104 protein-coding genes, 1 tRNA gene, 1 other RNA gene, 1 pseudogene and 2 riboswitches (1 of these 109 running past the window's edge) are annotated in these 115,343 nt (G+C 50.0%); of the genes and pseudogenes, 84 read left to right on the top strand and 23 right to left on the bottom strand.

The window, feature by feature from the left end:
- The 28 genes from MJ768_RS04660 to MJ768_RS04525 form a co-directional block, all read left to right on the top strand.
- On the top strand, positions 1-195 hold the 3' portion of the coding sequence (locus MJ768_RS04660) for an STAS domain-containing protein (RefSeq protein ID WP_239288407.1). It extends 108 nt beyond the left edge of the window; the window shows 195 of its 303 coding nt (coding positions 109-303); its start codon lies off the left edge, out of view; it ends in the stop codon at positions 193-195.
- 13 nt (positions 196-208) lie between these two features.
- Entirely contained in the window at positions 209-1,111 is a 903-nt protein-coding gene (locus tag MJ768_RS04655) for an ABC transporter ATP-binding protein (RefSeq protein WP_305855907.1), read from the top strand.
- 8 nt (positions 1,112-1,119) lie between these two features.
- Positions 1,120-1,872, top strand: coding sequence for an ABC transporter permease (locus MJ768_RS04650; protein WP_239288402.1), 753 nt, complete (start codon positions 1,120-1,122; stop codon positions 1,870-1,872).
- Between the two features lie 60 nt (positions 1,873-1,932).
- Positions 1,933-3,183: a UDP-N-acetylglucosamine 1-carboxyvinyltransferase gene (gene murA, locus MJ768_RS04645; protein ID WP_239288401.1), complete on the top strand. Its 1,251-nt coding sequence runs from the start codon at positions 1,933-1,935 to the stop codon at positions 3,181-3,183.
- A gap of 14 nt (positions 3,184-3,197) precedes the next feature.
- Positions 3,198-3,836, top strand: a complete 639-nt coding sequence (gene hisG / locus MJ768_RS04640) for an ATP phosphoribosyltransferase (RefSeq protein WP_239288395.1) — start codon at positions 3,198-3,200, stop codon at positions 3,834-3,836.
- Positions 3,833-5,131, top strand: a complete 1,299-nt coding sequence (gene hisD, locus MJ768_RS04635) for a histidinol dehydrogenase (RefSeq protein WP_239288389.1) — start codon at positions 3,833-3,835, stop codon at positions 5,129-5,131. Before hisG ends, hisD begins: the two co-directional genes overlap by 4 nt.
- Before the next feature lie 224 nt (positions 5,132-5,355).
- Positions 5,356-6,342: a KpsF/GutQ family sugar-phosphate isomerase gene (locus tag MJ768_RS04630; RefSeq protein WP_239288387.1), complete on the top strand. Its 987-nt coding sequence runs from the start codon at positions 5,356-5,358 to the stop codon at positions 6,340-6,342.
- Positions 6,342-6,860 carry a KdsC family phosphatase gene (locus MJ768_RS04625; protein ID WP_239288385.1) on the top strand — a complete coding sequence of 173 codons (519 nt, stop codon included), beginning with the start codon at positions 6,342-6,344 and terminating at the stop codon, positions 6,858-6,860. Before MJ768_RS04630 ends, MJ768_RS04625 begins: the two co-directional genes overlap by 1 nt.
- Positions 6,857-7,456, top strand: coding sequence for an LPS export ABC transporter periplasmic protein LptC (gene lptC, locus MJ768_RS04620; RefSeq protein ID WP_239288383.1), 600 nt, complete (start codon positions 6,857-6,859; stop codon positions 7,454-7,456). Before MJ768_RS04625 ends, lptC begins: the two co-directional genes overlap by 4 nt.
- 37 nt (positions 7,457-7,493) lie before the next feature.
- Positions 7,494-8,009, top strand: a complete 516-nt coding sequence (gene lptA / locus MJ768_RS04615; protein ID WP_239288381.1) for a lipopolysaccharide transport periplasmic protein LptA — start codon at positions 7,494-7,496, stop codon at positions 8,007-8,009.
- Positions 8,006-8,728 (top strand): LPS export ABC transporter ATP-binding protein, encoded by a 723-nt coding sequence (gene lptB, locus MJ768_RS04610; RefSeq protein ID WP_239288374.1) that lies wholly within the window; start codon positions 8,006-8,008, stop codon positions 8,726-8,728. The genes lptA and lptB overlap by 4 nt, the downstream gene beginning before the upstream one ends.
- 38 nt (positions 8,729-8,766) lie before the next feature.
- The gene (locus MJ768_RS04605; protein WP_239288369.1) at positions 8,767-10,206 is read left to right on the top strand and encodes an RNA polymerase factor sigma-54; all 1,440 of its coding nucleotides are present in this window, start codon (positions 8,767-8,769) and stop codon (positions 10,204-10,206) included.
- 16 nt (positions 10,207-10,222) lie between these two features.
- Positions 10,223-10,552 (top strand): ribosome hibernation-promoting factor, HPF/YfiA family, encoded by a 330-nt coding sequence (gene hpf, locus MJ768_RS04600; RefSeq protein ID WP_239288368.1) that lies wholly within the window; start codon positions 10,223-10,225, stop codon positions 10,550-10,552.
- Positions 10,553-10,603: 51 nt separating this feature from the next.
- A complete protein-coding gene (locus tag MJ768_RS04595; protein WP_239288362.1) occupies positions 10,604-11,059 on the top strand; it encodes a PTS sugar transporter subunit IIA in 456 nt (151 codons plus the stop codon).
- A gap of 5 nt (positions 11,060-11,064) precedes the next feature.
- Positions 11,065-12,003: an HPr(Ser) kinase/phosphatase gene (hprK, locus tag MJ768_RS04590; protein WP_239288361.1), complete on the top strand. Its 939-nt coding sequence runs from the start codon at positions 11,065-11,067 to the stop codon at positions 12,001-12,003.
- 3 nt (positions 12,004-12,006) lie between these two features.
- Positions 12,007-12,876, top strand: a complete 870-nt coding sequence (gene rapZ / locus MJ768_RS04585) for an RNase adapter RapZ (protein ID WP_239288360.1) — start codon at positions 12,007-12,009, stop codon at positions 12,874-12,876.
- Between the two features lie 196 nt (positions 12,877-13,072).
- Complete coding sequence (locus MJ768_RS04580) at positions 13,073-13,411, top strand: NusG domain II-containing protein (RefSeq protein ID WP_239288359.1); 339 nt, start codon at positions 13,073-13,075, stop codon at positions 13,409-13,411.
- Positions 13,392-13,937, top strand: coding sequence for a Gx transporter family protein (locus MJ768_RS04575; RefSeq protein WP_239288358.1), 546 nt, complete (start codon positions 13,392-13,394; stop codon positions 13,935-13,937). The genes MJ768_RS04580 and MJ768_RS04575 overlap by 20 nt, the downstream gene beginning before the upstream one ends.
- A gap of 7 nt (positions 13,938-13,944) precedes the next feature.
- On the top strand, positions 13,945-14,547 hold the full coding sequence (locus MJ768_RS04570) for a flavin prenyltransferase UbiX (protein ID WP_239288357.1): 603 nt from the start codon (positions 13,945-13,947) through the stop codon (positions 14,545-14,547).
- Between the two features lie 267 nt (positions 14,548-14,814).
- A complete protein-coding gene (locus tag MJ768_RS04565) occupies positions 14,815-15,009 on the top strand; it encodes a DNA replication initiation control protein YabA (protein ID WP_239288354.1) in 195 nt (64 codons plus the stop codon).
- A gap of 2 nt (positions 15,010-15,011) precedes the next feature.
- The gene (locus tag MJ768_RS04560) at positions 15,012-15,326 is read left to right on the top strand and encodes a cell division protein ZapA (RefSeq protein WP_239288353.1); all 315 of its coding nucleotides are present in this window, start codon (positions 15,012-15,014) and stop codon (positions 15,324-15,326) included.
- Position 15,327: 1 nt separating this feature from the next.
- A non-coding RNA gene (ssrS, locus tag MJ768_RS04555) (6S RNA) lies at positions 15,328-15,504 on the top strand.
- 278 nt (positions 15,505-15,782) lie between these two features.
- Positions 15,783-16,247 carry an EVE domain-containing protein gene (locus MJ768_RS04550; protein WP_239288352.1) on the top strand — a complete coding sequence of 155 codons (465 nt, stop codon included), beginning with the start codon at positions 15,783-15,785 and terminating at the stop codon, positions 16,245-16,247.
- Position 16,248: 1 nt separating this feature from the next.
- Positions 16,249-17,040: a sulfite exporter TauE/SafE family protein gene (locus MJ768_RS04545; protein ID WP_239288351.1), complete on the top strand. Its 792-nt coding sequence runs from the start codon at positions 16,249-16,251 to the stop codon at positions 17,038-17,040.
- A gap of 123 nt (positions 17,041-17,163) precedes the next feature.
- Entirely contained in the window at positions 17,164-17,994 is an 831-nt protein-coding gene (gene dapF, locus MJ768_RS04540) for a diaminopimelate epimerase (RefSeq protein ID WP_239288350.1), read from the top strand.
- 9 nt (positions 17,995-18,003) lie between these two features.
- Complete coding sequence (locus MJ768_RS04535; protein WP_239288346.1) at positions 18,004-18,624, top strand: DUF484 family protein; 621 nt, start codon at positions 18,004-18,006, stop codon at positions 18,622-18,624.
- A 4-nt stretch (positions 18,625-18,628) separates the two neighbouring features.
- Positions 18,629-19,549 (top strand): tyrosine recombinase XerC, encoded by a 921-nt coding sequence (xerC, locus tag MJ768_RS04530; protein WP_239288345.1) that lies wholly within the window; start codon positions 18,629-18,631, stop codon positions 19,547-19,549.
- Positions 19,546-20,733, top strand: a complete 1,188-nt coding sequence (locus tag MJ768_RS04525; protein ID WP_239288344.1) for a class I SAM-dependent rRNA methyltransferase — start codon at positions 19,546-19,548, stop codon at positions 20,731-20,733. The genes xerC and MJ768_RS04525 overlap by 4 nt, the downstream gene beginning before the upstream one ends.
- Positions 20,734-20,915: 182 nt before the next feature.
- On the opposite strand, the gene MJ768_RS04520 is transcribed toward MJ768_RS04525, so the two are convergent.
- Both MJ768_RS04520 and MJ768_RS04515 read right to left on the bottom strand, forming a co-directional pair.
- Complete coding sequence (locus MJ768_RS04520) at positions 20,916-21,185, bottom strand: type II toxin-antitoxin system HicB family antitoxin (protein WP_239288343.1); 270 nt, start codon at positions 21,183-21,185, stop codon at positions 20,916-20,918.
- 10 nt (positions 21,186-21,195) lie between these two features.
- A complete protein-coding gene (locus tag MJ768_RS04515; RefSeq protein ID WP_239288341.1) occupies positions 21,196-21,372 on the bottom strand; it encodes a type II toxin-antitoxin system HicA family toxin in 177 nt (58 codons plus the stop codon).
- A gap of 382 nt (positions 21,373-21,754) precedes the next feature.
- On the opposite strand from MJ768_RS04515, the gene MJ768_RS04510 reads away from it, so the two are divergent.
- Positions 21,755-23,035, top strand: coding sequence for an NRAMP family divalent metal transporter (locus MJ768_RS04510; RefSeq protein ID WP_239288331.1), 1,281 nt, complete (start codon positions 21,755-21,757; stop codon positions 23,033-23,035).
- A 60-nt stretch (positions 23,036-23,095) separates the two neighbouring features.
- On the top strand, positions 23,096-23,773 hold the full coding sequence (locus MJ768_RS04505) for an MOSC domain-containing protein (RefSeq protein WP_239288329.1): 678 nt from the start codon (positions 23,096-23,098) through the stop codon (positions 23,771-23,773).
- A gap of 251 nt (positions 23,774-24,024) precedes the next feature.
- Here MJ768_RS04505 and tpx read toward each other — a convergent pair whose 3' ends face one another.
- The 4 genes from tpx to gcvT form a co-directional block, all read right to left on the bottom strand.
- A complete protein-coding gene (gene tpx, locus MJ768_RS04500; protein ID WP_239288327.1) occupies positions 24,025-24,552 on the bottom strand; it encodes a thiol peroxidase in 528 nt (175 codons plus the stop codon).
- Between the two features lie 24 nt (positions 24,553-24,576).
- On the bottom strand, positions 24,577-27,447 hold the full coding sequence (gcvP, locus tag MJ768_RS04495; RefSeq protein WP_239288325.1) for an aminomethyl-transferring glycine dehydrogenase: 2,871 nt from the start codon (positions 27,445-27,447) through the stop codon (positions 24,577-24,579).
- 71 nt (positions 27,448-27,518) lie between these two features.
- Positions 27,519-27,920: a glycine cleavage system protein GcvH gene (gene gcvH / locus MJ768_RS04490; RefSeq protein ID WP_239288323.1), complete on the bottom strand. Its 402-nt coding sequence runs from the start codon at positions 27,918-27,920 to the stop codon at positions 27,519-27,521.
- Between the two features lie 24 nt (positions 27,921-27,944).
- Positions 27,945-29,027 (bottom strand): glycine cleavage system aminomethyltransferase GcvT, encoded by a 1,083-nt coding sequence (gene gcvT, locus MJ768_RS04485; RefSeq protein WP_239288321.1) that lies wholly within the window; start codon positions 29,025-29,027, stop codon positions 27,945-27,947.
- A 46-nt stretch (positions 29,028-29,073) separates the two neighbouring features.
- A riboswitch (glycine riboswitch) is annotated at positions 29,074-29,162 on the bottom strand.
- Positions 29,163-29,267: riboswitch (glycine riboswitch) on the bottom strand.
- Positions 29,268-29,438: 171 nt separating this feature from the next.
- Here gcvT and rpmE point away from each other — a divergent pair.
- Together rpmE and MJ768_RS04475 are read left to right on the top strand one after the other, a co-directional pair.
- Positions 29,439-29,660: a 50S ribosomal protein L31 gene (gene rpmE, locus MJ768_RS04480; protein WP_239288316.1), complete on the top strand. Its 222-nt coding sequence runs from the start codon at positions 29,439-29,441 to the stop codon at positions 29,658-29,660.
- 145 nt (positions 29,661-29,805) lie between these two features.
- Complete coding sequence (locus MJ768_RS04475; protein WP_239288314.1) at positions 29,806-31,476, top strand: ArnT family glycosyltransferase; 1,671 nt, start codon at positions 29,806-29,808, stop codon at positions 31,474-31,476.
- 226 nt (positions 31,477-31,702) lie between these two features.
- Here MJ768_RS04475 and MJ768_RS04470 read toward each other — a convergent pair whose 3' ends face one another.
- Complete coding sequence (locus tag MJ768_RS04470) at positions 31,703-33,175, bottom strand: porin (protein WP_239288313.1); 1,473 nt, start codon at positions 33,173-33,175, stop codon at positions 31,703-31,705.
- 415 nt (positions 33,176-33,590) lie between these two features.
- Between MJ768_RS04470 and MJ768_RS04465 the strand changes: the two genes are divergently transcribed.
- From MJ768_RS04465 to MJ768_RS04435, 7 genes are all read left to right on the top strand, one after another.
- Complete coding sequence (locus tag MJ768_RS04465) at positions 33,591-34,643, top strand: PstS family phosphate ABC transporter substrate-binding protein (RefSeq protein ID WP_445082968.1); 1,053 nt, start codon at positions 33,591-33,593, stop codon at positions 34,641-34,643.
- 346 nt (positions 34,644-34,989) lie between these two features.
- Positions 34,990-35,220 (top strand): hypothetical protein, encoded by a 231-nt coding sequence (locus tag MJ768_RS04460; RefSeq protein WP_239288312.1) that lies wholly within the window; start codon positions 34,990-34,992, stop codon positions 35,218-35,220.
- A gap of 14 nt (positions 35,221-35,234) precedes the next feature.
- Entirely contained in the window at positions 35,235-35,384 is a 150-nt protein-coding gene (locus MJ768_RS04455; protein WP_239288311.1) for a hypothetical protein, read from the top strand.
- A gap of 126 nt (positions 35,385-35,510) precedes the next feature.
- Positions 35,511-37,019 carry a multicopper oxidase family protein gene (locus MJ768_RS04450; protein ID WP_239288310.1) on the top strand — a complete coding sequence of 503 codons (1,509 nt, stop codon included), beginning with the start codon at positions 35,511-35,513 and terminating at the stop codon, positions 37,017-37,019.
- A gap of 280 nt (positions 37,020-37,299) precedes the next feature.
- Positions 37,300-38,646, top strand: a complete 1,347-nt coding sequence (bioA, locus tag MJ768_RS04445) for an adenosylmethionine--8-amino-7-oxononanoate transaminase (RefSeq protein WP_239288308.1) — start codon at positions 37,300-37,302, stop codon at positions 38,644-38,646.
- Between the two features lie 70 nt (positions 38,647-38,716).
- A complete protein-coding gene (gene dacB / locus MJ768_RS04440) occupies positions 38,717-40,114 on the top strand; it encodes a D-alanyl-D-alanine carboxypeptidase/D-alanyl-D-alanine endopeptidase (protein WP_239288307.1) in 1,398 nt (465 codons plus the stop codon).
- A 158-nt stretch (positions 40,115-40,272) separates the two neighbouring features.
- Positions 40,273-41,211: a carbohydrate kinase family protein gene (locus MJ768_RS04435; protein ID WP_239288303.1), complete on the top strand. Its 939-nt coding sequence runs from the start codon at positions 40,273-40,275 to the stop codon at positions 41,209-41,211.
- Positions 41,212-41,326: 115 nt separating this feature from the next.
- Here MJ768_RS04435 and MJ768_RS04430 read toward each other — a convergent pair whose 3' ends face one another.
- The 4 genes and pseudogenes from MJ768_RS04430 to MJ768_RS04415 form a co-directional block, all read right to left on the bottom strand.
- Positions 41,327-41,599 (bottom strand): oxidative damage protection protein, encoded by a 273-nt coding sequence (locus MJ768_RS04430; RefSeq protein ID WP_239288302.1) that lies wholly within the window; start codon positions 41,597-41,599, stop codon positions 41,327-41,329.
- A 237-nt stretch (positions 41,600-41,836) separates the two neighbouring features.
- Positions 41,837-43,162, bottom strand: a complete 1,326-nt coding sequence (gene argA / locus MJ768_RS04425; RefSeq protein WP_239288449.1) for an amino-acid N-acetyltransferase — start codon at positions 43,160-43,162, stop codon at positions 41,837-41,839.
- Positions 43,163-44,093: 931 nt separating this feature from the next.
- A tRNA-Arg gene (locus MJ768_RS04420) sits at positions 44,094-44,170 on the bottom strand.
- 146 nt (positions 44,171-44,316) lie between these two features.
- A pseudogene (locus MJ768_RS04415) lies at positions 44,317-44,519 on the bottom strand (transposase); the annotation flags it as partial.
- 177 nt (positions 44,520-44,696) lie between these two features.
- On the opposite strand from MJ768_RS04415, the gene mnmG reads away from it, so the two are divergent.
- From mnmG to glmU, 14 genes are all read left to right on the top strand, one after another.
- Positions 44,697-46,634, top strand: coding sequence for a tRNA uridine-5-carboxymethylaminomethyl(34) synthesis enzyme MnmG (mnmG, locus tag MJ768_RS04410; RefSeq protein ID WP_239288301.1), 1,938 nt, complete (start codon positions 44,697-44,699; stop codon positions 46,632-46,634).
- On the top strand, positions 46,631-47,251 hold the full coding sequence (gene rsmG, locus MJ768_RS04405) for a 16S rRNA (guanine(527)-N(7))-methyltransferase RsmG (protein ID WP_239288300.1): 621 nt from the start codon (positions 46,631-46,633) through the stop codon (positions 47,249-47,251). Before mnmG ends, rsmG begins: the two co-directional genes overlap by 4 nt.
- A 2-nt stretch (positions 47,252-47,253) precedes the next feature.
- Positions 47,254-48,033: a ParA family protein gene (locus tag MJ768_RS04400; RefSeq protein ID WP_239288298.1), complete on the top strand. Its 780-nt coding sequence runs from the start codon at positions 47,254-47,256 to the stop codon at positions 48,031-48,033.
- A gap of 16 nt (positions 48,034-48,049) precedes the next feature.
- Positions 48,050-48,892 (top strand): ParB/RepB/Spo0J family partition protein, encoded by an 843-nt coding sequence (locus tag MJ768_RS04395; protein WP_239288297.1) that lies wholly within the window; start codon positions 48,050-48,052, stop codon positions 48,890-48,892.
- A 46-nt stretch (positions 48,893-48,938) separates the two neighbouring features.
- The gene (locus MJ768_RS04390) at positions 48,939-49,319 is read left to right on the top strand and encodes an ATP synthase subunit I (protein WP_239288296.1); all 381 of its coding nucleotides are present in this window, start codon (positions 48,939-48,941) and stop codon (positions 49,317-49,319) included.
- A gap of 5 nt (positions 49,320-49,324) precedes the next feature.
- Positions 49,325-50,185, top strand: a complete 861-nt coding sequence (gene atpB / locus MJ768_RS04385) for a F0F1 ATP synthase subunit A (RefSeq protein WP_239288293.1) — start codon at positions 49,325-49,327, stop codon at positions 50,183-50,185.
- Between the two features lie 57 nt (positions 50,186-50,242).
- Complete coding sequence (gene atpE / locus MJ768_RS04380) at positions 50,243-50,485, top strand: F0F1 ATP synthase subunit C (RefSeq protein WP_173054147.1); 243 nt, start codon at positions 50,243-50,245, stop codon at positions 50,483-50,485.
- Positions 50,486-50,519: 34 nt separating this feature from the next.
- On the top strand, positions 50,520-50,990 hold the full coding sequence (locus MJ768_RS04375) for a F0F1 ATP synthase subunit B (protein ID WP_239288292.1): 471 nt from the start codon (positions 50,520-50,522) through the stop codon (positions 50,988-50,990).
- 5 nt (positions 50,991-50,995) lie between these two features.
- Positions 50,996-51,529 carry a F0F1 ATP synthase subunit delta gene (locus MJ768_RS04370; protein WP_239288291.1) on the top strand — a complete coding sequence of 178 codons (534 nt, stop codon included), beginning with the start codon at positions 50,996-50,998 and terminating at the stop codon, positions 51,527-51,529.
- Positions 51,530-51,560: 31 nt separating this feature from the next.
- Positions 51,561-53,102: a F0F1 ATP synthase subunit alpha gene (atpA, locus tag MJ768_RS04365; protein ID WP_239288290.1), complete on the top strand. Its 1,542-nt coding sequence runs from the start codon at positions 51,561-51,563 to the stop codon at positions 53,100-53,102.
- 15 nt (positions 53,103-53,117) lie between these two features.
- Positions 53,118-53,987 carry a F0F1 ATP synthase subunit gamma gene (gene atpG, locus MJ768_RS04360; RefSeq protein ID WP_239288288.1) on the top strand — a complete coding sequence of 290 codons (870 nt, stop codon included), beginning with the start codon at positions 53,118-53,120 and terminating at the stop codon, positions 53,985-53,987.
- A gap of 208 nt (positions 53,988-54,195) precedes the next feature.
- Positions 54,196-55,617: a F0F1 ATP synthase subunit beta gene (atpD, locus tag MJ768_RS04355; RefSeq protein ID WP_173054157.1), complete on the top strand. Its 1,422-nt coding sequence runs from the start codon at positions 54,196-54,198 to the stop codon at positions 55,615-55,617.
- Between the two features lie 47 nt (positions 55,618-55,664).
- Positions 55,665-56,093, top strand: a complete 429-nt coding sequence (locus MJ768_RS04350; RefSeq protein WP_239288286.1) for a F0F1 ATP synthase subunit epsilon — start codon at positions 55,665-55,667, stop codon at positions 56,091-56,093.
- A gap of 90 nt (positions 56,094-56,183) precedes the next feature.
- Positions 56,184-57,545, top strand: coding sequence for a bifunctional UDP-N-acetylglucosamine diphosphorylase/glucosamine-1-phosphate N-acetyltransferase GlmU (gene glmU, locus MJ768_RS04345; RefSeq protein ID WP_239288284.1), 1,362 nt, complete (start codon positions 56,184-56,186; stop codon positions 57,543-57,545).
- A gap of 47 nt (positions 57,546-57,592) precedes the next feature.
- Here glmU and mnmE read toward each other — a convergent pair whose 3' ends face one another.
- The 5 genes from mnmE to rpmH are packed head-to-tail and all read right to left on the bottom strand — an operon-like array spanning position 57,593 to position 61,279.
- Entirely contained in the window at positions 57,593-58,942 is a 1,350-nt protein-coding gene (gene mnmE, locus MJ768_RS04340) for a tRNA uridine-5-carboxymethylaminomethyl(34) synthesis GTPase MnmE (RefSeq protein WP_239288282.1), read from the bottom strand.
- Positions 58,917-60,575 (bottom strand): membrane protein insertase YidC, encoded by a 1,659-nt coding sequence (gene yidC / locus MJ768_RS04335; RefSeq protein WP_239288280.1) that lies wholly within the window; start codon positions 60,573-60,575, stop codon positions 58,917-58,919. The genes mnmE and yidC overlap by 26 nt, the downstream gene beginning before the upstream one ends.
- Before the next feature lie 20 nt (positions 60,576-60,595).
- Positions 60,596-60,805, bottom strand: a complete 210-nt coding sequence (gene yidD / locus MJ768_RS04330; RefSeq protein WP_239288278.1) for a membrane protein insertion efficiency factor YidD — start codon at positions 60,803-60,805, stop codon at positions 60,596-60,598.
- Positions 60,805-61,164, bottom strand: coding sequence for a ribonuclease P protein component (rnpA, locus tag MJ768_RS15360; RefSeq protein WP_445082967.1), 360 nt, complete (start codon positions 61,162-61,164; stop codon positions 60,805-60,807). The genes yidD and rnpA overlap by 1 nt, the downstream gene beginning before the upstream one ends.
- The gene (gene rpmH, locus MJ768_RS04325) at positions 61,145-61,279 is read right to left on the bottom strand and encodes a 50S ribosomal protein L34 (protein WP_239288274.1); all 135 of its coding nucleotides are present in this window, start codon (positions 61,277-61,279) and stop codon (positions 61,145-61,147) included. Before rpmH ends, rnpA begins: the two co-directional genes overlap by 20 nt.
- Before the next feature lie 269 nt (positions 61,280-61,548).
- Between rpmH and dnaA the strand changes: the two genes are divergently transcribed.
- The 3 genes from dnaA (at position 61,549) to gyrB (ending at position 66,817) form a co-directional block, all read left to right on the top strand.
- The gene (gene dnaA, locus MJ768_RS04320) at positions 61,549-62,901 is read left to right on the top strand and encodes a chromosomal replication initiator protein DnaA (protein WP_239288272.1); all 1,353 of its coding nucleotides are present in this window, start codon (positions 61,549-61,551) and stop codon (positions 62,899-62,901) included.
- Positions 62,902-63,104: 203 nt separating this feature from the next.
- The gene (dnaN, locus tag MJ768_RS04315; RefSeq protein ID WP_239288269.1) at positions 63,105-64,211 is read left to right on the top strand and encodes a DNA polymerase III subunit beta; all 1,107 of its coding nucleotides are present in this window, start codon (positions 63,105-63,107) and stop codon (positions 64,209-64,211) included.
- Between the two features lie 224 nt (positions 64,212-64,435).
- On the top strand, positions 64,436-66,817 hold the full coding sequence (gene gyrB / locus MJ768_RS04310) for a DNA topoisomerase (ATP-hydrolyzing) subunit B (protein ID WP_239288268.1): 2,382 nt from the start codon (positions 64,436-64,438) through the stop codon (positions 66,815-66,817).
- Between the two features lie 191 nt (positions 66,818-67,008).
- Here gyrB and MJ768_RS15355 read toward each other — a convergent pair whose 3' ends face one another.
- The gene (locus MJ768_RS15355) at positions 67,009-67,203 is read right to left on the bottom strand and encodes a transposase (RefSeq protein ID WP_445082969.1); all 195 of its coding nucleotides are present in this window, start codon (positions 67,201-67,203) and stop codon (positions 67,009-67,011) included.
- Between the two features lie 652 nt (positions 67,204-67,855).
- Here MJ768_RS15355 and MJ768_RS04305 point away from each other — a divergent pair.
- The 14 genes from MJ768_RS04305 to MJ768_RS04240 all read left to right on the top strand — a co-directional run bounded on the left by MJ768_RS04305 (position 67,856) and on the right by MJ768_RS04240 (position 84,185).
- Complete coding sequence (locus MJ768_RS04305; RefSeq protein ID WP_239288266.1) at positions 67,856-69,199, top strand: hypothetical protein; 1,344 nt, start codon at positions 67,856-67,858, stop codon at positions 69,197-69,199.
- Between the two features lie 10 nt (positions 69,200-69,209).
- Complete coding sequence (locus tag MJ768_RS04300) at positions 69,210-69,782, top strand: hypothetical protein (protein ID WP_239288264.1); 573 nt, start codon at positions 69,210-69,212, stop codon at positions 69,780-69,782.
- Between the two features lie 181 nt (positions 69,783-69,963).
- Complete coding sequence (locus MJ768_RS04295) at positions 69,964-70,950, top strand: YVTN family beta-propeller repeat protein (protein ID WP_239288263.1); 987 nt, start codon at positions 69,964-69,966, stop codon at positions 70,948-70,950.
- A gap of 30 nt (positions 70,951-70,980) precedes the next feature.
- On the top strand, positions 70,981-72,294 hold the full coding sequence (locus tag MJ768_RS04290; RefSeq protein WP_239288262.1) for a FecR family protein: 1,314 nt from the start codon (positions 70,981-70,983) through the stop codon (positions 72,292-72,294).
- A gap of 2 nt (positions 72,295-72,296) precedes the next feature.
- Positions 72,297-72,731, top strand: coding sequence for a hypothetical protein (locus MJ768_RS04285; RefSeq protein ID WP_239288261.1), 435 nt, complete (start codon positions 72,297-72,299; stop codon positions 72,729-72,731).
- Between the two features lie 176 nt (positions 72,732-72,907).
- A complete protein-coding gene (locus MJ768_RS04280; RefSeq protein ID WP_239288260.1) occupies positions 72,908-73,294 on the top strand; it encodes a nuclear transport factor 2 family protein in 387 nt (128 codons plus the stop codon).
- Positions 73,295-73,446: 152 nt separating this feature from the next.
- On the top strand, positions 73,447-73,902 hold the full coding sequence (locus MJ768_RS04275) for a ferritin-like domain-containing protein (protein ID WP_239288259.1): 456 nt from the start codon (positions 73,447-73,449) through the stop codon (positions 73,900-73,902).
- 43 nt (positions 73,903-73,945) lie between these two features.
- Positions 73,946-76,489 carry a cytochrome c gene (locus MJ768_RS04270; protein ID WP_239288258.1) on the top strand — a complete coding sequence of 848 codons (2,544 nt, stop codon included), beginning with the start codon at positions 73,946-73,948 and terminating at the stop codon, positions 76,487-76,489.
- Between the two features lie 11 nt (positions 76,490-76,500).
- Positions 76,501-77,346, top strand: a complete 846-nt coding sequence (locus tag MJ768_RS04265; protein WP_239288257.1) for a hypothetical protein — start codon at positions 76,501-76,503, stop codon at positions 77,344-77,346.
- A 23-nt stretch (positions 77,347-77,369) separates the two neighbouring features.
- A complete protein-coding gene (locus MJ768_RS04260; protein WP_239288256.1) occupies positions 77,370-79,355 on the top strand; it encodes a hypothetical protein in 1,986 nt (661 codons plus the stop codon).
- Between the two features lie 20 nt (positions 79,356-79,375).
- Positions 79,376-80,863: a c-type cytochrome gene (locus MJ768_RS04255; protein WP_239288254.1), complete on the top strand. Its 1,488-nt coding sequence runs from the start codon at positions 79,376-79,378 to the stop codon at positions 80,861-80,863.
- 175 nt (positions 80,864-81,038) lie between these two features.
- Entirely contained in the window at positions 81,039-82,496 is a 1,458-nt protein-coding gene (locus MJ768_RS04250) for a c-type cytochrome (protein ID WP_239288252.1), read from the top strand.
- Between the two features lie 74 nt (positions 82,497-82,570).
- Positions 82,571-82,783, top strand: coding sequence for a hypothetical protein (locus MJ768_RS04245; RefSeq protein ID WP_239288250.1), 213 nt, complete (start codon positions 82,571-82,573; stop codon positions 82,781-82,783).
- Positions 82,784-82,793: 10 nt separating this feature from the next.
- Entirely contained in the window at positions 82,794-84,185 is a 1,392-nt protein-coding gene (locus MJ768_RS04240; RefSeq protein ID WP_239288248.1) for a patatin-like phospholipase family protein, read from the top strand.
- Between the two features lie 116 nt (positions 84,186-84,301).
- On the opposite strand, the gene MJ768_RS04235 is transcribed toward MJ768_RS04240, so the two are convergent.
- Positions 84,302-85,192: an exonuclease domain-containing protein gene (locus MJ768_RS04235; RefSeq protein WP_239288246.1), complete on the bottom strand. Its 891-nt coding sequence runs from the start codon at positions 85,190-85,192 to the stop codon at positions 84,302-84,304.
- A complete protein-coding gene (locus MJ768_RS04230; RefSeq protein ID WP_239288244.1) occupies positions 85,193-85,561 on the bottom strand; it encodes a hypothetical protein in 369 nt (122 codons plus the stop codon).
- Positions 85,562-85,991: 430 nt separating this feature from the next.
- Here MJ768_RS04230 and MJ768_RS04225 point away from each other — a divergent pair, with 430 nt between their 5' ends.
- Positions 85,992-88,961, top strand: coding sequence for a hypothetical protein (locus MJ768_RS04225; protein ID WP_239288242.1), 2,970 nt, complete (start codon positions 85,992-85,994; stop codon positions 88,959-88,961).
- 61 nt (positions 88,962-89,022) lie between these two features.
- Here MJ768_RS04225 and MJ768_RS04220 read toward each other — a convergent pair whose 3' ends face one another.
- Complete coding sequence (locus MJ768_RS04220; RefSeq protein WP_239288240.1) at positions 89,023-90,249, bottom strand: methyltransferase domain-containing protein; 1,227 nt, start codon at positions 90,247-90,249, stop codon at positions 89,023-89,025.
- Between the two features lie 581 nt (positions 90,250-90,830).
- On the opposite strand from MJ768_RS04220, the gene MJ768_RS04215 reads away from it, so the two are divergent.
- From MJ768_RS04215 to MJ768_RS04195, 5 genes are read left to right on the top strand one after another with little or no spacing between them, the layout of a single operon-like run.
- Positions 90,831-93,011, top strand: coding sequence for a tetratricopeptide repeat protein (locus MJ768_RS04215; protein ID WP_239288237.1), 2,181 nt, complete (start codon positions 90,831-90,833; stop codon positions 93,009-93,011).
- Between the two features lie 6 nt (positions 93,012-93,017).
- Positions 93,018-96,980 carry an O-linked N-acetylglucosamine transferase, SPINDLY family protein gene (locus MJ768_RS04210; protein ID WP_239288235.1) on the top strand — a complete coding sequence of 1,321 codons (3,963 nt, stop codon included), beginning with the start codon at positions 93,018-93,020 and terminating at the stop codon, positions 96,978-96,980.
- Between the two features lie 15 nt (positions 96,981-96,995).
- Complete coding sequence (locus tag MJ768_RS04205; protein WP_239288233.1) at positions 96,996-99,149, top strand: O-linked N-acetylglucosamine transferase, SPINDLY family protein; 2,154 nt, start codon at positions 96,996-96,998, stop codon at positions 99,147-99,149.
- Positions 99,150-99,183: 34 nt separating this feature from the next.
- Positions 99,184-99,948, top strand: coding sequence for a glycosyltransferase (locus tag MJ768_RS04200; RefSeq protein ID WP_239288228.1), 765 nt, complete (start codon positions 99,184-99,186; stop codon positions 99,946-99,948).
- Between the two features lie 60 nt (positions 99,949-100,008).
- On the top strand, positions 100,009-100,662 hold the full coding sequence (locus MJ768_RS04195; RefSeq protein WP_239288227.1) for an Lcl domain-containing protein: 654 nt from the start codon (positions 100,009-100,011) through the stop codon (positions 100,660-100,662).
- A 43-nt stretch (positions 100,663-100,705) separates the two neighbouring features.
- Here the strand turns inward: MJ768_RS04195 and MJ768_RS04190 are convergent, their stop codons facing one another.
- Together MJ768_RS04190 and MJ768_RS04185 are read right to left on the bottom strand one after the other, a co-directional pair.
- A complete protein-coding gene (locus tag MJ768_RS04190) occupies positions 100,706-100,900 on the bottom strand; it encodes a hypothetical protein (RefSeq protein WP_239288226.1) in 195 nt (64 codons plus the stop codon).
- A gap of 407 nt (positions 100,901-101,307) precedes the next feature.
- Positions 101,308-103,515, bottom strand: a complete 2,208-nt coding sequence (locus tag MJ768_RS04185; RefSeq protein ID WP_239288224.1) for a GumC family protein — start codon at positions 103,513-103,515, stop codon at positions 101,308-101,310.
- Positions 103,516-103,952: 437 nt separating this feature from the next.
- Between MJ768_RS04185 and MJ768_RS04180 the strand changes: the two genes are divergently transcribed.
- Entirely contained in the window at positions 103,953-105,524 is a 1,572-nt protein-coding gene (locus tag MJ768_RS04180) for a M48 family metalloprotease (RefSeq protein ID WP_239288221.1), read from the top strand.
- 282 nt (positions 105,525-105,806) lie between these two features.
- Here MJ768_RS04180 and polA read toward each other — a convergent pair whose 3' ends face one another.
- Entirely contained in the window at positions 105,807-108,545 is a 2,739-nt protein-coding gene (gene polA / locus MJ768_RS04175; RefSeq protein WP_239288212.1) for a DNA polymerase I, read from the bottom strand.
- Between the two features lie 24 nt (positions 108,546-108,569).
- On the opposite strand from polA, the gene MJ768_RS04170 reads away from it, so the two are divergent.
- The 7 genes from MJ768_RS04170 (at position 108,570) to MJ768_RS04140 (ending at position 115,293) form a co-directional block, all read left to right on the top strand.
- Positions 108,570-109,286 carry an LOG family protein gene (locus MJ768_RS04170; protein ID WP_239288209.1) on the top strand — a complete coding sequence of 239 codons (717 nt, stop codon included), beginning with the start codon at positions 108,570-108,572 and terminating at the stop codon, positions 109,284-109,286.
- Between the two features lie 82 nt (positions 109,287-109,368).
- Positions 109,369-109,794, top strand: coding sequence for a DUF2782 domain-containing protein (locus MJ768_RS04165; protein ID WP_239288207.1), 426 nt, complete (start codon positions 109,369-109,371; stop codon positions 109,792-109,794).
- 15 nt (positions 109,795-109,809) lie between these two features.
- Positions 109,810-110,754, top strand: a complete 945-nt coding sequence (locus tag MJ768_RS04160; protein WP_239288206.1) for a homoserine kinase — start codon at positions 109,810-109,812, stop codon at positions 110,752-110,754.
- 10 nt (positions 110,755-110,764) lie between these two features.
- On the top strand, positions 110,765-111,526 hold the full coding sequence (locus tag MJ768_RS04155) for a BPSS1780 family membrane protein (protein WP_239288205.1): 762 nt from the start codon (positions 110,765-110,767) through the stop codon (positions 111,524-111,526).
- A gap of 196 nt (positions 111,527-111,722) precedes the next feature.
- Positions 111,723-112,886: a Fic family protein gene (locus MJ768_RS04150; RefSeq protein ID WP_239288204.1), complete on the top strand. Its 1,164-nt coding sequence runs from the start codon at positions 111,723-111,725 to the stop codon at positions 112,884-112,886.
- Between the two features lie 260 nt (positions 112,887-113,146).
- Positions 113,147-113,320, top strand: a complete 174-nt coding sequence (locus MJ768_RS04145) for a hypothetical protein (RefSeq protein ID WP_239288202.1) — start codon at positions 113,147-113,149, stop codon at positions 113,318-113,320.
- 125 nt (positions 113,321-113,445) lie between these two features.
- On the top strand, positions 113,446-115,293 hold the full coding sequence (locus tag MJ768_RS04140) for a BPTD_3080 family restriction endonuclease (RefSeq protein WP_239288201.1): 1,848 nt from the start codon (positions 113,446-113,448) through the stop codon (positions 115,291-115,293).
- The last annotated feature ends 50 nt before the right edge of the window (positions 115,294-115,343 follow it).

Genomic DNA, 115,343 nt, shown 5'->3' with positions numbered 1-115,343 from the left:
GTGGTTGACTTGGCTCAGGTAGAGACGGTGGATTCTGCCGCGGTCAGTTTGCTGCTGGCTTGGCTACGCGAAGCGCAGCGTAGCAGTGTGAAACTGTGTTTCGATCATGTTCCAGAGAATTTGTTAAGCTTGGCCCGTTTGTATGGCGTGGTGGACATGCTGCCGCTATGCGGCAATGATTCCGCTCAGCCTTGAACTATTCAATTTGATGCCACCTGCCATTGATGTGCGTCAAGCACGCAAGCGCTATGGCCAATTACAAGCATTGGACGGCGTGGATTTGCGTATCGAGCAGGGTGAGTTTTTCGGTTTGCTTGGCCCCAACGGTGCGGGCAAAACCACTCTGATTAACCTGCTGGCCGGACTTGCATTGCCAGATGATGGGCAGCTATCTGTGCTGGGGCACGATGTAGTCAAGCAATATCGTGCCAGCCGCCGCCTGTTGGGTGTGGTGCCGCAAGAACTGGCGTTTGATCCTTTTTTCACAGTGCGCGAAACGTTGCGTTTGCAGTCCGGCTTTTTTGGATTGCGTCGTAACGACACCTGGATCGATGAGGTGATGCACCACCTGGATTTGACCGGTAAGGCCGATACCAATATGCGCCGCCTGTCCGGTGGTATGAAGCGCCGTGTGTTGGTGGCGCAGGCCCTGGTGCATAAGCCGCCCGTTATTGTGTTGGATGAGCCGACTGCCGGGGTGGACGTGGAACTGCGTCAATCGTTATGGCGCTTCATTCAGCAGCTTAACCGCGATGGGCACACCGTTCTGTTAACTACCCATTATCTGGAAGAAGCGGAAGCTTTATGCACACGAATTGCCATGCTCAAGCATGGCCGGATTGTAGCGCTGGATAGCACACAAAATCTACTTAGTAGCCTGGCCGGTTGTCGCGTCAGGCTGAAGCTCGCGGGTTGTTTACCGGCCACATTGCTACCGCAGGTGGTCGAACAGACGGACGGTGATTACCTGCTGTCATTGCCATCCTATCAAGCATTGGAGTCAATGCTGGCGGAACTGCGTGTGGCAGGGGTTGCGGTGCAGGAGATGACCTTGCAGCAGCCCGATTTGGAAGAAGTCTTCCTGCGTTTGGTGGGGCGGGCCGTGCAGTGAGGCGGGCGTTGAGTTTTTACAGTCTGCTCTACAAGGAGGTATTCCGGGTGTGGAAGGTGGGCTTCCAGACCGTGCTGGCTCCAGTGTTGACCGCATTGCTCTATCTGCTAATTTTTTCGCATGTGCTGGCACAGCATGTCGAGGTATATCCGGGGGTACATTACACTGCCTTCCTTATTCCGGGACTGATGATGATGGCAATGTTGCAGAACGCTTTTGCCAACAGTTCTTCCAGCCTGATTCAGTCCAAGATTACTGGCAATATCGTGTTCGTGCTGCTGGCGCCGATTGCCTATTGGGAATTCTTTGCGGCATATGTGCTCGCTTCCATGCTGCGCGGCTTGGTGGTCGGCATAGGCGTATATTTGGCCGCACTGTGGTTTGCCCAGCCGCCGTTAATGTTTCCAATCTGGATTATATTGTTCGCCGTTCTGGGTAGCGCGATGCTTGGCTCACTGGGGGTGGTGGCCGGGATGTGGGCAGAAAAATTCGATCAACTCGCGGGATTCCAAAATTTCATTATCATGCCGTTGACCTTTTTGTCCGGCGTATTCTATTCCATTCACTCGCTGCCGCCTTTTTGGCAGGCGTTGTCGCGTTTTAACCCATTTTTTTATATGATAGATGGTTTTCGTTATGGATTTTTCGGCGTGTCGGACATTTCTCCTTGGGTGAGTTTTATGGTGGCGGGCGGGTGTATGCTTGGTCTGACGCTGTTGTCTTTGGGGTTGTTAAAGTCCGGATATAAATTGCGATACTGACACAACGAAGGTATGGCAAGAATACATTAAGATGAAATCGAGATTTTTAAAGATGCCAGCATGCAAAAATTAGTTGTACAAGGTGGCATTCCATTGCGCGGCGAAGTGCGTATTTCCGGTGCCAAGAACGCGGCGTTGCCTATTATGTGTGCCAGCTTGCTGACGAGTGATGTCTTGCAGTTAAGCAACATGCCGGATTTGCACGATGTCGCAACCATGCGTAAATTGTTGGAGCAGATGGGCGTGAAGGCTGCTGTACAAGGTGACGAGATGGCTTTGCACGGCGCGCAAGTGGATAAGCTGGAAGCGCCTTATGACATGGTAAAGACCATGCGTGCCGCAGTGCTAGTGCTAGGCCCTCTGGTGGCGCGCTTCGGTGAGGCGCGCGTATCCATGCCGGGTGGTTGCGCCATCGGTTCGCGCCCCGTCGATATTCACATCAAGGGTCTGCAGGCAATGGGCGCTACAATTTTCATTGAGCATGGCTACATTCATGCACAGGCAAAACGCCTCAAAGGTGCACGGATTTTATTCGACATCGTCAGTGTGACCAGCACAGAAAATCTGATGATGGCTGCTGCTTTGGCAGAAGGGGTAACGGTGCTGGAAAATGCGGCGCGCGAACCGGAAGTGGTGGATTTAGCGCATTGCCTGATTGCAATGGGTGCGAAAATAGAGGGGGCAGGCAGCCACACGATTGTCATAACGGGTGTGGACAGATTGCACGGTGCAGCCCATCGCATCATGCCGGATCGTATCGAGAGTGGGACTTTTCTAGTGGCGGCAGCAGCAACGGGCGGTAGCATCGTGTTACTCGATACACGAGCGGATATCCTCGATTCCGTACTGGAAAAACTTGCTGAAGCCGGCGCGCACATCCGTAGCGATAGTGAGAGTATCCACTTGAACATGACGGATCGGCCCAGATCGGTGAACGTGCGTACTGCGCCGTATCCAGCATTCCCTACTGATATGCAAGCACAATTTATGGCGTTGAATGTTATTGCAGAGAGCAGCGCGATGGTAGTGGAAACGATTTTTGAAAATCGTTTTATGCATGTGCAAGAATTGCGCCGTCTTGGTGCAAGGATTGACGTGGAAGGTAATACTGCCTTGGTTCACGGGGTCGATCATCTGGAAGGCGCAACGGTGATGGCAACGGACTTGCGTGCATCTGCTTGCCTGGTTATTGCCGGATTGGTGGCGCAGGGCGAAACCGTGATTGATCGCATTTACCATCTGGATCGTGGTTATGAACATATAGAGATAAAATTGTCGCAACTCGGAGCGAACATATTTCGCATCAAATAAATGAAAGATACCGCATGATTACCATCGCCTTATCCAAAGGGCGCATCTTTGAAGAGACCTTGCCGTTGTTGCAGGCGGCGGGTATCACGCCGCTGGAAGCCCCGGAACCTACGCGCAAGTTGATTTTATCCACCAATCGTGCCGACGTGCGTCTTATCATCGTGCGTGCTTCCGATGTGCCGACCTATGTGCAATACGGGGCTGCTGATTTGGGGATCGCGGGCAAGGATGTCCTCGACGAGCATGGCGGCACCGGCTTGTATCAGCCGCTGGATTTGAATATTGCGCGTTGCCGCATGATGGTGGCAGTAAGGAATGATTTTGATTATGAATCGGCAGTGCGTCAGGGCGCGCGCCTGCGTGTGGCGACCAAATACGTGCAGACTGCACGTGAGCATTTTGCGGCTAAAGGTGTGCATGTGGATTTGATAAAATTGTATGGTTCGATGGAGCTGGCTCCACTGGTCGGCTTGTCGGATGCAATCGTGGATTTGGTCAGCAGCGGCAACACACTGAAGGCCAATCACCTCAAGGCGGTAGAAGAGGTCTCTGCGATTTCTTCGCGTCTGGTGGTGAATCAGGCCTCACTTAAACTCAAACATGCGGCTATTCAGCCCATGCTGGACGCGTTTTCCTTGGCGGTAGTTCAATGAATATCAGACGACTTTCCACGCGGCAGCTAGATTTCAATACGCAACTGGATAGGCTGCTGGCTTTCGAGGCGACTCAAGATCACCAGCTGGACGCGACTGTAGCGGCTATTCTGGCGGATGTGCGCACCCGCGGCGATGTAGCTCTACTCGAATACACTCGGCGTTTCGATCGCATGGAGGTGCATGATAGCGCCGCACTGGAACTGCCTCCTGCTGCCTTGCGTGCCGCCTTCGAGGGGTTGCCCGCCGCACAGCGTGCCGCTCTGGAGCAGGCCGCACAACGCGTTACCGCTTACCATCAAAAGCAGTTGCAAGTTTCATGGAGTTATACCGAGACGGACGGCACCCTGCTGGGTCAGCAGATTACGCCATTGGATCGGGTTGGTCTGTATGTACCGGGCGGCAAGGCTGCCTACCCATCTTCAGTGCTGATGAATGCGCTACCAGCGAAAGTGGCCGGGGTGGGCGAACTCATTATGGTAGTACCGACCCCGGACGGAATGCGAAACGCGCTGGTGCTGGCAGCAGCCCATCTGGCTGAGGTGGATCGGGTGTTCACCATTGGCGGGGCGCAAGCGATTGCTGCACTGGCTTATGGCACGGCAACCGTGCCGCGGGTAGATAAAATCGTCGGTCCCGGTAACGCTTACGTGGCCGCCGCCAAGCGCCGCGTATTCGGCGTAGTTGGTATTGATATGGTGGCAGGGCCATCAGAGATTCTGGTGATCTGCGATGGGCAAACCGATCCGGACTGGATTGCGATGGATCTATTTTCTCAAGCAGAGCATGATGAATTAGCGCAGGCCATCCTGCTGACACCGGATGCTGCTTTTGCTACAGCCGTGGCGCAAAGTGCAGATCGTCTGCTGGCACAGATGCCGCGCTGTGACATCATACGCACTGCATTAGAGAACCGCGGTGCTTTGATTGAAGTGGCTGATTTGGACGAGGCTTGTGTTATCAGTAACCGTATAGCACCTGAGCATCTTGAGCTTTCAGTGGACAATCCTCAGCAATGGCTGCCAAAAATCAAGCATGCCGGGGCAATTTTCTTGGGTCGTTATACTTCCGAGTCGCTCGGTGATTATTGTGCCGGTCCCAATCACGTCCTGCCAACCTCCGGCACGGCACGTTTTTCTTCCCCGCTGGGGGTGTATGACTTTCAGAAACGCAGCAGCTTGATCCAAGTATCCGCGCAGGGTGCAGGGATGCTGGGCGAAATTGCAGCAGTGCTGGCCCTTGGTGAGGGCTTGCATGCGCATGCGCAGTCCGCCCTGTTCAGAATGGGGTCGTAAACTCTTTGAAAGTAAGAGTGCCAATGACAATAGAAAGATCCTGTAAGGCGGACAAAATAGAAGTTCAAAATATTGAAATCTCTCACATTATGACAAGATGGGAAGTGGATATTTCAAATACAACGCCTTTCTGATTGCGTTGGAGTATGGGAGAAATCATTCGCGTCCGTACCATTCTTTCAAAATTGCACCACACCCGAATGGCACTGTTATAATTCGTCACCATGAACAAAGCCATCTTCGCCACCTCGCGCGCACTTGATTTAGCTCGCGAGGTATTACACATTGAAGCTGCAGCTGTATTGGCACTTACGCAACGCATTGATGAAAATTTTCTGCAGGCGTTAAACATCATTTTAGCCTGTGAAGGCCGTGTGATTGTAAGCGGCATGGGTAAATCTGGCCATATTGCACGCAAGATCGCCGCTACTCTGTCTAGCACTGGTACTCCAGCGTACTTTGTACATCCCGCCGAAGCTAGCCACGGCGATTTAGGCATGATCACCGCTAACGATGTGTTTATTGCATTGTCGTATTCCGGAGAAAATCAGGAATTACTTACTATAGTGCCAGTCATCAAACGGCAGGGGGCACGGCTGATTAGCCTGACAGGCAATCCGCGATCAGGCTTGGCAGAGGCATCGGACGCGCATCTCGATGCTGCGGTGGACAAGGAGGCTTGCCCGCTGGGGCTTGCTCCTACCGCCAGCACCACGGCAGCGCTAGCATTGGGCGATGCTCTGGCCGTGGCACTGCTGGATGCCAAGGGGTTCGGGGAGGAAGATTTTGCTCGTTCACACCCTGGCGGAAGCTTGGGTCGCCGTTTGCTTACCCATGTGCGCGACATTATGCATTCCGACAAGGGGATTCCTGCTGTGCATCAAAATGCAACGCTGGCCGAGGCAGTGCTGGAAATCTCGCGCAAAGGGTTAGGCATGACCGCCGTAGTAGATGATGCTCGGCAGGTGCTGGGCATCTATACTGATGGGGATTTACGCCGCACATTGGAAAAGCGAGTTGATTTCACCACCACTTCAATCAGCTCCGTCATGTCGCGCAATCCGCGCAGTATTATGCCGGATGCACTGGCAGCCGAAGCGGTGCAGATTATGGAGCAATATAACATTAGCCAGATGCTGGTGATAGATTCCAACAACAAGCTGGTAGGCGCTCTGAATATGCATGATCTGCTGCGTGCAAAAGTGATTTGATGTCATTAAATCAAGCACAATCCATTCGCCTCATCGCCTTTGATGTGGACGGCATCATGACGGATGGTGGTCTCTATTTAACCGACTCGGGTGAAGAATTTAAGCGCTTCAATTCGCTTGACGGACATGGCTTAAAAATGCTTAAAGCATCCGGTGTGGAACTGGCCATCATTACTGGTCGGACCTCCCGGTGTGTAGAGCTCCGCGCGCACCATCTCGGCATCTCGCACCTGCATCAAGGCGTTCACGACAAGCTCGCCAGCATGCAAAAAATGCTTGCTCAACTTAAATTGCCATTGAATGCCGTCGCCTTTATGGGCGACGACGTGATGGATCTGCCGGTGATGCTTCGTGTCGGGTTGGCTATCAGCGTGCCGAATGCGCCACAAGCAGTGCGCGACCGCGCTCACTATATCACCGAGCGTGACGGCGGGCATGGCGCGGTACGTGAAGCATGCGAATTGCTGATGTCGGCGCAAGGCACGTTAGATGCGCAACTCGCGCCTTATTTGGCATGAATTATTCAATCGTCATTGATCGTTTGCGCGCTTGGCTCGCTGGATTGCCGCTGTTGTTGTTGTTGCTGCTGCTGGCAGCGGCTTATTGGCTGAATCAGCAAGTACAGCCGCTGCCGTTCACTCCCGACAGCAGCAAGCGCCACGACCCAGATTTTATAGTTAGTAAATTTGTCGCTACCACGCTGAATGAACAGGGCAAGCCGCGTTTCGTGATGGCTGCAAAAAAAATGCTGCATTACCCAGATAATGATAGCACTTACCTGGAATCCCCCGAACTTACCAGCTTTGATTCAGACCATCCTCCCATGCATATTTATGCACATAATGGAATGGTGTCAGGGAAGGGCGAAGAAATATTTTTGCGCGACGATGTAAAAATCGTACGTACCGCTAGTGCCACGCAAAGAGAAATGACATTTACCACTACTTATCTGCATGTTATCCCTGACCGTGGTTTAGCTGAAACAGACCAACCTGTAACGATGATTGATGGACGCAACACTGTTCACGCAGTAGGTATGAAATTTGATAATAAAGCGCGCATAGTAAAACTACTTGCGCAAGTTAAAAGCGAATATGCGCCCGACAAAAATTAAATACGCCACTCTGCTCTGCATAGAGCTTATCTGCCATATGCCAATCAGCCAAGCGGAACTTGCCGACCGTGACAAACCGATGCATTTGGAAGCAAATCAGCTCAGTATTGACGACGTCAAACAAATCAGCGTTTTTGAAGGCAAGGTGCAGCTCACTCAGGGCACGATGATCGTTAACGCAGACAAAGTTGTCGTGGTACAGGACAAGGAAGGATTCAAGCATGGTACGGCAACCGGACAACCCGCCAGTTTTCGCCAGAAGCGCGATAATATTGACGGATATGTGGAAGGGTATGGTGAGCGCATTGAATATAACACCAAGACCGCAATCATAGACTTCTTCGGTCAGGCGCGCATAAAACAGGATCAGGATGAAGTGCGTGGTGAACATATCACCTATAACTCCAAAACTGAGATATTTCAGGTAAACGCTACCTCCAACAAGGGGCGCGTGCGCGCTATCATCCAACCTAAAAACAAGCGCTCTTCAGTCGGCGAACCCCTGTCAATCAAGCCGACAACGACACTAACCAAGCCTAACGAACATCAATGAGCGAGCTGCGCGCCGTTGCACTGAATAAGCGCTATCGTTCCCGCACCGTAGTGCATGATGTTTCCCTGTCGGTACAGAGCGGCGAGGTAGTCGGACTGCTTGGTCCTAACGGTGCTGGAAAGACCACTTGCTTTTACATGATTGTCGGGCTGGTAGCTGCGGACGGAGGCGATATTTTCATCAATGGACAGAACATTACTCATCTCCCCATCCATCGCCGTGCACGTTTGGGGTTGGGCTATCTGCCACAGGAAGCATCTATTTTTCGCCGTCTAACGGTCGCGCAAAATATTCAGGCTGTGCTGGAATTACAAGATTACGATAACGATGAAATTCAAGCACGGCAGGATGAATTGATGGAAGATTTGCATATTACTCATATACGTAACAATCCAGCTATCAGCCTGTCCGGGGGCGAGCGACGACGTGTCGAAATCGCTCGTGCGCTGGCCACCAATCCACGCTTCATTCTGCTGGATGAACCATTTGCAGGGGTAGATCCGATTGCCGTGCTGGACATTCAGAAAATCATTCGTTTTCTTAAAGAACGTGACATTGGCGTGCTGATTACCGACCACAATGTTCGCGAAACATTGGGAATCTGTGACCGCGCCTATATTATTAATGCCGGGTCGGTAATGGCAGAAGGCAAACCCGAGGAAATCATTTATAATGAAGGTGTGAGAAAAGTATATCTTGGCGAGCATTTCAAACTATAAATGCACACTATGCGCCGCTCTTATCCGTAAATTGCGTAATGAAACCCACATTACAACTTAAGCAATCCCAGCAACTGACGCTTACCCCCCAGCTACAGCAAGCCATACGCCTGTTGCAACTCTCCACGTTGGAAGTCAATCAGGAGGTGGCACGCTTGCTGGACGAAAATCCATTACTCGAACGTGAAGATGAAGACGCTATGCAGCCCTATGCTCATGGAGATGCTGCCTCTACCTCCGTTGTAGATAATGCTGTAGATAATACCGAAGTAAAAGATGAAATGCCGCAACAGGCCGATGAAGAATGGGTAAAAGAAGACTGGAATGAATCTTCTTTTTCCGCAGCAAACGGGCCGGATGATGAAAAAGAAGCTCGTGCCGAAGTTGCAGCAGATACCCCCAGCCTGCGTGAACATCTCATCTGGCAACTAAATATGAGCCAGCATGATGTGCGCGACCGAAAAATTATCGGTCTGTTGATCGACGCATTGGATGCCAACGGTTATCTGGCACAGCCGCTGGAAGAAATTGTCGAAATGCTGCCGGAACAACTCGACATTACCTTGGATGACTTGGAAACTGCACTGGTGCAATTGCAGCACCTGGATCAGCCAGGCATAGCCGCACGTACCTTAAGCGAATGCCTGGCTCTACAACTCAAAGCACTCCCGGAAGATACCCCATGCCGTGATCTGGCACTGCGCTTGGTGACGCAGCACCTCAACCTGCTGGGGGCGCACGATTTTACCAAGCTGAAGAAAGTTCTTCGCTGTGACGATGACGCATTGCGCACCGTGCAATCGCTCATCACCCATCTGCAACCAAGACCTGGCGCTGAATTTGAACAGCGAGCTGCAGACTATGTAGTACCTGACGTGGTAGTAGAATGCCATCACGGTAGCTGGCATGTACGACTGAATCAGGGTGCCATGCCTCGCCTGCGCGTTAACCAAATGTATGCCAATATTTTGCAACAGGGCAACGAAAAAAGCACACAGCATCTGGCCGGCCAATTGCAGGAAGCGCGCTGGTTTATCAAAAATTTGCAACAGCGTTTTGATACTATTTTGCGTGTATCGCAGACAATTGTGGATCGCCAACGCAATTTTTTCGAGCACGGCGAAACCGCTATGCGCCCGCTGGTACTGCGCGAAATCGCAGAACAGCTTGATCTGCATGAATCCACCATCTCCCGCGTGACTACGCAAAAATTTATGCTCACCCCGCGTGGCATCTATGAACTTAAGTATTTTTTCGGTAGCGGAATCGCGACTGAAAGTGGCGGTACGTGTTCCTCCACGGCGATCCGCGCACTCATCAAGCAGCTTGTTAACCAGGAAGATGCGCGTCACCCCCTAACCGACAGCCGCATGTCTGGAATCCTGGCACAGCAGGGCATATTGGTTGCCCGGCGTACCGTGGCAAAATACCGGGAATTACTGAACATCCTCCCAGTTAATCTTCGTAAATCACTCTAACTATAAGGAGCAGGCCATGAACCTCAATCTCAGCGGACATCATTTGGAAATTACCCCCGCCATTCGCGAGCACGTGATAAGCAAACTCGACAAAATCGAACGTCACTTCGACAACATGATTGATGTCAATGTCGTCCTTTCGGTGGAAAAACTGAAACAAAAGGCCGAGGCCAACGTCCACCTGAGTGGCAAGACGATTTTTGTAGAATCTGATGATACGAACTTATATGTCGCGATTGATAATCTGATCGAAAAACTCGATCGCCAAATTATCAAGCATAAAGAAAAACATGCCGCTCGTCGCCATGATGAATCCGGCAATCCCCCTGCACTAGGGCAAGAATGATAGTGGGGCGGCTTATGGCCGCCCCTTCCTTTTTTTGATGTGCTTGAAATTATGAACCTGATCAGCAAAGTCCTGCCCCTTGAGAACGTCATATTGGACGCCGATTCCACCAGTAAAAAACGGGTTTTCGAAAGAGTGGGGGTGTTATTTGAAAACACTCAGAAAATCGCACGTAGCCAAGTATTCGATAGCCTGTTTGCGCGCGAGAAGCTCGGCTCGACTGGCCTGGGACACAGCGTGGCTATCCCGCATGGTCGCATCAAGGGTCTGCGTGATGCGATTGCTGCTTTCGTCAAGACCCAAGCATTGATTCCGTTCGACGCACCAGATGGTCAACCGGTTAACCTGATTTTCGTTTTATTGGTGCCGGAACGGGCCACCGACTTGCACCTGCAACTACTCGGCGAACTGGCGCAAATGTTCAGTGATAAAACCTTCCGCGAACAAATACAGAATAGCAATGATGTAGCGGTAATTCATCAATTATTTACTAACTGGGCGATGTAACAGTAATGGCACAGGTCAATATCCAACAGCTGTTCGAGGACAAGCAGGAGCAGCTGGAATTAAGCTGGGTAGCCGGAGCGAATGGTGCTGCGAAGATACTTGATAGTGATTTAGTCAGTGCCTCTAACAAGGGTTTAATTGGTCACCTCAATTTGATCCATCCGAATTGGGTGCAGGTATTGAGTGAAACCGAAGTCGACCATCTTCAAGGGCTTTCGTCCGCCGCGTTCACAGAGGCGCTGACGCAACTTGAACGCGGCGGTACGCTATGCCTGATCGTGGCCGGCACGGAGAAGATCCCGCAGGAGTTGATCATTTACGCTAACCGCACACATACACCGCTGTTCCGTTCTCCTCTGCCCAGCGTACATTTGATGTGGCTGGTGCGTCATTACATTGTCAAAGCGCTGGCGGAATCGACCACGCGCCACGGCGTGTTTCTTGACGTGCTGGGGGTGGGGGTGCTGGTCACGGGTGATAGCGGAATAGGCAAGAGTGAGCTGGGACTGGAACTTATCACACGCGGCAATGGTTTAGTGGCGGACGATATCACCGAGCTGTACCGTATTTCTCCGGAAACGCTGGAAGGGCGCTGCCCGGAACTGTTGCGTGACTTCCTCGAAGTACGGGGGCTGGGTGTGCTGAATATTCGAACCATGTTTGGCGAGACCGCGGTGCGGCGCAAAAAAAGTTTAAAGCTCATTGTGCATCTGCATCGCCCTCTTCGCGGCGACCTTTCCCATCTGGAACGCCTGCCGCTAGCGGCTAGTCATCAGGAAATCCTTGGCGTGAAGATTAGCACGGTGAGCATCCCGGTCATGGCCGGGCGCAACCTTGCGGTGCTGGTAGAAGCGGCAGCGCGCAATTTTGTACTGCAGCAACGCGGTATCGATAGCATGCAAGAATTTCTCAGTCGTCACGAGCAGCAAATGCAGGAGCAATAAATCATGCAATTATTTCTGATCAGCGGCCTCTCCGGCTCAGGAAAAAGCGTGGCGCTCAAGGCGCTGGAAGACAGCGGCTACTATTGTGTGGACAATCTGCCTGCTGCATTGTTGCCCGTCCTCATGGAAAATCTGCATCAGACCGGTAACATGCGCATTGCTGTCAGCATAGACGTGCGTAGCGGCGACAGCGTGAAACAACTGCCGCACTATATTGAACAACTTAAGCAGCAGGGTATCGATGTGCACTTGCTCTTTCTAGACGCGCAGACCGACACGCTGGTGAAACGCTTTTCTGAAACGCGTCGCCGCCATCCGCTGCGTAATGCTCTACCTCCGGGGCAGACCAATGAAGGGCTTACCTTGCCTGAATGCGTGCAACTCGAGCGCGAAATGCTTGCCGAGATCAGTAACATCGGCCATCGTATTGATACCAGCGAGCTCGGCGCCAATGCCTTGCGTGCCTGGGTCAAAGATTTTAAGGGGGTTGACCGCGCACGCATTACCTTGCTGTTCCAATCGTTCGGTTTTAAGAATGGCATTCCGTTTGATGCCGACTTTGTGTTCGACGTGCGCTGCCTACCCAACCCACATTACGATCCCGTGCTTCGGCCACTAACCGGACGCGATGCTGCGGTGATTGAGTTTCTCGAACGCAACCAAAATGTACAAAAAATGTGCGAAGACATCCGCAGTTTTGTCGAGAGGTGGCTGCCCTGCTTCATCGCTGATAACCGCAGCTATCTCACCATCGCCCTCGGTTGCACAGGTGGTCAACATCGCTCGGTGTACTTGGTGGAAAAGCTTGCGAGTTGTTTTAAGTTGCAACAGCAAGTACTGCTGCGTCACCGCGAACTCGGTAACACTTATTGATTTTTGTGTAATTTATGACAAATTTCATTACAGCAACCGTCATTTCCGTACAGGAGCAAATCCAGGCTTCTCAGAGCAACTTGGATTTAAATCCACTGAATGTCTTTCAGTGCGGGAATGACGGAATGTTGCTTAGCGTTGCTATTCACGATCAATAATCATGTTGCCATTAGCGCCCATAAAGATAGGCGATTGGATGGTGCTGTTACTCGGTGTGCTCTGCATTACATGGACCACCGTCACACTATGGCAAGGCGGCGTAGCGGACAAGGCTATCATTCGCAGCAGCGGCAAAATATTCAGTGAAGTGCCGCTATCTCGCAACCAAATTATTTCTGTGCCCGGCCCGCTCGGTATTAGCCGGATTGCCATACACAACCGGCAGGTACGCATCGCCGCCGATCCCAGCCCGCGCCAATATTGCGTGCATCAGGGCTGGCTGAAGCAGGCAGGCGAAATTGCCATCTGCCTGCCCAACCAGGTCAGCGTTGAAATGAGTGGCAGGGGCAAGCGTTATGACAGCCTTAACTATTAAACTCGCAACTACCGCAGCGGATCACCACATCGCGCGCATGGCGGCATTGGCGATGGGCCTGTCAATGCTGGAAGCGGCCATCCCCTCGCCATTACCTGGCGTAAAACCCGGTTTGGCTAACATTGTCACTCTCATCGTACTTACACGCTACGGCTGGCGCATGGCGGCATGGGTATCGCTGTTGCGAGTGCTGGCGGGCAGCTTGCTTATGGGAAGTTTTCTTACGCCTGGATTTTTTCTCAGCCTAAGCGGTGCACTATGCAGCATCGCCATACTGGCCATCAGCCAGCATTTGCCGGCGCGCTGGTTCGGCCCGGTCACCCACAGCATCTTCGGCGCATTTGCACACATTGCTGGCCAGTTATTATTGGTGTATTTATGGCTTATTCCGCACACCGGGCTGGCTTATCTGATTCCTATCTTTGCCACGGCAGCACTGCTGTTTGGTACAGTAAATGGCCTGATCGCGGCACACTACCTGAATGCACCAAACACTGAGCTCGAAGCACCAAAATTGACTGGTTGAAAAGCACATGAAAACTATCGTACTCGCCCTAACCGGCGCATCCGGCTTACCCTACGCCATGCGACTGCTTGAGTGCCTGCTCCAAGGCGGTCAGCGCGTGCACCTGGTTTACTCGCAAGCGGCACAAATAGTCGCCAAACAAGAATTGGATTTTGTATTACCCAACCGTCCGCAAGATGCGGAAAAAATCTTGGCGGAACGACTCGGCAAAGTGAGCGGCGAATTGCGCGTGTTCGGGCGTGATGACTGGTTCGCACCCATGGCCTCAGGCTCTAATCCTGGCGACGCGATGGTAATTTGCCCCTGCACTATGGGTACACTGGCGGCGGTGGCGGTGGGGTTAAGCGACGACCTTATCACCCGTGCAGCCGATGTCATGCTCAAGGAGAAGCGCCTATTGATTTTAGTGCCGCGCGAAACTCCGTTTTCCGCCATCCATCTGGAAAATATGCTCAAGCTGAGCCATGCCGGTGCAGTCATCCTGCCGCCCAATCCGGGCTTTTACTATCACCCGCAAAGTGTGCAAGACTTGGTAGATTTTGTGGTGGCAAAGATACTCGATCATTTGGGCGTGGAGCATATGTTAGTGAAGCGGTGGGGGGAAGTATAATAGGTTGTACCGAGGACCGAAGCACAACTACTGCGCTTGCAGCCACCCCTGATGATGAAAGAAGCTACAAGTTGGAAGGTAGCGATAGAGGTCGCGCAAATTTTTGATGGTTCAACCCTGCAATCTAACCTGACCCGCCAAACTGACTCAAGCTCCGGATTGCTTCCATGGAGCGCGCACGTTAAACAGGCCGTTGGCGGTACAACTTAAAATTATTTTTGGTTACTCATTTGACTGGTCAGGTTTTTTTAAACTATAGTTCGCTTCATGCAAGCAGAATTGGACGCATTGGAAAGCAAGTTGGCTCAATTGGTGCAATTGGCTAAACATCTGCGCGAAGAAAACCATCACCTGCGTCAAGAATTGGCTCAAGCGCTGAGTCAAGGTCGTCAATGCCACGACAAGATTGACTCTGTCAAGTCGCGTTTGGAACGACTGCTGGCGCAATTACCTGAAGAATAAACATGAGCAGAGAAAGTGCAAGAACGCTTAATGTCACAATCCTCGACCGGGAATTCCGCGTCGTCTGTTCGGAAGTGGAACGCCCAGAATTGCTTGATGCGGTCGCTTATCTTGATAAGAAAATGCACGAGATTCGCGATATCGGCAAGGTTGTCACGATCGAGCGCATTGCAATCATGTCTGCCTTGAATATTGCTCATGAACTACTAACCACACGTCTCGGCACTGGTTTTGACATGAGTGAATTTAAGCGTAGAATGAATTCCATGGAGGCAACCATCGACGCATTACTTGCAGAACAAGATGAGTTGTTTTAGGTTTCCCCTGCGGTGTTCGTCAGGCTCATAATTCTTTGGACCAATAAGCTCTGCTTAGGTCGCGACCCTTAATGTTACTGTTGTGCGCATCCCTTGTGGATGTACCTGATGTAACTGGGAACCGGCTCTCTTGAACCCAGGTTCAAGATGTTGGGTCAACGGCACAGGCGGGGGTCTTTATTTAAAATGCGGCTTACGCCGCATTATTTTTTATTGGTGCGCCAAGCGTGGCGAGCAGGCTGAGATCTGTAAAGCCTAGTGCTTGCACTGAAAATGCTACGACGTAGATCCGACAGGCATAAGCAAGAAGGTCGCGCGCATTACATCAACGACTCCAATCTCCAGAATAGAATGACGTAATGGTGAGAGCCGCCTCTAGACTTCTATCAAGCTATCGTTTCCTCAAGAGTACTCTCACAGATCGATTCACTTTATTAAAATTTTAAATGGAATAACGTGCGTTATTGGCTAATGAAATCTGAACCGAGCGACGTTAGCATCGATGGCCTCGCTAACCTGCCTGACCAGACCGTGGCATGGTACGGTGTCCGTAACTATCAGGCACGTAACTTCATGCGCGATCAGATGTGCAAAGGCGATGCGGTGCTTTTCTATCATTCCAATTGTGCTGTACCAGGCATTGCAGGCATCGCGCGCGTTTCCAGTACTGCCTACCCCGATGCAACTCAGTTCAAACGTAATAGTAAATATTTCGATCCCAAGTCCACGCAGGAAACGCCGCGGTGGTTTAATGTAGATGTGCAATGGGTAAAGAAAATTGAACTCATTTCATTGGCAGAGCTGCGCCGCCATCCACAATTGGAAGGCATGCGCGTTTTGCAACGGGGCAATCGATTGTCCATCACACCGGTTGATCCCGCCGAGTGGAGATTCATTCTGAAGCATCTGGTACGCGATTAATATGGAATGGGCTTTCGCCTATGTCGCGCTGGGGGCATTGGTTGGGTTATTTAGTGGAATGTTCGGCATTGGTGGCGGAACCATTCTAGTACCCGTATTGCTGATACTGTTCAAAATGCAGCACTTCCCTGCTCCCTATATCATGCATTTGGTGCTTGGTACCTCTATGGCAACCATTGTGTTCACGTCCCTCGCTAGCATGCGCAAACACCACCAGCATGGTGCGGTGAACTGGGTTGTGGTCCGTACCATGACTCCCGGCATTTTGTTCGGAACAGCGCTGGGTGCGCTATGCGCCGCATCTGTTTCGCCGCGTGGACTAGGAATATTTTTTGCTTTATTTGTATATTGTGCAGCAATTCAAATTTTGTTTGAATTGCGTCCGCAAGCCTCACGTCAATTACCCGGTATGACTGGTATGACGCTGACGGGTATGTTCACTGGCTGGATCAGTAGTCTAGTATCTATCGGCGGCGGTACGGTTGTAGTTCCGTTTCTAATTTGGTGCAATGTGCCAATACGCAATGCAATTGGTACTTCTGCAGCGATCGGTTTTCCGGTCGCCATAGGTGGTACAACTGGCTATATTATTACTGGCCTTAGTTCCCCCTTACCCTCTCCTAATCTGGGTTTCGTGTATCTCCCGTCGGTGTTGTGGATCGCATTTGCCAGCGTTATTACCGCGCCGCTTGGCGCCAAAGCTGTACATCGCATGAAGATTGGGCTATTGCGTAAACTTTTTGCAATACTGATGCTGGTACTGGGGACACATTTGCTAATAAAATTTATTTAGCATTAAAAAGTACGCAAAACCTATGGGGTAATTTGTAATTCAAGTAGGGTTTTACCAACCCTGGTTCAGATAAAATTTTTTAAATGTGGTGCTTTATGTATTGCAATTAACTGAGATGAAGAGATGAGACTAAAATTTACCAAAATGCACGGTGCCGGTAATGATTTCGTAGTCCTTAATGGGGTGCGCCAGCGTATTCAGCTTACATCAGAGCAGCTGCGCCTGTTAGCTGACCGGCACTTTGGCGTGGGCTGTGATCAAATCCTGTTAGTGGAAATTGCTCAGCACCCTGATGCAGATTTTCGTTATCGTATCTTCAATGCGGATGGTGGCGAGGTGGAACAATGCGGTAATGGCGCGCGCTGCTTTATGCGCTTTGTACACGATCACAAATTGACACATAAGCGTGAGATCGTGGTAGAAACAAAAAATGGTTTGATTACACCGCGCCTTGAGGACAATGGTCAAGTTACCGTAAACATGGGCGCACCGATTTTTGAGGCTGCACGTATTCCGTTTCTTGGCAGTAGTGATGCCGTTATTCAAACGCTAGAAGTCGCGGGCGAGACAGTACAGATTACAGCACTATCGATGGGCAATCCACATGCAGTACAGGTGGTGACTGATGTGGAACATGCACCAGTCGCCATACAGGGAGCGCTTATTGAACAACACCCACGTTTTTCGCAACGAGTGAATGCAGGCTTCATGCAGATAGTGGATCATAAACACATCAAATTACGCGTGTATGAACGCGGCGCTGGTGAAACACTGTCTTGCGGCACTGGCGCATGCGCCGCAGTGGTAACCGGTATCCGTCGCGGCCTGTTGGACGCACGCGTGAATGTTGCCACGCGCGGCGGGGTGCTGAATATAGCTTGGGCCGGAAACGGTACACCGGTATTTATGACCGGACCCGCGATTGCTGTATTTGAAGGCGAAATAAATTTATAAGAGGACGACATGAAATCTGCAGACATCGCACTATATTTACAAAATAATCCACAGTTCTTTGAAGATCATGCTGATATGTTAGCGGAAGTTACTATTCCCCATCCGTATAGCGGACGCACCATTTCATTAAATGAGCGGCAGTTACTAACTTTGCGTGAGCAGAACAAAAACCTGGAAAAAAAACTGCACGAGATGGTAATGCTTGCTCAGGACAACGACTCGTTACAGCAAAAAGTACATCAATTTACCCTTGCGTTATTTGGCGTGCGTGACCTGATGAATTTGCAGAATGTCATTACGCAGAATTTGCGTGAAATTTTTGCCGTGCCACATGTGGTACTGCACATCTGGAAAGGATTACCGCCCAGCTTGGAAGTGCTTGCCTTTGTGGATCAGCAACTGCATCCCGTCTGTGTTCATCACGCTCTTCATGACACTTTGGCCTGGTTTGGCGAAAGCGCGGCTCATTTGCATTCGTTTGCTTATTTACCACTGCGGGCGAATGAACAATCCATCGGCCTTTTAATATTGGCTAGTGAAGATGCGCAGCGCTTCTATCCCGGTATGGGTACGTTGTTTCTGCAACGTATTGCGGAAATTGTGAGCAGCGCGCTACGCCCCTCACTATAAAACGATGATAAACAGCACCGCGCAGGTTACTGCTTTTAACCAAGTTGCACTGCACGGATTTCTCGACCATCTGCGTAACGAGCGCCGTTACTCTCCACTGACTGTGGAAAATTATTCTCGTGATATTTGCCGTTTGTTTAAGCTTGCTGGTGTTACACCCCTAAACGAACTTAAAAATCATCAAATTCGCCGTTTCGTAGCACAATTGCACGGTAGCGGTTTGGGCGGCAAGAGTTTGGCACGCATGCTGTCGGCATGGCGTGGTTTTTATTTTTATCTAATACGCGATCACCAGTTCAAAGACAATCCGTGCATCGGGTTGCGTGCGCCCAAATCGGCGCGTAATCTGCCGCATGCGCTTTCCCCGGACGAAGCTGTGCGCATGATGGAATTACCCACAGCAGGCGACATTCTGGCGGTGCGCGACAAAGCGATGTTTGAGTTATTTTATTCTTCCGGCCTGCGCTTGGCAGAGCTGGTCAGTCTCGATCCTCCTGCGCTTGATTTTGCCGATGCAGCGGTACGTGTTATTGGTAAAGGCGCCAAGACCCGCATTGTACCGCTGGGTAGCTATGCGATCTCCGCGTTGCAAGCTTGGCTGGCGCTGCGCGGACAGTTGGCCAAACAGGATGAAACGGCATTGTTCGTTAGCCGTAATGGTCGCCGCATTGGTTCGCGTGCGGTGCAATTACGCATGTCAGGTTGGGGTATCAAACAGGGCATCACCAGCGGTGTTCATCCACACTTGTTGCGCCATTCGTTCGCCTCACACGTGTTGCAATCCAGCGGAGATTTACGGGCAGTTCAAGAAATGCTCGGCCATACCAGCATTTCTACTACGCAGGTATACACTCATCTTGATTTCCAATACCTCAGTAAAATTTACGATGCCGCGCATCCGCGGGCTAAAAAGAAAACCTTATGAATAAAATTATTCTCAAGGAGGGGAGGGAAAAATCCCTTCTGCGCCGTCACCCTTGGGTATTCTCGGGGGCGATTAAACGGGTGGAAGGCTCACCTGCTGATGGTGATACGGTACAGATATACTCAACACAAGGCACTTTTCTCGCTCATGCCGCATACAATGCACATTCACAAATTGCTGCGCGAGTATGGTCATGGCACGTGGAGCAAAGCATCGATGCAGATTTTTTCCGCAAGAAAATCACCCATGCACTGGCATTGCGCAAAGATCTCAAATTGGTGCAACACAGCACTGGCCTGCGCCTGATTCATGGTGAATCTGATGGCTTGCCCGGGTTGGTAGTAGATCAATATGGTGATGTGCTGGTTATGCAGATTGGTAGTGCGGGAGCGGAATGCTGGCGCGACACTTGCGCCGACATACTGCAAGAGATGTGCAAACCGGTTTGTATTTACGAGCGTTCTGATTCTGACTCACGTGCCTTAGAAGGTTTGCCGGAACGTAATAATATACTACGTGGCAACTTACCCGAATCGTTAACTATTGTTGAACACAAGTTGCACTTTGCCGTGGATGTAGCACACGGGCAGAAGACGGGCTTTTATCTCGACCAGCGTGACAACCGCGAACTGATTGGAACTCTGGCGCAAGACAAGGATGTTCTGAATTGCTTTTGCTACAGCGGCGGTTTCTCGCTGTATGCACTGCGCGGCGGCGCGAAATCAGTGCTCTCAATTGATTCTTCGAATGAAGCGCTGCAACTGGCACAGCGCAATGTGGAACTTAATGGACTCGATGCCAGTCGCGCTGAATGGCAATGCATCGATGTATTCCAGGCACTGCGCAAGCTGCGCGACCAGAACCGCAAATTTAACCTGATCATCCTCGATCCACCCAAATTTGCGCCTACTGCCGCCTTCGCCGAAAAAGCCGCGCGCGGCTACAAGGATATTAACCTGCTAGGCTTCAAGCTGCTCAGGCCGGGAGGAATGCTCGCCACCTATTCTTGTTCTGGCGGCATAAACGATGACCTGTTCCAGAAAATTATTGCCGGTGCCGCCTTGGACGCCGGAGTGACTGCGCACATCATACACAAACTGTACGCCGCGCCGGATCACCCGATATTATTGAATTTCCCGGAAGGCGCATATCTCAAGGGGCTTGTATTGCGCGTGGCAGGTTAAATTGAGGTTTGTGATTGAAGTTATGTCAGAAAACTGAGGGAGGCTATTAAATATTCCAACAGAGAAGTAGGACTATGCGAAACAGTGAAACGGGATCGTTGAATCTAATTCGTCAAATCCAATAACTTTTTGCATAAGGCATTAAGCGAAATGCCTATTCTGTTTCTTAACGCCACCCTCGGTTATTTCTTTATAGAGAGCCAGTTCGAAATCATCTTGGCAATTACTATTGCATCGGGCGTAACAGTGGGGCGCCCCGCCGCAATGGAGGGCAAGGGCAGCTGACGACGATCTCCGATATAGAAACCAAGCGCGGTTTCCAGCGCCTCACTGGCATACTGCAGTGCTTCGTCCTTATCATCACCTTGGGTAATGGCTTCCGGTACGTCGGGAAAAGTCACAACAAACCCCCCTCCCTTGGCAGATATCAATTCCACTGGATACTCAAACATCACAAGCCCCCTAATTCAACCCTAGCTGTTTTTTAATGTATTCGATAGTATCGATTTTCAGTTCCGTGCCATGCATCGGCAGAACCGATTGGCGGCCATTAAGAAACACCTTGATGTGAGTTCCCTGGCCTGGCTGAAATTCAGCACCTTGCTTAGCAAGCCATTGTTTAAATTCATTGCTATCCATTTGTTAAATTTAACAGAAATACTCCTGGTGGTCAAACTCTAACAACCCGCGGGAGCGGTAAACAGTACCCAAACAAGCGGCGGCACTGGATCAGGACGCGGCCAATCAGTGCATCCACCGGGCAGCGCCGCGCACACCGCAACCGAATTGAGAGCCGGGCTTCATTCGCATCGACAGCGTGCATGAAGGCGACCGAGACGGGGTGAAAGTGTTGTATTACGTCAACGTCCCGGATTTCCATGCCGATAACAACTCGGAAATATCTAACCTCGTGCCGCCATCACAAACAAGCCGACCATGTCGCAGGAGAAAAATTGGATTTGATTTATGATGCATTATTAGAGCATTATCCCCCATGCTTGACACCTGATTATAGGCATTCATGAACAAATATAAAGCCCTCCTGCCGCAAACCAGTTTATTCTGGAAAAAGCTGGGGCCCGGTCTTATAACGGGAGCTGCGGATGATGACCCGAGCGGCATTGCCACCTATTCACAAGCTGGGGCCGGATTCGGCTATGCAATGCTGTGGACGGCATTCTTAACTTTCCCCCTTATGGTCGGCATCCAGATGGTAAGTGCCCGTATTGGCCGGGTGACTGGGCACGGCCTTGCCGCCAATATCCGTCTGCACTACTCTCCAGCGCTGCTCTACGTACTCGTTGGACTGCTTCTGATTGCAAATACGATTAACATCGCTGCAGATATCGGCGCAATGGCTGCAGCGCTTAAACTTCTCATCGGTGGGCCAGCTCACTGGTATGCAATAGCCTTTGCCATGGTATCGCTGGTTCTGCAAATCTTCATACCTTTTCCACGTTATGCACCCATTCTGAAAATGCTGACATTATCGCTCTTCGCTTATGTAGCTACTGTGTTCGTCGTCAATGTGCCGTGGGGCGAGGTGTTCTATCGCACAATCATGCCGTCCATATCATTCAAAGCGGATTACGTGATGGCGGTGGTTGCCGTATTTGGCACCACTATCAGTCCGTACTTGTTCTTTTGGCAAGCCTCTCAGGAAGTTGAGGAACTGCGAGCGACTGAAGGCGATGCGCCGCTTAGAGAGGCGCCAGAACAAGCCCACAGTCACCTGCAGCGTATCAAGATCGATACTTATATCGGGATGGGATTTTCCAACCTGATCGCTTTTTTTATAATATTGACGGCAGCTGTGACTTTGCACGTGCACGGCATTACTGACATTCAAACCTCTGCACAGGCAGCGGAGGCTTTGCGCCCCTTAGCCGGCGAATTCGCGTTCCTATTATTTTCCGCCGGAATTGTTGGTACGGGATTGCTCGCTGTGCCTGTCCTGGCAGGTTCGGCCGCTTACGCCATAGCAGAGTCATTCGATTGGCGCATCGGGTTGGGCCGCAAGCTCCTGGAGGCGCGAGGTTTTTATATGATCCTGATCATCGCGACTCTCTTGGGCGTAGCGCTTAACTTCACACCCATTGATCCTATCAAGGCACTATTCTGGAGCGCAGTCATCAATGGCGTCATTGCGGTGCCCATCATGGTAGTGATAATGCTAATGGTGGCAAGACCTGATGTCATGGGACAATTCTTGATCTCGCCTCGTCTTCGAATTACAGGTTGGCTTGCGACGGCCGTGATGGCACTCGCAGTGCTTGCCATGGCGGTAACGTGGTTGATATAACTTCGAATTGTTGCGATAAAGCCGAGTCCGGCAATTAATTTTCACACAAGGATATTCTCAATGAATAATACAGGCATAAAACTTCTCTCCATTCAGGTCGGCCTGCCTAAAACACTGGGTACACCTGACGCCTCAGACACCATGGACCAGGAGTGGACGACCGGTTTTTTCAAGGAGCCTGTGTCTGGTCCAGTTTGGGCCGGAACAACTAACTTGGCTGGCGACGGGCAAGCTGATCTTCGCGTCCATGGTGGACCCGATAAAGCAATCAACGTCTATCCTTTCGAACACTACGCATTTTGGCTCGCCGACCTTGATTTTAAAGAGTTGCCAAATGGCGCGTTCGGAGAAAACTTTACCGTGGCGGGAATACTGGAAACGAAGGCCTGCATCGGTGATATTTTCGAGCTGGGTGACGCATTGGTACAGATTTCTCAACCTCGCCAGCCATGCTGGAAGCTTTCCCGCCGATGGAGGGTTCAGGACTTAGTGGCGCGGGTCGTGCGCACGGGCAAGACAGGCTGGTATTTCCGTGTTCTGCACGAGGGAAACGTTCAAGCCGGAGCGGCACTGGTATTGGTGGAACGTCCTTATCCTGAATGGACAGTCGCGGTCGCGAACAACATAATGCTCCATCGCAAGGAGAATTATGTGGCTGCACAAGCTCTGGCTGAGTGCCCGGCGCTCTCCGGCAGCTGGAAGGCAACCCTGTCCCGGACTACCGCTACTGAAAAGTAGCAGCCGACACTTCAGCGCGTAATTCTCAATGAATGCCTAATTCCATTTAGCCAGGCGCGCTCAATATAAGTTGGTCGCGGCGCAACAGGTGTATCGTAATACGGATCGCTTGCACAGCACCGAGCGGAACATGCGCCAGATTGCTGCGGACGAGAAAAGAATGGCTGGGAAGCGGGGGTTTTCATGCACAGCCCTCCCCCATCCCGGCTTGGAAGAGGGGAAGGTTGCTTGATTATTTTATCCTTGTTGAATTAGTGCTGTGTTAGTGCACTTATTGCTGCTTGGTAGTCAGGTTCATGCGTGATGTCGTCCACTAGCTCTGCGTGCAACACGTGGTTATTTTCATCCAGTACCAGCACAGCGCGTGCGGTTAAGCCACGTAATATAGAATCAGCAATTTTTACGCCGTAGTTCCGCATGAAATCTCGCCCGCGCATCAGGGACAGCGTGGTGACATTGTCCAATCCTTCAGCCACACAAAAGCGACTCATGGCAAATGGTAAATCGGCGGAAATCACCAGCACCACTGTGTTGTCGAGCTTGCTTGCCGCTTCGTTGAACTTGCGCGTAGAAGTAGCGCACACGGCGGTATCCAAACTAGGCACAATGTTAAGAACCTTGCGCTTGCCGGCAAAGTCTTTTAACGCCACATCTTTCAGGTCCTTGTCCACTAGCGTGAATTCAGGGGCAGTTTGACCAACGGTCGGAAAGGTGCCGAATAACGTAATGGGCGCACCATTCAAGGTAACAGCAGGTTTATTTGAGGTTTCTTTGGTCATGATTTCTTTTTTCTTGTTAAGCGGTTACAGCGTATCGTCTGCATACGCTTTTATTGGCGGACAAGAACAAATCAGGTTTTTGTCGCCACGGACATTGTCTATACGGGCAACACTTGGCCAGAATTTGTTGTCTTGTACCCACTTTAATGGATAAACAGCTTTTTCGCGCGAATAGCTGTGTTTCCAATTGCTTGTGAGAACTGATTTTGCTGTATGCGGTGCATTTTTAATGACGTTATCTTCTTTATCCGCTTCACCTGAAATTATTTCATCAATTTCTTTACGAATAGAAATCATAGCGGAGCAAAAACGATCCAATTCTTCCTTTGATTCACTTTCTGTTGGTTCAATCATTAATGTATCGGGTACCGGGAATGAAACTGTCGGTGCATGATATCCATAATCCATTAATCGCTTTGCAATATCACCTACTTCTATTCCAGCATCTCGTTTAAACGCAACGCAAGCTAAAATCATTTCGTGCGCGCAACGTCCATTTGCACCACTATATAAGGTAAGGAAATGATTTTTTAATGAATCCTTAATATAGTTGGCATTTAAAATTGCGATGCGCGTTGCTTCTGTAACCCCATCTCCGCCTAACATTTTTATATATCCATAAGATACCAATAAAATTAAAGCACTACCGTAAGGCGCTGCTGATACTGCGTGTATGCCGTTTCCTCCCCCAGTTTTTACTAATGAATGCGAAGGCAAAAATGGAGCCAGGTGTTTTGCAACGCCAATTGGTCCCATACCTGGACCGCCACCACCGTGAGGAATGGCAAAAGTTTTATGTAAATTCAAGTGGCAAACATCAGCGCCAATATTTCCGGGGCTGGTTAAGCCCACCTGCGCATTCATGTTGGCGCCATCCATATAAACTTGTCCGCCATTCTCATGAATGATGTTGGTAATTTCGATAATACTTTCTTCATAAACACCATGTGTGCTGGGGTAAGTCACCATTAAACACGCCAGATTATCTTTATGCTGAACCGCTTTTTCACGCAATTCGGCTACATCAATATTTCCTATTTTGTCGCATTTCACCAAGACTATCTTTAAGCCACACATTGCAGCACTGGCAGGATTGGTGCCATGTGCCGATGTGGGAATCAACGCAATATTTCTGTGCGCATCGCCACGTGATTGATGGTATGCCTGAATGACTAATAATCCGGCATATTCGCCCTGAGCGCCGCTGTTGGGCTGAAAACTCATTTTTTCGAAACCGGTAATTTCACTTAATGATTTATCCAGATCATTAATTATTTCATGGTAACCCGCCGCTTGTTCAACGGGTACAAAGGGGTGGATATGCGCAAATTCGGGCCACGTAATAGGAATTAATTCGGATGCGGCATTTAATTTCATAGTGCAAGAACCTAATGAAATCATTGAATGCGTCAAAGATAAATCCTTGTTTTCCAATCGTTTAATATAACGCATCATCTCAGATTCAGAGTGATACATATTAAATATAGGATGTTGAAGGATTAAAGACTGGCGATTTTTGATTAAAGATTTTGTATTGAAAATCTGTTCTTCAGTAATTTCAGAAGTGGTTTTGCCAACTGCTTGTGCGAATACATTAATAAGTGCATTCAAGTCATCGGCATCGGTAGTTTGGTCAATAGAAATAGTAATCGCATCATCTATATAACGGAAATTAATTTGTGCTGCTTCCGCTAATTGTTTAATTTTCGCATTGTCTGTTCCCTTGATTTTTATGGTATCAAAATAAATTCCATCTTCAATAAGATAGCCTAACTTTTCTAACGCAGTTGCCAATGCTATAGCACTACAATGTACTTGCTGTGCAATTCCTTTGAGACCTTCTGGTCCGTGGTATGACGCATACATGCCTGCCATAATGGCCAATAACGCTTGTGCAGTACATATGTTGGAGGTGGCTTTATCTCTGCGTATATGTTGCTCGCGTGTTTGTAACGCCATACGTAATGCTTGATTTCCGTCTGCGTCAATCGAAACACCAATGATGCGGCCAGGAATGGATCGTTTATATTCTTCACGGCAAGCAAAATATGCAGCGTGCGGGCCGCCATAACCCATCGGGACTCCAAAGCGTTGAGTGGAACCAACAACAACATCCGCTCCCCATTCGCCTGGAGGGGTTAGTAATACCAAACTCAGTATATCGGCTGCTACAGCAATGGAGGTTCCATTTGCTTTTGCTCTTTTTACAAAGTCAGCGTAATCGTGAATTTTGCCATCAGCGGTTGGATATTGAAGCAATGCACCGTAAATACTGCTATCTAACGTTCCGGTTTTAAAGTCACCAATCACTAATTCAATTCCCATTGGAGTTGAACGTGTTTTTAATAAATCGATCGTTTGCGGATAACATTCGTTGGAAACGAAAAACTTGTCCGCTCCATTTTCAATTGCTTCATGCGTGCGATTATTGAACAACATTGCCATTGCTTCTGCTGCTGCAGTGGATTCATCCAGCAATGATGCATTTGCAATCCCCATTCCTGTTAAATCCATAATCATCGTTTGGAAATTCAACAATGCCTCTAAACGACCTTGTGAAATCTCAGCCTGATAAGGAGTGTAAGCGGTATACCAACCTGGATTTTCTAAAACATTTCGCTGGACAACAGGAGGAACTATCGTGTTGTAATAACCTAAACCAATATAGGTTTTAAAAACCTTATTTTTTGCAGCAACACCACGTAAATGCTTGTGGTATTGATATTCAGTCATCCCAGATGGCAAGTTCAAAGGTTTTTTTAAGCGGATTGCAGCAGGAATTGTTTGATCAATTAATTCATCCACAGAACCTGCACCAATTATCTCAAGCATTGCCATAACATCATTTTCGCGCGGACCGTTATGACGGTTTACAAATTTATCGGTTGTAATCATTGCTGGTTTTATTTTTTAAAGGAGTGTAAATAGGCATTAGAAGCGGGAATTATGTCATCCATTACAGCGTCTTAATGTGCTTCACTATCGACTAGCGTCTTATACGCTGCAGCATCCATTAACGCGTCTACGTCGGCGGCATTATCTGGCTTCATTTTGAACATCCATGCGGAATAAGGTTCAGTATTGATCTTTTCTGGCGCATTATCGAGTTCAGGATTAACCGCTACCACTACACCGGTAACAGGCGCATAAATGTCAGCCGCAGCCTTCACCGACTCTGCTACTGCACATTCTTCCTTGGCTTTCAGTTGGCGGCCAACCGCTGGATTTTCCACGAATACCATGTCGCCCAGCAGCTCTTGTGCGTGTTGGGTAATGCCGATAGTGATAGTGCCATCGGTCTCTTTTTTGACCCACTCATGGGAGGCGGTGTACTTCAGGTTACCTGGCAGATTGTTTGAATTGCTCATGGTTATATCCTTAAAAAATAAAAATTAGATTAAGCCCTTGCCGTTACGCACGAACGGGTATTTCACCACCTTAGCCGCCAGCATCTTATCGCGAATCGCCACCTGCACTATATCGCCAACTTGTACTGCGGAGGGCATGCGTGCCAAGGCGATTGACTGATTCAGCGTGGGCGAAAAACTGCCGCTAGTAATTTCGCCATCGCCATGGCTGCTGTGCACCACTTGGTGATCACGCAGCACCCCGCGATCCTGCAAGACAAGGCCGACTAACTTTCGAGTTCTGGGCTTGGTGACGAGTGCAGCTTTACCGATGAAGTCGCGTTCACTCACCAAGTCTACCGTCCACGCCAGCCCTGCTTCCAGCGGGTTTATGGTCTCATCCATGTCATGTCCGTACAGGTTCATGCCTGCTTCCAGACGCAACGTGTCTCGTGCGCCTAGCCCGATAGGCTTCACCCCCGCGTCATTCAGTGATTGCCAGACGGAGGGGGCAGCCGTGGCCGGCAGTATGATCTCGAAGCCATCTTCGCCGGTATAGCCAGTCCGGGCGATAAACATCGAATTCCACTCCACGGCATTGAAGGGCTTGAGTCCTTCCGCCAATTTCTGTGATCCGGGCAAGGCCAGCCATAGCTTTGCCGCTGCATTTGGTCCTTGCACGGCGATCATCGCCAGATCATTGCGTGATGTGATCTGCAATTGTGGCGCGCGGACGTTAGCCTGTTCGATCATCCATGCAATATCCTTATCGGCTGTCCCCGCATTCACAACGATGCGAAACCACATTTCATTCATAAAGTACACGATAAGGTCGTCGATCACACCACCATCCGGACGCAACAGGCAGGAATACAGCGCCTTTCCGGAAGATTGCAGTTTGTCCACGTTGTTTGCCAACAGATAGCGCAAGAAGTCGCGCACCCCTTCGCCTCTCATATCGACCACTCGCATATGCGAGACATCAAACATGCCGGCATCGCGACGTACTTGATGGTGTTCGTCAAGTTGTGAACCGTAATGCAACGGCATATCCCAGCCGCCGAAATCGACCATCTTCGCGCCCATTGCGCGGTGCGCTGCATTCAGAGGAGTTTGTTTGAGTGTCATGAGTAATCTTTCAAAAAATAAAAAAGGCGAGGCAGAAATATTCTGCCTCGCCCCATCTGTCCTCTTTACCTGAGAGATTACGAATAAATCCGTGTGCCCCTTCGGTGGCTGTGTAAACAGCACTCTCCAGATTTGCCTGTGCCAACAGTTCTTGAGCCTGAGCGGTTACGGGTGTTGCGCCTTCGGCAATGCGCCTGTATCTACTACTTACCAGGCAGCATGTTCTTCCATTGGTTTAAACGGCAGGTAGAACTATACCGGAATAAGGGGGTGGACGGCAAACGATGTACATAAATTTGCGCAGGAGTTTCATTTCAGGGATAATCTATGCCCTTATACGTGCGTTAGCGCATGCTGCTTTAATTTATTTAAGCTCTCAATAAGTTTTTTTTCATGTTTAAGGAAGCCAAAATGAAAACCGACATTCATCCGCAATACGATGAAATTGCAGTTACTTGCAGTTGTGGCAATACTTTCAAAACCAAGTCCACAATGGGTAAACCGCTGCATGTAGAAGTCTGCTCGGACTGTCACCCGTTCTATACCGGCACGCAAAAAATCGTGGATACGGCTGGTCGAGTGGAAAGGTTCCGCCAAAAATATAGCAAGCCAGGTGCAAAACCTGCACCATAATGAAACTGAACGATAAGCAACAATTGAAAGGCAGCGGACGCTGCCTTTTTTGTTTTTAATTTCAAGCAGGGTGGTGGCTACCCGAATGTTCCATAAACCCACACCCGGACAGTGCATCAAGGTCTTGGAATAAGCGCGCAAGTTCATGTTTTCCTATCCCCCGACACAAGAGCACCCTATCACGACAGCCAAAGCCTGGCTGCTGGCACTACTGTGTGCGGTGTGGTTAGGCACAGGGTTGGTAGGGCATGACCCGTGGCAGTCAGACGATGCTTATAGTTTCGGGTTGGTCTATCACATCCTGCAAAGCGGCGATTGGCTAGTTCCCACCTTGGCTGGCGTACCCCACATGGACAAGCCGCCGCTGTTCTACATGACAGCTGCGCTTTTTGCCAAACTATTCTCCCCCTTGCTTGAGCTACATGACGGCGCGCGCCTAGCAAGCGGTTTTTTCACTGCTCTTACGCTTTTGTTCATAGGGCTGTCAGGGCGCGAACTATTCGGGAGGGGCCGCGGTTGGACTGCGGCGATCATTCTGATTGGTTGCCTCGGCATGCTGGTACGCTCACATGAGCTCATAACCGATCTTGCTTTGCTCACTGGCTGCGCCATGATGTTATACGGCTACACTTTAAGCATGCGCCGTACTTTATTGGCAGGCATGCTCATTGGCAATGGCATCGGCATTGGCTTTATGTCCAAGGGGTTTATCGCCCCCACGCTGTTCGTACTTATCAGTGCCGCGCTGCTGCTGTTCCGCACATGGCGCATGCGTTCCTTTCTTTCCAGCTTGGCCATCGCACTGCTGTTTGCGTTGCCTTGGTTAACTGTCTGGCCTTTCTTGTTGTACCAACGTTCGCCAGACCTGTTTATGGAATGGTTTTGGACGCTTAACATCGGCCATTGGTTTGACTATATTCAAGGTGGCAATTATGCAGAGGCGTTATATTACGTAAAGATATTGCCTTGGTTCGCCTGGCCTGCTTTGCCGTTGGCTGCTTGGGCAGTGTGGGAGGCGCGGAGAAGAGTGCTGCATGAAGCAGAATTCCAGCTGTTGCTAGCGAGCTTTTTTGTGATGTTGCTTACGCTGAGTGCAGTGCCCAATATCAAGGAAGTGTTCGCGTTGCCCATACTACTGCCGCTAGCTTTGCTTGCTACTGCAGCTCTTCCCACCCTGCGCCGGGGAGCAGCCAATGCGCTAGATTGGTTCGGCATCATGACTTTCGGTTTTGTCGCCATCTTGATGTGGTGGGGCTGGGCTGGGCTGCTACGGGATAATCATGCCAAGATCACGCTTTGGCTGAAAGACTATCAGCCTGGTTTCGAACCAGTGTTCCATGCTACAACATTCTGGATTGCACTGACCTTCACCGTGCTGTGGGTGCTGCTGGTGTGGAGGGTTGGACGCTCCATGCGCCGCGCCGTGCTTAACTGGGCCAGCGGCGTGACTCTATTGTGGGTACTTGCCATGACACTATGGCTTCCATGGTTGGACAACGGCAAGAGCTATCGCGGCATGGTCGCTTCTCTTAAGCAGGCCATGCCCAAACACCATGGCTGCATTGCGAGCCTGGATGTAGGCGATACACAGCGCGCCATGTTGCAATACTTGGGAAATATCACCACGCACACTCAAGCACAACTCGTTTGCGATCTGCTGCTTGTGCATGGAGAACGTGCCGCTAGGTTAGTGGAAGAAGAATCAACTTGGGCCAAGCTATGGGAAGGTAACCGCAAGGGGGTTAAATCGGAACCTTTCCGTTTGTATCAACGCATCGGACCAATTACACAAAAGCCAGTAATCCCACAGCCATAGTTTCATACCAGTGGATTTGAGGTAGGTTATCAATAATGAACACCAATGATTCACGCATAGTCTCTTTTAGTAGAACTGGCGTTCAAATGCAGCAATATTATGAAAATCAGCGCGCTCCTTAACCCATTGGACTCCACGATTGCCAACCGACCTCATATTACGAGGCCGCACACAAAATGTAGCCCTATCCATGCTTTCCAATGGTGATAGAGCCCCATAACGTGAATCAGAAATTCCACTGCAACTGCGCGCGAAGCATATCGGCTTTAACTTGTCTGTAGCCATTCAAAGATGGAACGAACGTGTTTACATTGGTTCTATCCATGTTCGCGTAGGCTAAAACCAACTCCAGTTCAGGCATAGGTTGCCACTCAACGCCGACCTCTGTTTCCCGCAGATGGGAGCGAGGTGCGTTTGTTGAGAACTTTTCAGAGCCATCGTATCGCTGCCATTTAATGTAGGGAATCCAGCTACCAAGGGCATTATCCAATTTGTACATGGCTTGGACGTAACCGCCATTGAGACTGGTGGACTCGATCCGCTTGCGGTCAACGCTTAGCATGGGTGAATTGCCCCAGTTCCACTCACCTTGTAGGCCAAATGGCTGGGGATACAGCACAGCATGTACGCCCATGCGCTCGTCCTGTACGCCCCTGTTATCAAACGTAGGGGTGACGTTGATACCACCAACTGAAATCTGGCTGGATTTTGGTACATATTTGCCGGTAAGTGCGGAGATACCCGCCTCGAAAAACTGGCCGTTGTCGAATTTGAACGGATAGGTCAGGCGGGCCACTGTATGGAGGTTATCATTGAGTTCGACACGGTTCAGACCCTGGCCGTTGTAAATGCCCAAGCCTAATACGCCGTAATCGCCCGAGCCTTTGAGACCACTGCGCACCAGATCCCTGAAGCGATCGCGGATGTGCGCTGGCGCCCAGTAGAACATCAAGCCCATATCGCGTTCGTCACGGGATGCGATGTTGACGGCATCGGCACGATCCATAGCTAAGCGGTTCTGGCTCGACTGCAGGATTTCGAAGCCGTAAGGAACTTTGGAGACGCCGGCACGGACGCGGTATTCTCTCCTATCGTCGAAAGAAATATCGGAGTAGAAATCTCGAATCTGAACCTTTCCACCCTGCAAATCTCCTGCGTCTGGGCCGGAATTGAATTCCGGTTGAATGTAGACATATAGATGGTCGGTAACTTGGCCCGATAAAACTACGCGGGCGCGTCGAAGTCCAAAATTCTGATTATCCGAGATAAATTTGTCACCGGGAGATGCTAGATTGACACTATCTCCAGATATAGGTTGGTTATAACGCAATTGTGCATAGCCACGCAGGCTGATCCTGTCGGACCAGTTTTCCTTGGGCGTCAGGGCTGCTGTCAGTTCTTCAGCTGCTTTAAGCTCCTCCTTCTTTTTCTGTTGACGAAGCCTGGTTTCCAGTGTTTTAAGTTCTTCAGGGGGGACCTTGCCCACTGCTTCATTTACTTCTTCAAATTCGCTGAGTTTGACTCTGTTTATGCCCGGTGAAGTAAATACTTGTTGAGTCTGTGTGTCCACATACAGCTGGACCGCCTGTGCCGGAAGCGCAGCACCGCCCAGCAAAGCCAGCAAGGCGACTGATAATGTGGTTGGTCTCAATCTGCTACCAAGGTTTGGCTTAACTACAGGGCTTTTGGATGCTTGCATTCTTTTCTCCAGGAAAAAATAAAAACTTCACCAGCTCAAGGTCATTCTTGAGTCGTGCAAGCATTCTAGAGAATGAACATGACAGTTTTATGACATGGCTAAAACTTGTGTAGATATTTAATTTAATGCTCTGTATTGCGTGCGAGTCACGCCTTATCGGCTTTTTGTGATTGAAGAGCAGGTTGTTGAAATATCAAACAGAAGGTGCAAGAAGGTGCACTTTTTTAATAGGCAGCCGGGAGAAAGTAATGAATAGAAAATTCAGTAAATATTTAATATGCAACATTGCATGAACCTCAAGTTCATAGATAATTTGTATTTGGTGAATCATAGATGTCACAATTCTGCAACATTGGGAGCTTAATATGGTGACGCTGCCATGTGGTGGTGACCCAATTAACCGAATGGAGAGAAAATGTTGAAATCGCACAATCTTAAAGTACTTGGTGTGACCGCTGCATTAAGTATGTTAATTAGCGCCACAAACGTTGCTGGCGCTGTCGCGATCATCAAGATTGATGGCTCAAGCACCGTCTATCCTGTCACCGAAGCGGTGGCCGAAGAGTTCCAGAAAAGCAAAAAAGACGCCATTAAAGTGACCGTCGGCATTTCCGGAACCAGTGGCGGATTCAAGAAACTCTGTCGCGGAGAGATCGATATCGCGAATGCCTCCCGCCCGATCCTGAATGAGGAAATGAAGGAATGCAACAAGCACGGAACCAAATTTATTGAACTGCCTGTGGCTTATGATGCGCTGACCGTGGTGATCAATCCCCAAAACAATTGGGTGAATAGCATGACAGTGGCTGAGCTCAAGAAAATGTGGGAGCCAATAGCGCAAGGCAAAATTACTAATTGGAATCAGATCAATCCTGCCTGGCCAAATGCTTCCCTGAAATTATTTGGCCCGGATTCTGACTCAGGCACATTCGATTTTTTCACTGAAGTTATTGTTGGCAAGGCCAAGTCCAGTCGTCTCGACTTCACTGCATCTGACGACGACAAATTACTGGTGCAGGGTGTCTCTGGTGACAAGAATGCCATTGGCTACTTCGGCTATGGCTATTACGCCGAAAACACCAAGAAATTGAAAGCTGTACCGATTAGAACAGAAGAAAGTAAGCCGCACGTTCTGCCTAGCTTGGAAACGGTTAAAAACAGTACCTATCGGCCTCTTTCGCGCCCAATCTTCATCTACGTTAGCGCCAAAGCCGCACAAAAACCTGAGGTCAAGGAGTTTATCGAGTTCTATCTCAAGCAAGCACCGAATTTGGTAGAGGAAGTTAAATACATACCGCTGCCAGATGCCGCCTACAAGCTGGCACTGAATAATTTTACCAAGGGTAAAACCGGTTCCGGTTTCGGTGGTAAGTCCCATGTCGATATTGATTTCAGCGGTATAGCGGAGGTAGGTGTGACAGATGAAGTGCTAATGAAACGTGAAGGTAGGGTTTTCCCATCTCCATAATTCTATAATTGGCATGGATGCATCACGATGAAGTGCTAATGAAGCGTGAAAGTCAGATTTTCCCATGATATTTCATTTGCGCGTGACTATGCGTATAGGAGAAAAATTTGATGACGTACGAAGATAGGGGGTAAGGTGGATGGAAAAACGGGGCCTTTGAAGGCCTCGTTTTGCTGAAGGAAAAATTTTAATGATGAAGCTCGATCAACCCAATGAATAACTAGATATTTTTCACACGCTCTCTATTTTTTTTCTAATTGCCTTTCTTTTGAATTAACAAAAAGACTAATCTCATCTGCGTGCAGCAACTCCGACTTATTGAATAAAGAGATGCTACCCTCTATATGTGCTAATTTCTAGCGGACAAAATCCTGGTATCTTTATCGTACTTGCTCAACAATCAAAAATTAATTTAGCTGCCATTGCCGAGTGCCTGCTCGATATTTGGCGCTGTGCTCATATGGATTTTTGTCCAAGAAAAATCATGCCTCATATGGAAGCGATAGCGAACAAACTTGCTGAAGCGTCACAATGTGATAAAAAAATGAATCCGCAAAGGCCGTTTCCCGAATATTGATCTGTACCGGTGCCATGGGCTATGCAAAGTTCCCAAGTAGCGGGCCGGCACTCAGCGTTTTTGGCGTGAAAAAAATGGGAAAGCATTATGCGAAAATTGGTGTTGGCAGGGATTTAGCTGATGGGCGACAACATGCAAAACTGCATGTGCGGCTTGATGAGTGAGGGCAGGCGAGAACCTGTTTTTAACCTTTGCTTTTGTATCCTTCTTATTTATTGACATTGTAACGAGAATAACACCTGCTATAGTCGCAAAGCTCGCCAAATTCTATCGCCACAAGGGGATTTAATATGGAAAAGATGGTTACCAGAAGACAATTCATAATAACAGGCGCAACAGGGCTTGCTGCAATTTATGGGATCAGCGCATGCACTAAAAGTGATAGTTCATTAAGCACTTCAGAAAATGTAAAAGCCGCGGTGATCGACCCGCCAACAGGGGAGGTTTTTAAAGACCCTCCTGAAATGCCAAATTTGAGCGCTAACGCGGGGGTTGTGGAAATTGCATTAGAGGCAAAGACGGCAAAGGTAAAGATCAAGGGGGTAAATGCAGACCTTATGACATACAACGGCTATTTTCCGCAACAAACCATAAGGGTAAGAAGAGGTGACAATTTAATCGTTAACTTCAAAAACTCCCTTCCATTGACGACCGAAAAGAATATTCTTGGTTATACGAAAAACATCACCAACATCCACACTCATGGGTGGCATGTGTCGCCATCCGGGAAATCGGATAACGTATTTCGACATATCAATCCAGGCGAAGAATTCTTATATGAATACGATACGTCTAAACAGGAGGCGGGGACATTGAATTTCCTGCACTCTCATGGCCATGGCCTGATTACTGAGCAGATGTGGGGGGGTATTGCCGGATGCGCGCTGGTTGTTGCGGATGAGGTCGATGGACTCTCAGGTTTTGAGACTCACATAATGTCATTAAATGACATGAGCCTTGTGGGGACTAACCCAGCGCCGCACACCCATGAGGACTATATGAATGGAAAGGAAGGAGATATTGTCATGGTCAACGGCCAGATAAACCCTCTCCTGCCGATAAGACCTGGACAGGTTCAGAGATGGAGAGTGGTGAACGCCAGCACTGCAAGGTATTACAAACTAAGCCTTGAGAAACACACCATGTATCTGATAGGAACCGATGGCGGGCTTCTCGATAAACCTTATCCATTATCAGATATTCTCCTCACGCCGGGCGAGAGGGTAGATCTTTTGATCAAGGCTGATCAGGGATCTGGAAATTATAGATTTCTCTCCATGCCCTATGACAGAGGAGGGAATGTGCCTCAGACCATAACGATCATGACTGCTTCTTATAGCGAAAACTCTGTAAAGGACGAAATCCCTGCCTCAGTCAATCCCAATGCAAAAAAACTGAATATGGATACAGCGTCTCTTCGCAAGGCACAGATAGTTCTTTCCATGGGAGTTAATAAGGGGTTAATAAACAACAAAAGCTTCGGAGACGATCCTTTTGTTCACACATCGAAAGTCGGGACCTTTGAGTTATGGGAGATTCAAAATTTCAGCGGCATGGATCATCCGTTTCACCAGCATGTAAACCCGGCTCAGATAATTTCCATGAAAGGTGGAGAGAAGGGGTATGCATCTTTATATTCCAGTATCCCTGCATGGAAGGACACCATAAACGTACCCAAAGGCGGATCTGTGACCATGCTCGTTCCTGTCAGGGACTTTTCAGGGAAGACCGTATTTCACTGTCATATCATTGAACACGGGGACTTGGGAATGATGGCGGTATGGGATATAGTCAAATAAATTTCTTTTCTGAGACGACAACAGGATCTTCTAATCTGAACATAAAATGGGTTTGGCAACGAGATTATGCACATCACTGCGAAGCAGCAAGTGCTGTTGTGCATGAAAAAAACTTGACCACTGCACAGTATTATCCCCACAGGTTCGGCATTTAAATGCTGGATTAAACGCTTTCACCCAGTACAAAAGCTCCTCGACCAATTTGCGGTTGCAACTAGGATGATGTAAACCCATAACAACAAGACGTACCAAGTCTGCTGGGAAACCTTTGAGACCTGCCATGCCTAACATTGACTTGCTTGCCCGTTCCCGTTCCGCTGTGTGGCACCCCTGCACGCAGATGAAGCACCATGAGACTCTACCGTTAATACCTATCCAGCGTGGGCAAGGTGTGTGGCTATACGATTTCGACGGCAAGCGCTATTTGGATGCGGTGAGTTCGTGGTGGGTGAATTTATTCGGGCATTGCAACCCGCGCATTAATGCCGCCATTACCCTACAGTTAGAGCAGCTGGAGCATGTGATGCTGGCTGGCTTTACTCATGTGCCAGTAGTACAGCTTTCCGAGCGACTGGCGCAACTGGCCCCTGTCGGGCTGGGCCATTGTTTTTATGCCTCAGACGGCGCATCGGCTATTGAAATTGCGCTAAAGATGAGCGTACATTATTGGCGCAACAGTGGTCAGCCTCACAAGAGCGATTTCATCAGCCTGCAAAACAGCTATCACGGCGAAACACTGGGCGCATTGTCAGTGACCGATGTGGCCCTATTCAAGGGTGCATATAGTGCGCTGGTCAAACAGAATGCCACGGTATTAAGCCCTGACTGGCGCAATGCAGAACCAGGAGAGAGCGCACGAGACTATGCTGTGCGCTGTGTTGCGCAGCTTGAAACACATTTGCAGCAGCATCATCACAATACTGCCGCTTTCATTATCGAACCGTTAGTGCAGGGGGCTGCGGGTATGGTCATGTATCACCCGGTTTATTTAACTCGTGCGCGCGAGTTGTGCGATCAATACGATGTGCATTTCATTGCCGATGAAATTGCAGTGGGGATGGGACGGACGGGAACGATGTTTGCCTGTGAGCAGGCAGAAAAATCCCTCAGCCGGGATAGTGCAGAAGAGGGTATTTCGCCGGATTTCCTGTGTTTGTCCAAGGGTCTCAGCGGTGGCTATCTGCCGTTATCCGTGGTGATGACCACGGATACCATCTATCAGGCATTTTATGCTGATACGGAGACGCGTGGTTTTTTACATTCACATTCCTATACTGGCAATCCGCTGGCCTGCCGCGCGGCATTGGCTACCTTGGAAATCTTTGAGCAAGATGATGTCATCGCAACCAACCGCAACAAAGCCGTTTATTTTAACCACATTGCTGAACCCTTACGTGACCACCCCCGCGTAAAAAATTTCCGCAACACCGGCATGATCTGGGCATTTGAAGTGGATAGCCTACACGACGATTTCGCGCAACGCTGTTTCAGCCTCGCCCTGGAGAAAGAGCTACTACTGAGGCCAATGGGCAATACGATATATTTCATGCCACCCTATATCATCAGCGAAGCTGAAATGGACATGCTGGTTGAACATACACTGGCAACCATTGCGGCGATTATCTAATTTGGCCAAAAGAGCAATTCAAACTTGTCATTCCAGAAAAAGCGAGAATGACAGATGTATAGAGGTATTCATGAAGCTGCTTCACACCTTGCTACTCATCTTTTTCCTCATCCCCAGTTCTCACGCCGCCACGTTGCCGCCGCCAGTGGTGAAAGCGCTGCAGCTGGCGCGCATTCCGCTTGGCAGTATTGGCGTGGAGGTACGCGAGGTGAATGCGCGCACGCCGCTCATTAGTGTGAATGCGAAGCAGTCGATGAGTCCGGCCTCAACCATGAAGCTGCTCACCACCTACGCCGGGCTGGAATTGCTAGGCCCTTCGTATAGCTGGAAGACCGAGGCTTATCTTGACGGCAAGCTGGAACAAGATGTACTGCACGGCGACCTGATCCTGAAGGGTTACGGTGATCCCAAACTGACGGTGGAGAAATTATGGCTGTGGCTACATGAGCTGCGTAGTCGCGGTCTGCGTGAGATCCGCGGCGATCTGGTGCTGGACCGTAGTGCATTCCAGCTCGCCCCACACGATCCCGCGAAATTCGATAATGAGCCGATGCGTCCCTACAACACGGGACCGGACGCGCTGTTGCTTAATTTTAACTCTGTGCGCCTGCGCTTTATTCCAGAGGGCGAAAAAATCAAGATTATCAGCATGCCGGAACTAGCTGGCATCAGGCTGGACAACCGCGTTACGGCATCAACCGTACAAGGAAACTGCAGCAACTGGAGTGATGCGCTGTCCACGCAATTGCATGGCGATACTCTGCTCGTGCAAGGTTTCTTCCCAGCCCAATGCGGTGAGCGTGAGCAACATGTCAGTTTGCTGTCCCACCCAAGCTATCTGTATGCCGTGTTTCGTGCGTTGTGGCAGGAAATGGGTGGCCTGATACAGGGTACATTGCGTGAGGGTACTGTTCCAGATAGCGCCATTCTATTTGCCACCCACCATTCCGCGCCATTGGCCGAACATATCCGCGACATTAACAAATTCAGCAACAATGTCATGGCGCGTCAACTTTTTCTAAGTTTGGGCGGGACAGCCGAGACACCCGCCAACGTCACCCACAGCGAACAGACCATACGTAATTGGCTGACACAAAAAAAATTGCACTTCCCTGAACTGATACTGGAAAACGGTGCCGGACTTTCGCGTCGGGAACGGATCAGTCCGCGCAGTCTGGCATTGTTGTTGCGTAGCGCGCAGCGCAGCCCGTTATCAACGGAATTCGAGGCTTCCTTACCTATCGTCGGCGTTGATGGCACCTTTAAAAAACGCCTCACGGACAGCGAAGCTGCCAACCATGCTCATCTAAAAACCGGCTCGCTGGAGGGCGTGCAAGCCATTGCCGGTTATGTGCAATCCCGTAGCGGAAAGCAATGGATTTTGGTCTTTTTAATCAATCATCCTAATGCCGCAGCAGGGCAGCAGGCACAAAACGCGCTAATCGAGTGGATACAACGACGATATTGAAGAAATCTCGATGTAACATTTTTAATTCTGACTGGACTCCCATTGATATTTGAGGTGCCGAGATAGTTAAATCAGGAAGAGCAAAGATGGCTATGTCAAATTGACGTTATGCTGGCTGCTATAATCCATGTCTCCATTATTCAACTCTCGCGATCAATATGCATACGCTCATTTGTGGCTCCTTAGCCTACGACGTCATCATGGTGTTTAACGACCAGTTTAAAAATCACATCTTGCCCGAGCAGATACACATCCTGAATGTCTCCTTTCTGGTGCCGGAGATGCGTCGCGAGTATGGCGGCTGTGCAGGTAACATTGCCTATAATTTGAAACTGCTCGGTGGCAATCCGCTGATCATGGCGACGGTAGGTGATGATTTCGGCCCTTACACTTCACGTCTGGAGAAGTTAGGCTTATCGCAACAATACATTCGCCATGTACCAGACAGTTTCACAGGCCAAGCTTTTATCACAACCGATCTGGATGACAATCAGATTACTGCCTTCCATCCTGGTGCGATGGGTTTCTCTGAACAGAACCATGTATTCGATGCCAAAGGTGTCACGCTCGGCATCGTATCACCCGATGGGCGTGCAGGCATGTTGCAGCACGCGCAGGAATTCCATGCGGCGGGCATTCCCTTCGTGTTCGATCCGGGCCAAGGTATGCCGATGTTTAGTAGTGATGAATTATTGAGCTTCGTCAAGCAGGCGGATTATGTGACGGTGAATGACTACGAAGCCAAGCTATTGCAGGATAAAACCGGCAAAAAGATTGAAGAACTCAGCAAGATGACACGTGCTTTCATCATTACCCTCGGTGGAGAAGGGTCTCTCATCTATGCGGATGGCAAGGAAGTGCGCATCCCAACGCCCATGGCCGAGACATTGCTCGATCCCACTGGCTGTGGTGATGCTTATCGTGCCGGTTTGTTGCACGGCATTCAGCAGGGCTGGGATTGGGATACCACCGGACGCCTTGCCTCTTTGCTAGGCTCTCTGAAAATCGCCAGTCGTGGCGGACAGAACCACAATCCGACACGCGACGAGCTCACCACTCTGTTTCAGAAATACTTTGGCTATTCCATTAACCTGTAATTTCTTCTACCGCGCGATCTTGCTTTTTCTTCCGTTTGCGGGAAGAGCGAGGACTAAGGCTGGCTGGGTGATGTGAGCTTTTTAATCTGGTGGCCGTGTTAATACATAGATTATTTTATTTGCCCGGCGGCATATAGCCGGAAGGCATTTCCGCGCCATCGCCAAAGAAATGATTTTCCATTTGTTGGGCTAAATACTTGCGAGCATGAGCCTCTGCGAGATTTAAGCGGTTTTCATTGACCAGCATGGTCTGATGTTTGAGCCACGCGGCCCAAGCTTCTTTCGAAACCTGCTCGAAAATGCGTTGCCCCAACTCGCCAGGATATGGTGCGCGCTCCAGTCCTTCTGCCTCGTGGCCCAATTTGATACAGTGCACCATTCTTGTCATTATTAGTTCTCCGATAATTTAGTTTAACATTTTAATTCTGACATCAATCACGAACACCCGTAAAGGCACCTCTAAAAATCCAATTTTCGTCACAATACGGCGTTACTCGAAAAAAATTATCGCTTACATATCAACTATATGCCGCGCTCAAATTTTTTACTCGTGCCTTGTCTTGCTTAGAAACTTGAATTTTTAGAGGCGCCCTAAAGACTCAACTTCATTCCATGTACGATTTGATCATAAATTTTTCAGAAATACTTTGGAGCGGCGCTGATAGTTGTAAAGCATTTTTTTCTGCTTAGGCAATTGCCCGACATCCGTTTCTTTGAAGCCCCGTTCAATAAACCAGTGAGCAGTGCGCGTGGTCAACACGAATAGTTTGTGTAGGCCTTGTGCTTGAGCCTCGGCAAGGATGTGCTTAAGCAGTGCGTCGCCGTAACCTTGTTTGCGGTAATTGGTTTGCACGGCGAGGCAAGCAAGCTCGGCGGCTCGATCTTCGACAAATGGATACAATGCGGCGCAACCGATGATGCGGTGGTCATGTTCCAGCACCACGAAGCGCCCAATTTCACGTTCCAGTCGCTCGCGGCCACGTCGTACCAGAATGCCTTCAGCTTCCAATGGTTGCAACAGTTGCAAAATGCCGCCTACATCATTAATAGTGGCATCACGTAAAGTATTGAGTGTGCTTTCCACCACCATGCTGCCGATACCGATATCACTGAACAGTTCTTGTAAAATGGCTCCGTCAATATGGCGGCTGATCAGGTGCGTGCGTGCTACGCCTGCCTCGCAGGCATGCACCGCGCAGGGCAGGAACAGCGACACATCTTCCGGCAACTTGCCTTTCCCGGACAAGATGGTATTGACATCGGCTACGGTTAATTCACGCAGTAAATTGCCGTGCTTATCCTGTACTCCGTCCATCTCCATCAGAAAAATCAGTTTATCTGCGTCGAGAGCGATAGCGGTGCGCGTTGCAACTTCTTCCAGGGTAAGGTTGAACACCTCGCCGGTAGGTGAATAACCAAGTGGTGAAAGTAAAACTACTTCATTGTGCTCAAGCCGGTCTTTAATTGCTACAACATCTACTTTACGCACGCTGCCAGTATGCAGTAAATCCATCCCATGAATTACGCCCATCGGCTGGGCGGTGATGAAGTTGCCGCCCGCGACGCGGATATCAGCGTTAGCCATGGGTGAATTCGCCAAGCCCATCGACAGCAGAGCCTCGATTTCTACCCGCACGCGCCCCACCGCTTCTTTTACACATTGCATGGTTTCTGAATTGGTTAGGCGGATACCATGGTGATAGTGATCTTCAAGATTGTTGCGCGATAAATGACGTTCGATTTGCGGGCGAGCGCCATGCACTAATACGAGGCGCACTCCCAAGCTGGAAAGCAGATTAAGGTCGTGGGTCAGCTCGACGAATTTACCATCAGCTACTACTTCACCGCCGAACGCGACCACAAAAGTGCGTCCACGGAAGGCGTTGATGTAAGGCGCAACCGAACGAAACCAGGCAACGAATTCGGCGGGAGGCACGGGACTGTATGGCATGTTTTGACTATTTGCTAGCGGATTGAGAAATGGCATGAATCAGCTGCTTTATGAATGATGTCATGAACTCAAGGTCGAGTGGATATGTTATGGCTTCATTCATAGTTATATTTATGTCGGGTTATTCATAACATCACTGATGTACTGCACAAATGGGTTGCAGCTTACTAAGCTTAGCCGGTGTTCTGATTGATTTTAGAGATGTATCATTGGTTTTAGCTGTCCAATAAACGGATTTTTCATAGCAGCGGAATTGTGGAAGTATAGTTATATCGACATTTCTCAAATACGTCAATGATGCCAGTACCTTGTGCGCGACCCGCTGTTCAAGCTGGCCGCTGAAGGGGCGCCGCTGGCTGCGCCAGCATTCGCCCAAGGGTGCAGACCTGGCGACCTACATGCAAGAACAGTTGGAGGAAATTGCTTGGAGCTTGAATACACATCAGAGGAAATCGCTTGGATTTTGATCACCGGTAGCAGTTTAAAACGAGCTCCTACTCAATATAGGACTCACTAAATCCGCTACTAAACATTAACTGTTGTGGTTGGTTCTTAAATCCGCCCAGCATTAAAGACCGGGTCTGGTACAGCTGCACAGCACCTGTCTGGTCAAGGTGCTACTGGCGCAGGTCTGTCAGCGTCTATCCAGCAAACAGCAAGATGCGCGTCATGCTGGCTTCTCCATGAACCGGCACGCCTAGCCCGCGAGACGGTGCCGCCCATCCTTATTAATAACCACTTCATGTTTAACCCCACTATTGGGGTAGGTGACTATCGTCCGAAAATTAAAAAAACCGAGGCGACGAAAATACCTGGTTGGGAGTTTATGCAAAATTCAGGCTAAATAGTAAATGTTGATATTACTCAAGGCATTATATTTACTAATTTATAAAAATAGCAATGATAATGAACCAGTCATAAACTTGATTACTGGTGCGCCCGGCGGGAGTCGAACCCACGACCCTTGGCTTCGGAAACCAATACTCTATCCAGCTGAGCTACGGGCGCTTTCAAAATCACAGTATAACGTACCCATGCTTCCCACGCACGCTGTAGCACCTACCAATGTGATAATAAGACTGAAGAAATGATGTATTTTTAGGCAGATTCAACTCTGAAGTGCAACTTTGTAATTGAATTTAGGTGGCTAGCTGCGTCCCCGCCGTGAGCGAGGCTTGGTGATGACACTCGGAGCATTCGTAGCTGTGGCTCGTGGAGATGGCATAGTCATAATCATGTCTACCTCAAGGACAACGAAACCTTCCGACCAACGTTGCTGCGCCAGCGCTTGGGCACAGGCTTCTTCCGTTTCGTCGTACCCATGATTAAACTCATTATCTAGTTGATTACAAATGATTTATAAAATAGACCTAAAAGTAATTCAGTGGCATATTATAAATTAAGTAACATTGGTTTCACGTGAAACAACTATGGCGAGGGGTTTCTGCGTTCGTATCATTTTGATGTATGATGCGCGCCTTCGCTTCATCAAGAAAATTACCGTTTCTGTAATTAACAGCCAAAAAGCACAAAGATGGATTTTCCGAAAAAATTCGATGTAATTGTTGTGGGCGGTGGTCACGCCGGGACAGAGGCTGCGCTTGCTAGTGCACGCATGGGTTGTACCACTTTGTTACTCACGCATAACATAGAAACGCTTGGGATAATGTCGTGCAATCCATCCATTGGTGGCATAGGCAAGGGGCATTTAGTCAAGGAAATAGACGCCTTGGGTGGTGTTATGGCGGCGGCCGCTGATGAGTCGGGCATCCAATTTCGCATCCTCAACTCCTCTAAAGGTCCAGCAGTACGCGCTACGCGCGCTCAAGCTGACCGGGTGCTATACAAGCAGGCTATTCGCAAGCGATTAGAAAACGCCCCTAACCTTTGGTTATTTCAGCAGGCGGTGGACGATTTACTGGTAGAAAATAATAAGGTATGTGGGGTTTCTACCCAGCTGGGCTTGCGTTTTGCTGCAAAAACCGTTGTGCTGACAACCGGGACTTTCCTTTCTGGCCTGATTCACATTGGGCAGACCTCTTACCAAGCAGGACGGGCGGGCGATCCGCCATCTTTTAGTTTAGCGCAATGTTTGCGCGAACTTAATTTACCAATGGGTCGACTGAAGACTGGCACACCACCGCGCATTGATGGGCGCAGCATTGATTATTCCGTGATGACCGAGCAACCTGGCGATATGCCGGTGCCAGTATTTTCATTCATGGGACGGGTGCAACAGCATCCGCAACAATTATCTTGCTGGATTACCCATACCAATCAACGCACGCACGATATTATCCGCGGCGGGTTAGATCGTTCACCGATGTTCACCGGGGTAATCGAGGGTGTGGGGCCACGCTATTGCCCATCTATCGAGGACAAGATCACGCGCTTTGCCGACAAAGAGTCGCACCAGATTTTTCTGGAACCGGAAGGGTTGACTACTCACGAAATCTATCCAAACGGGATTTCCACCAGTTTGTCTTTCGATGTACAGCTGGCACTAGTGCGTTCCATAAAAGGCCTGGAAAATGCGCACATCACACGCCCTGGCTACGCAATTGAATATGATTATTTTGATCCGCGCGGTTTGAAACATTCATTGGAAACCAAAGCTATAACTGACCTGTTCTTTGCCGGGCAAATTAATGGCACCACGGGATACGAGGAAGCGGCCGCTCAAGGTTTACTGGCGGGCATTAATGCCGCATTGCGCGTGCTTGGCAAAGAAAGTTGGTGCCCGCGTCGCGATGAGGCCTATCTGGGCGTATTGGTAGACGACCTGATTACGCGTGGCGTGTCTGAACCCTATCGTATGTTTACCAGTCGGGCTGAGTATCGCCTGCAACTGCGTGAAGATAATGCAGACCTGCGTTTAACAGAAATCGGGCGCCGTCTGGGTGTGGTAGATGATGCCCATTGGCAGGCGTTTGAGTTGAAGCGCGCTGCAATTACACGTGAACAAGAACGGCTGAAATCCCTTTGGGTTAACCCAAAGTTGTTACCACAGGAAGATGCGGAGCGTGTGCTTGGCAAAGGGATAGAGCGCGAATATGCGCTATATGAACTTTTGCGCCGTCCCGATGTGAACTATGCCAGCCTGATGACTTTGCCTGGGGCGGGTGAACCGGTGGCCGATGAAAAAGTTGCAGAACAGGTGGAAATTCAAGCCAAATATCACGGCTACATCGAGCGGCAGCGCGATGAGATAGCGCGCAATGAACATAATGAAAACATGCGGTTACCTGAAGCAATGGATTATCGTACGGTGCTTGGCCTGTCAATTGAGGTGCAGCAAAAACTCAATCAACACATGCCAGAGACAGTAGGAGAAGCAGCCCGTATTTCCGGAATAACTCCGGCGGCGGTCTCCCTGTTATTGGTACACCTGAAACGTGGTTTTCGGAGTGTAGTAATGGCTCCAGAAGTTAAAGAACCGCCAGAAGGAGAGAAAGTGCAGAAAAGCGCGTGAATCAGGCCAAAGAGTTGGCGCTTGGTATCACGCAACTGGGGCTAGATGTTGTGCCAGAAGTACAGTGCAAGCTGTTAAGTTATCTTGAGCTGTTGCAAAAATGGAACCGGGTTTATAACCTGACGGCAATACGTCAGCCGGAGCAGATGGTAAGGAGTCATTTACTCGACAGCCTTGCCGTGTTGCCACATTTATGGCCTGGTCGTTGGCTAGACGTGGGTTGCGGTGCGGGTCTGCCCGGTTTGATACTGGCGCTAATGCGTCCGGAATGGACATTCGTCCTTCTGGATAGTAATAGCAAAAAAACTAGTTTTGTGCGGCAAGTGAAAGTCGAACTGGGGTTGCGCAACGTAAGTATTTGCTGCGCACGTGTGGAAACCTGGCAGGCGGAGGAGAAATTCGATGGCATCATTTCTCGAGCTTTCGCAGAGACTGCAAAATTTGTTACGCTAACGCGTCATTTGCTGGATAAAGAAGGACGCTGGGTCGCCATGAAAGGAGTTTCGCAGCAGGAGCTGGAACGGTTGCCGAACGATGTCAGAGTGGAACGAGTTATTCCGTTGCAGGTGCCAGGGCTAGCCGCCGCGCGTTGTCTGATTATGTTGAAACTCACTTGAATATGGCCAAGATACTAGCGATTACCAATCAAAAAGGGGGGGTGGGTAAAACGACCACATCAATTAATCTGGCTGCGAGTCTGGCGGCCGTGAAGCAGCGCGTATTGTTGATTGATCTTGATCCCCAAGGTAATGCCACTATGGGCAGTGGTATTAACAAGCGTGATTTGTCGGCAACCATTTACCACGTATTGCTGGGAAGCAAAACCCTGCATGAAGTTCGCCTTCATTCGGAAGCCGGAAAATATGATGTGTTGCCGGCGAACCGTGATCTGGCTGGTGCCGAAATTGAACTGGTTGATTTGCCACAGCGTGAAACCCGGCTCAAGAAAGTTCTGCAAGCCGTGACGGCTGAATATGATTATGCATTGATTGATTGTCCTCCCGCTTTAAATCTGCTTACCCTCAACGGGCTGTGTGCAGCAAAGTCAGTCATGATTCCGGTGCAATGCGAATATTATGCCCTGGAAGGGCTTAGCGATTTGGTCAATACCATCCGAAAGGTGCGAGTACACCTTAATCCGGATCTTGAAATCGAGGGTTTGCTGCGCACCATGTTCGATCCACGCAATACATTGGCTTTGCAGGTATCAGAACAATTGCAACAACACTTTGGCGAGAAAGTTTACCGTACTATCATCCCGCGAAATGTGCGGTTGGCGGAAGCGCCCAGCTACGGCGTACCGGTGCTTCACCATGACAAATCTTCCAAAGGTGCTCAGGCTTATCTAGCTCTGGCAGGCGAATTGCTCAATAAGGCTGCGCAATCGGCACCAGCTTAACCTAGAAGGAGATGACTTGGCAAAACCAAACAAAGGATTGGGGCGCGGCTTGGATGTGTTGCTGTCCGGCAACGGCAAAGAGCAGGGCGACGTCTTGAGTGAAATGAAAGTTGATGAACTCAAACCCGGCAAGTATCAGCCGCGTAGCCGTATGGATGAGGCCTCACTCAATGAACTGGCCGCTTCGATCAAAGCGCAGGGCGTTATGCAGCCGATCCTGGCGCGTTTGTTGCCCAATGGAAGCCACGAAATTATTGCTGGGGAACGTCGCTGGCGTGCCGCCCAGTTGGCTGGTCTGGTCCAAGTGCCGGTATTGGTGCGCAAGGTGGCGGACAACGCCGCACTGGCCATGGCGTTGATCGAAAACATTCAACGTGAGGATCTCAATCCATTAGAAGAGGCGGTCGGTATTCAGCGCCTGATTGATGAATTCCAGATGACACACATGGCGGCCGCCGATGCGGTAGGGCGTTCGCGCAGTGCGACCAGCAACCTGTTGCGCCTGCTCAAGCTGCCTCAGTCAGTACAGGCCATGTTGATGGGAGGCGACCTCGATATGGGACACGCCCGAGCGCTACTGGCACTGGATGGCGCACAGCAGATCATTGCCGCCACAAAAATTGTAGCGGACGGGCTGTCGGTACGCGAGGCAGAAAAGCTGGTGCAGAATTTGCTGAGTCCCGTACCTCAACACAAAAAGGTAAAACCCAGTCGCGATACCCTGCAATTGCAGGAAGATATTTCCCAGCATCTCGGCACCAACGTACAAATCAAGGCCGGTAAAAAAGGCACGGGCAAGCTGGTTATCAACTACACCAGTCATGATCATTTGGCTGAGCTGATCGCACGTTGGAAATGACTCCCTGAAAATAAATCGTTGACGCCAGCAAGCGAGATTGAGTAGAATGCCGGGCTTCAAAGGATTAGGGGTGCTTGTGGGCAGTGCGGTTCGCCGGATTATTTTGATTCAGCTAGCTGTAACCGTAGCGATGGCATTTTTGATGCTGATGTACCTGAATGTAGTTGCCGCAGCCTCGGCTTTTGCAGGAGGAGCGGTAGGCTTTCTAACCAGCTTGGTTTACGCTAAAAAAATGTTCGCGCCACTAGGCAGCGAACCAAAAACAATAATAATGGCGCATTACCGCGCCGAAGCTTACAAGCTGGTGTTTACCATTCTTTTGTTCTCTTTGGTCTTCACGCAATTTAAGGATGTGCATGTGTTGCCGCTGTTTGTGGCATATATAGCAACGTTAATGGTTTACTGGGTAGCATTAATTTTTGTGTAAAGTTTATGAGCACTGAAGATCTGACGACATCCGCTTATATTAAGCACCATCTTCAAAATCTGACCTGCTCCATTCAGGAGGGTCATTTCCATTGTGCGCATACAGCCGAGGAGGCTAAAGCAATGGGGTTCTGGGCAATCAACATGGATACCATTTTGGTGTCGCTATTGCTAGGACTGATGTTCTTATTCCTTTTCAGCAGGGTAGCAAAGAACATAAGCACCGGTGTGCCAAGTGGCATGCAGAACTTCGTGGAATGGGTGGTCGAATTTATTGACAGCAGCGTGCGCGGCTCATTTAGCGGGCGCAGCGCCTTGGTTGCTCCGCTGGCGCTATCCATTTTTGCCTGGATTTTCCTTATGAACCTTATGGATCTGGTGCCTATCGACTATATTTCGTTGATTACCCAACCACTGGGCATTGGTCATTTTAAGCTAGTTCCTACCACGGATCCGAACGCTACGATAGGTATGGCCATTGGCGTATTTCTGTTGGTACTTTTTTACAGTATTAAGGTTAAGGGTCTGGGTGGCTTTGTCGGTGAATTGACGCTGCAGCCGTTTGGCAAATTTGGTTTACCAGTCAATCTGTTTCTAGAGGGGGTCAACCTGATTGCCAAGCCGGTTTCATTGGCATTGCGTCTGTTCGGGAATATGTATGCAGGCGAAATGATATTCATCTTGATTGCGATCATGGGCGCATCCTGGGTGAGTTTTACTTTTACCAGCACGCTGTTGTTCAGTTCACAGATTATTCTTTCTTTGGGATGGGCGATTTTCCATATCCTGATTGTCACACTGCAAGCCTTTATTTTCATGACGCTGACTATCGTTTATTTGGACATGGCGCATCAGGAACATCATTAATAAATGATAAATTTATTTTCTTAAACACTTAACTTTTACTGACAGGAGAAGAAACAAATGGATACGGCACAAGCACTGCTTTATATCGCCGGCGCGATCATGATGGGGCTCGGCGCTTTGGGTGCCGCAGTAGGTATTGGCATTCTGGGCGGCCGCTTCCTTGAGGGCGCTGCTCGTCAGCCTGAACTAATTCCGATGCTGCGTACCCAGTTCTTCGTGGTCATGGGCTTGGTTGATGCTGTTCCGATGATTGCGGTCGGTATTGCCATGTATGTTCTGTTCGCAGTGGCAGGCCAGTAAGCCTGCGTGCGTTTAATCAAGGAAAGGTTTTTGCATGAACATTAATGCGACCCTTATCGGCCAAACGATCATGTTTGCATTGTTCGTATGGTTTTGCATGAAGTTTGTGTGGCCGCCCATCATGGCAGCGCTGGATGCACGCAATAAGCGGATTGCAGATGGTTTGGCTGCGGCGGAGCGGGGTAAGAACGACTTGGCGTTGGCTGCCAAGCGCTCCGCTGAGCTTCTCCGCGAAGCAAAGGAAAAAGTAGCTGAAATCATTGCGCTAGGCGATAAGCGAGCAAGCGAAATCGTGGAAGAAGCCAAAGCACAAGCCAAGATAGAAGGCGAGCGTATTGTTACGGCAGCTAAGGCTGAGATCGAGCAAGAGGTATTCCGCGCCAGGGAGCATTTGCGTACACAGGTGTCCGCTGTTGCATTGGCTGGTGCAGGCAAAATTCTGGGCCGCGAAATAGACGCCAAGGCACATAACGACTTGCTTGATAAGCTAGTCGCGGAAATTTAAATATTATGGCTGAAGCTATTACTGTCGCACGCCCCTATGCCCAAGCTGCATTCGAAGAAGCGCGCGAGCTTGGCGAATTGAAGAGTTGGTCGGACATACTGCAATCTGTAGCTCAAGCAGTGATTAATCCAGAAGTTCGTGCAATTATTACCAGTCCGCGAATAATCAAAAGCCAGCTAGTCGATTTGATGCTGGCACTTTCCGGCGGCAAGGTAAGCGAAATTCAACGTAACTTTATCAAGTTGCTGATAGAAGGCCAGCGCCTCACTCTGTTGCCAGAAATCGTAATGTTGTTCGAGGTAATGCGAGCTGAAGCAGAAAAAAATGTGGACGTTGTGGTGACTTCCGCCTTTGATTTGAGCGAAGCGCAAAAGCAAAAAATTACTGTGGCGCTTAAAAAACGCATGGGCCGTGAGATCAGGCTTAGCTGTGAAACTGACCGCAAATTATTAGGCGGAATAATTATCCGCGCCGGTGACAAGGTGATAGATGGTTCTGCGCGCACCCACCTTTCCGAGTTAGCCAACGCCTTGGCTTGATGACAGATATATTGAAATTAAGGAAAAGTAGATGAAGCTCAACCCTTCTGAAATTAGTAATTTGATTCATAGCCGCATCGAGAATTTCGAGGCGTTATCCCAAGCGCGCACGGAAGGTACGGTGGTTAGCGTAACCGATGGTATCGTACGTATTCACGGCCTATCAGACGTGATGCAGGGCGAAATGCTAGAGTTTCCCGGCAATACCTTCGGTCTGGCTCTCAATCTAGAGCGCGACTCCGTTGGCTCAGTGGTACTGGGTGACTATGAGCATATTACCGAGGGGGACACTGTCAAGTGCACTGGCCGGATTCTGGAAGTACCTGTCGGCCCTGAACTGATCGGTCGCGTAGTGAATGCCCTAGGACAACCTATTGACGGCAAGGGTCCGGTCAACGCCAAGATGACCGACAAGATAGAGAAGGTTGCGCCCGGTGTAATTGACCGCAAGTCGGTGTCACAACCAGTGCAGACCGGCCTCAAGGCCATTGATTCTATGGTTCCGGTTGGTCGCGGACAGCGCGAACTGATCATTGGTGATCGCCAGACCGGAAAGACTGCCGTAGCGGTAGATGCCATCATCAACCAGAAGGGTCAGAGCATGACCTGTATCTACGTTGCGATCGGTCAAAAGGCATCTACTGTCGCCAACGTAGTGCGCAAGCTGGAAGAGCACGGCGCGATGGAATACACCATTGTGGTTGTGGCAACCGCCTCTGATTCTGCGGCAATGCAATTTCTGGCGCCATACGCCGGTTGCACTATGGGCGAGTACTATCGCGATCGCGGCCAGGACGCGTTGATTGTTTACGACGACTTAACCAAACAAGCTTGGGCTTATCGCCAGATATCATTGTTGTTACGCCGACCACCGGGTCGTGAAGCCTACCCTGGAGACGTGTTCTACTTGCACTCCCGTTTGCTGGAGCGCAGTGCACGAGTGAATGAGGAATATGTTGAAAAGTTTACAAATGGCGAAGTCAAAGGCAAGACTGGCTCGCTGACTGCGCTGCCGGTGATTGAAACTGCTGCAGGTGACGTGTCCGCTTTTGTGCCCACCAACGTAATTTCCATTACCGACGGTCAGATTTTCCTGGAAACAGATTTATTCAATGCGGGTATCCGTCCAGCGATCAACGCCGGCATTTCAGTGTCTCGCGTGGGCGGCGCGGCGCAAACCAAAGTCATCAAAAAACTGGGAGGTGGCGTACGTTTGGCATTGGCACAGTACCGTGAATTGGCCGCCTTCGCGCAATTCGCTTCTGATTTGGACGAAGCTACTCGCAAACAACTGGAACGTGGCCGTCTGGTAATGGAATTGATGAAGCAGCCGCAATATGCACCATTATCAGTAGCAGAAATGGCAATAACGCTGTTCGCGATCAACAAGGGCTCCTTCGATGATGTGCCTATGAACAAGGTCCTGGCATTCGAAATCGGGCTGCACGCGTTCGTAAAATCCCAATACAAGACCTTAGAGGAGGCAATCGAATCCAGTAAGGATCTGTCTGCCGACAACGAAAAAATCTTGATTGCTGCAATTGATAAATTCAAGTCCACTGCAGTTTACTAAGCTGGGGGCAAGATAATGGCTGGCAGCAAAGAAATACGTACTAAAATCAAGAGCGTAGAAAATACGCGCAAGATCACGCGAGCCATGGAAATGGTGGCAGCTTCCAAAATGCGTAAGGCTCAGGAACGCATGCGTGCCGCTCGCCCTTATGCGGAAAAAATTCGTCAGGTTGCAGCGCATTTGTCGCGCGCTAATCCGGAATATAAGCATCCATTTCTGGTCAAACGCGATGTTATCAAGAACGTCGCTGTGATTATTATCACCTCTGACAAAGGATTGTGCGGTGGTCTCAATACCAACATACTGCGTCTGGTAGTGGCGCGGATGAAGGAATTGGAAGGCGAGAACAAAGGCATCAGCATATGCGCTATTGGTAATAAAGGATTTAGCTTTATGTCCCGTATCGGTGCAAAAGTTAAATCGCATATGACCGGACTGGGGGACATTCCACACATCGAGAAACTGATTGGAGCGGTCAAGGTGATGCTTGATGCTTACAACGCCGGCGAGATTGATGCAATTTACATTAGTTATAACGGTTTCGTTAACACCATGAAACAAGAGCCCAGAATGGAGCAATTACTGCCGCTCTCGAGTGAAAGTCTGGAACCTGCGAATGGTAGTACATGGGATTACATTTATGAACCTGATGCCAAGGCCGTAGTGGATGAATTGCTGGTGCGCTATATTGAATCATTAGTTTATAACGCGGTGACCGAAAATCAGGCGTCTGAACAGAGTGCACGCATGGTGGCCATGAAGGCTGCGTCCGATAATGCGAAGGAAGTAATTGGCGAACTTAAGCTGATTTACAATAAAGCGCGTCAAGCAGCGATTACCAAGGAAATATCAGAAATTGTCGGTGGCGCAGCAGCTGTAAGTTAGGGCACGCGATTGGTTGGCGTCTCTATCAATTTAGAATTCCAAAACAAGACAGGCCGCTAAAAAATTACGTTTAGCATATGTGTAGATGTTTAACGGTAAATGTAAATTTTGTTGAGCAAAGCCATATCGCGATAGAGTTTGAATTAGAGATGTGCTCTACTGTCTGCGACAACGAGTACAGAATCAATATAAAGTGGGGAACCTCAAAATGAGTCAAGGAAAAATTGTTCAGTGTATTGGTGCGGTGGTGGACGTTGAGTTTCCGCGTGATCATATACCTAAAGTCTACGATGCGCTGGTAGTCCAGGACGATGGAAGCTCTGTTGCTGAAAAAGGCCTGACCTTGGAGGTGCAGCAGCAGATTGGCGACGGCGTGGTGCGCACCATTGCGATGGGTTCCTCCGACGGCCTGCGTCGCGGAATGGGAGTAGTCAATACTGGTAATCAGATTACTGTGCCAGTTGGACATGGTACTTTGGGCCGCATCATGGATGTATTGGGACGGCCTATCGATGAGGTGGGTGAAATTAAGTGCATGGAGCGTCGCTCTATTCACCAGAAAGCACCAAAATTCGAGGAATTGTCTCCATCGGTCGACTTATTGGAAACCGGAATTAAGGTGATTGACTTGGTGTGCCCCTTTGCTAAGGGCGGCAAGGTCGGTCTGTTCGGTGGAGCAGGTGTTGGCAAGACCGTGAATATGCTAGAACTCATTAATAATATTGCCAAACAGCATTCCGGTTTGTCCGTGTTTGCCGGCGTGGGTGAGCGTACCCGTGAAGGAAATGACTTCTATCATGAAATGTCGGAAGCGGGTGTAATCCAGTTGGATAATCTGCCAGAGTCCAAAGTCGCAATGGTATTCGGCCAGATGAACGAGCCCCCAGGCAATCGTCTACGCGTGGCGTTGTCTGGTCTGACTATGGCGGAATATTTCCGCGATGAAGGCCGCGACGTGCTATTTTTCGTGGATAACATTTATCGGTTCACGCTAGCTGGTACCGAAGTTTCTGCTTTGCTGGGGCGTATGCCTTCAGCGGTAGGTTACCAGCCAACGCTGGCAGAAGAAATGGGTCGTTTGCAAGAACGTATTACCTCAACTAAAACTGGCTCGATTACCTCGATACAGGCTGTGTATGTGCCGGCAGATGACTTGACCGACCCGTCCCCTGCAACGACCTTCCTACACTTGGATTCCACCGTGGTGCTGTCACGCGACATCGCTTCGTTGGGTATTTACCCCGCTGTAGATCCGTTGGATTCAACCTCGCGCCAGCTTGACCCCTTAGTTGTAGGTGAAGAACATTACAACGTTGCCCGTAGCGTGCAGCAGACGCTACAACGCTACAAGGAATTGCGTGACATTATCGCAATTCTGGGCATGGACGAACTAGCGCCCGAAGACAAACTGGCAGTGGCCCGTGCACGTAAGATTCAACGTTTCTTGTCGCAGCCTTTTCACGTGGCCGAAGTGTTTACCGGCAGCCCTGGGAAGTATGTGACGCTGAAGGAAACCATCAAGGGCTTTAAGGGTATTGTCAATGGCGATTACGACCACTTGCCCGAGCAGGCGTTCTATATGGTCGGCACTATTGATGAAGCGATTGAAAAAGCCAAAACTCTTCAGTAATATTTAACGCTGTAATTGGGCCAAGTGTCGCAGTAATAAGGAAAATTATGGCAATGACTGTTCATGTTGATGTAGTGAGCGCAGAAGAGTCCATTTTCTCTGGCCTTGTAGAAATGGTCGTCGTTCCGGGTGAAATGGGCGAACTGGGGATTTACCCACGCCATGCACCACTACTAACGCGCATTAAACCAGGTTCGGTACGCCTCAAACTGCCGGATCAAAGTGAATTTGTGCTGATTTACGTTTCTGGCGGAATGCTGGAAGTGCAGCCCGGCGTGGTTACGATTTTAGCTGATACTGCCATTCGCGGTGCAGACTTGGATGAAGCACGCTCACTCGAAGCTAAGCGCGCAGCGGAAGAAGCAATGAAGAACCGTGCTTCTGATATCGACTACGCTACCGCGCAAGCTGAGCTATCTGAAGCGCTTGCCCAGTTGCAAGCAATTCAGAAATTGCGCAAGCAACAACCACACTAATTCTATTGGATTAATGTGATTTGCAATGAAAGCGGCTTAGGCCGCTTTTTTTGTTTATACTTCTTAATCAAATTTTATATCGCATACAACATGACTACGCTCAATATCGTTATTCTTGCTGCTGGCAGGGGACAGCGCATGCACTCAGATAAACCAAAGGTGCTGCATTCCTTGGCCGGTCGTCCACTGTTGCAACATGTACTCGATACCGCTGTACAATTTGCTTCCGGTATAACCTGCGTGGTGTATGGTCATGGAGGCGACGCGGTGCCGCAGGCGATGGCGAAGTATGAGGCTGATTTTGTTTTGCAGGAGCCGCAGCTCGGGACTGGTCATGCGGTACAGCAAGCACTGCCACAATTAAATGATGACTCATTTACGCTGGTGCTGTATGGCGACGTGCCGCTTATTCAGCCAGGCACATTGGAAAAAATGTTGGTGGCGCAGCAAGCTCTCACTCTGCTCACCATTCACCTTAGCAACCCTGCCGGTTACGGACGTATCGTGCGCGATAGCGCAGGCAACGTAAACTGCATAGTGGAGGAGAAGGATGCCACTGCAGAGCAGCGCGCCATCCGCGAAGTGAATACTGGCATCCTTGCCGTTCCCACTCATCTACTGCGTAACTGGTTGTCGAAATTGCGCAATGAAAATGCACAACGTGAGTACTACCTGACCGACATAGTCGGCATGGCGGTGGCGCAGGGCGTTGCAGTGCATACGGTACAACCCGCTCATGGGTGGGAAGTGGTAGGCGTCAACAGCAAAGCGCAACTGGCCGAACTGGAACGTGTCTGGCAAAATGAACAGGCACACCAGTTATTGGTAAAGGGTGTTACGTTGGCTGATCCTGCGCGCCTCGATGTGCGCGGCAAACTGGTATGCGGACGTGATGTTGAAATTGATGTTGGCTGCATCTTCGAAGGCGATAATTATCTAGGAAATGGCGTGCGCGTAGGCGCTTACAGCGTTATAAAAAACACTCGCATTGGCGCCAATACCTACATCGAACCATATAGCCATATTGATCAAGTAATGATCGGTGACAACTGCCGTATTGGTCCTTATGCCCGCCTTCGACCCGGCAGCAAATTACATAACGAGGTGCACATTGGAAACTTTGTCGAGGTAAAAAACAGTGAAATTGCCTCCCATAGCAAGGCTAACCACTTAAGCTATATTGGTGATAGTAGCGTCGGTAGCCGCGTCAACATAGGAGCAGGCACTATCACCTGCAATTATGATGGCGCAAACAAACATCGCACTATCATCGAGGATGATGTTTTTATCGGGTCAAATACGCAACTGGTAGCACCCGTAAAAATCGGACGTGGTGCCACCATAGGCGCGGGCTCCACCATTACGAGCGATGCACCGGAAGGTGAATTGACCCTGTCACGTGTCAAACAAATTACTCTGCCGGGCTGGCAGAGGCCAAGCAAAAAAAAGTAAAATACCTTAATAGATTACGCCATACTTGCAATGTTAATCTTTAACGTTTATTTTCCGATACAAAACCGGCTGAATATTTCACCGAGCAGATCATCCGCACTAAACTCACCTGTAATAGAATTTAGACCTTCTTGAGCCAGTCGCAGCTCTTCCGCGCAAAGTTCTGGACGGTTGATTTCCCCTGCTGCCCGCTGCAAATGGTCACGTGCGTCTAATAACGCATTAACATGGCGTTCACGAGCCATAAATATGCCTGCTTCTTGATGCCAGCCAAGCAATGTCAGCAACTTATTACGCAGGAACTCAAGCCCCTCGCCTGTTTTGGCAGACAGATAAATGTGGCATTCGTCGTTATGTTCTTTTATATATGCATGCTGGGCAAGCAAGTCAACTTTATTAAAGACATGTAATCGCGGAATTTCACGCGGTAACTCGTCTAAAATTTTCTGGTCATCCTCAGTCATGCCGTGGCGGGCATCCAACAGGATCAGGATGGCATCAGCTTTTTTTAGCGCTTCATATGTACGCGCAATCCCCATCTGTTCCACTGCATCTTCTGCCTCGCGTAAGCCCGCCGTATCTATAATATGCAATGGCACACCACTGATCTGAATAGATTGGCTAATGAGATCGCGCGTGGTGCCTGGGAATTCGCTAACTAACGCGACATCCTCCCCACTCAATCGGTTAAGTAGACTTGACTTGCCAACATTAGGTTGGCCAACCAGCACGATATGCGCGCCTTCTCGTAACAGACTTCCCTGTTGCGCCGAACTCAAAATTTTTTCTAATTCTGCTCGTAATGCGACTAGTCGTGTATCACGTTGAGTGACATCTGGAGCATCAATCTCTTCTTCCGGAAAATCCAACATGGCTTCGACCAACATCCGTAACAAAACTAATCCGTCCACTAAGCGATGGATTGCTTGGGAAAATTCGCCTTGTAGCGAACGCATGGCACTCCGTGCAGCCTGACTGGTGGTAGCAGCTATGAGGTCGGCTACGCTTTCTGCTTGAGCCAAATCAAGTTTTTCATTAAGGAATGCACGCTGCGTAAATTCGCCCGGCTGGGCGAGGCGAGCTCCAAGTTCAAGACAGCGCTGCAACACCAATTGCAGTATGGCTGTGCCGCCGTGCCCCTGCAATTCTAAAATGTCCTCGCCGGTGTAGGAATGCGGGGCGGGAAAGAACAGAGCGATACCCTGATCCATAACCTGCCCTTGCGCATCCAGAAATGAAGCATAAGTCGCGTGCCGCGGTACAGGTACTTTCCCTAACAGGGTTTGTGCCAATAGGCCAAGGTCATGGCCGGAGAGCCTGACCACGCCGATACCACCTTGCCCATGAGGAGTAGCGATTGCGGCAATAACATCAGGCTTTAGCAGCGCCTTTGACATTAGCCTCCAGTCCACGCGTAATGTACCACTGTTGAACGATGGAAAGTATATTGTTTACAATAGAGTACAGCACCAACCCGGCCGGAAAGAAGAAAAATACCACACTAAATACAATGGGCAACAGTTTCATAAGCTTGGCTTGCAGCGGGTCGGGTGGAACAGGGTTTAACTTACTTTGGATTATCATGGTGGCGCCCATGATTAACGGTAAAACATAATATGGATCAGGCACCGACAAATCGGTAATCCAGCCGAAAAACGGGGCATAACGTAATTCGACACTTGCAAGAATTGCCCAGTATAGCGCGATAAATACTGGTATCTGAACGAGCATCGGCAAACAACCCCCAAGCGGATTAATTTTCTCCGTCTTATACAATTCCATCATAGCTTTATGTAGGCGCTCGCGGTCATCCCCATATTGCTGCTTGATTTTCTCCAGCTTGGGGGCCACTACACGCATTTTCCCCATTGAGCGATAACTGGCCGCAGACAATGGAAAAAATAACAACTTAATAAAAAAAGTCAACAGGATAATGGCTACACCCCAGTTGTATACCCAGCCATACAGATAGGAAAGCAACCAGAACAATGGGGTCGAAATGATTGTCAGCCAGCCATAATCTACTGTTAACCCCAACCCTGGTGCAATTTCATCCAACGAAGTTTGCGCCGGTCCAGCATAAAGTGGCACGCTAATCTTTGCACTCTGACCTGGTGCAATGGCCGCTACTGGTAAAATGACGCCTACCGAATAAAGCTCGTTTTCCAGCTTCCTGGTGTAAAACTCTCGCTGTACCTTATCTTTAGGTAACCATGCCGCTACAAAATAATGTTGCAACATACCCACCCAACCATTGTCAGCATTTTGAGAATGCTTGGCATTTCCCTTCTCAATATCAGTAAAGCCCACCTTCTGAAATTTTTCCTTCTCTGTATAAATCGCAGTGCCCGTGTAAGTGGGCAAAAACATTGATGCACCTTCAGGTGTGGATTTGTCGCGCACCAACTGAAAATAAGCAGAGGGAGAAAGCGGACTGGTTCCAATGTTTTCAATTTCGTAGCCGACATCTACCAAGTAGCCATCACGATGGAACACATAAAATTTAGTTACTTTTGCACCGGCAACATTTGTTGCAAGTAATCGCACTTCAATTGTGTCTTTACCTTCGGTTAATAGATATTCGTTAGCCTGAGCCGTGAATGCCGTATTGTGCGTGGGCAATCCGGTGCCAAGTAAACCCGTTTGGGCGATATACGTGTGCGCTCCTTGTTCCTGCAGCAACACGAACGGTTTGTTCTTGTTTTTGCTATCCCGCTGCTGCAAAAACTCCAAGCGACGCAAATCCCCGCCCAGAGTATTTATTTCTGCGATTAGATAATCTGTTTTTACAGTAATTTTTTGCCCGGCTTGAGTCTTTCTTTGGGTAGCAACCGCAATTGCCTCAGGGCTAACCGTAGCTGCTATATCGGGAGCACCACCTGCTGGCATGACAGCTTTCGGAACGGCAGCAGGAGCAGGCACTGTTCGCGCTACTGGTTGCTGAGTGCGTTGCCAACTGTTCCACAACAACATTATTGATATTGAGAACGTCAAAAAAAAGAACAACCTAAACAGCTTGTGAAAATCCATATGGTTTCGCCTATGTAAATCTATGGGGCGGGATCATAACCACCTGGATTCCAGGGGTTGCAACGGATCACCCGCTTTATGCTCAACCAAGTACCACACCAAGCACCATGTTTAGAGATAACCTCACGAGCATATTGAGAACAACTTGGAGTAAAACGACAGGTCGGTGGCATGAGCGGACTCAGCAAATATTGATATAAACCTATCAACCTGATTAAGAGTTGTCGCATCACATGCGGACAGATTGAAATAACTGTAACAAGGCCAGCCGTCCTTCAGCCGCAGTTTCAGAATTAAATTGCCGCTTGGCCCGCACCACAACATCCACCGAGTATGCGACTGAAAAATTAAGTCGAAATATATTTCGAATCATGCGCTTTGCAAAATTTCTAGATACTGCCTTTGGCATGCTTCTTTTGCTGGCTATTACCCCAAGACGGGAATAGCCATTCTCATTTTTTCGTATATAGACTGTAAACCATTTATTAGTTAAACAATCGGCACGAAGCGCCAACTCAAACTCTATCGGTTGCTTTATCCGGCGGCATGGAGGTAAAGTTTGTTTGGCCTTAAACGGCAAGGCGCACACGGCCTTTAGCTCTACGAGCTGCTATAACTGCTCTTCCTCCCTTGGTTCTCATGCGCACCAGAAATCCATGAGTCCTTTTCCTTTTAGTGACGGACGGTTGATATGTACGTTTCATTGTTAATGCCCCTAATTAATAATTAATACTTGAAAACCCGCTATTACATTATTTACGGGGGTTTATGTCAAGCTTATTTTATCTATTATGTAACGAACAGATATATTGTCCGGACTTGTAACAAATGATTTGTCCGGATTCAAATCAGCCCACAATAGTGATTGTGGCGAATTTAAAATGTTCCTTCAATCACTTATCTACTGTGAATAATTTTTGCCTTGCATGTAGTAGAATGTTCGAAGATTTTTTTGCATTGTCATCCGAAAATTATGCAAGACAAAACATTATGGAACTCCTGTCTTCTTTTTTTTGAAGGTACGCTTACCTCACAACAATTTAATTCTTGGATTAAACCTCTGGTTTTTGAAATTCATGGTAATCAAATTACCTTGACTGCACCTAATAGTTTTACGTTGAAACTCGTGCAGGAACGGTTTTTACCAGAAATCTCCAAGCAAGCAGAGTTATTTCTTTCTTGCCCGCCAAGTTTTGAGTTGCGCATAGGCGAAAAACCACTCAATTTGCTCCCATCTAAATTACCAGTTGCTATAACCAATATTGTCCCGTCTGTATCTCAACTCACGCTCAATAAGCACAAAAATCAAAATAAACTTAATCCTTTACTGTCTTTCGAAAACTTTGTTACTGGTAAAGCAAACCAATTGGCTCATGCAGCAGCAATACAAGTTGCTGAAACTCCCGGCACAACGTACAACCCATTATTTATTTACGGTGGGGTCGGATTAGGAAAAACTCACTTAATCCAGGCTATTGGAAATCATATCAAGCATGAAAATGCACAGGCAAAAATTTGCTATGTTCATGCTACTAATTATATTTCAGATGTTGTCCGCGCATTTCAAACTAAAAAATTTAATGAATTCAAACAATTCTACAACTCATTAGATTTGCTATTGATTGACGATATTCAATTTATCGCTGATAAAACTGGAACCCAACAAGAGTTTTTTTATACTCTCAATTCATTGATTGATGGACATAAACAAGTTGTAATCACCTGCGATACCTTCCCCAAAGAAATTTCTGGAATGACGCCACGACTTACTTCTCGGTTCAGTTGGGGATTAACAGTAGCCGTTGAACCACCTGGTTTAGAAATGCGGGTAGCAATTTTGTTACAGAAAGCTGTTATTTCTAACAATCCGATAAGTGAAGATGTTGCTTTTTTTATTGCCAAGCACATTCGTTCTAATATCCGTGAATTAGAAGGTGCACTTAAACGTATTGATGCTTATTCCAGATTTCACAAACGCACCATCTCTGTAGAGCTTGCAAAGGAAGCACTTAAAGATTTGTTGGCTTCTCAAAATAAACAAATTTCCATAGAAAATATTCAAAAAACTGTGGCTGATTTTTACCGTATCAAGGTCACTGATCTTCTTTCCAAGAAGCGTACGCGCTTAATTGCCAGACCTAGACAAATTGCAATGTGTTTAGCAAGGGAATTAACACAATTAAGCTTACCGGAAATTGGAGCTGCTTTTGGAGGCCGTGACCATACAACGGTTATGTATGCATGTAAGACCATCGAGAGCTTACGCAATCTGAATTCACCTCTTAATGCAGATTTCAATTTACTTAATCAAACATTACGAAACTAATAATCTTAGTTAATACTGTATTTATTTTTGTGAGTAACTATTCCAAAAATTATTTTTTTAAAACTATACACAAAAATTACATCATCAAAAACATCATTTATCCACATCTTTTTATAAACTCTAATGTGTTATAAACAAATAAAAATACTGAGTTATTCACTATATATAATATCTATTATTGTTATTATTAAGGATATATAAGAATGTTTATTGAAAAGATTGAAAAAGACAATTTACTAAATCCCCTTCAGAAAATCATTGGAATAGTAGAACGTAAACAACCTCTCCCAATTCTGTCAAATGTATTAATTGAAAAATCCGGATCAAATATACGTTTTGTAGCGACTGATCTTGAGATTCAAATTGCAACGCAATTTACCGATGCAAATCAAACAAGCCCTGATACAGCAATTACTGTAGCTGCTAAAAAATTACAAGAAATTCTTAAGGTATTACCTGAAAGAAGTAAAGTTACATTAGATATTCATGAAAATCGTCTTTTAGTAAAAGTAAATAAAAGTAAATTTACTTTACAAACTTTACCTGCTCAAGATTTTCCAAAAGTTTTGGAACAGTTAGAACAAGCCGTAAAAGTTCAAATTGAACAAGGAAAGCTTAAAAAGTTGTTGGGTATGGTTCAATATGCCATGGCACAGCAGGATATTCGTTATTATTTAAATGGTGTTTTATTAGTCATTGATGGGAACTTTTTAAAACTAATAGCAACAGATGGGCATCGCCTTGCTTATATCATTACCAAGCTTGATCAAGAATATGCTAAACGTGAAATTATCCTGCCTAGAAAAACAATTAATGAGCTAATTAAACTTTTAGCTGAGACAGAAGAGAAAATCACATTTGAATTAGCTGAAAATCAAGTCCGCATGACTTTTTCCGATGTTATTTTAATTTCTAAGGTAATTGACGGAAAGTTTCCAGATTATGAACGTGTTATTCCCAGTTACACTAACCAGCTTACGTTAAATAGAATTGAAATATTACAAGCATTGCAACGCGCAGCAATTCTATCTAATGAAAAATTCAGGGGGGTACGTTTTGTCCTGACAGAAAAAAATCTGCGCATCATAAGTAATAATAGCGAGCAGGAAGAAGCACAGGAAGACATGGAAATAGACTATCAAGGAAATGCACTTGATGTTGGTTTTAACGTTAATTATTTAATGGATGGATTAAATAATGCTACTACTGAAACAGTAACATTCTCATTTGGTGATGCAAATAGCAGTATTTTGATCACAATTCCAGGTAATGAAGAATTTAAGTACGTTGTTATGCCAATGCGTATTTAATAATGAATAAATTATTAAATAATGTTTATGAAAATCAAAAAACACAAACTTAATATCTCTCGGCCAATATTTAAGAAACCGTATATATACTGAAAACGATGGTGAGTAAAAATTGATTTTCGTACACATTTTTGATGTATTTAATTGCCTCAAATGTCATTCGAAGTAAGTAATATTTACGAATGCATTCTTAATGTTTCACGTGAAACAACTGAAAGAAAATAATGAATGAATATAATTCCACCAGCATCAAAGTTCTCAAGGGACTGGAAGCAGTTAGAAAACGTCCAGGCATGTATATTGGTGACACTAATGATGGCAGTGGCTTGCACCACATGGTCTTTGAGGCAGTTGATAATGCTGTGGATGAAGCATTAGCGGGATATTGCAACGAAATATCAGTGATTATTCATCCAGATAATTCGATTAGCGTGACTGATAATGGACGTGGTATTCCGACAGATATTCATGAAGAAGAAAATCGTTCTGCGGCAGAGGTAATAATGACGGTGTTACATGCCGGTGGTAAGTTTGACGGAAACTCTTATAAGGTTTCAGGTGGCTTACATGGGGTGGGAGTTTCGGTAGTGAATGCATTGTCCGAATGGTTACGATTGACAATCTACAGAGACAGTAAAATCCATTTCATGGAATTCCATTTGGGAGAACCAGTTGCTCCGCTTAAGGTAATAGGCGAGACAAAGAAACGCGGCACAGAAGTGCATTTTCTGCCTAGTAAGGAAGTGTTCGGACTAGTCGAATTTCATTTCGATATTTTGGCTAAACGTCTGCGCGAACTGTCTTTCTTGAACAATGGCGTAAAGGTTTCCTTGATAGACAAACGGAATGGTAAAGAAGAACTTTTTGCATTCACAGGCGGAGTAAAAGGTTTTGTAGAATACATGAATAGAAACAAGAATGTGCTTCACAAAAATATCTTTTATACGCTGGTTGAAAGAGAAGGAATAACAGCCGAAATTGCCATGCAATGGAATGACTCTTATCAGGAAACTGTGCAATGTTTTACTAATAATATCCCGCAGCGCGATGGTGGTACGCATTTGACAGCTATGCGTACAGCAATGACTCGTACTTTGAATCAGTACATTGAATCTGAAGAAATTGCTAAGAAAGCCAAGGTTGAAACAACTGGCGATGATATGCGTGAAGGATTAACTGCGATACTTTCGGTAAAACTTCCTGACCCAAAGTTTTCTTCACAAACCAAGGACAAGTTAGTTTCTTCTGAAATTCGCCCCGTTGTCGAAGAAGTAGTTAGCCAACAATTAATGGCATTTCTGTTAGAAAACCCAAACGACGCTAAAGTAATCGTTGGGAAAATTGTTGAAGCTGCGCGTGCCAGAGAGGCTGCACGTAAAGCTCGTGAATTGACCCGTCGTAAAGGGGTGTTGGATGGTATGGGGTTGCCGGGTAAGTTAGCCGATTGCCAAGAAAAAGACCCTGCACAATCAGAGTTATACCTGGTTGAGGGTGATTCTGCCGGAGGCTCGGCAAAACAAGGACGCGACCGTAAGTTTCAAGCCATCTTGCCGCTTAAAGGTAAAATTTTAAATGTTGAGAGAGCGCGTTTTGAAAAAATTATTTCATCGCAGGAAATTGCCACGCTGATCACAGTTTTGGGTACTGGCATTGGCCGGGATGAATACAACCCGGACAAGTTGCGTTATCACCGTATCATCGTCATGACAGACGCTGATGTAGATGGTTCACATATACGTACCTTGTTATTGACGTTCTTCTATCGCCAAATGCCAGAGTTAGTCGAGCGCGGCCATGTTTATATTGCACAACCGCCATTATATAAAGTCAAACAAGGCAAGGAAGAACGCTATTTAAAAGATGATCATGAAATGAAAACATTTATGCTTCGGTCAGCCCTTGTTAATGCCGAGCTACATACTGATCAAGATTCACCAGCACTGAAAGTTGAAACACTCGAGCATCTGGCAAAGGAATATTTTCTTGCGGAAGCCATAATAGATCGCTTATCCCGGGTTATCGCGAAGGAAGCTTTGCATGCGATGCTCAAACAGCCAGATATTCAATTGAATAGTGCAGAACAAGCAGAACAAAGTGCGATAAGCCTGCAACAGGTTTGTGGTCCGGAAATAATCGTTAAAGCGGATATTAATCCAGCCAATGATGAAAACCGTTTACGTTTGGAAAAACATTTGCATGGTAATTATTCCGTAAGCTATATTGAGCCGAGCTTTCTGCTAAGCGGCGATTACACCCAAATTCAAAAAACAGCACTGGCTTTGAATGGATTGCTGGGAAAAAGCGCATACATTAAGCGAGGTGAACAGCGCAAACCTGTAGCCGATTTCAAGCAAACCATCGAATGGTTGCTGGAAGAGGCTAAGCGTGGGATTAGTATTCAACGCTATAAAGGGTTGGGAGAAATGAATCCAGAGCAGCTGTGGGAAACCACCATGGACGTAAAAAATCGTATCTTATTGCGCGTACAGATTGAAGATACGATTGCAGCAGACGAAACTTTTACAACTTTGATGGGCGATATAGTGGAGCCTCGCCGTGCCTTTATTGAACAGAATGCTCTGGGAGTTAAAAATCTTGATGTATAGAATAATGTCGGTTGCTAAGCAAATTTAAGGGTGTATCTATAAATCGACAAATTCTATCAAGTTTAAGTATTCTTTGATCCGGTTTTTCTTCCCGGTGGATGAGTTGGTGCGATAGTTCCACGAAAGTGGCGTCTACCATTTGACCTGCTAGAGCCACATAGCCATGGGCCGTTAGTTGCTCGCGAAATCGGTCAAATAACACTCCACCTGCCTTCAGGTCTTGACCCGTTTCCGGAACAGCCAGGCCGTCTTGGCGCCAAGTTCCGGTCTTCCAGTTTCAGCCCCAGAAAACGCATAAAGGGGAGTCGGTCACGGACATGGTTTTCAATCCCTTCGTCAGAAAAGTTGTAGAGATGCTCGAGAATCAGCATCTTGACCACGAGCATCACATCAATGGGCAGCCCGGTGTTGCTCTTCCCTTTCCGTCCTGGCATGCACCCATGCCGCATCAGGACGAAATGCATTCCGCTCCACCGACGTTCAGTTCTACCAAAGGATCACCTATTTCCGTGAGCTTGGTCGTGCGGGTCTAGATGTCTAAAAATTCAGGTCGGGGGCGCGCTGACATCGTATTCGATGTTCATCGGGTGGATGCTGCCATTCTTCTTGAGAATGCCTCATCATGCAGCAAAACTGAGTAGAAAAACGGGAGATTTTTATGTTCCCATATCAAAAATAAGGAAATTGCTTATTCCATTTTCGTTTCAGGCAGGTAGTATTAATTTTCCTGATGCTCCCCAAATGGGAAAATGTTTCATCAGCACTTGTTGGAAGTGTTCGAGCCATAGTGACCATAAAAATAAATGGAGAATCAAAATGGATGAAATTCTAGATTAAGAACTGACACAAGACATGATGACGATGCGAACACCATCCCCGGGACGTTCCGCATCAGGCGGAAAACGAAGTAGCAACGCAATAGGGGACAGATCACAATTTCTGAAGATTTTTGACTGAGGAAATTATGGTTTGTCTGTGTTTTCTCGCGGCGCGTTATTCCCTTTGTGGGTTTAACAGTCAGCAATAGGAGGAAAGGCTATGTTGAAATATTTGAAGCATGTCATGACATTTATCCAGCGGAAGTGTGTCCCCTATTTCGTTCCGACGGCCCGTGTTGGTGGGTTGATTGCCGTATGTATACTCGCTGCTGCATCAATGCAGTCAGGTGTCGCTGCCGTAATCACGGACAGGAAAGACTTCAAGGTGACGCATCAGTTTAGATTGGAGCCGGGCGGCACAGTGGTGCCAAGGGTGACGGCGTACTATTTCGATCACGCATGGGTCAGGGACCCGAATCTGAGATCGGACGTGAATCCCGCTGTGCAACCACCCGGTTTCGATCCTGCGGGTTTCGATCGTTCCGATTCAATTGGAAGAGTTTCAAACTCCTCCGCCAACGGGAACAACAACGGACTTGTGAATCGCGGCTCCTTCGCGGTGCCAGCAACAGGGATTGCGTTTCCGCCTGGTGCGGTCACTACTGCGAACGTCCCTCCCGGGCCGAACTCGGCGCAGGCAAATTCCCGGTTCGGAGTCAGTCCTTTTGGTGTCGGTGGTGCTGTGTCTGGAGCGATCCAAGTTGATGGTTTTGCGCAAGCTGTCTTTGACACTGTTACTCGCCAGCCGAGTCCTTCAGAGGCCTACGCCTTTGGTTTTGCTCAGGTCACGGCTAATGGAGGTACCAAACTCAAGAATGGAAACATTCAGTGGCGGCCGGACATCCGAGCGACGATCGCTGGTGCAGCGGCCGCCGGAAATTTGCGGAAAGAAAACGTTCGGCGGGCGAAGGATCCGATCGATTTCCAGGTCACGGATCTTGTTACTGGCGAGATTCTCTCGGGGACTTTGTTAGACATAACGTTGGACATGTTCGGCGAAGGCGATTTCCTGTGGGATAGTGCGGCTGGTCTCTTTAAGACGAATGCGGAGAACCTACTGTTCTCTATCGTGATCGACAGTCCATACACTCTTCAGACGGGTAACCTCATGATGGAGATTCTCGATGGCGTTGTGGTAACGGCCGATGACTCTGGAATGTTCGAGGGTATTCTTCCTCTGATCGGAACAAGCGGGGAGCTTACTATTCCCCTTGGGGAGATTACCCTCGACTATAATTTTGGAGACTTTGGTGGACACGAACTCGACGTGACCATTGATTTCTCAGGTTCTGGACAAGCGTTGGCATCGATTCCTGAGCCCGACACGTTGTTGCTGTTGATCGCGGGATTGACTGGCTGGTCTTTGTCGAGGGCAGTGAACAGGAGAAGGCGCAATAGGAGACAAACAACAGGGGACAGACCACGGTTTTCTGGCATTTCTAACCCGAAGAAACCGTGGCCCTGTTTCCTCATGTTTTCCCACACTTTTACGCAACTAACCTAAGGAGACCTAAATGTACCAACTGAATAAAATCGTAAGTGGCATGATGGGAATTGCAGCAATGTCTGTATTGACAACGAATGCCTATGCCGCAGGCGCAAAGGCGTCGGTCAGCGATAAAAAAATGATCGCAAGCGCGATGTCCGCGGCGCCAGCCAAGGTTGCGAAGGGTGCAACCATCGTGGCCATGGAGGCAGACGGCAAAATGCGCACCGTGCGCCAAGGAACAAACGGCTTCACCTGCATGCCGGACAATCCGGCGACTCCCGGGCCCGACCCCATGTGTATGGATAAGAACGCCTTGGAATGGGTCCATGCGTGGATCGCGCATACGAACCCCACCCCAGGCAAAGTTGGTTTTATGTACATGCTCGCCGGTGGAACGGACGCCAGCAATACCGACCCCTTTGCGACCAAGCCGGATGCCAAAAATCATTGGATCAAGACCGGGCCTCACGTGATGATCGTCGGCGCCGACGCCAGCTTCTACGATACGTATCCGAAGAGCGCTGACCCCGATGTCTCGCTGCCCTTCGTAATGTTTCCAGACACGCCGTACCAGCACTTGATGGCGCCGGTAAAGTAAGTATCGATTTACGCTAGCAAAAACAATTCAAGCTACAGAGGAAAAACATGGGGCAGGCCATGGTTTTTTGTTACATCCGACTTGAAGAAACTGTGGTCTGTTCCATGATGTTGCAACGGTAATTTGGGCTTTTTTATGTATCGTTATTCTAGAAGCGCTACACCAAGATGAAGCTTTTTTTATGATAACCCGTGCCGCAATTTTAGTGCTCTCACTCAGCCTGCTTTCAAGCTGCGCCGAACTTGAAAAAAAACTTTCGGGTAAAACACCTCCGCGTGTTTTTGTTGCTAATGAGAGTTCTAACTCGGTTACCGTGATTGACGCGCTGACGTTCAAGGTGATTGCCACCGTAGACCCCAAAAATTTCTCGACCCATGATCTTGCGTTATCCCGTGATGGAACGCGCTTATACGCGACCAACCTTGCCTCAGGGCGGCTTTCTGTCATTGATACCAAAGCACTGGAAACGATTGCGTCAATTTACACCGGGAGCCGCTGCCATGTGGTTGCACTCACCAATGACAACCGGTTTGCCTGGGTTGCCAATATTGGCGATGACACGATCTCAATAGTGGATACGGACGGCTTCCGCATCGTAGGTACGTTAGCTGTCGGAAAAGGTCCTACCGGCCTGACTTTTTCTCGGGATGGAAGCTTCGCCTATGTGAGCAATCAGGGCGACAAAACCGTTGCAGTGGTTGACACCGCCTCCTATCAGGTAATCAAAACCATTCCGGTTGGATCCAACCCGCATTTTTTGACGCTGGGACCTGATGGGCGTATCTGGGGAGCCAATTCCGGGGGCAATGACATTTATGTGATCGACCCCGCCACTCAGACCAAAGTTGCAACCTTTGAGGTAGGCCCCAATCCACAGCAAATTGCTTTCGCTTACAAAGGCATGGTGGGCCCTAATGCATATGTCACCGTGAGCGGTGCGAATCATGTCGCCGTTGTAAGCATCAATAACACCAGAATGCAGGTTGTTGAGCGCATTCCGGTTGGTGAGAAGCCCAATGGCATTCTGGCGAACACGGAGGGCACCCGCATTTATGTCGGAAATGAGGGCTCTAATAACTTGCATGTGATCGATACCGGTACCAATGCACTCCTCGCCACTGTACCCGTAGGCCTCAAACCCATCAGGGTGGTGATGTCACGCAATTAAGCAGGTTATCAAAATAATGAGGAGAAACGAATGAATCATTTAGGCTACCTCGGTATGCCTCAAATAAACAGTCGGAACAGACAATATTTTGTTCTGCTCCTATGGGTTCTGTACGTATCTGGGTTCACCTTGTTCATACCTGTTACAGCCAGAGCCGAGACTACTGCTGTCGGCATTGCCAAGAACGCCAAGGGCTCATTGGTCGTAGTGAGAGTGGATGGGATAGAGGAGCGTTTGCGGGGAAAAGGTGCACTGGCGCTTTTTGAAGGAGATGTATTGCGCACAGATGACAAGAGCGTCGCACTGATAGAACTGAAAAGCGGTATTCAGGTAGGACTTAACCGGAACACCAGTTTCAAGATTGTTTCACGCTGGGAAAAAGAAAGCGGGATAACACGTATTCTCCGCCTGAAACAGGGCATGTTATGGGTCAAAACCAGTGGCGGGCCGAAGCAATTAGAAGTTGAAACGCCTGTGGCCATTGCCGTAGTTAGAGGAACTGAGTTCATCATTGAAGCCTTACAAGACGGCAACAGTGTTTTAACAGTCATAGAAGGCCTTGTGGAGTTTGGCACGGCTTTTGGTACGTGCCCTATCCGCACGTCTACTATCAGCTATGCGGAACAAGGCAAAAAATGCACCAAACCAGTGATTACTGATGTCAAGACTGCCGCCAATTGGACGGCAGAGCTAAGCGGCACTGCAGCGGCAGCAGTTCCAGATTCAGCCGCAACCTCACTACCGATATTCTGGCCGCCACCGGATGCTTCAACGCATCAGAAAATCCCGCGTGAACTCCTTGTGCCGAATAATACCCAGGCACAAACCTGGGCAAGCGTAGCCGCCAGGCTAGAAAAAGCACTGACTGATAACGGCTATTCCAGCCCTGGATATTATGCTGTTCCTGAAGGGTTTGCGTTGATCAGCCAGCTTGAACGAATCAACCGAGATGCCACGCCCTCTCCACCCAATGTACGCTGGAAAATAAAAGTTGATCCAGCCAGTATCAAGCCTTTTAATTTGGAATCGTACCTGAAGGCATTGCTGGGTAAGGATGAGGGGCTTTTTCGTGTTATTGCGTTTGTTTTCACCCCTGTTCCTATTATTACCAGCGGGGAAAAAATCGATATGGAACAAGCAAAACTTTGGGTAGGCAAAGGTGGTTCAAAGCTTCCAAAAGTCCTGTCGAAGCAAATTTATGATGAGGATATGGAAGCTACCGCTTTGATATATGAATTCGAAATCCCCAGCCGAAGAGAACCCGCTAGGCTGAATAAACCTTCCGAGCGCAATGGCCAGCAACACCTGAAAGCGGCCAACATCTTGAAGGCATTAGGGGGCTAACCATGCTTGTCTCCATTAAAGCCGCAAGACAAAAACTAGCCATCGTATGGTTTAGTGGCGCCGGTTTAACTTTTATTGCATTGCTCATTCTCGACACTTTCGGTAACCAGGGGCACGGCGCTGTGCTATGGGATTGGTTTCTCCCTGTGGTTACGCCGAATCTCTCTCTTATCGTTGGCGTGATGTTCAATGATCTCAGACGTAAAGCTGAAAAAGGTGAGTCTGTGGATTCATTCATGTACCGCCTTGCGCTTTGGCTTTCTGTAGTCTATCTCTTGCTGCTGTTTATTACGCCATTGTTGTCACCTTTTACTGATGTACCGCTAGTTACATATCTCCAGAATTCGAAAATACCGCTATCCCTGGTGCAGGCATTGGCCACCACTGCACTGGGTGCTTTTTATGTGCAACGAGAGTCCAAATTTGAAACCAAATAATGCAACCTCATGGGCAATGGGAATTCAAGCGCTGGAAACAGGCGGCTGATGCCGTCATGGAATCGTTGGCTTGCTTGTGACATGGGTCGGCTAATGGGAGCCATCTAATTATGGATTTAGTAGCGCCATTACTAATGCAAGGCATTCTTAACAAGATCGAACAGGAGGAGTAAACATTGGGAACAGCTACCGCTATCGTGAAACAAGCTTATGAGGCATTCGGCCGCGGGGATGTACCGGCGATTCTGAATCTGGTCGCTGACGAAGTCGATTGGGAGTTAGTTGGTCCGACGACTTTACCTTATGCCGGGCGGCGAAAAAACCATAAAGAAGTGGCCGATTTTTTTGCGGCGGTGGCGCACTCCGACGATATACATGCCTTCGAGCCGCGCGAATTTATCGAGGCCAACGAGCATGTCACCGTGCTGGGCTGGGAGGATGCAACTGCGCGTGACACCAACAAAAAATTTGAGAGCGAATGGGTTCATGTGTTCACGGTAAAAAACGGCAAAATTATCCGTTGGCGGGGATTTCTGAACACAGCTGCGCATTACGGATTGTAGTAGGCGTATTCGGTGCAATAACAGAGGGCCGACTATGGTTTCTTGGGTAAAAGGGGACAGAAAGCCGTGGTTCCCGAAATCGATGGGGTCATACCCCAATGGCACTCGCAAGCCGTTGGCACCAACTTAATTTCATACAGGAGAAATTGATTATGGACAAAGACGCCGTATTGAAAATACTTAATCGCATTATGGAACTGGAACTGGCCGGTGTGGTGCGCTACACCCATTACGCGCTGATGGTGTATGGCTACAACCGCATCCCCATCGTTGACTGGCTGCAGAAGCAAGCCGACGAGGGACTGGTTCACGCACGTCAGGCCGGTGAGCTGGTGACCTGGCTGGGTGGGCACCCGTCGCTGGGCATCGGCGCTCTGCTGGATACACACACCCACGATATCGGCGACATTATGCGCGAATCGCTGGCGCACGAAGTAGAGGCACTGCAGGCCTATTACGAATTGCTTGCTCTCGCTAAGGACAAGGATGTTCGGCTCGAAGAATATGCTCGCAACATGATCGCCGAAGAAACCACGCATCAGGATGAGGTGAACAAGATGTTGCGCAAGCCGGGACAGACTGATGCATTCTCGGCCACAGGAAGGTAGCTGCGTGATTTATTAAAACAGTAAAGCACGGAAGGGAAAGAACATGAAAACATCAATCTGGCTCGCCACAATGGCCGTTGCAGCCATTGCTGCACTAGCGTGGTTCACAAAGCAACCCGAGATAGCTCAGGCAGAGATCGCAACCCAGCCATCCGCTGCACAGGTGCAAATGACCAGTCAACAAAACAGCGCCTATACGGATGATGGGTTTCATTCTGTCGAAGTTGGCCTCAGTCCAAGTGCGCGTGCGGGACGCGAAATATGGTTCAAGGCGACCGCAGGCAACGAGCGTTTTCATACGTACACTTTTCAGCAGCGCGTCGGCGTATTAATCGATTGGTTCCGGGTGCTGCGCGGCGATCAGCGTGAGCAGCGCTTTAAAACATGGGGACTAATTAATGATCCCGGCTGCTGCACCCCAGGCAGTCCAAATTGCCCGGCCAAAAGTCGGGAAGAAACCTATGGTTTTGATTGGTGCCCGGGTGATGAGACGCTGCTGAAATTTGTCGGCAAGTCTGGCTATCGTGACCCAGCCTGCGATTTCAAGGATGCACCTGCCGAATCTACCGACCCCAAGGGACATCAGGACGGACGTGAAGATGCCTGTAATCTGGCTTTTGGTACCTCAACCGGGGCATTAGGGTTTCGCAAATTCCCCAATCCAAAATTTGATCCCGTGGCATGGAAAAAACTCAATGGCAGTTTGGGAACCTGGGAAGGTTATGACCGTAAAATCAGCAGCGACCCTAAACGCAATGATGCCAAGCTGAGTCACCTTAGCGACGGCTCCATCGAGCCGCCGTTCCGCATCGGCATGGCATGCGGCGCCTGCCACATTGCTTTTAACCCGGCCAAGCCACCCATTGATCCAGCCCATCCGAAATGGGAAAACATCACCGGCTTGGTCGGCAATCAGTACATCCGTATTTCTGAAATCATGGTTTCGGGTATGCCCAGCGATACCCTGGAATGGCAAGTGTTTGCTCACGCACGTCCTGGCACGTCCGATACCTCGGCTATCCCCACCGATCAGATCAACAACGCTGGCACCATCAATGCGCTTATCAACATTGCGCAGCGCCCGGTTCACGACAATACCCAGGTTCTCAGGTGGCGCAAGGCAGACGCCTGCTCCAGCGGCGCGAAAGAGCATGAGTGCTGGTGTGAGCCAAATAAGCCCGGCAAGTGCTGGCAGCGCAGCCTCAAGACAGAGGCAGTGCACCATATACTCAAGGGCGGTGAAGACTCAACAGGTGCGGTAGGAGCGATCCAGCGTGTGTATTTCAACATTGGTTCGTGCGCAGAAAAGTGCTGGCTGAATCATCTAACCGATCTGCGCCAGCTCGATCCTGCCGCGCGCAACTTCGGCCAGACGCCTTTTAGCCTCGGCCAGTGCCGTCGCGACTGCCCCAATTTCCGCGCCATAGAAGATCGTTTGCATGACATTTTGGCCTTCTTTCTATCGCCTGAAAGCGCAGCGATCGATCTGCAAACTGCACGTGCAAATACTCACCCATCGAAGGCCGCCTATGGCAAAGATGATTTGACTGCTGATCTTGAGCAAGAATTCGGCAAGGGCGCAGTCAGCCGTGGCCGTACTGTGTTCGCCGCCAATTGCGCGCGTTGCCATTCAAGCAGCAAAGCGCCGGCAGAGACCGTGGATTTTCACGCGCTTGATCCCAAGACCGGTTTGCGCGCCGACTGGCTTGGAAACGACGCGCTTTCCCCGGTGTCCGAGATTGGCACTAATCGTTGCCGTGCCCTGCATTCCAATCATATGCAAGGGCATGTATGGGAAGAGTTTGCGTCCGAGAATTATTATGCCCGCCCCGTCGAGCCGAATATCCCTGAGCAGAATGGTGGAGGGCGTGGTTATTACCGCAATATCTCATTGCTCAATCTGTGGGCACATGCTCCTTTCCTGCACAACAATTCGGTAGGGCCGGAATTATGTGGGGGCAGCACCGGATCATATGACTTCTACCGTAACAGCTATGTCGATGCCAGCAAGCCTGGCCACCCTACGCTGCCGTTTGATAAAAGCCCTGCTTGCTGGAAATACGACCCCAGTGTGGATGGCCGCTTCAAGTTGTATGTCGCATCGATGAATGACCTGCTAAATCCGTCACAGCGCATTCTTAAGGCGACCAAACTTGATCGGGACATTGTGCTTGATGTTGGCCCACGAGTTTGGGACGGTTCTGAAGAAAAGCTCGTCGGCTTCTCGGTGCGTATTCCTGCGGGATCGACCGCAGGCAAAGTGGGTAACTTTCAGCACAAGGCATTCATCGCCGATCTGATCGCGGCCAAGCTGCATCCGCAGCAGCTCGAAAAAAACTATACAACACAATTAGGGGCAGCCAACGCACACCAGCTTGTACTGGCAATGCAGGATACTGCCAATGCCATAGTACAGGACCCGGGCAAACTGGTTGACGCAATCAAATCGGCCCGTGCGCGACTGCCGCTGTTGGGTGAGGTGTATTCCTCATGCAATGCGGAAATCGAAAATGACGGCCATCGTTTTGGCGAAGATCTGTCACCCTCCGACAAAAAAGCTCTGATCGCCTTTCTGGCAACGCTTTAAGGAGAACCAATATGCGTACCCTGCCCCTACTTATGATTGCTGCCGTTTTGCCATTGTCAGGCTGTGATTACATCAAAAATTTGGTTACGGCTAAACCTGATATTTTTTATGCGGCTTTCGGCGAGGGCTATGCCGCGAAGCCCGATCTGGCTCAGCTTGAATACGAGCACCCGCTGTCAGCTAAAGAACTCGTCAAGGTTACGCCCCAGTATCTCGACACGTTGTCACAGGAGCAGCTCGACCAGCTCTATGCACGTCTGCCTGCCGGGCCTATCCCCGATGGTGCATTCGACGGCAGTATCGTCTTTCCCAAGGGCAGTAGCGGCAAGCTACGCCTTGCTGAAATACTTGGCGGCCTGAAAGGCTTGGCAGCACAGTTTAAGGGTAAAAAGCTGGAAATCATTGGTGAGACCTTATGGAAGGGCAAGGTTTTTTATCGCGATGAAAAAGTGCTGCGCAACCGCATTGAGGATCTGACCATTCTTCGTCCCATCATCGGCGCGGGTGAGATTCCAAAAATCAGTGTTGATGGCCGGGATGCATGGCTGCTGTTCCCAGCTAAACTGTACTGCGGTCAAAGCCTGCTGGATTCCCGGCGCGAGTCCATCATCATCGACTATGCCTTTACCGACGAGCTCCCCGGCTATCGCGAGAGGCCGGATTCTCTGGCTGGCCGCAACGGCCTCAAGGTGCGCGATGAAATCCGCATGATACGTCCCGGCCTGTATCTGGGCCGTGCTTATCTTGATCGCGCTTTCGGGCTGAATTTCATACTTGAAAATAAAACGCTAGCCAAAGCAGGCGAGGCCGATTTTCTCGCCGGTAAAATCGCCCAGGAGTGCTGGTCTGGCGCATAGCTGGTGTATGCGGAAAGTCTTACATGAACCGGATAACAGGAGGCATCATGGCGTTGCTGTGCTGTTTTAGCATTGGTGCCGCTGCGGATGACGGCGACCTGCCTCCGACAGGCCGCTCTCGCTTTGATTATTTGATTGGTAATGCGCCCGTGCCGTATCCTTTGTCGCGCCTTATAGCGCGCATCCGCTCGCAACTCGAAGCATCGGGGGACGGCTTGTCACCTTTCAAAATCACGCTGATTCCTCTGGGACGCTCGCTACGGCGTTCCGTCGCCGCACCCGATTTTTTCCATTATCCAAGCGTGGTCGCAGCGGTGGATGGCAACTCCAAAGCAGGTTACACGCCGCTGCATGACCAGCTGTTTTTAGGCTATAACGAGCGCGCCGAATCAGTCGAAATTATTAGCTATAACGAGCAGGCCGGGCGTTTTGAATTCCAGGTCGTACGTGATTACCGCGCTGGCGCACAGCCGAAAACCTACTATGCGAGCCGCGCACTGTGTCTTGCCTGCCACCAAAATAATGCGCCAATTTTCTCACGCCCATTGTGGGATGAAACGCCAGCCAACCCTGCCATCGCCTCGCGCCTTAAAGCCACCGGACGCGATTTTTATGGTATCCCGCTTTCTGGAACAGATATCTCCAGTGCTATTGATGCTGCGGCAGAGCGTGCCAATATGTTCCAGGTATGGCTGCAGATATGGCGCGAAGCATGCAGCAATGCTTGCCGCGCACAATGGCTCGATGCCGCACTTGCCTATGCCATGTCCGGAAATTTGCCTGAAGCCGATGAATTGAAATTCGCTGATCTGGAAATGCGCTGGACAAAAATATGGCCGCAAGGTCTCAGTATTCCTGGATCCAGCATTCCCAATCGCGATCCGTTCGCGAATGTCGTTGAACCCCACATCAAATCAAATGCCGTATTGTCCCATCCCTTGGCGGAGCTGGCACAGCTGGCGTACATTCCCGCCCAATTTGAACCGCTTAATCCGCGTCCGCCATTACAGCGCTGGACTACTCCAGATAAAACTCGATTAGTAGCCGGACTGGCCGGATTGCTGAATAAAGCTGACGTTCAAGCATTTGATCAAGCGCTGGTAACACATACCAAGGCGCAGCCGCAAACACTCTCGCTGCCATGTCGTTTTACGCGCAAACCGGGACGTGTAGTGTTCAATTGCGCTACCCCAGATGTGCAATTGTCGGGAGTATTTCAAAGCACCGGAAGCAACCTCAGCGGACAGATTGACCGACTGCAAGAGGGCCGTGCGAAGACCGCACTTGACTTGACACTCTCTGGCCGGATGACTAAAGCGGGACAGATCGAGCTAATACCCAAACGCGGAGCGAGTTGGGCTCGTTTGTCCGACGGTCGCCGCTGGTCACGGTTGCAACTCGACACCTTGCGCGCCGATCAAGGTTCCGCAACACTCACACTGATCGATGATTACGCGGCTGTGCGCTCTGTGTTGCCTCGATTGCCGCTGATGACGGCAAGCATTTTTGACGGCAGCCGCGCACTCGCTGAATTGCAAGCTGCATTGGGCATGGACAAGCGCGAAGTTTTGACGCGAGAAACTTTAGCGAACAAGCTGCCGCCCGCAAAATTGGAAATCGTAGCGCCGCGCAAACTCTCAGGCAGTGCGACACGCTTTCTACAATACTGCGGACCATGTCATGGCAGCACAACTAATTTTCCGCCGAATTTTTTGCACGGCGATGATGCCACCGTCAATGCTCGCCTCGATCATTGCGCTGAACGCATTTTTTATCGCCTGAGCATGTGGCATGTGGCAGAGGCGAAGCGCGGTAAAACCACCATGCCGCCGACCCCGGCACTTGCTGCATATGGCTTCGATGAAACAAGCTGGGCAAGCTCCGCGCCATTGGCTGATCTAATCGAAGCTGCGCGCCAGCGTATCGTCAACCAGGGAGGCCAGCCTGATGCCGTACTTACGCGGTCTTTCGAACAACTGCGCAGTTGCCTGCCCGCCACCATACAATGAACTGAAAGGAAGATTCCCTTATGAAAATCTCCTCCTGCATAGTCTGTCGTATCTTGTTGTGGTCAGGCATTATCCTGATCGCATTTGTGCTGCTGATCGCCGGGTTGCGTTTTTGCAGCGATGAACCCGTAGTGTATGCCGATCCGGTCGAGCATTTTAAATACGGTTCTACGGGCGGCGACCGCGTGATGGGCTTTCCCAAGCGGGTATTCCTGGCGTTGCCAGAAATCTGCGGCCAATATCTTCCCGGCAAGGGTTATGCGTCACTGGGCATGATTTTTGAGTCTGGCCACGATCTTCCGGTCGGCATGAGTCAACGCAGGCATTTGGGCATCGACCGCACTTTTCTCAACTGCGCAGTGTGCCACACCTCCACCGTACGTGCGAAAGCTGATGCCAAGCCCCAGCTGGTGGTTGGCATGGGCGCCAACACTTTTAATCTGATGGCCTTCGAGAAATTCATCAATAACTGTATGCGCGACGTGAAATTCAGTGCCGAATATCTGGTGCCAGTCATTCGAGCCCAAGCCAGCAAAGAACAGGGCGCTGAGCTTTCTCTGCTGGATCGCTACGTGGTTTACCCTGTTGCCATCGCGTTGATGCGCGACCGCGTCACCTCCCTCATGCATCGCATGCGCTTCATTGACGCACAGCCGGATTGGGGGCCGGGCCGGGTCGATACATTCAATTCCGCCAAGGCCCTGTTCAATTTTCCCATCGAACAATTGCCGCACGAGGAGCTGCTGGGCACTGCCGACTTTCCAACTATTTGGAATCAGGGCAAGAAAACCAGCATGCAGTTACATTGGGATGGCAACAACAATCACGTAGAAGAACGCAATCTCAACGCCGCCTTCGGCACGGGTGCCACGCCGCCCAGCCTGGACCACGCCGCCATGACGCGTATCCAGACATGGAATGCCAGCGCCACACCGCCTGCATTTGGTAAAAGCTTCCCCATCGATCAGGTCAAAGCACAGCACGGCGCAGCGATTTACAAGGAATATTGCGCTGCCTGCCACGGCGCAAGCGGCAGCGATTTCTCCGGGGAATATGTCGGCAAAGTCACGCCCCTGAATGAGATCGGCACCGACCCCAACCGGCTGAATTCCTTTACCCCTGCGCTCGCCGAAAACCTGGGCACGCCGTACGCCGGAACGGACTATAAGTTCACACACTTCCGCAAAACCTGGGGTTATGCCAACTCCCCACTGGACGGTCTGTGGCTGCGCGCGCCGTATTTACACAATGGCTCCGTGCCGACGTTGTGGGACCTGCTGCAACCGGCAACCCAACGTCCAACCCTTTTTTATCGCGGCAACGATCTCTATGATCCGGTGAAATTGGGATTCGTCTCGGACGTGGCGAAGGATGGCGATAAATCCTACTTTGCCTACGACACAGAAAAGCCCGGCAACAGCAAGGCGGGTCATACAGGCAAGGCTTACGGAACTGAATTGCTTGATGCCGATAAATGGGCGCTGATCGAATACCTTAAAACATTCTGACTTAATTGAGTACTCCAAAACACATGGCAGAATTTCCATTCAAGGTCATTTCCCTCATCCCCACCCTTCTCCCACAGAGAGAAGGGCTTTGCTTCCCTCACCCACAGGGAGAGGGACTGATGGTAAGGGAAGGAATGTGCATGAACAAAAAGATCAATAAGGAAGGAGAAATATCATGGCCAAACTCTGCAAATGCTCTCGCTGGCTGATCCCACTCGGCATTGTTGCCCTCATCATGGTCGCGGTTCTTGGCTATGTCGGCTGGGATCGTTTCTTCCGCGATTACGGCCAACCGTCGTTCTCCAGCGCGGAGGAACGCTTCAAATACGGCTCCATCGGCGCTGAATTCGATGCCGGCATTCCCTACTGGATTTTCTATGTGCTGCCGCGCATGTTTCCGGAAAAATTGCCGAAGCCGGGTGGCCTTGCCGCCTTTGGCGTGAACTGGGAGCAGGGAAAAGAGCTACCCATCGGCTTCACCAAACGCCGTATCGGTTTTGATCGCGTGGCCAACAACTGCGCCGCCTGTCATGTGGCAAGTTACCGCAAAGCGCATAACGAGAATCCTGTTCTCATCGCCACTGGCCCCAACCACACGCTTGATCTGGAAGCCTTCTTCCGCTTCCTGGTCGACTGTGCGAAAGACCCGCGTTTTAATGCCGACAATTTGATGTCCGAGATTAACGGCGCCGCCAAGCTCGACTGGATCGACCGCATGGCTTACCGCTTCCTCATTATCCCTATCACTAAAAAAAGGCTGCTGGAGCGCGAAGGGCAATTCCAGTGGATCTATCGTCATGACTTTCCTGAATGGGGAAGAGGGCGCGATGATGCGATGAACCTGACCAAGTATTTCATGATCCGCTGGAAAATGGATGACACGTTTGGGCCCACCGACATGCCTTCGGTATGGAATCTGAAAAAATACAAACCTGAGTTGGGCCATCGCATGAACTTTGCTGGTGATTCCCATGACCCGCGTTCGGTCGTCATGGATTCCGCTCTGGGCTTGCTGGGTGCGGCACCGCATGACAAAAATGATTTTTTGAAACAGATCGACTGGTTGCTCGACTATCTCGGCAACACGCCCGCACCGAAATATCCCTTCACCATAGACCAAGCCCTGGCCGCTAAGGGCAAGCCGGTGTTTGATGCAAACTGCATGCAATGCCATGCTTCCGCCCGCACCGGAACGCGCATTCCCCTTGCAGAAATTGGCACCGACCGCGGACGCATGGACACCTGGAACCAACAGGCTGCCATCGAAGCAAATAAAGTTGTCAGAGACATGGGGCTTGAACGCAAAGGCCTGGTGGAAGAACCGTTGATCGGTTACGTCGCCCAGTTCCTCGATGGCATCTGGCTGCGCGCGCCTTATCTTCACAACGGCTCCATCCCCTCACTCAGGGATCTGTTAAAACCACCCAGCCAGCGACCGCAGGCATTTTGGCGTGGCTATGATGTTTATGATCCCGCCAAGATGGGCTTCATTTCGCAAGGCCCAGAAGCAGAAAGGGCGGGTACGAAATACGACACCACCCTGCGTGGCAACGGCAACATGGGCCACGATTTCGGCACCGGGCTGCCGGAAGAGGACAAGCATGCACTAATAGAATATCTGAGGACCTTGTAAGGAACGTATTGCCCTAATAACGACAATAACAACAGAGGCAAATGCGGACTTTTTCAAATCTCAAGGAGAATGCTATGGAATATCTGCTGGTACATTTTTCACGCTCTCGGCGAGTGGTGGTCGATGACATTTTTTCTGGACGAACCGAGGAGATCATCGAACTCGAAGCGGGGGCTCACATTGTAGCGCTGGGCCCACCGTGCAATTTCACCCCTCCATCAATAAAGATTGTCTTACGCGACACTTCGCCGCTTACGCCGATGGAGGTGACCTTTGATCCCGTATAGCTGCCGGGCCATGGCCATGGCCGTTCTGGCACTCTTGCTGGTCTTGGCGGCGTCCGGGTGCGCGCACTATCCCGTCAACACTCCACTTGCAACCTTTCAACAGGATAGTGGCTACCAATTTGTTCAGGATCCCATCCCTCCCAATACGAACTCACTGTTCGTCTGCCTGGTTTTTTCCGGCGGCGGCACCCGCGCTGCGGCATTTTCCTATGGGGTAATGGAAAAACTGCGCGACACCAAGATTGTCTGGGAAGGAGTAACTAAAAGCCTGTTGGATGAGGTTGATTGCATTTCTTCGGTCTCCGGTGGCTCGTTCACCGCGGCCTATTATGGCCTCTTCGGAGAGCGGATTTTCTCCGACTTCAGATCGCGTTTTCTTGAGCGAAATGTGCAAGGGGAGTTGCTTGGCAAAGCGCTGGCTCCAACCAACTGGTTGCGCTTGGCTTCGCCCAACTTCAGTCGCATCGACCTGGCAGCGGAGCTTTACGATGAGGTGTTGTTCGAAGGCAAGACTTTCAAGGATCTGGCTGGCCTTAAGAAACGACCTTTTGTAATCATCAACTCCACCAACTTGGCCAATGGTGACGGATTCCAATTCACTCAGGCCCAGTTTGACTTTCTTGGCTCTGATCTGGCGACTTATCCTATTTCCAGGGCGGTTACCGCCTCATCGGCATTTCCCTTTTTGCTGAGCCCATTGAGCCTGAAGAATTACGCAAGCCCTGAGAATTACGTTGTGCCAACGGATGTCAAACTTGGAATAGAAGATTTCTATGTCAACCGCCGTCGTTATCAGTGGGCACTCAACCAGCTGGCCTATCTCGATAAGGAGGCGCGCCCTTATGTGCATCTCATGGACGGGGGGTTGGCGGACAACATCGGGCTACGTCCGCTTGAAGATGCGTTTTTGCGGACCAGTGGCTTTATTCGAAGCTTGATAAGTGAGGGAAAAATCGAGAAATTGGTCTTCTTGGTCGTCAATGCGCGCACCGACGACCAAGGTGACCTCAGCCGCTCCAAGAGTCCTCCCAGTCTCGGCACGGTGGCCTTCAAGACCGCAACTATCGCGTTAGACAACTACAGCTTCGAGACCATCGAATTCATGCGTGATCTTGCGGCTGCGCGCAAGCAAACGCAAATGGTGATAACAGCCTGTCAGAAAATGCTGGATAAATGCATGGGTCAGCGCTTGCCACAATTGGCAAAGACCATCGACCCCTACGTGATTGAGGTGAATTTCGAGGCGATTCCAGATTCCGGGCGGCGCAACTACTTTCTTGGCCTGCCGACCAGTTTTTCCTTGTCGCGCGATCAAGTGAAAGACCTTGTCGACATTGGCCCACAGTTGCTGGATCAGTCTCCTGATTTCAAGGCCCTGCTGGATTCACTTTCTGGAAACTAAGCATGAACTTGGCCGTTGGCTGTGACATGGACTTTTCTGGGCTAATGAAATAAAAGTGTAGCGTCCCCTTTTTCCAAAGCGAGGACAGGATGTTTTGGTCACTCAGGAGCGGTTTGTTAGGCATATTCCTGTGTAAGCCTTACTAGTTCCTTGAAATCGCTTTCCCCGATAATTCTTATTGGAGCACCTTGAGCAATTAGTTCCGCTGCCTTTCTATGCTTGGCACTCTTGTCATGACCTGCAAGCTTGCTAATATCTTGATCCCCAACTACAAGGATGGTTGTTTTCTGAGTAACTGATGGTGCGACTTGGCAACCGACTGATGCTGCAAAGTTGGCGGCCTCTTGCCGGCATATTTGGAGAGCACCAGTAAAGACCAGAACTTCTCCAGCAAGCTCGCCATCTGGATTTCCCCCTCGTCTTATTCCAGTACTGCCTCCGACCCCGGGAATTATTGGGCCTCTTACTCTCGACAACCAACCATCGATATCAAGACCCTTCTCTTTACATGCCCTGATAAGAATATGAGCAGATGCTTTGGCATCTTCAAGAGCATCATGATGTTTGAACTGAAAACCCAGCATCTTTGAAACAGGCGAAAGACCATATCCTTTCCAAGCGCAATCAATCCACGTTCTACGAGCAACTCTTGCGGAATCTAGCCAACTACAATTTGGGACGGCAATCTCGTATCTTCGACAAGCTTGGCTAATTGCTACTCTGTCGAAATGGGTATGACAAACTGCAACTTTCCCATCAAGTATTGAGAGTATTTTGTCGCTTAAATCCAATAATGTAGGTGACCCATCAACGGTTTCTTCTGTGATCCCATGGATGGATATATTCAAACCATCAAAATAGTCATCAGGATCAATGTATGACTTCCATTCGTGTACTAAACGCCCATCAACGTACTCGACAAGACCAATTTGGCATATGGAAGCCATATTTGCGTTAGCTGTTTCTACATCGAGCGCAACAAAACTTATATTCTCAATATCCTGCATTTATGCACCGCCATACTTAGAGATATCACTGGTGTATGTCACTTGTACACCTGTACTAGCACAGACCAGTTTGACGTCTACTGCAAGGTCAATATTGAGATCTTCGTCTTTCAGACCTTGCAGCTGAGCCAGGTATAAATACGTACCCCACTTTTCGCCTTTGATTGGCTTATCTAGTCCGCCTTTCCAATCCAAAGCTGGTAATTCGCCACGTTCGGCGCGAGCAGCAAGTTCCGGCTTTGATATTCTCAGTTCACGCCCGGTTTCCCAACTCCGGATTGAACCTTGATCTTCAGCCTTCCAGCACTTCTCCCAAGAAAGGCCTTTACGAACGGGCTCAGTAATCGAACGGAATATTTTCTTGCTCAACTTTTTGACTCCTCGCGGGTTCGCCTAATGAATAGCGTTTATCTGCCGCCCGCCCCAAACTTGTTAAACTCACGACCTTATTGGCGGCGAATAAACCTTCGAAGCCATTAGTTTATACCATTAGGAACTCCATTACTTTTAATGGACTCGGTCTCAATGGATAATTTAACTTCAAGCAGCATCATGCTGCGCTTTGTACTTGGGACTTGGCTCGCGCTATTAATTACCTATGGAGTGCTGCCCTAATCGCTAATCTCGTACAAACATCATTTACGAACCGTAAATGGTATTATTTCATTAGCTGCAACTTGTATCTTGGCTATCCCCGTCACTCGCTGTTAATTTTTGGAATGTACTTTCCTCAATATCCGTCACAGAATATCCGTTCCAGTGCCCCTTCAGAAGCCATACCACTAATAAAAGCAATGTAATGATTAGCCACCTTAATAAAAAATTGCTACTAACGGTAGTTGTAACTTTATCAGTTATCGCAATTGGCGGAGGTGCCGCCAGTCTTGTTTGGCCGCAAATAAAAATTGAAATGGCACCGCCAGTCTGCGAAGCACGCGGCGCGGTTGATACGCCAAAACTAGTCGATTCGACCGGCCAAGCCAGCATTTATATAGAGGGCTGGGCAGCCGATGCTGATGGAATAAGCCGTGTCGAGATGTGGGCGAACGGCAAATTGCTCGCCAGTGCCAAGCCGAGCGTCGTCAGAACAGATGTGACTTCAGCCCTTCCGCAATGCAAATTCCCGCCTGTTTCCGGATATACCTTTGCATTTTCGCGCGGCGTTATTCCACCGCATACCGCAGCGCTGGAAGTGCGCGCGGCAAACGGTGTCGGCAAGGTATTTAACGCCGGCCGGGTGCCAGTTGATTTTTCAAAGCCATTTGGGGTGTTAGACGTAACCGAGCCGATCAAGGCGGATGGCCGCAATTTGATTAGCGGCTGGGCGGTGGCGGGGAAGGTGCCGGTGAAAATACGGGTATTGGCGCAGGATAAAGAAATGTTGGTGTTGTCAGCCAGCAATAAGCGGGATGACGTTGCCAAGGTGTTTCCAGCTTGGCCGCAGGCAGCAACCAGCGGTTTCGAGGGGGTGCTGCCAATACATAAGTTGCCGCGCGGTCGCTATCACCTGAGAATTCTGTTCGAAGATGGCAAAGGACATAACAGCGAAATCGTCGGGCCGCAGGTGATCAACGACCTGCCGTTTGGCAAGATATTGGCGCAACATGACAAAATGATGTCGCCAGCCGCAATAGAGCTGCGCGCTTGGCTGGCCGATGAGCAAGGCATCCGGTCTGCAGATGTGGAAACTGAAACCGGCACGCCCCTTGGAAAGATGACGCTGACAAAAAAAGAGCAGTTGCTATCGGCTTTTTCAGACCCCCGCTTTAACCGCGACAAGGCGGGCGATGCGCCGCTGAAGGAAGGCGATCTGTACGGTATGAATGTGCCATTCGCCGTGATACCGTCCGGCTTGCAGCGATTACAGGTGCGGGTGGAGGACAATGCGGGCAATATTGCTGTATTGCCCGGGCCGCTGGTGCTCGATAAAAACCCAACCGCAAGACAAACCTGTTCTGGCGAGAAGTTGCGAGTATTTTATCCCGGCGGGGCGGTGGATTTTCGCAGTAACTTTCGCCAGTTGCAGGAATTACGCGACATGGCACAAGGCGGCTGTGTTGAAATCGGTTTCCGCGGGCGTGTTGAATATATGCGTACCACCAAAGGTGAGCAGGCCGATTATATATTTGACCCCAATTTTCCTGAGCGCTTGCGCAGTCGCAACGGCAAGGGTATGAGCGGTGAATCCTTGAGTGAGTTACTCGAGACTGCGCTAGGTTTCCGCGCACCGTCGATGATCACACTGGATGGCGGCGTCTGGGCCGATTCCAAGTTCGCCGCGCCGGATCTGGATATTGTCGATATGCTGGAGCAAGACGAGCGCGCCGTGCAATGGAACCAGTTCGACAAGTCTGAGCCAGACGACGCCCTGAAAAATTTGGCCGGTGCCACCGACAGTCCAGAATTGGCACGCATGATGAGCCTGAACCGCTACAACCGCCGCTTTCTTGATTACAAGAAGCGTAACCTGCAAGCCGCCGTGCGCGAAATTGTCAAATTCAATCAGACGCATCCCGCAAGTTATGTGATGATCAACCTCGACCCGGATGAGTACATCAATCCGTGGTTCTACCAGACCCAGTGGTACGACTACAATCCGGACACATTGCGCCAATACCGCGAATGGCTGTTCCACCTCGGCCCGTACGCAAATGATGGCGAATTAGCCTTCTCCCGACATGAACCCGGGTTGACTCTGGCCGACGCAAACCGTCTCGGCAAGCGATCCTGGAAGGAAGTTAGCGCCATTGAACCACCACGCAAATCCATCGATTACGACGATCAATGGCAGCAATTATGGACGCAATTCAGGCGTCATCTAGTGGCGCGCCATTATGACGACCTCGCTACCTGGGCAGTAGAGGCAGGCTTGCCGCCAGCGCGTATCTATACCAGCCAAACCTTTATCCAGGCGGATGTCGCAGTAAGTATCACCGATCATGCCAATGGCTGGAACGACCAGGCTGGGGTGTCGATAGAAGGTGCCAAGCCACGCCAAGGCCATTTGGGCGTGATTTTGTATGGCCCAGGCAGCCGCAACGAAGGCAAGCCGCGTAGCGGTAGCAGCCTGATCGACAACATCCGGCGCACCGATCCTGCATGGGGCGTGGTGGAATTCCATCCCGCTACGATTGCGTTTCCAGAAAAATTGCCGGATCACAATGAATCCTATGCCACCATGCAGGCGCTAATAAACGGCGGTGCGCATTTCCTGTCACCGATGTGGGGCAGTTACGTGGGTGACCGCATGGTGCACCCGAATAATTTCAAGGCCTACGATGTGATGGAAGGTTCGGCCTATGAGTACCAGTTCGTCTGGTGGCTGCGCGCAATGCAAGCGTGGCCGGTCGGCAGCCTGTTTTATCCGTTTGGCAATGCTTTGGTGAAAAGCAATGATGGCTGGACCCCGGCAGCAGAAACACATCTGACAAGCGGTTATGGAGAGTTGCACCTGACCGGTGAAGCTGAGCACATTGGTCTGGTTTCACCGCAGTGGGAAATGCGCTATCTGACGGCGCCGACTGAACTTGTCGTAACCGGGAGCTGGCCGCAGCAAACCAAAGCATCAGCCGTGTTATTACTGGAGAATGGCGAAAAGTTGTCCTGCTTACTCCAGTCAATCGGGCAAAACAGGGCACGTTGCCTTTTCCCCGCGTTTCAAAAACGGCAGATGTCGCGCTTGACGCTGCAGTGGCAGCTGCCTGCTGCGCAGCAAAAAGCGGGTGTCAAGATAAGTGACGTAGCCCTTAAGCTTGTTGATCATCGTTGATTTAATTTGTACAAACTTGCAATATCCTCGAATCAACGCCCTCTTTAGGATGCCATTTTTTCTAAGAATTGAGATTTTTTTCCGGTTTTTGAACCGTTATGTAGGGCTCTTCTACAGCCAAATCCAGAATGCTATACGGCTGTAAGGCCGCATCATACTCAACTACTTCGCTGGTTCTGATTGCTGCGCGGATTAAAATGTACCCATAGCTTCGCAATTCTTTTTCAAAATCAGCCAGGCGAATAGGATTAAGTTCTTTATAAAAACGCCAATAATCTTCATTTGTGACATTAAAACCTGAACGATCCATTATCGTAGGTTTTGTGGTCATTACCATTTCTTTCAAATCAGCTTCTGGGATGCGCAGATGCAAATGTGGTGTTGGATCGAATTCGCCCAAGTGGCTTCCTATCGCCGAATAGTACAAGCCGGGGGCGACGAAAAATAATCCGCCCGGTTTCAATACCCGATAAACTTCGTCCAATGTTTTTCGATATCCCCCTGCAATATGTTCAAGCGAGCCCCAAGAGATCACAACGTCAAAGCTTTCATCGGCATAGGGGATTTCCTCACAGCTTTGCTGTAAAAAAGTAAAGTTGTCAGGCATTTTTTGTAAAGGCAATCCATTTTCCCGAGCGACTCTAGGTAATTCTTTTATGTAATCCACAATATCCAAGGCGACGAGTTCTTGCGGCTGATAGCGCAGAACGATGCTCAAGTCTGTAATTCCTTCGCCCGCACCGATATCCAAAATTCTGCCATGCAGCTTTTCAGAATTAGCGAGACAAAGCTCTCCAATGACTTTTGCGGCATGACAAAAATGACGATGAAACCAATTAGTCATACCTTGACGCCATGACAGCTGATTTAAAAGAGTGTCCGTTTCCGGGTTAATACTCCACGTACCCAACAAAATCTGCTGTGCGGACTCAATCCCGTGGATGGAAAATAATTGTAATGAATCCGGTGCACGAACCTGGCTTACAGTTCCCCATGAAATTCCAAGTTCATAATTGCCCGGAGGAAGTGATACTGGCCATTCAAAGTTGAAGCAGAACTCGCCGCGTGGCAGCCAAGGCAGAAATATTCCACCTTGATGCGTATCAGAAGCCACCAAATAGGTGTCAGCTCCCTCATGACGAATGAACAAGCGCATTACAGGATCAAAAACACAGATGTCCCGAACCTGAAGGCTCATCTGAACTTTTATGATCTGCCCTTCTTGATAAATGTTAGCGATAGGCTGGACATTTAATTCTGCAGGATCAATATTGTTTGGTTGATTCATTTGGACTCTTCGATAAGTTTAATTAAATTAAAAGGTCTGATATTCGTTTCATTGAAACTTGGATGACCACTTTATTTTCAAAACTACGGGATTTTGAAGGCTAATTCCTGGCCGTATTTTTGGCAAGAAACGCGCGAATTTTTTATAGCAACGAACCCATGGCCGGCAGAGATGAATGCTATTTGCCATATGTTCTTAGTGTAAGAACAGGTATTATTTTTGGGGCGCTCAGATAAATCAAAGATAGCTGTGGAGTCTGACGGGACAGCTTTCTTGCTATACTGTGTCCTTGTTTTTGGCATTGGGCATTGCGTTGATGTCTGCTCTGGTCATGGCTGAGGCGCGTCTCATTTTAGCTTGCAAAAGACTGTTTCACTTTCCGTTCCCTTGTTCGCGCTCGCCGCAAATTATATACGCAATCACTGCTATCCGGAGATTTGAGTATCCATACTCAATAACTCGCACTTTTTCCTTTGCAGATAAATAGCGAAGGCAGTTGATTGAGGTGCTGAATTTTTTTGAGAAAGCAGTGAGATGCTGCACTTTGAATTCAGGATTCGCGTCAGATTAAGGCATCAAAAATGCAAAATGAAAATCAGCCAATTCCTATCGGCGCCTCTATTCACCCAGAGGTTCTTTATCAGTTGGGATTGAAGACTTTTAGTTCGAAAAATTTCGAACAAGCAGCATGTTATTTTAACAAGGCAATACAGGCTGACTCAAAGCAGCCACATTATTGGCTTGCTTTGGGTTTGGTCTCGCAGGCGCAAGGGAAGTTTGACGAAGCAGCAGGATATTTTTGTAAAGCACTTGAACTGAATCCAAATTTTGCACGAGCATATAATCAGTTGGGCACGCTATATCAAATAAAGGGGAGTCTTGATGAAGCTGCAGCTAATTTTAGCCTAGCGTTAAAATTTCTTCCCGACTTTCCCCAGGCTTGGAATAACTTGGGAAGCGTACTTAATTTACAGGGAAAAATTGACGAGGCAACGGTTGCCTTTCTCGAAGCAGTAAGGTTAAAACCAGATTACATACTCGCTTACAACAATTTGGGCAGCGCATATCAAGCACAAGCAAGAATGGAAGAGGCTGAGAGCTGTTACCGCAAATCCATTGAACTTCAGCCGGATAATATTTATGCCCATTTTGGCTTGGGCCATGCCCTTCTTGTGCAGTTGAAGATGGAAGAGGCCGAGAAAGTGTTACGCCGAGCGCTCTTTCTCGATCCAGATAATATTCAAGTGCTAAACAACTTGGCTTATTCTTTAAAAGAACAGAGCAAAAATATCGAAGCGGCATCCGTTTATCAGCATGCCTTGTCATTAAAGCCAAATGGCTTGAAGGCATTCATCGGCGCTCATCTGATGTTGCCCGCGATTTATTCCAATGCCGCAGAATTGTCCGCAGTACGCAAACGTTACACTGAGGGTCTGAAGACTTTACGAGATAACACCGAAAACTTCCTTGAAATAGAATCAAAAGAATTATTGTCGGGATTGAGCTGGACAAATTTTTATCTGGCTTATCAAGGTCAAGATGACAAATCTTTGCAAGTGGAATATGCACATTTTGTGGCGGATATTCTTCAGGTTGCAACGCCAGATTTAATGCAGCCCATAAAGCAGGATCCTGCAGCCAGCCAACGACGTTTGCGCATTGGCTTCTTGTCGAGTTTTATGCGCGATTGCACCGTAGGGTCTTATTTTAAAAGCTGGGTTACTTCTCTTGACCGGGGGATGTTCGAAATTTATTGCTATTACATTGGGCATATGCAGGATCAAGTAACTGAAGAATTTACCGATGCTTCTGACAGCTATAAACATCTTGTTGGCGACGTTGATTATATTGGCAGACAGGTCAAGAAAGACCAGCTGGATATCTTGATTTATCCGGAAATTGGAATGGACCCGGGGGCATTTGTATTAGCGGCCATGCGCTTGGCACCAATGCAATGTGCTGCCTGGGGACATCCGGTAACCACCGGACATGCCAATATGGATTATTACTTTTCCAGTGCATTAATGGAGCCAGAAAACGCGCAGGCTCACTATAGTGAACAATTAATATTGCTGGAGGGAATCGGAACGTGCTATTTAAAACCGGCACTTCCTTCTCCAGCCGAGCGCTCAGACTTTTCATTGCCAGAAAATCGTATTCTTTATCTTTGCCCGCAATCGTTATATAAAATTCATCCCGATAACGATAGGCTGATGCTGGAAATTTTGGCATGGAATAAAAAAGCTGTGCTGGTCTTTTTTCAAGCCACAGACATTTCAATTACCCGTGCTTTTATGAAGCGGCTTGAAAGTGCATTGGATGAAAGCGGGATGGAGAAAAGCGGTCAAATTAAAATCTTGCCGCGCATGGGCCATGAAAATTATTTGCGGGTCAATATGCTGTGCGACGTAATGCTCGATACCCTGCATTGGTCCGGCGGCAATACAACTCTGGATGCGCTAGCCTGCGGTTTACCCGTGGTAACGATGCCAGGGCAATTTATGCGCGGGCGGCAAAGCTACGGCATGTTGAAGTGTATGGGCTTGAATGAGCTGATCGCACACGATCACAAAGATTATATAGAGATAGCAACCAGACTCGGTGCAGACCGGGCTTGGCATCAGCAAGTTGTGCAACAAATAACCACAAGGAGCGACGTCATCTTTGCGGTGGAGGCGCCATTGCGTCAGATGGAGCAGTTTTTTGCCGTGGCATTAAATGCTCGACCATTAAGCCCACCTTCTGATAACAATTGTAATTAATCAACCATGAATAATCCCGACCAATTGTTTCAACAGGCAGTGCAGTATCATCAAGCAGGACGGCTAGTGGACGCCATGATGGCCTACCGGCAAGTTCTGGCGCTGCAGCCCAGGCACCCACAATGTCACTACAATTTGGCACTGGCGCTGCAATACCTGAATCAAACCGATGCGGCAATTGCCAGCTACCAGCGCGCCATCGAAATCAATCCCGGCTTTGCCGAAGCACACAACAATCTGGGCAATATCTATCAAAACCTGGAGCGTCTGGAGGATGCTCGGCAATCCTACAGCCGTGCCTTGGCAAGCAATTCCAGACTGCCACAGGCGCAATTCAATTTAGGCCTGATACTTAAAAAACAGAAACGGTTCAGTTTGGCGGTGGAGCACTTCCAGGCGGCGCTAAAAATTGCGCCGGACTATGAGGAAGCTTATGACAATCTCTGTTCGCTGCTGAAATTTCTCGACCGCACCGAGGAATGGCTGGATGCATTCAAGAAATATGAGCGCCTGGATAAAAAAACTGACTGGTTTTTTGTTGCCGGACTTTCCGCTTGTCGCTACCTGGGCGATTTCACCCGCGAACAAAACTACCTGCAAGCCTTGTCGGCACATCCACTCAAAGATGGCGACATCGGGGTGCTGGATAATATTTTAAGTGTGGCGCAGTACTTCGATCTGCCGCAAGCGCAGCTACTGCGTCTGTATCATGCCTACAATGAGGCAGTTAAACGCCAACATTTCTCCGAATTCCCGCTGGTTTCTCCCTACCGGACGCAGCGCACAAAATTGCGCATTGGCTATTTGTCGGCGGATTTTCGCGTACATGTGATGGGCAAACTTATGGTCGAAGTGCTGGCGCGCCATGATCGCAGCCAGTTTGAATTGCATCTGTATTCCCTGGCGAGCCAGGAAGATGCACTCACCAAGCAGTTTGTCACGATCAGTGATAAATTCGTTGATCTGCACACGCTGTCCGCGCGGCAAGCCGCCAAGATGATCGCCGAAGACGACCTCGACATATTGATCGACCTGTGCAACCACACTTCCTATTCCAATGCATTGATCCTCGCCTACAAACCGGCACGGGTGCTGATCACCCATCTTGGCTCTCACGGTGGCATAGGCCTGGATACGGTTGACTACAAGCTGACCGATCATTATGCCGACGTGCCGGAAAATGCGGCATATTTGATCGAAAAGCTGTTACCGATGGAAGGCTGTCTATTCCCCTTTCACCATGTTGAACCTGCTTCGGATATCCATTTAAGCCGGGCCGAGTTAGGCATTGCCGAAAATGCAGTGGTATTAGGCGTTTTCGCTAACATAATGAAATTCAGCCCGCGTAGTCTGCAAACCTGGGCTGCCATCATGACGAGAGTCGAACATGCCGTGCTGGCATTTTCACCGCTGAAAGAAAACGAAAAAGCCAGCTATTTACGTCAAATTGCAGCGGCCGGAATTGATCCGGTGCGAGTGAAGTTCATCCCTGCGGCAAAGGACGAGCAGTTTAACCGCGCACGTTATGCACTGCTCGATATAGCGCTCGACACTTTCCCCTACAGCGGTGGTGATACGACTCTGGCAGCGCTGGATATGGGGGTGCCGGTGATCACATTGTGCGGCCAGCGCCATAGTGAGCGCACCTCCTACAGTATTCTGATGAACCTCGGCGTGCCTGAAACAATTGCCCACAACGAAGCCGAATATATCGATCTCGCTTGCCGTCTGGCGAGCGATGCTGGCTGGCGCAGCATGGTGGTGGAACAGATCCGGCGTGGTCTTGTTGATTCGCCGCTGGTTGACATGGAAGCTTATACCCGGCATCTGGAAGATGCTTATCGCCATGCTATCGCCCAATGCCCCCTAAAAGATTCAGTCGTAAACGACGATAATAAAGCGCTGTTCCAGAAAGCAGTGCGGCAACACCAGGCCAACAACTTGATGGAAGCCGCAGACCATTACCGGCAGGTACTATTGCATGAGCCCGACCATGCCGCCGCCCTCTATTTATATGGCGTACTACTGGAACAAACCGGTCAGGAAGATGATGCCGTCGTGCAACTTCAACGTGCAATTGCGATTAGCCCGAGCTATCTTGATGCGCACCTGGCACTTGGCAACCTTTATTTGAAGCAGGGACAGATGGCGGATTCGGTCGCCGGTTTTAACAAGGCGCTGCAAATCAAGCCTAGTCATTTTGCAGCGCTGAACGGGCTAGGCCGCGCCCTGACCGGGGCTGGCCATCTGCCGCAAGCCGTCACCACCTTGCAGCAGGCAATCCAAAGTCAGCCGCAGGAACCGTCCGCGTATTTCAATCTTGGCGTGGTATATCAAAAGCAAGGTATGCCAGACGCGGCAATGGCCACCTATCATCGTGCCCTGGCGCTGGAGCCAAGCAACACCGAGGCCTTATTCAACCTGGGCGTACTGTTCCAGCAGCAAGGCAAGGCCGAACGCGCTGCTGCCTGCTACCAAAAGATCCTGGGTATTCAACCGGATCATGCGCCGGCCTATTACCATCTGGGCGATGTGTTGTTCGATGCCGGCAAAATCAATCCGTGGCTGGAAAATTTTAAACAGTTCCGGCGCCACGCGCCGCCCTCCGTCATGCTCGCGGTGTATGGCCTGCAAGCTTGCCAGTATCTGGGTGAAGTCGAACAGCAACAAGCGTATCTGGACGACTTGCTAAGCGATAAATATGCGTTCCTCAATGACGCCGATGCACTCGACCGGCTGGAGGAAATACTGTATCTGCTATTGTTTTTTGACTTTCCTCCAGAGCGTCTGTTTGCCCTGTACCAGCGCTACAACCAATTGAGCAAGCAGACGAACTCCCCCCAATTGTCGCTGCCCACCCGCGCTGGCGGCATGATCCGGCTGGGCTATTTGTCCGCTGATTTGCGCGATCACGTGATGGGAAAAATGATATATCAGGCCATTTCTCGCCATGATACCGGGCAATTCGAGGTGTACTGCTATTCGCTGTCATCGCAGGAAGATGCGTGGACCGAGCGCTTCCGTGCCTGCAGCCATCGATTTGTCGGCATCGCAAATCTCGACGCGCTCAGTGCGGCCAATCGCATTACCGAGGACAACCTGGATATTCTGGTGGATCTGTCCACCCACACCAAGGGCAGCCTGCCAGCGATTCTGGCGTACAAACCAGCGCGCCTGCAGATCACCCACATTGCCAGCGCCGGGGCGGTGGGGCTGGATAGCATCGATTTCAAGCTAACCGATCAATACGCCGACACTACAGAAAATCAGGCGTATCTGCTGGAGCGCCTGTTGCCGATGCAGGGCTGTGTATTTCCTTATCGCCACATCGCGCCAGCCAGCCAGCACAACTATCAGCGCACAAAACTCGGCATAAAAAAGAACGCTATAGTGCTGGGGGCTTTTGTCACTTTGATTAAGCTGAGTCCGCGCTGTCTCGCATTGTGGCGCCGGGTGCTGGAAGCACTGCCGAGCGCGGTACTCGCGTTCTCGCCGCACAACATTGAAGCTAAAGCTGGCTACCTGCAACGACTCAAGGCCGCTGGCATAGCGGCAACCCGCGTCGTTTTCATCCCGGCCGGCAAGGATGAAGCCCACAACCAGGCGCGCTATACCATGGTTGACATGGTGCTGGATACACTGCCGTTTGGCGGAGTCAATGGTACGCTGGAAGCGCTCGATATGGGCGTGCCGGTGGTCACGCTGCGCGGGGAACGGCACGGCGAACGCACCGGCTTCAGCATTCTGACGAATCTTGGAGTAACGGCAACGATTGCCTGCAACGAACAGGAATATATCGACATCGTCAAACGCCTCGCTAACGATCAAACGTTCTACGCCAGTGTTACGGATGCTATCCGGCGCGGTTTGGCCGACTCGCCGCTAGTCAACATGGATGATCATGTGCGTCATCTGGAAGAAGCCTATCGACAAGCGTTGCTGCAGAAAGGCATCGTAACATCGCGATGAGTATCCCCTGTAGCCATGACTGATAGCCCCGATTTACTTAATCAGGCCGAGGCGCCGCAGCAGGCAGCCGCACTGGCCAGGCAAAGCGGAAATTTACAGCGGGCGTTGGCGTATCTTGATCAAGCCATCGCTCTCAGCCCGCAAGAGTCGCGCAATCATTTTCTGCGCGGACTCACGCTGGAAGATCTGCACCGGCCAGATGAGGCCGTCGCTAGCCTGCAAAATGCAATTCGCGTGAAGCCAGACTATGCCGAGGCCTACAACAATATCGGCATTATTCTGCATGACCAAAAACGCTTCGCGCAAGCCGCTGCAAATTTCCGCGATGCAATCCATCACAAGCCGGATTATCCCGGAGCTTATAACAACCTGGGCACCTCGCTTCGTGCGCTGGGTGATTTCGCTGGCGCTCAGCAGCAGTTTGCGCAGGCTGTTCTGCTGAAACCGGATTACGCGCTGGCCCATTACAACCTGGGCATCACTCACCTGGATTTAGGACAACTCAATTCGGCGGAAACCAGCTTCAACCATGCGCTTCGCTTGAAGCCGGATCACGTCCAGGCTTACAACTATCTCGGTTCTGTTCAGCACCAACTGGGCAAGCTCGATGAAGCGGAAGCCAGCTTCACCCATGCCGCGCAAATGAAGCCGGGCAAGAATGGCGCGGAACTCAACAAACTTGCCCGCGTGTTCTGGGAGCAAGGCCGCATCGAACACACACTTGCGGCCTATCGGCAAGCGCAAACGCTGAATCCGCATGAACTGAAATCAGCACTCGGTGCCTTGCTGTCATTGCCTGCCGTATACCGCAATCAGAATGATTTGCTGGAAGCACGACAGCGATTCGCTGATGGCCTGAAAATCCTGCACGCAAATATTCCAGACTTTATTTCTCACAACCAGCCCGAGCAACTATTGGATGAACTGCGCTGGAGCAATTTTTACTTGGCCTACCAAGGTCTTGACGACAAGCAGCTGCAAATAGACTATGCGCATTTTGTTGCTGCCATGCTGGAGAAAATCGCGCCGCAATTCATGCAGCTGCGCGCGAAAAAAGACGCAGCGGGGCGCCGCTTGCGCATCGGTTATCTGTCCAGTTTTTTCAGAAATTGCACGGTTGGTATGTATTTCCGCAGCTGGATCATGCAGCTCGATCGCGAGCAATTTGAAATTTTTGTCTACCATACCCGCCAGGAAACAGATTCTGTTACCCAGGAAATTGTCGACGCTTGCGACCACTTTCGCCACCTTGTCGCGGGCCCTGTATCGCCGGGCAGTATCGCCGCATCTGTGCTGACGGATGACCTGGATGTACTGGTTTACCCGGAGCTCGGCATGGATAACAGCAGTTTCCTGCTGGCTGCCATGCGACTGGCGCCGGTGCAATGTGCTGGCTGGGGACACCCTGTGACCAGCGGCCACGCAAATATCGACTATTATTTTTCAAGCGCCGCAATGGAGCCCGATAACGCCGAGCTCCATTATTCAGAAAAATTGATATTGCTCGAGGGCCTAGGCACTTATTACAGCAAGCCTGTGCTACCCACGCCAGCGCGTCGCGCCGACTTTGCGTTACCGGGAGATAAGACGCTGTATCTGTGCCCGCAATCATTATTCAAGATCCATCCGGACAACGATGCACTGCTGGCTAACATTCTTGAGCGCGACCCGGATGGAGTCATCGTGCTGTTTGCCGGCCGCCACCCCAACATCACCAACGCCTTTTTTGCCCGGCTGGCGCAGACCCTGCGCGCGTGCGGCCTGGAGCCGCAAGGGCGGGGCATTATTCTGCCGTCAATGGCGCACGATGATTACCTACGCGTCAATATGCTGAGTGATGTGATGCTCGATACCCTGCATTGGTCAGGCGGCAACACAACTCTGGATGCGCTTGCTTGCGGCTTGCCAGTGGTAACTTTGCCGGGAGAATTCATGCGCGGTCGGCAAAGCTACGGAATGCTGAAATGCATGGGGCTGGATGAACTGATAGCCAAAGACCAGGATGACTATATCGAGATAGCCATCAAGATCGGCACAGACAATGCATGGCGCCAGCAAGTTGTTCAGCGCATCATTACCGGCAGCAATAGAATCTTCGAGATGGATACGTCATTACGTCAAATAGAATCGTTTTATCATTCTGAATTCAACGTGCAATGTGGCGACTAGTAGCCACATCTCGATTGAAACGGAGCCAGCTAACATGATTTCGATTATCATTTGCAGCATCAATCCGGAAAAATTCGAGTTCGTCTCGAAAAACTACAAGGAGCTGCTGGGGGACGCGCCGTTTGAGATCATCGGCATCCACGACGCGCAGTCACTGTGCGAAGGCTATAACCGCGGCATCACCCAAAGCCGGGGCGACATCCTGATTTTTTGCCATGATGACATCGAGATAATCTCGCCCGATTTTTATCCTCGTTTGCGCCAATATCTGCAAGTCTACGATGTGGTCGGCTGCGCCGGCACAAGTCATTTAGTCGCCAGCAACTGGGGATTTGCGGGAGACCCCTACTTGCACGGCACTGTTGCCTACCCGGTTACCGGTGATGAATGGCCCGGCAATCGCTTCGACTTGTCGGTGTGGGGCGAGATAAATTCGGTGGTCGTTGAAGGAATTCAAGCTTTGGACGGATTTTTCTTTGCCGTGAATCGGCGGGTGGTCAATGAAATACGTTTCGATGAACAAAATTTCGATGGCTTCCATATCTATGACATCGACTTTACCTTCGCAGCCTATTTGGCCGGATTCAAATTGGCGGTATGCAACGATATTTTAATAGCCCACCAGTCGCGCGGAAATTATTGTGAGAAGTACGCAGTATTTAGTGCCAGGTTTATGGAAAAGTATCAAGGCCGCCTGCCAGTTCAAGAATGCAATAACCGCCAAGTGGCATTAGCGAAGAACCTTGATCGTGCACAAATGCTACGCATCGGTGGTAGTTTTCGGGTAGCTCGAAGCTGAATTCAATAAACTATAAAGGGTAGCGCCCCCTGTTTCCATTTTTCAATTCCGGTACAGGTAATGGCACCTGACTGTCAGGCAGGTAAAATGATTTACCCTGATTTTAGGGCCGCCGATTCTGACACCTGGCGCAACACCAAACACCGTCAAGGTGCATGGGTAACCCCACTTTTTGATGCATACATACTTGTTCTAAGGGTGCATGAAGCGTACTATTACCACATGAAAAAACTACTCTCCCACATGAAAAAACTACTCATAACTTTGACCGTCTTGTTGTTAACTTTGAATATAGCGTCGGCGGATCCGCTGGAAAAGGCTGCGGTGCCAAGCGCCGCACCGGTAAAATTACCTCCTGGTTACATCGTCCATGGCAAACTCACTTGGGCACCCATTACAGCAACCGCTGTTACCTTGGCTGAGGCTAAGAATATCTGCTCATCATCCACGGCTCTGGGATACAAATGGCGTCTGCCAACCAAAGACGAGCTGGTCGCACTCACTCGATATGATGGAAGTACGCTAGGTATTCGTCATGAGAACATTTACCGCACTAATGTTTCAGCACTACGTGCCCAGGGTTGGACACTGTACGACGTTTGGTCATCCACGCCCGGCACTGTTTTTGGCCTCCAGTTTATCGTTAACCTGGAGGGCGGCATCGTTAACTACGGTGACGAAAACGGTTTAAGCCACGTGTCTTGTGTTAACTAACTAGCTTGGTAGGTTTGGGCAGAATGAAATGAAGCCCAACATCTCACCGCTCACCATAACCATCTACTCCATCACCTGTTTTCTCGCCCCACATCCGATGCTGCCAGATGCCGCGCTCACGCTTGGCTTGGCGGCTGGCACGAATGTGCTGGCTTTTTTGCCAGCCGCCACGAGAATCCGGCCTCGGTAAGCGACCAGCGCAGAAGATAGTCAGCTGTATCGGCTTCGTCGGTAACACATCTGCTCACCCACTCCTGGTAATGTCGGGCTTCATTTTATTCAGCTCAATCTACCGACCTGAAAGTGCGCCGCAAAGATTTTTAATTCTTGCAGATTAGTCGGTGGCGCGTGCACAGCGGGTCAATTTAGCGCAAAAAAAACCGGGTACCCAATGAACTAATATCAATAATAATAGCAAGCTATCCATATCATACGAGAGCCAATGCCGCATTTAGCTCACAGAATCAGTTGACAGGTTCAATACCAAAAAACTCATATCACGGGTGATATGAAACAGGCTTTAAATCCGATTTCCAACCTTCACAGGAAATCAAATAGGCATGTAGCGCTCTTATGATATAGATAGTTCGCTATGCATTTGATGCAGGACACGATGATGGCCTTTGCCCAGCAAAGCGAGCGAATCTAGGCCTGTCGCGCCACCGACATTAAGCGCTCCACCTGCTCCAGCCCCAGCCGTTTTCCGGCGGGTGCCATGGCGCTGTAGATGGCCGCCTGCGCTGCGCTCATTTGCCCGACCGCGCGGGCGAGGTCTGCCATGCGAATGCCCTGGCGGGCCAGAAAGGCGGCATAGGTGTGGCGCAGCGCGTCAGGCGTGACTTCAGCGGGCTGGTCGACGCCCGCGTCATGGGCCGCGTAAAGCAGTTCTGTCGTCAGGTCATTGAGCGCAACCGGTTTAGCATTCGCATCGCCGAGCAACGGTTGGGCGTCGCCTGCCGGGGTGGTTTTGAAAGTGTTGACGATCACCTCATGCAAGGTGCCGTCCAGCGGAATGTCGCGCGCTGCAGTTCGCGAATCGTCGCCTTCATGGCTGCTTGCGACGTGCAGTGTCCGCGCGGCCGTATTGACATCACTGCCGCGCAGCGTGATCGCCTCTTCCGGACTGACTCCCCTGAGCAGCAGGTGGGCAAACAGCAACACTGTGGGCGAGGCATTGGTCAGGATGCCTGCCAGCTCTTCTTGCAGCAGCTCGCGCGGTTGGATCACGGGCGGCAGCATCGTCGCGCGCCCGTCGTATTCCACCGCAAGCGGCATTCGGTGCGCTAGGGCAGCCACATTGTCCTGCCCCGAGTCATATCCCAAGCCGTAGTTCGGATTGCCCGGGTAAGGTGATGGCTGAGACACGATCCAAGTGGGCGGCGCGTCAACCCGGTTGAACAGTTCAACCACCCACATCGCCAGCAGCGCCAGCAAAAATGCACCGCCCAGCACGATGGCCGCATCGCGCGTGTACTGCGGCTGCCACGGCTCGCGCGGTGCAAAAGCAGGCTCCACCACCCGCACCGATGGCCTGCGCGCGGCCTCACCCGCCTCCTGGCGCGCCTTGCGCTGGGTCGCGTCGCGCAGCAGCGACTCCAGCGGCGCAAGTTCGTCGCGCATGGTGCGAAATTCATTGAAGCGCGCGGCAAACTGCTGCAGCGCACCACGGTTGCCTGAGGCCTGCTGCGCCATGCGGGCAACGGTATCGCGCGCCGCGTTGACCCCGTCACGCGCGTCAGCCAACGCCGAGCTCTGGTCTGACTGCGCCACCTGCCCACTGCTTTGCCGCTGGTTGACAATCTGACGCTCTAGCTCGGCCAGGCGATTCTTGACCGCGCGTGCGCGTGGGTCCATTGCCATGTATGCAGGCGTGTAGCCACGGCTCAGCTCGCTGAGTTCTTCGCGGGCTTGGGATGCGCGCTGCTCCAGATTGTCCAGCGTGGCGTTGGGTCGCACCGGCGCTGCAATGGGCCTGCCAACGGCTGCAGATTCGGTCATCGCGCGCAGTTTGCCTTCGGCAATCGCCAATGTTTCCTGGGCTTTGTTGAGCGCTTCGGTTTGGCCTTTGATGCGGCCCAAGACTTCGTTTTCTTCGCGCTCGAAGGAGACGATGTTATGGCGCAGGCGAAAGTCTTCCATCTGGCGGCGCTGGGTTTGAACCTTTTGGGTAAGTTTGGCGACTTCGTCACTGATCTGAATCAACGAGCTGCCTGAGGTTTTTGCATAGGCATCGTTCAGCTGGCCGGTGTAGGCAACGACCAATTCATTGACCAGCGTGGCGGCAAGTGCAGCATCGGGACCGCGTGATGACAACTCGACCACATCCGTCCCCTCGGCCACCCTGGCCTGCAGCCCCGCCTGCAAGGCGGAGACCGGGTCCGCTCCCAACCGGGAAGCGGTGTCACGCTGTGTGTCGGGCAATTTTTCCAGCACCGCCTTGACCAGCGGGCGGCTGGTCAGCACTTGCAGCTCGTTCAAGAGCGAGCGCGGCACGTTGGCGCCTTGCGTGCCGCCGGTGGACACGGCCGCTTCAACCTGAACCGCACCGGGGTTGATCTGAACCCTCGCGCCGGCCAGATAGATTGCGGGGCGCGAATAGTTGTAAAACAGGCCGATGGTAGCCAGAACCAAAAATGTGCCTGCAAAAACAAGAAGTTTGCGTCTGTTGGCGCGCTGCGTGGGAGAAGAGAACATGGCTAAGACCTTTCTGGCAGCGGCTGTGCAAGGACTTAAATCAGGCCGCCTTTGAAATTGAAGAATACTCAATTCATGGCGGGATGAGCTGGCGTATAGGAAAAATAAACGCGCTTTTTCATACTCACCGAATGTATCGGAAAGCAGTTTGGTCGTCAACCTGACCTGCAAGTCATCCGAAATTCACATAATTTGTGCCTAACCGGTAGCAAAAAATGTTGGCTGTGGGTTCTTTTTTCTGCTTACGCGAAATACGCACAAGGCAGAAGGTCAGCTTAATCATAAAGAGCGTTAAGAAAGATTAGCTGGAATCAGGTGGGGTCGAAAAGATCTTGGGCTTGCGCAGGTACTCTGTGCGGCGCTCGGGAGGGCATGCTGAGACGATTTAGAATTTTAGCTCGATAGGTTGGACCTGCCTGATTGCGTGCTTGATTATTTTGAAAGCAACGTGCTATATCATTCAATGACTCAATCGTTTAACTATATTTTTACTTTCAGGCTTACAAAAAGCTATTACCATACCTATCTATTCCACTATTCTTTAACCGACTTTGCGTTAACCTACTAGGCTCCAACCTATAGCTAAGGGAATCCTCATGTTGAATCAAATAAACACTAGAAACTTAATATTTACCTTATTAACGACGGTCACATTATTAACTTCAGCATGCGGCACGAATCCCGTTACTAAAAAAAAGGAATTTCAAATTGTGTCTGAATCTCAAGAAATATCAATTGGTACACAAAATTATGGTCCTGCTCGCCAATCACAAGGTGGCGATTACATTATCGACCCTGAACTCACCGCTTATGTGCAAAGTGTAGGCGATAAGCTTGCCGCGGCTTCTGATCGTAAACTACCTTATGAATACACGGTGCTAAATGAGTCCATACCCAATGCCTGGGCGATGCCTGGTGGAAAAATCGCTTTTAATCGTGGACTGCTTTACGAACTCAATAGCGAGGCTGAACTTGCCGCGGTCATGGGGCATGAAATGGTCCACGCCGCCGCAAGACATGGAGCAAAAAACATGGAGCGCGGGATACTCATGCAAGGAGCAATGATTGCAGTTGGTATAGGCGCGCAAAACACTGATTATGCAAACCTGATTGTTGGCGGCGCTCAACTAGGCGCACAACTTGCCACGAGTAAATATGGGCGCGATGCAGAAAGAGAAGCGGATCTATATGGTATGCAATATATGAAAAAAGCGGGTTACGACCCAACAGCTGCCGTGACCTTGCAAGAGACTTTCGTCAAGTTAAGTGCTGGACGTCAAAGTAATTTTATTGAGGGTTTATTTGCCAGCCATCCACCATCACCTGAGCGTGTGGCTGCCAACAAAATCACATTGGCAACAGTCGGTGCTGGCGGGGAATGGGGTAAAGAGGTTTATGCGCAAAAAGTAGGCAAATTGAAATCTACTCAGGCAGCCTATAAAGCTTATGACGAAGGCGTAAAAGCACTAGCGGCTAAAGATACAGCGAAAGCCACCACATTAGCAAAACAAGCCATTGCCGCCGAACCACGTGAAGCACGTTTTCAAGAGCTATTGGGTGACATTGCTTTAACTCAGAACAAACCAGAAGAGGCTTTATCGTTTTATGATAAAGCCATCAAAATGCAACCTGATTACTTTAAACCGCACATTCAAAGTGGCATTGCGCTATTCAATTTAGGGAAAAAAGCCGAAGCTGATCCTTTTCTTAAGCGTGCCAATGAATTACTACCTACTGCACCTGGTCATGCGTTGTTAGGCCAAATCGCTGAAGAGCGCGGTCAAACAGATGAAGCACTGCAACATTATCAAATTGCCTCGGCTTCTAATTCAGATATTGGCAAAGAAGCAACAGCACGTGCCGTACACTTAGATTTACCAAGCAACCCTGCGAAGTATATTCAGGCAGGTGTGCAGGCGGATAATACGGGTAATTTATATGCTGTCGTGCAAAATAGCACCTCTATTCCAGTAGGTCGAGTTCAAGTGCGTGTAGTGAAATATGATGCGAAAACAGGACGAGCTGTGTCACAAAGCGCCCCTTTAATAATTAAAGGCGGTGTAGCTCCTGGTAAGCGTAATCAAGTGGCAGTCGGCACTAAAATAGCCACTGCACAAGAAGAGCGGTTATATAAAGTGGTGGTCGAGGCTGCCGAGTTAGCACAGTAGATTTTTATAAGAGAGCAATTCATAAGGTAAATGCCTAAGCTCAAATGCACCAGCTTGCGCATTGCGGCACTAAGCTCGGTTGGGCTAAATGTAATAAAGCCCAACATCTCACTGCGCTGCCAGCCGCCGCGAGAACCCGGCTTTGATGAGCGACCAGCGCAGTAGATAGTGAGCATCGCCCGGTGATAAGCTTTCTACATCGCTTGCAGGTTCGGGCACTTATCAGAATATAAAACGGGTGCGGGCTTTCCAGAAGCCCATGCCAAGCAACAACGAGGCTGCTCAATGCGCCGCTTCCCAATTCTCGCCTTCACCAAGCCCAACTTCAAGCGGCACCTTCAACTCGGCCACGTGGCACATCAGCCCAGGCAGATTTTCTTTTACTAGCGCCAATTCATTCTCCGGCACTTCGAGCACCAGTTCATCATGAACTTGCATGATAAGTCGAGTATGCATCTGTTCGCGCTCTATCCAATTTTGCACTGCGGCCATTGCCAGCTTGATTAAATCTGCTGCGGTGCCCTGCATGGGCGCATTAATGGCGGCACGTTCGGCGGCTTGGCGGCGCATGCCGTTGCCGCCGTTAATTTCCGGCAGCCACAATCTGCGCCCGAATACCGTTTCCACGTAGCCTTGCTGCTTAGCCTGCTGGCGCGTGCGCTGCATGTAGTCGGCCACGCCGGGGTAGCGCATGAAATAGAGATCTATATATTGCTGCGCGGCGCTACGCTCGATATTAAGTTGCGAAGCCAGGCCGAATGCGGACATGCCGTAGATAAGGCCGAAGTTGATGACCTTGGCGTAACGCCGTTGCTCATTGCTCACGGCATCCAGCGGGGTGGAAAAAACTTCCGCCGCAGTGGCGCGATGGATGTCCTCGGCATTCGCGAAAGCCCTGAGCAAGCCCTGGTCACCAGACAGGTGTGCCATGATGCGCAATTCGATTTGCGAATAGTCGGCAGAGACGATGCGGCTACCGGGCGGTGCGATGAACGCTTCACGAATGCGGCGCCCTTCAATTGTGCGCACCGGGATGTTCTGCAAGTTGGGATCGCTGGAAGCCAATCGTCCTGTCACTGCCACAGCCTGCGAGTAGCTGGTATGCACGCGCCCGGTTTTGCGATTAACCATTTGCGGCAGCTTATCGGTGTAAGTGGATTTAAGTTTCGCCATGCCACGATATTCGAGCAGGAGTTTGGGAAGCGGGTAATCCAGCGCCAGTTCCTGCAACACCTCTTCGTCAGTGGAGGGCGTGCCACTGGGAGTTTTTTTCTTGACGGGCAGGCCGAGTTTATCGAACAGGATTTCCTGGATTTGCTTGGGCGAGTTGAGATTAAATTTCTGCCCTGCCGCCGCGTATGCCTGCGCTTCAATGTTAATGAGTTTCTCGCCCAGTTCGCGGCTCTGTCCCGCCAGCTTGACGCTGTCTATCAATACGCCATTGCGCTCCATGATGTATAGCACTTGTCGTGCGGGTAGTTCTATATTGCGGTACACCTCATCCAGCTTGCCTTGCAGCTTGATCTGCGAAATCAGTGCTTGATGCAGTTGCAGAGTAATGTCGGCATTTTCTGCTGCATAGTTTGTAGCGGTTGCCAAGTCCACTTGATCGAAGCAAATTTGTTTGACACCCTTGCCTACTACTTCGGCATAGCTTGTGGTCTTCACGCCGAGATGTCGCAGCGCAAGGCTGTCCAAGTCGTGCGGCTTGTGGCTTTCCAGCACGTAAGATTGCAGCAGTGTGTCCTCGGCGATGCCCGCAAGCTGAATAGCATGGTTGGCAAAGATGTGCTGATCAAATTTGAGATCTTGTCCCAGTTTTTTGTGTTGGGCGCTTTCCAGCCACGGCTTAAGTTTTAATAGCGCATGCTCACGGCTTAGTTGATCCGGTGCCCCGGGGTAGTGGTGTGCCAGTGGCAGGTAGGCTGCGTGATGGGGTTGGATGGCAAATGAGATGCCCACCAGTTGTGCGCTCATCATGTCCAGTGCGGTGGTTTCGGTGTTCATGCTCACCAATTCGGCCTGCAGGATTTTTTCCAGCCAGGTGTCGAGTTGCGTTTCCGTCAGGATCGTTTCGTAATTCACCGGGGCAAGCACAGGCGCTTCTGCTGCAAACATGCTGGCTTGCCGCATCCCATCCTCTTCCCCAACTTGTTTTGCTGAGGACGAAGGCGCGGCAGGAGAAAGTTCGCGTAGCCAACTTTTGAAACCACAACGTTCAAACACGCTGCGAAGTTGCGCGTTGTCCGGTGGTGGTGCCACCAGTTCATCAAAGTGTACGGGCAATTCAACGTCGCACTTTACGGTAATTAGCATGCGGCCTCGCGGCAGCCAGTTCAGCGCGTTGCGCAGGTTGTCCCCCACCACCCCGGAAATTTCGTGTGCATGTGCCATTAAATTATCCAGCGTGCCATATTGCCTTAGCCATTTGACAGCAGTCTTGGGGCCTACCTTGGGCACACCCGGCACGTTATCCACCGTGTCGCCGGTCAGGGTAAGGTAATCGACGATATGTTCCGGCGGCAAACCGAATTTAGCCAGCACGCCCGCTTCGTCCAGCGTTTCATTGCTCATGGTGTTAACCAGTTGCACTTGGCTGTTTACCAGTTGCGTTAGGTCTTTATCGCCGGTGGAGATAATGCAGCGTGCGCCACCTACTGTTGCCTGCTGTGCCAGTGTACCGATCACATCGTCCGCCTCCACTCCGTCAATCATCAGGATATTCCAGCCGGAGGCGGCGATAAGCTGATGCAGCACTGCAATTTGCGCGGCAAGAGCCTCTGGCATGGCAAGGCGATGCGCTTTGTAGTCGGCATATAAGTCATCGCGGAAGGTTTTACCTTTGGCGTCGAAGACGCAGGCGCTATAATCCGCCGGGTAATCGGCGCGCAGGCGGCGCAGCATGTTAAGCACACCGTAGATCGCCCCGGTTGGTTCACCATGCGGGCTGCGCAGGTCAGGCATTGCATGGAATGCGCGATAAAGATAAGACGAGCCATCAACCAGCAGCAATGTTTTCATTTTTTGTAAAAGGGTTCTTCAATCATGAGCAATCAGTCCAAACTGCCTTCTTCGAAATTGCCGGAAGTATGGAATTCAAAAGAGGCATGGCGTGTGTTTGGCATTATGTCAGAATTCGTATCTGCCACTGACCGACTGAATATCATCCAGCCAGCCGTCAGCATTTTCGGTAGCGCACGCACCAAGCCGAATCATCCATATTACAAAAAAACAGAAGAAATTGCGCGGCTGCTATCCGATGCGGGTTTTTCCGTTATTTCGGGCGGAGGGCCCGGCATTATGGAAGCGGCCAACAAGGGCGCATATTATGGCAAGTCACCCAGTGTAGGGCTGAACATCCAATTACCGCACGAGCAGCACAACAATCCCTATCAAAATATCAGCCAGACTTTCCAGCACTTTTTTGTGCGCAAGGTCATGTTCGTTAAATTTGCCAGTGCCTATGTGGTCATGCCTGGCGGCTTCGGTACGCTAGATGAGCTGATGGAAGCGCTCACTCTGGTGCAGACCGGCAAGACACGACGCATCCCCATCATTCTGGTGGGCAGCGAATTTTGGCGCGGCATGCTGGACTGGTTCCGGCAAACACTGATCGCCGAAGGCATGATCAGTCCGCAGGACATGGATTTGGTTCAGTTGATCGATAATGCAGAAGAGGTAGTAAGCGCCATTTTCAGTCATTATGAGACCCGCGGCTTTGAGCTTTCTGAGGCTGAACGTGAAATGCAATTGAACCTGTGATGGGTGCAAGGATGAAGGAATAAATTTAAATAACAGGTCGTTTTAAGAGGCTTTTTCCTTGCGTATCAGCTAGAATGCGGCCATGGAAAATCACCGGGGGAATATGATGCGCCTGATTACCACCTTATTCCTGAGTGGCTTGTTCAGCACAGCCTTCGCCGCACAGCCGCAACTGCCCGGTCTGCAACCGTTGCCACCTCCCCCGCCATTTGATGCCAACGCACAACATACTGATTTGTTACCGTTGCCACTCCAGCCGTCCAACAAATTGCCCGACGATGATCGCACGCAGGACGCTGCTCTGGGTCAGGAAATTACCATCACCAAGCAGCCTGAACAGACCGTGGAAGAGTACCGCGCTGGCGGGAAGCTTTATATGATCAAGATTACCCCGAAAGTTGGACCACCCTATTATTTGGTGGATGACCTTGGCGATGGCAAATTTTCACATTATCAAAATCTGGATCCAGGATTTCGTATGCCACGTTGGATTATCCATAGATTCTGATACGAGTTCCGAAATATGGCAGTTTTTACCCGTGTTACTGAGCCAGAACTAATCTCTTGGCTGGACGATTATTCGCTAGGCCAATTACTGGAATTGCAAGGTGTTGCCTCGGGGATCGAGAACACCAACTACTTTGTCACTACCAGCAATGGCCGCTTCGTGCTGACGCTGTTTGAAAAACTTGCTGCCAGCGAACTGCCGTTCTACCTCAATCTGATGTCTCATTTGGCCCGTCACGGCATTCCTTGCCCCAGCCCAGTGGCCAATCGGCATAACCAATTCTTGAGCGAGCTGAATGGCAAGCCTGCGTGCATTGTCAGTCGTTTGTCAGGCAAGTCGTTGATGAATCCAGAGGTGATCCACTGTGCCGCTATAGGCGGAATGCTGGGCCGATTACACAATGCAGCAAGGAGCTTTGCGGAAACCATGCCCAACGCACATGATGCAGTTTGGCGTACGCGTGCCGCGCAACAGGTAACACCGTTTCTATCACCGCAGGACGCAGCGCTACTGGAAAGCGAAGTTGCATTCCACGGGAAACATACGCTTGCCGCGCTACCGCAAGGCGTGATCCACGCTGACCTATTCCGCGACAATGTACTGTTTGATGGTGCGCGCATCGGCGGCCTGATCGATTTCTACTTCGCCTGTAACGACAGTCTCTTGTACGATGTGGCCATCACCGTGAATGACTGGTGCATGGGCGCAGACAGCATTCTGGACAAGGCGCGCACTCAAGCCCTGTTGCAGGCCTACCATGAGGTGCGGCCAATGCAAAAGGAAGAACATATTGCCTGGCCAATTGCCTTGCGTGCAGCAGCACTGCGTTTCTGGCTATCGCGCCTGTACGATATGCACTTGCCACGCGAAAATGAACTGATACACGCGCACAACCCAGACCAATTTAAATGCATTCTGCAACGGCACATCGCCGCGAACAGCAATGTTATTTGGCTATAGCGAGGCAAAAATGGAGGCACGAAAAGTAAATATTGCCAATGGCTGGCTATGGATAAAGCAGGGGTACTGGTTGTTCAAAAAAAGTCCGGTGTTGTGGGTGGTTCTGGCAGCCATCGGCGCAATCGGGCTAATCGGCATTGCTACCATCCCGGTGATCGGCGACCCGTTAGCCACGCTGCTATTCCCGGTCCTGCTCGCTGGCTATATGCTTGGCTGCCATGCGCTGGAGCATGACGAAGAACTGGAACTATCGCATTTGCTCGCTGGATTCCGCAACAATACTACGCAACTGGTCACATTAGGCGGTATCAGCTTGATTAGCCAAATGCTGATATTAGGCGTGATGACGCTCACCGGCGGCGCTACTCTGGTAAGTGTCCTGATGAGCGGCAAGCCGGTGGACAACCCGGAAATACTAGCACAAGCCGCTGCGGGCGCGGGCATTGCACTGACGTTAGGCATGGCATTGATCAGCGTGTTGCTAATGTCGATGCAGTTTGCTCCGATGCTGATAATCTTTGACAAAATGTCGCCCATTGACGCGCTGAAAACCAGCTTGTTAGCCTGTCTGCGCAACATCCTCCCGCTGTCGTTGTATGGCGCGATGATGTTACTTTTCATGATGATTGCCTCCATGCCAATGATGTTAGGTTGGCTGGTTTTACTGCCAGTGATGATTAGCTCAATGTACGCTATCTATCGTAATTTATTTCCGACTCCAACAGAACTCGCGATGGCTCTTGAGGGCGAAATAATTACGCGCGACCAGTAGCAACGCAGCTATGGATTCGACTTACAGTCAGTTGATCCAACAATCCAGTCCCCCTGGATAAACCGACATGGCCATCAAGAAATCCGACCTTTATTCCTCCCTCTGATGGTGAACGTCCACCTGGGAAGAATGGGCTTTATTAAATAAATAGGCTATAATTTAAATAACATAATTTCTTATTAAAGGCTCGTAGCCCATGCACAGAGACATCACTGGCCGCTATACCTCAAGCCTTGCAGGCGGAGAAATGGTGAATGCCTTTGTGCCCAGCCCATTGCCGCCCGCCCCCCCGCTGGAGTTAAGCGGGGCGCGGCAACGTCTGCTCGAACGCACCACGCTGGCAATTGGTCGGCTCGACAGCGTGAGCACGCTGCTTCCCGACCCGCAACTTTTTCTGTACGCCTATGTGCGCCGCGAAGCCGTGTTGTCCTCGCAGATCGAAGGCACGCAATCTTCGTTGTCCGATCTATTGCTGTTCGAGCTGGACGAAGTACCCGGCGTGCCCTTTGACGACGTGGTCGAGGTATCCAACTACATCGCGGCGCTGGAATACGGCATGGCACGCCTGCGTGCAGATTTCCCGCTCTGCAACCGGCTATTGCGCGAAATGCATATCCACCTCATGGCGCGCGGTCGCGGCAGCGACAAAGCGCCGGGGGACTTTCGCCGCAGCCAGAGCTGGATCGGCGGCACCCGCCCCGGCAATGCCCGCTTCGTGCCGCCCCCGCCGCAGGAAGTGGAACCCTGCATGGCAGCGCTGGAACAATTCATCAACCAGCCAGCCGATACAACCCCCGTGCTGATCAAGGCTGCTTTGGCGCATGTGCAATTTGAAACCATCCACCCCTTTCTCGATGGAAATGGCAGGCTCGGCCGCCTGCTCATCGCGTTGCTGTTGCATCAGGGCGGCCTGCTCACGCAGCCGCTGCTGTACCTGAGTCTGTATTTCAAACAACATCGCCCCCTGTATTACGAGCTGCTCGACCGGGTGCGCACCGATGGCGACTGGGAAGCCTGGGTCGACTTTTTCCTCGAAGGTGTGGCGCAAACCGCGCAAGGCGCCGTGCAAACCGCGCAGCGGCTGATCGAACTGTTCCAACAGGATAGCCAACACATACAAACCACCGGGCGCGGCGCGGCCAATGCCCAACGCGTACTCAACGCCTTGCGCAGCCACCCCGTTGCCACCCTCAAACTGCTGTGTACGGAAACAGGCATGACTTTCCCGACCGTCGGCAAAGTCATGCAAACCCTGACCCAACTCGGCATCGCGCGCGAACTCACCGGCCAGCGCCGCAACCGCATATTTGTGTATGACGGTTATTTGAATATCCTGAATGAAGGCGGTGAAGCGCTATGACGACAGCCTGTGCGCGCTTCCAGCCGTTGCTCAATGACTTCAACCTGGAACAACTTTTCAACGAATTTGGCTAGGATCGTGCCAGCCTCAAACCGCAGGAGATTCCGGCCAACGGCGAGGTGCACACCCTCACCACCATTGCTCAGAAGCGCAGCGTTCCGCTGCTCACCCGATAGCACGAGCAATATCCCGCCCCGCGCTGCTGAAGATCGAGAAAGAAGCCACCAAGCTCGCCCACGAGCATCTGCTGGTGTTCGCCGATGCGGCACAAACCTTACTCACCTGGCTTGTGGGTCGCTCGCGTAACCGGTCAGCCCAACGCCACACGCACACTCACCTGTCACAAGGATGCTCGGCATTTGTTGGAAGATATTTTTGGTGGCGTAATTCCGTGCCATCTGTTAGCTCCTCTGGTGGGTGGTATTAAACGATAGGATTATGCTGGACATTACAGTACATTACCGGACTTCAGCAGCCCAAGTTTCACCTGAGATGAAACAATGGCCGCCGTCGAGCAGATACACATCTGCATCGCCAACAAGACCAATAGACACTGACCATGACCAACCCATTCTTTGATCACCCCATTCTCAACTCTCCTTATGATTGCCCGCCGAGGCATTGGGAGCTTGATGATGATGGGCAACCCACACAGCAGATTCTTGAAACTCGCCGCCCCGCGAAGTTCATCACGCCGATCCCGAAGCCCAAGAAGCGCAAAGGTGCTGCCAAGCAGGCCGGGTTTGTTTTCGAAGATGCAGCAGGGCTGTCAACGAAGGAGCAGCAGTACGACCCCACTTCGATCATCAATGAAGTACGCGGCCAAGTAGATACCTGGCGTTCTCTGCCTAACCCCAATCAATGGCAGGTTACGCCAGAGACAGCCCGCCTGTTGCAACACTGGCGGCATCACAAGTTCAACGGCGTCCGCCCATTCTTCTGCCAGGTGGAGGCGGTGGAAACCGCGATCTGGCTCACCGAGGTTGCACCCCAATCCAAGCATGGGAAAGGCGTTCTCGATCATCTCGCTGCGGCGAACAAGGATGCCAATCCAGAACTGATGCGGCTGGCGCTGAAACTCGCAACCGGCGCAGGCAAGACGACAGTGATGGCCATGCTCATTGCCTGGCAAACCATCAATGCGGTGCGCCGTCCGGCCAGCAAGCATTTCACGCGCGGTTTTCTGATCTGCGCCCCCGGCTTGACCATCAAGGATCGCCTGCGCGTCTTGCAACCCAATGACCCCAACAGTTACTACAAAGACCGCGAGTTGGTGCCGGGCGACATGCTCGACGACGTGAATCGTGCCAAGATCGTCATCACCAACTATCACGCCTTCAAGATGCGCGAACGCATCGAGCTTTCCAAGGGTGGGCGTCAATTGCTTCAGGGCCGCACGGGTGAAGAACCCAAGACGCTCGAAACCGAAGGCCAGATGCTCCAGCGCGTGATGCCCGACTTGATGGGCATGAAGAACATACTCGTCATCAACGATGAAGCGCACCACTGCTATCGCGAAAAGCCAAAAGACGCCGACGAAGAAGTCCTGAAAGGCGACGAAAAGAAAGAAGCCGAGAAAAACAGCGAAGCCGCGCGCCTGTGGATTTCCGGCCTCGAAGCCGTGAATCGCAAACTGGGTGTTGCCCGCGTCATGGATTTATCCGCCACCCCATTCTTCCTCAGTGGTTCCGGCTACGCGGAAGGCACGCTATTCCCGTGGACGATGAGCGACTTCTCGCTGATGGATGCCATCGAGTGCGGCATCGTCAAACTCCCGCGCGTCCCGGTGGCGCAGAACATACCGGGGCAGGAAATGCCGATGTTCCGCGACCTTTGGGAAAACCTCAAGGATGCTCAACCCAGATTGCCAAGAGGGGGTCGCACCGTTGCCGGTGAACTTGATCCGCTTAATCTGCCGACACTATTGCAAACGGCGCTGCAAGCACTGTATGGCCACTACGAGAAGACCTTCAAACTTTGGGATGAAGCGGGCATCAAGGTGCCGCCCTGTTTCATCATCGTCTGCCAGAACACCGCCATCTCCAAGCTGGTTTACGACTTCATTTCCGGCTTCCAGCGAATGCCCAACGAAGACGGCACCACACCGCCGCCCTTCCTCGGTGCCTTGCCACTGTTCCGCAATTACGACGAAACGACCAGCAATCCACTGCCGCGCCCCAACACGCTCCTCATCGACAGCGAGCAGCTCGAAGCCGGCGATGCCCTCGACGACAATTTTCGCGGCATGGCAGCGGACGAAATCGAGCTCTTCCGCCGTGAGATTGTGGAGCGCGCCCGCGATGCCCGTGCCGGCGACAACATTACCGACCAGGAGCTGTTGCGCGAAGTCATGAACACTGTCGGCAAACATGGGCAGCTTGGCGGTTCCATCCGCTGTGTCGTCTAGCAGCCTGTCGGGCTACCCGTTAATTCTGCCAGCCACCTGGTATTGCCGGG

Origin of the sequence: Candidatus Nitrotoga sp. 1052, from assembly GCF_927312905.1 — a bacterium.
GTDB lineage: Bacteria > Pseudomonadota > Gammaproteobacteria > Burkholderiales > Gallionellaceae > Nitrotoga.
The sequence above is the reverse complement of the archived record's forward strand: the minus strand, read 5'-3'. Positions and strand labels throughout refer to the sequence as shown.

Bases quoted from the DNA above. Each gene is read 5' to 3' on its own strand.
- MJ768_RS04655 (WP_305855907.1), top strand. From the start codon at position 209: ATGCCACCTGCCATTGATGTGCGTCAAGCACGCAAGCGCTATGGCCAA.
- murA (WP_239288401.1), top strand. From the start codon at position 1,933: ATGCAAAAATTAGTTGTACAAGGTGGCATTCCATTGCGCGGCGAAGTG.
- hisG (WP_239288395.1), top strand. From the start codon at position 3,198: ATGATTACCATCGCCTTATCCAAAGGGCGCATCTTTGAAGAGACCTTG.
- hisD (WP_239288389.1), top strand. From the start codon at position 3,833: ATGAATATCAGACGACTTTCCACGCGGCAGCTAGATTTCAATACGCAA.
- MJ768_RS04630 (WP_239288387.1), top strand. From the start codon at position 5,356: ATGAACAAAGCCATCTTCGCCACCTCGCGCGCACTTGATTTAGCTCGC.
- MJ768_RS04625 (WP_239288385.1), top strand. From the start codon at position 6,342: ATGTCATTAAATCAAGCACAATCCATTCGCCTCATCGCCTTTGATGTG.
- lptC (WP_239288383.1), top strand. From the start codon at position 6,857: ATGAATTATTCAATCGTCATTGATCGTTTGCGCGCTTGGCTCGCTGGA.
- lptA (WP_239288381.1), top strand. From the start codon at position 7,494: ATGCCAATCAGCCAAGCGGAACTTGCCGACCGTGACAAACCGATGCAT.
- lptB (WP_239288374.1), top strand. From the start codon at position 8,006: ATGAGCGAGCTGCGCGCCGTTGCACTGAATAAGCGCTATCGTTCCCGC.
- MJ768_RS04605 (WP_239288369.1), top strand. From the start codon at position 8,767: ATGAAACCCACATTACAACTTAAGCAATCCCAGCAACTGACGCTTACC.
- hpf (WP_239288368.1), top strand. From the start codon at position 10,223: ATGAACCTCAATCTCAGCGGACATCATTTGGAAATTACCCCCGCCATT.
- MJ768_RS04595 (WP_239288362.1), top strand. From the start codon at position 10,604: ATGAACCTGATCAGCAAAGTCCTGCCCCTTGAGAACGTCATATTGGAC.
- hprK (WP_239288361.1), top strand. From the start codon at position 11,065: ATGGCACAGGTCAATATCCAACAGCTGTTCGAGGACAAGCAGGAGCAG.
- rapZ (WP_239288360.1), top strand. From the start codon at position 12,007: ATGCAATTATTTCTGATCAGCGGCCTCTCCGGCTCAGGAAAAAGCGTG.
- MJ768_RS04580 (WP_239288359.1), top strand. From the start codon at position 13,073: ATGGTGCTGTTACTCGGTGTGCTCTGCATTACATGGACCACCGTCACA.
- MJ768_RS04575 (WP_239288358.1), top strand. From the start codon at position 13,392: ATGACAGCCTTAACTATTAAACTCGCAACTACCGCAGCGGATCACCAC.
- MJ768_RS04570 (WP_239288357.1), top strand. From the start codon at position 13,945: ATGAAAACTATCGTACTCGCCCTAACCGGCGCATCCGGCTTACCCTAC.
- MJ768_RS04565 (WP_239288354.1), top strand. From the start codon at position 14,815: ATGCAAGCAGAATTGGACGCATTGGAAAGCAAGTTGGCTCAATTGGTG.
- MJ768_RS04560 (WP_239288353.1), top strand. From the start codon at position 15,012: ATGAGCAGAGAAAGTGCAAGAACGCTTAATGTCACAATCCTCGACCGG.
- MJ768_RS04545 (WP_239288351.1), top strand. From the start codon at position 16,249: ATGGAATGGGCTTTCGCCTATGTCGCGCTGGGGGCATTGGTTGGGTTA.
- dapF (WP_239288350.1), top strand. From the start codon at position 17,164: ATGAGACTAAAATTTACCAAAATGCACGGTGCCGGTAATGATTTCGTA.
- MJ768_RS04535 (WP_239288346.1), top strand. From the start codon at position 18,004: ATGAAATCTGCAGACATCGCACTATATTTACAAAATAATCCACAGTTC.
- xerC (WP_239288345.1), top strand. From the start codon at position 18,629: ATGATAAACAGCACCGCGCAGGTTACTGCTTTTAACCAAGTTGCACTG.
- MJ768_RS04525 (WP_239288344.1), top strand. From the start codon at position 19,546: ATGAATAAAATTATTCTCAAGGAGGGGAGGGAAAAATCCCTTCTGCGC.
- MJ768_RS04520 (WP_239288343.1), bottom strand. From the start codon at position 21,185: ATGTTTGAGTATCCAGTGGAATTGATATCTGCCAAGGGAGGGGGGTTT.
- MJ768_RS04515 (WP_239288341.1), bottom strand. From the start codon at position 21,372: ATGGATAGCAATGAATTTAAACAATGGCTTGCTAAGCAAGGTGCTGAA.
- MJ768_RS04510 (WP_239288331.1), top strand. From the start codon at position 21,755: ATGAACAAATATAAAGCCCTCCTGCCGCAAACCAGTTTATTCTGGAAA.
- MJ768_RS04505 (WP_239288329.1), top strand. From the start codon at position 23,096: ATGAATAATACAGGCATAAAACTTCTCTCCATTCAGGTCGGCCTGCCT.
- tpx (WP_239288327.1), bottom strand. From the start codon at position 24,552: ATGACCAAAGAAACCTCAAATAAACCTGCTGTTACCTTGAATGGTGCG.
- gcvP (WP_239288325.1), bottom strand. From the start codon at position 27,447: ATGATTACAACCGATAAATTTGTAAACCGTCATAACGGTCCGCGCGAA.
- gcvH (WP_239288323.1), bottom strand. From the start codon at position 27,920: ATGAGCAATTCAAACAATCTGCCAGGTAACCTGAAGTACACCGCCTCC.
- gcvT (WP_239288321.1), bottom strand. From the start codon at position 29,027: ATGACACTCAAACAAACTCCTCTGAATGCAGCGCACCGCGCAATGGGC.
- rpmE (WP_239288316.1), top strand. From the start codon at position 29,439: ATGAAAACCGACATTCATCCGCAATACGATGAAATTGCAGTTACTTGC.
- MJ768_RS04475 (WP_239288314.1), top strand. From the start codon at position 29,806: ATGTTTTCCTATCCCCCGACACAAGAGCACCCTATCACGACAGCCAAA.
- MJ768_RS04470 (WP_239288313.1), bottom strand. From the start codon at position 33,175: ATGCAAGCATCCAAAAGCCCTGTAGTTAAGCCAAACCTTGGTAGCAGA.
- MJ768_RS04465 (WP_445082968.1), top strand. From the start codon at position 33,591: ATGTTGAAATCGCACAATCTTAAAGTACTTGGTGTGACCGCTGCATTA.
- MJ768_RS04455 (WP_239288311.1), top strand. From the start codon at position 35,235: ATGGGCTATGCAAAGTTCCCAAGTAGCGGGCCGGCACTCAGCGTTTTT.
- MJ768_RS04450 (WP_239288310.1), top strand. From the start codon at position 35,511: ATGGAAAAGATGGTTACCAGAAGACAATTCATAATAACAGGCGCAACA.
- bioA (WP_239288308.1), top strand. From the start codon at position 37,300: ATGCCTAACATTGACTTGCTTGCCCGTTCCCGTTCCGCTGTGTGGCAC.
- dacB (WP_239288307.1), top strand. From the start codon at position 38,717: ATGAAGCTGCTTCACACCTTGCTACTCATCTTTTTCCTCATCCCCAGT.
- MJ768_RS04435 (WP_239288303.1), top strand. From the start codon at position 40,273: ATGCATACGCTCATTTGTGGCTCCTTAGCCTACGACGTCATCATGGTG.
- MJ768_RS04430 (WP_239288302.1), bottom strand. From the start codon at position 41,599: ATGACAAGAATGGTGCACTGTATCAAATTGGGCCACGAGGCAGAAGGA.
- argA (WP_239288449.1), bottom strand. From the start codon at position 43,162: ATGCCATACAGTCCCGTGCCTCCCGCCGAATTCGTTGCCTGGTTTCGT.
- mnmG (WP_239288301.1), top strand. From the start codon at position 44,697: ATGGATTTTCCGAAAAAATTCGATGTAATTGTTGTGGGCGGTGGTCAC.
- MJ768_RS04400 (WP_239288298.1), top strand. From the start codon at position 47,254: ATGGCCAAGATACTAGCGATTACCAATCAAAAAGGGGGGGTGGGTAAA.
- MJ768_RS04390 (WP_239288296.1), top strand. From the start codon at position 48,939: ATGCCGGGCTTCAAAGGATTAGGGGTGCTTGTGGGCAGTGCGGTTCGC.
- atpB (WP_239288293.1), top strand. From the start codon at position 49,325: ATGAGCACTGAAGATCTGACGACATCCGCTTATATTAAGCACCATCTT.
- atpE (WP_173054147.1), top strand. From the start codon at position 50,243: ATGGATACGGCACAAGCACTGCTTTATATCGCCGGCGCGATCATGATG.
- MJ768_RS04375 (WP_239288292.1), top strand. From the start codon at position 50,520: ATGAACATTAATGCGACCCTTATCGGCCAAACGATCATGTTTGCATTG.
- MJ768_RS04370 (WP_239288291.1), top strand. From the start codon at position 50,996: ATGGCTGAAGCTATTACTGTCGCACGCCCCTATGCCCAAGCTGCATTC.
- atpA (WP_239288290.1), top strand. From the start codon at position 51,561: ATGAAGCTCAACCCTTCTGAAATTAGTAATTTGATTCATAGCCGCATC.
- atpG (WP_239288288.1), top strand. From the start codon at position 53,118: ATGGCTGGCAGCAAAGAAATACGTACTAAAATCAAGAGCGTAGAAAAT.
- atpD (WP_173054157.1), top strand. From the start codon at position 54,196: ATGAGTCAAGGAAAAATTGTTCAGTGTATTGGTGCGGTGGTGGACGTT.
- MJ768_RS04350 (WP_239288286.1), top strand. From the start codon at position 55,665: ATGGCAATGACTGTTCATGTTGATGTAGTGAGCGCAGAAGAGTCCATT.
- glmU (WP_239288284.1), top strand. From the start codon at position 56,184: ATGACTACGCTCAATATCGTTATTCTTGCTGCTGGCAGGGGACAGCGC.
- mnmE (WP_239288282.1), bottom strand. From the start codon at position 58,942: ATGTCAAAGGCGCTGCTAAAGCCTGATGTTATTGCCGCAATCGCTACT.
- yidC (WP_239288280.1), bottom strand. From the start codon at position 60,575: ATGGATTTTCACAAGCTGTTTAGGTTGTTCTTTTTTTTGACGTTCTCA.
- yidD (WP_239288278.1), bottom strand. From the start codon at position 60,805: ATGCGACAACTCTTAATCAGGTTGATAGGTTTATATCAATATTTGCTG.
- rpmH (WP_239288274.1), bottom strand. From the start codon at position 61,279: ATGAAACGTACATATCAACCGTCCGTCACTAAAAGGAAAAGGACTCAT.
- dnaA (WP_239288272.1), top strand. From the start codon at position 61,549: ATGCAAGACAAAACATTATGGAACTCCTGTCTTCTTTTTTTTGAAGGT.
- dnaN (WP_239288269.1), top strand. From the start codon at position 63,105: ATGTTTATTGAAAAGATTGAAAAAGACAATTTACTAAATCCCCTTCAG.
- gyrB (WP_239288268.1), top strand. From the start codon at position 64,436: ATGAATGAATATAATTCCACCAGCATCAAAGTTCTCAAGGGACTGGAA.
- MJ768_RS15355 (WP_445082969.1), bottom strand. From the start codon at position 67,203: ATGCTCGTGGTCAAGATGCTGATTCTCGAGCATCTCTACAACTTTTCT.
- MJ768_RS04305 (WP_239288266.1), top strand. From the start codon at position 67,856: ATGTTGAAATATTTGAAGCATGTCATGACATTTATCCAGCGGAAGTGT.
- MJ768_RS04300 (WP_239288264.1), top strand. From the start codon at position 69,210: ATGTACCAACTGAATAAAATCGTAAGTGGCATGATGGGAATTGCAGCA.
- MJ768_RS04295 (WP_239288263.1), top strand. From the start codon at position 69,964: ATGATAACCCGTGCCGCAATTTTAGTGCTCTCACTCAGCCTGCTTTCA.
- MJ768_RS04290 (WP_239288262.1), top strand. From the start codon at position 70,981: ATGAATCATTTAGGCTACCTCGGTATGCCTCAAATAAACAGTCGGAAC.
- MJ768_RS04285 (WP_239288261.1), top strand. From the start codon at position 72,297: ATGCTTGTCTCCATTAAAGCCGCAAGACAAAAACTAGCCATCGTATGG.
- MJ768_RS04275 (WP_239288259.1), top strand. From the start codon at position 73,447: ATGGACAAAGACGCCGTATTGAAAATACTTAATCGCATTATGGAACTG.
- MJ768_RS04270 (WP_239288258.1), top strand. From the start codon at position 73,946: ATGAAAACATCAATCTGGCTCGCCACAATGGCCGTTGCAGCCATTGCT.
- MJ768_RS04265 (WP_239288257.1), top strand. From the start codon at position 76,501: ATGCGTACCCTGCCCCTACTTATGATTGCTGCCGTTTTGCCATTGTCA.
- MJ768_RS04260 (WP_239288256.1), top strand. From the start codon at position 77,370: ATGAACCGGATAACAGGAGGCATCATGGCGTTGCTGTGCTGTTTTAGC.
- MJ768_RS04255 (WP_239288254.1), top strand. From the start codon at position 79,376: ATGAAAATCTCCTCCTGCATAGTCTGTCGTATCTTGTTGTGGTCAGGC.
- MJ768_RS04250 (WP_239288252.1), top strand. From the start codon at position 81,039: ATGGCCAAACTCTGCAAATGCTCTCGCTGGCTGATCCCACTCGGCATT.
- MJ768_RS04245 (WP_239288250.1), top strand. From the start codon at position 82,571: ATGGAATATCTGCTGGTACATTTTTCACGCTCTCGGCGAGTGGTGGTC.
- MJ768_RS04240 (WP_239288248.1), top strand. From the start codon at position 82,794: ATGGCCATGGCCGTTCTGGCACTCTTGCTGGTCTTGGCGGCGTCCGGG.
- MJ768_RS04235 (WP_239288246.1), bottom strand. From the start codon at position 85,192: ATGCAGGATATTGAGAATATAAGTTTTGTTGCGCTCGATGTAGAAACA.
- MJ768_RS04225 (WP_239288242.1), top strand. From the start codon at position 85,992: ATGATTAGCCACCTTAATAAAAAATTGCTACTAACGGTAGTTGTAACT.
- MJ768_RS04220 (WP_239288240.1), bottom strand. From the start codon at position 90,249: ATGAATCAACCAAACAATATTGATCCTGCAGAATTAAATGTCCAGCCT.
- MJ768_RS04215 (WP_239288237.1), top strand. From the start codon at position 90,831: ATGCAAAATGAAAATCAGCCAATTCCTATCGGCGCCTCTATTCACCCA.
- MJ768_RS04210 (WP_239288235.1), top strand. From the start codon at position 93,018: ATGAATAATCCCGACCAATTGTTTCAACAGGCAGTGCAGTATCATCAA.
- MJ768_RS04205 (WP_239288233.1), top strand. From the start codon at position 96,996: ATGACTGATAGCCCCGATTTACTTAATCAGGCCGAGGCGCCGCAGCAG.
- MJ768_RS04200 (WP_239288228.1), top strand. From the start codon at position 99,184: ATGATTTCGATTATCATTTGCAGCATCAATCCGGAAAAATTCGAGTTC.
- MJ768_RS04195 (WP_239288227.1), top strand. From the start codon at position 100,009: ATGGCACCTGACTGTCAGGCAGGTAAAATGATTTACCCTGATTTTAGG.
- MJ768_RS04180 (WP_239288221.1), top strand. From the start codon at position 103,953: ATGTTGAATCAAATAAACACTAGAAACTTAATATTTACCTTATTAACG.
- polA (WP_239288212.1), bottom strand. From the start codon at position 108,545: ATGAAAACATTGCTGCTGGTTGATGGCTCGTCTTATCTTTATCGCGCA.
- MJ768_RS04170 (WP_239288209.1), top strand. From the start codon at position 108,570: ATGAGCAATCAGTCCAAACTGCCTTCTTCGAAATTGCCGGAAGTATGG.
- MJ768_RS04165 (WP_239288207.1), top strand. From the start codon at position 109,369: ATGGAAAATCACCGGGGGAATATGATGCGCCTGATTACCACCTTATTC.
- MJ768_RS04160 (WP_239288206.1), top strand. From the start codon at position 109,810: ATGGCAGTTTTTACCCGTGTTACTGAGCCAGAACTAATCTCTTGGCTG.
- MJ768_RS04155 (WP_239288205.1), top strand. From the start codon at position 110,765: ATGGAGGCACGAAAAGTAAATATTGCCAATGGCTGGCTATGGATAAAG.
- MJ768_RS04150 (WP_239288204.1), top strand. From the start codon at position 111,723: ATGCACAGAGACATCACTGGCCGCTATACCTCAAGCCTTGCAGGCGGA.
- MJ768_RS04145 (WP_239288202.1), top strand. From the start codon at position 113,147: ATGCGGCACAAACCTTACTCACCTGGCTTGTGGGTCGCTCGCGTAACC.
- MJ768_RS04140 (WP_239288201.1), top strand. From the start codon at position 113,446: ATGACCAACCCATTCTTTGATCACCCCATTCTCAACTCTCCTTATGAT.